At 57.1% G+C, this 96,212-nt stretch carries 84 protein-coding genes; 46 read left to right on the forward strand and 38 right to left on the reverse strand.

Annotation, left to right across the window (positions count from 1 at the left end; translation table 11 throughout):
* Together C6366_RS09135 and C6366_RS09140 are read right to left on the reverse strand one after the other, a co-directional pair.
* Positions 1-1,145 (reverse strand): DEAD/DEAH box helicase (locus C6366_RS09135; RefSeq protein WP_233248445.1); only part of this gene is annotated, 1,145 nt, incomplete at its 3' end.
* A complete protein-coding gene (locus C6366_RS09140) occupies positions 1,142-1,909 on the reverse strand; it encodes an N-acyl homoserine lactonase family protein (protein WP_107737241.1) in 768 nt (255 codons plus the stop codon). The genes C6366_RS09135 and C6366_RS09140, both read right to left, overlap by 4 nt.
* Positions 1,910-2,066: 157 nt before the next feature.
* Between C6366_RS09140 and C6366_RS09145 the strand changes: the two genes are divergently transcribed.
* Complete coding sequence (locus C6366_RS09145) at positions 2,067-3,326, forward strand: aminopeptidase (protein WP_107737243.1); 1,260 nt, start codon at positions 2,067-2,069, stop codon at positions 3,324-3,326.
* Here the strand turns inward: C6366_RS09145 and C6366_RS09150 are convergent.
* Complete coding sequence (locus C6366_RS09150; protein WP_107737245.1) at positions 3,299-3,589, reverse strand: hypothetical protein; 291 nt, start codon at positions 3,587-3,589, stop codon at positions 3,299-3,301. The genes C6366_RS09145 and C6366_RS09150 overlap by 28 nt on opposite strands.
* A 321-nt stretch (positions 3,590-3,910) precedes the next feature.
* Between C6366_RS09150 and C6366_RS09155 the strand changes: the two genes are divergently transcribed.
* A complete protein-coding gene (locus C6366_RS09155) occupies positions 3,911-4,339 on the forward strand; it encodes a hypothetical protein (RefSeq protein ID WP_107737247.1) in 429 nt (142 codons plus the stop codon).
* A 109-nt stretch (positions 4,340-4,448) separates the two neighbouring features.
* Here C6366_RS09155 and C6366_RS09160 read toward each other — a convergent pair whose 3' ends face one another.
* The 4 genes from C6366_RS09160 to C6366_RS09175 all read right to left on the reverse strand — a co-directional run bounded on the left by C6366_RS09160 (position 4,449) and on the right by C6366_RS09175 (position 8,084).
* A complete protein-coding gene (locus C6366_RS09160) occupies positions 4,449-5,468 on the reverse strand; it encodes an OmpA family protein (protein ID WP_107737249.1) in 1,020 nt (339 codons plus the stop codon).
* A 207-nt stretch (positions 5,469-5,675) separates the two neighbouring features.
* Positions 5,676-6,215, reverse strand: a complete 540-nt coding sequence (locus C6366_RS09165; protein ID WP_107737251.1) for a hypothetical protein — start codon at positions 6,213-6,215, stop codon at positions 5,676-5,678.
* Between the two features lie 230 nt (positions 6,216-6,445).
* Positions 6,446-6,883 carry a FlxA-like family protein gene (locus tag C6366_RS09170; RefSeq protein ID WP_158269711.1) on the reverse strand — a complete coding sequence of 146 codons (438 nt, stop codon included), beginning with the start codon at positions 6,881-6,883 and terminating at the stop codon, positions 6,446-6,448.
* A gap of 91 nt (positions 6,884-6,974) precedes the next feature.
* The gene (locus tag C6366_RS09175) at positions 6,975-8,084 is read right to left on the reverse strand and encodes a diguanylate cyclase (RefSeq protein WP_107737255.1); all 1,110 of its coding nucleotides are present in this window, start codon (positions 8,082-8,084) and stop codon (positions 6,975-6,977) included.
* A 261-nt stretch (positions 8,085-8,345) separates the two neighbouring features.
* On the opposite strand from C6366_RS09175, the gene C6366_RS09180 reads away from it, so the two are divergent.
* The 5 genes from C6366_RS09180 to C6366_RS09200 all read left to right on the forward strand — a co-directional run bounded on the left by C6366_RS09180 (position 8,346) and on the right by C6366_RS09200 (position 16,879).
* A complete protein-coding gene (locus tag C6366_RS09180; protein WP_107737257.1) occupies positions 8,346-9,815 on the forward strand; it encodes an MBOAT family protein in 1,470 nt (489 codons plus the stop codon).
* 2 nt (positions 9,816-9,817) lie between these two features.
* Positions 9,818-11,527 (forward strand): hypothetical protein, encoded by a 1,710-nt coding sequence (locus C6366_RS09185; RefSeq protein ID WP_107737259.1) that lies wholly within the window; start codon positions 9,818-9,820, stop codon positions 11,525-11,527.
* Between the two features lie 116 nt (positions 11,528-11,643).
* The gene (locus C6366_RS09190; protein WP_158269712.1) at positions 11,644-12,696 is read left to right on the forward strand and encodes a hypothetical protein; all 1,053 of its coding nucleotides are present in this window, start codon (positions 11,644-11,646) and stop codon (positions 12,694-12,696) included.
* Positions 12,697-12,812: 116 nt separating this feature from the next.
* A complete protein-coding gene (locus C6366_RS09195) occupies positions 12,813-13,928 on the forward strand; it encodes a bifunctional glycosyltransferase family 2/GtrA family protein (RefSeq protein ID WP_107737263.1) in 1,116 nt (371 codons plus the stop codon).
* A gap of 20 nt (positions 13,929-13,948) precedes the next feature.
* Positions 13,949-16,879, forward strand: coding sequence for a glycosyltransferase family 39 protein (locus C6366_RS09200; protein WP_107737265.1), 2,931 nt, complete (start codon positions 13,949-13,951; stop codon positions 16,877-16,879).
* A gap of 104 nt (positions 16,880-16,983) precedes the next feature.
* Here C6366_RS09200 and C6366_RS19280 read toward each other — a convergent pair whose 3' ends face one another.
* Complete coding sequence (locus C6366_RS19280) at positions 16,984-17,538, reverse strand: hypothetical protein (protein WP_146164805.1); 555 nt, start codon at positions 17,536-17,538, stop codon at positions 16,984-16,986.
* Between the two features lie 258 nt (positions 17,539-17,796).
* On the opposite strand from C6366_RS19280, the gene C6366_RS09205 reads away from it, so the two are divergent.
* Both C6366_RS09205 and C6366_RS09210 read left to right on the forward strand, forming a co-directional pair.
* Entirely contained in the window at positions 17,797-19,818 is a 2,022-nt protein-coding gene (locus tag C6366_RS09205) for a hypothetical protein (RefSeq protein ID WP_158269713.1), read from the forward strand.
* A 45-nt stretch (positions 19,819-19,863) separates the two neighbouring features.
* Entirely contained in the window at positions 19,864-22,227 is a 2,364-nt protein-coding gene (locus tag C6366_RS09210; RefSeq protein WP_146164807.1) for a hypothetical protein, read from the forward strand.
* Here the strand turns inward: C6366_RS09210 and C6366_RS09215 are convergent.
* Positions 22,224-22,976 (reverse strand): bifunctional 2-polyprenyl-6-hydroxyphenol methylase/3-demethylubiquinol 3-O-methyltransferase UbiG, encoded by a 753-nt coding sequence (locus tag C6366_RS09215; protein ID WP_107737270.1) that lies wholly within the window; start codon positions 22,974-22,976, stop codon positions 22,224-22,226. The two genes, C6366_RS09210 and C6366_RS09215, sit on opposite strands and share 4 nt — an antisense overlap.
* 306 nt (positions 22,977-23,282) lie before the next feature.
* Here C6366_RS09215 and C6366_RS09220 point away from each other — a divergent pair, with 306 nt between their 5' ends.
* The 7 genes from C6366_RS09220 (at position 23,283) to C6366_RS09250 (ending at position 29,641) form a co-directional block, all read left to right on the forward strand.
* A complete protein-coding gene (locus C6366_RS09220; protein ID WP_107737272.1) occupies positions 23,283-23,771 on the forward strand; it encodes an FdtA/QdtA family cupin domain-containing protein in 489 nt (162 codons plus the stop codon).
* 98 nt (positions 23,772-23,869) lie between these two features.
* Entirely contained in the window at positions 23,870-25,255 is a 1,386-nt protein-coding gene (locus C6366_RS09225; RefSeq protein ID WP_158269714.1) for an NDP-hexose 2,3-dehydratase family protein, read from the forward strand.
* A gap of 7 nt (positions 25,256-25,262) precedes the next feature.
* Positions 25,263-26,240 carry a Gfo/Idh/MocA family protein gene (locus C6366_RS09230; RefSeq protein WP_107737275.1) on the forward strand — a complete coding sequence of 326 codons (978 nt, stop codon included), beginning with the start codon at positions 25,263-25,265 and terminating at the stop codon, positions 26,238-26,240.
* A gap of 19 nt (positions 26,241-26,259) precedes the next feature.
* The gene (locus C6366_RS09235; protein WP_107737277.1) at positions 26,260-27,390 is read left to right on the forward strand and encodes a DegT/DnrJ/EryC1/StrS aminotransferase family protein; all 1,131 of its coding nucleotides are present in this window, start codon (positions 26,260-26,262) and stop codon (positions 27,388-27,390) included.
* Positions 27,391-27,408: 18 nt separating this feature from the next.
* A complete protein-coding gene (locus tag C6366_RS09240; RefSeq protein WP_107737279.1) occupies positions 27,409-28,320 on the forward strand; it encodes a glycosyltransferase family 2 protein in 912 nt (303 codons plus the stop codon).
* A complete protein-coding gene (locus C6366_RS09245) occupies positions 28,293-28,712 on the forward strand; it encodes a GtrA family protein (RefSeq protein ID WP_107737281.1) in 420 nt (139 codons plus the stop codon). The genes C6366_RS09240 and C6366_RS09245 overlap by 28 nt, the downstream gene beginning before the upstream one ends.
* 71 nt (positions 28,713-28,783) lie before the next feature.
* A complete protein-coding gene (locus C6366_RS09250; RefSeq protein WP_107737283.1) occupies positions 28,784-29,641 on the forward strand; it encodes a GDSL-type esterase/lipase family protein in 858 nt (285 codons plus the stop codon).
* Between the two features lie 107 nt (positions 29,642-29,748).
* On the opposite strand, the gene C6366_RS20250 is transcribed toward C6366_RS09250, so the two are convergent.
* The 4 genes from C6366_RS20250 to C6366_RS09265 form a co-directional block, all read right to left on the reverse strand.
* A complete protein-coding gene (locus C6366_RS20250; RefSeq protein WP_255412090.1) occupies positions 29,749-29,913 on the reverse strand; it encodes a DUF5989 family protein in 165 nt (54 codons plus the stop codon).
* 68 nt (positions 29,914-29,981) lie between these two features.
* Positions 29,982-31,814 carry a carbamoyltransferase gene (locus C6366_RS09255; protein ID WP_107737285.1) on the reverse strand — a complete coding sequence of 611 codons (1,833 nt, stop codon included), beginning with the start codon at positions 31,812-31,814 and terminating at the stop codon, positions 29,982-29,984.
* The gene (locus tag C6366_RS09260) at positions 31,814-32,269 is read right to left on the reverse strand and encodes a hypothetical protein (protein ID WP_107737286.1); all 456 of its coding nucleotides are present in this window, start codon (positions 32,267-32,269) and stop codon (positions 31,814-31,816) included. The genes C6366_RS09255 and C6366_RS09260 overlap by 1 nt, the downstream gene beginning before the upstream one ends.
* Positions 32,259-33,482 (reverse strand): SGNH/GDSL hydrolase family protein, encoded by a 1,224-nt coding sequence (locus C6366_RS09265; protein WP_158269716.1) that lies wholly within the window; start codon positions 33,480-33,482, stop codon positions 32,259-32,261. Before C6366_RS09265 ends, C6366_RS09260 begins: the two co-directional genes overlap by 11 nt.
* Positions 33,483-33,867: 385 nt before the next feature.
* Here C6366_RS09265 and C6366_RS09270 point away from each other — a divergent pair, with 385 nt between their 5' ends.
* The gene (locus C6366_RS09270; protein WP_107737290.1) at positions 33,868-34,428 is read left to right on the forward strand and encodes a metal-dependent hydrolase; all 561 of its coding nucleotides are present in this window, start codon (positions 33,868-33,870) and stop codon (positions 34,426-34,428) included.
* 158 nt (positions 34,429-34,586) lie between these two features.
* The gene (locus tag C6366_RS09275; RefSeq protein WP_107737292.1) at positions 34,587-35,492 is read left to right on the forward strand and encodes a GDSL-type esterase/lipase family protein; all 906 of its coding nucleotides are present in this window, start codon (positions 34,587-34,589) and stop codon (positions 35,490-35,492) included.
* A 162-nt stretch (positions 35,493-35,654) separates the two neighbouring features.
* Here the strand turns inward: C6366_RS09275 and C6366_RS09280 are convergent, their stop codons facing one another.
* Together C6366_RS09280 and C6366_RS09285 are read right to left on the reverse strand one after the other, a co-directional pair.
* A complete protein-coding gene (locus C6366_RS09280; protein WP_107737294.1) occupies positions 35,655-36,668 on the reverse strand; it encodes an NAD(P)-dependent oxidoreductase in 1,014 nt (337 codons plus the stop codon).
* Positions 36,669-36,682: 14 nt separating this feature from the next.
* Positions 36,683-37,393, reverse strand: coding sequence for a bifunctional 2-polyprenyl-6-hydroxyphenol methylase/3-demethylubiquinol 3-O-methyltransferase UbiG (locus C6366_RS09285; protein ID WP_158269717.1), 711 nt, complete (start codon positions 37,391-37,393; stop codon positions 36,683-36,685).
* Between the two features lie 314 nt (positions 37,394-37,707).
* Here C6366_RS09285 and C6366_RS09290 point away from each other — a divergent pair, with 314 nt between their 5' ends.
* The 15 genes from C6366_RS09290 (at position 37,708) to C6366_RS09360 (ending at position 56,658) form a co-directional block, all read left to right on the forward strand.
* The gene (locus C6366_RS09290; protein WP_107737298.1) at positions 37,708-38,571 is read left to right on the forward strand and encodes a hypothetical protein; all 864 of its coding nucleotides are present in this window, start codon (positions 37,708-37,710) and stop codon (positions 38,569-38,571) included.
* A complete protein-coding gene (locus tag C6366_RS09295; RefSeq protein WP_107737299.1) occupies positions 38,564-40,660 on the forward strand; it encodes a hypothetical protein in 2,097 nt (698 codons plus the stop codon). Before C6366_RS09290 ends, C6366_RS09295 begins: the two co-directional genes overlap by 8 nt.
* Positions 40,661-40,711: 51 nt before the next feature.
* On the forward strand, positions 40,712-42,013 hold the full coding sequence (locus C6366_RS09300) for a glycosyltransferase family 4 protein (protein ID WP_107737301.1): 1,302 nt from the start codon (positions 40,712-40,714) through the stop codon (positions 42,011-42,013).
* Between the two features lie 12 nt (positions 42,014-42,025).
* Positions 42,026-43,420, forward strand: a complete 1,395-nt coding sequence (locus C6366_RS09305) for a radical SAM protein (protein ID WP_107737303.1) — start codon at positions 42,026-42,028, stop codon at positions 43,418-43,420.
* A gap of 7 nt (positions 43,421-43,427) precedes the next feature.
* A complete protein-coding gene (locus C6366_RS09310; RefSeq protein WP_107737305.1) occupies positions 43,428-44,246 on the forward strand; it encodes a DapH/DapD/GlmU-related protein in 819 nt (272 codons plus the stop codon).
* A gap of 118 nt (positions 44,247-44,364) precedes the next feature.
* Positions 44,365-46,065, forward strand: coding sequence for a glycerol-3-phosphate dehydrogenase/oxidase (locus tag C6366_RS09315; RefSeq protein WP_158269718.1), 1,701 nt, complete (start codon positions 44,365-44,367; stop codon positions 46,063-46,065).
* 28 nt (positions 46,066-46,093) lie between these two features.
* Positions 46,094-46,498, forward strand: coding sequence for a GtrA family protein (locus C6366_RS09320; protein WP_107737309.1), 405 nt, complete (start codon positions 46,094-46,096; stop codon positions 46,496-46,498).
* A 309-nt stretch (positions 46,499-46,807) separates the two neighbouring features.
* Entirely contained in the window at positions 46,808-47,791 is a 984-nt protein-coding gene (locus tag C6366_RS09325) for a glycosyltransferase (protein WP_107737310.1), read from the forward strand.
* A gap of 44 nt (positions 47,792-47,835) precedes the next feature.
* Positions 47,836-49,896 (forward strand): discoidin domain-containing protein, encoded by a 2,061-nt coding sequence (locus tag C6366_RS09330; protein ID WP_146164808.1) that lies wholly within the window; start codon positions 47,836-47,838, stop codon positions 49,894-49,896.
* Between the two features lie 311 nt (positions 49,897-50,207).
* Complete coding sequence (locus C6366_RS09335) at positions 50,208-51,266, forward strand: glycosyltransferase family 2 protein (protein ID WP_107737314.1); 1,059 nt, start codon at positions 50,208-50,210, stop codon at positions 51,264-51,266.
* A gap of 143 nt (positions 51,267-51,409) precedes the next feature.
* A complete protein-coding gene (locus C6366_RS09340; RefSeq protein ID WP_107737316.1) occupies positions 51,410-52,918 on the forward strand; it encodes a hypothetical protein in 1,509 nt (502 codons plus the stop codon).
* Positions 52,919-52,961: 43 nt separating this feature from the next.
* Positions 52,962-53,975: a lysylphosphatidylglycerol synthase transmembrane domain-containing protein gene (locus C6366_RS09345; RefSeq protein ID WP_158269719.1), complete on the forward strand. Its 1,014-nt coding sequence runs from the start codon at positions 52,962-52,964 to the stop codon at positions 53,973-53,975.
* A 71-nt stretch (positions 53,976-54,046) separates the two neighbouring features.
* Positions 54,047-54,727: a bifunctional 2-polyprenyl-6-hydroxyphenol methylase/3-demethylubiquinol 3-O-methyltransferase UbiG gene (locus tag C6366_RS09350; RefSeq protein WP_107737320.1), complete on the forward strand. Its 681-nt coding sequence runs from the start codon at positions 54,047-54,049 to the stop codon at positions 54,725-54,727.
* Complete coding sequence (locus C6366_RS09355) at positions 54,724-55,752, forward strand: glycosyltransferase (protein WP_158269720.1); 1,029 nt, start codon at positions 54,724-54,726, stop codon at positions 55,750-55,752. The genes C6366_RS09350 and C6366_RS09355 overlap by 4 nt, the downstream gene beginning before the upstream one ends.
* 117 nt (positions 55,753-55,869) lie before the next feature.
* Entirely contained in the window at positions 55,870-56,658 is a 789-nt protein-coding gene (locus C6366_RS09360) for a GDSL-type esterase/lipase family protein (protein WP_107737323.1), read from the forward strand.
* Here the strand turns inward: C6366_RS09360 and C6366_RS09365 are convergent.
* The 4 genes from C6366_RS09365 to C6366_RS09380 all read right to left on the reverse strand — a co-directional run bounded on the left by C6366_RS09365 (position 56,652) and on the right by C6366_RS09380 (position 62,586).
* Positions 56,652-57,659 carry a polysaccharide deacetylase family protein gene (locus C6366_RS09365; RefSeq protein WP_158269721.1) on the reverse strand — a complete coding sequence of 336 codons (1,008 nt, stop codon included), beginning with the start codon at positions 57,657-57,659 and terminating at the stop codon, positions 56,652-56,654. The two genes, C6366_RS09360 and C6366_RS09365, sit on opposite strands and share 7 nt — an antisense overlap.
* Positions 57,660-57,813: 154 nt before the next feature.
* Positions 57,814-60,372: a hypothetical protein gene (locus C6366_RS09370; RefSeq protein WP_107737327.1), complete on the reverse strand. Its 2,559-nt coding sequence runs from the start codon at positions 60,370-60,372 to the stop codon at positions 57,814-57,816.
* A 179-nt stretch (positions 60,373-60,551) separates the two neighbouring features.
* Positions 60,552-61,613, reverse strand: coding sequence for a bifunctional heptose 7-phosphate kinase/heptose 1-phosphate adenyltransferase (locus C6366_RS09375; protein ID WP_107737329.1), 1,062 nt, complete (start codon positions 61,611-61,613; stop codon positions 60,552-60,554).
* A gap of 82 nt (positions 61,614-61,695) precedes the next feature.
* Positions 61,696-62,586, reverse strand: coding sequence for a ParB/RepB/Spo0J family partition protein (locus tag C6366_RS09380; protein ID WP_107737331.1), 891 nt, complete (start codon positions 62,584-62,586; stop codon positions 61,696-61,698).
* A gap of 121 nt (positions 62,587-62,707) precedes the next feature.
* Between C6366_RS09380 and C6366_RS09385 the strand changes: the two genes are divergently transcribed.
* Positions 62,708-63,106 (forward strand): hypothetical protein, encoded by a 399-nt coding sequence (locus tag C6366_RS09385; RefSeq protein ID WP_107737333.1) that lies wholly within the window; start codon positions 62,708-62,710, stop codon positions 63,104-63,106.
* Positions 63,107-63,228: 122 nt separating this feature from the next.
* On the opposite strand, the gene C6366_RS09390 is transcribed toward C6366_RS09385, so the two are convergent.
* The 7 genes from C6366_RS09390 to C6366_RS09420 all read right to left on the reverse strand — a co-directional run bounded on the left by C6366_RS09390 (position 63,229) and on the right by C6366_RS09420 (position 69,026).
* A complete protein-coding gene (locus tag C6366_RS09390; protein WP_107737335.1) occupies positions 63,229-64,044 on the reverse strand; it encodes a ParA family protein in 816 nt (271 codons plus the stop codon).
* A 209-nt stretch (positions 64,045-64,253) separates the two neighbouring features.
* Positions 64,254-64,550 carry a GAK system XXXCH domain-containing protein gene (locus C6366_RS09395; protein ID WP_107737336.1) on the reverse strand — a complete coding sequence of 99 codons (297 nt, stop codon included), beginning with the start codon at positions 64,548-64,550 and terminating at the stop codon, positions 64,254-64,256.
* A 46-nt stretch (positions 64,551-64,596) separates the two neighbouring features.
* The gene (locus C6366_RS09400; RefSeq protein WP_107737338.1) at positions 64,597-65,328 is read right to left on the reverse strand and encodes a slipin family protein; all 732 of its coding nucleotides are present in this window, start codon (positions 65,326-65,328) and stop codon (positions 64,597-64,599) included.
* Positions 65,329-65,332: 4 nt separating this feature from the next.
* Positions 65,333-66,652 carry a nodulation protein NfeD gene (locus C6366_RS09405; RefSeq protein ID WP_107737340.1) on the reverse strand — a complete coding sequence of 440 codons (1,320 nt, stop codon included), beginning with the start codon at positions 66,650-66,652 and terminating at the stop codon, positions 65,333-65,335.
* Between the two features lie 59 nt (positions 66,653-66,711).
* Entirely contained in the window at positions 66,712-67,314 is a 603-nt protein-coding gene (locus C6366_RS09410; protein WP_146164809.1) for a hypothetical protein, read from the reverse strand.
* Between the two features lie 6 nt (positions 67,315-67,320).
* Entirely contained in the window at positions 67,321-68,547 is a 1,227-nt protein-coding gene (coaBC, locus tag C6366_RS09415) for a bifunctional phosphopantothenoylcysteine decarboxylase/phosphopantothenate--cysteine ligase CoaBC (RefSeq protein WP_107737344.1), read from the reverse strand.
* Positions 68,544-69,026 carry a hypothetical protein gene (locus C6366_RS09420; protein ID WP_107737346.1) on the reverse strand — a complete coding sequence of 161 codons (483 nt, stop codon included), beginning with the start codon at positions 69,024-69,026 and terminating at the stop codon, positions 68,544-68,546. Before C6366_RS09420 ends, coaBC begins: the two co-directional genes overlap by 4 nt.
* 243 nt (positions 69,027-69,269) lie before the next feature.
* Here C6366_RS09420 and queA point away from each other — a divergent pair, with 243 nt between their 5' ends.
* From queA to aroE, 6 genes are all read left to right on the forward strand, one after another.
* Positions 69,270-70,388, forward strand: a complete 1,119-nt coding sequence (queA, locus tag C6366_RS09425) for a tRNA preQ1(34) S-adenosylmethionine ribosyltransferase-isomerase QueA (protein ID WP_107737348.1) — start codon at positions 69,270-69,272, stop codon at positions 70,386-70,388.
* Positions 70,389-70,561: 173 nt separating this feature from the next.
* Positions 70,562-70,819 (forward strand): 4Fe-4S dicluster domain-containing protein, encoded by a 258-nt coding sequence (locus C6366_RS09430; RefSeq protein ID WP_107737385.1) that lies wholly within the window; start codon positions 70,562-70,564, stop codon positions 70,817-70,819.
* Positions 70,803-71,876, forward strand: a complete 1,074-nt coding sequence (locus tag C6366_RS09435; RefSeq protein ID WP_107737350.1) for a 3-methyl-2-oxobutanoate dehydrogenase subunit VorB — start codon at positions 70,803-70,805, stop codon at positions 71,874-71,876. The genes C6366_RS09430 and C6366_RS09435 overlap by 17 nt, the downstream gene beginning before the upstream one ends.
* Positions 71,873-72,655 (forward strand): thiamine pyrophosphate-dependent enzyme, encoded by a 783-nt coding sequence (locus tag C6366_RS09440; RefSeq protein ID WP_107737352.1) that lies wholly within the window; start codon positions 71,873-71,875, stop codon positions 72,653-72,655. Before C6366_RS09435 ends, C6366_RS09440 begins: the two co-directional genes overlap by 4 nt.
* Positions 72,652-73,200 (forward strand): 2-oxoacid:acceptor oxidoreductase family protein, encoded by a 549-nt coding sequence (locus C6366_RS09445; RefSeq protein WP_107737354.1) that lies wholly within the window; start codon positions 72,652-72,654, stop codon positions 73,198-73,200. Before C6366_RS09440 ends, C6366_RS09445 begins: the two co-directional genes overlap by 4 nt.
* Positions 73,201-73,255: 55 nt before the next feature.
* Positions 73,256-74,095 carry a shikimate dehydrogenase gene (gene aroE / locus C6366_RS09450; protein WP_107737356.1) on the forward strand — a complete coding sequence of 280 codons (840 nt, stop codon included), beginning with the start codon at positions 73,256-73,258 and terminating at the stop codon, positions 74,093-74,095.
* A 26-nt stretch (positions 74,096-74,121) separates the two neighbouring features.
* Here the strand turns inward: aroE and C6366_RS09455 are convergent, their stop codons facing one another.
* The gene (locus C6366_RS09455) at positions 74,122-75,726 is read right to left on the reverse strand and encodes a lytic transglycosylase domain-containing protein (RefSeq protein ID WP_158269722.1); all 1,605 of its coding nucleotides are present in this window, start codon (positions 75,724-75,726) and stop codon (positions 74,122-74,124) included.
* A gap of 197 nt (positions 75,727-75,923) precedes the next feature.
* Here C6366_RS09455 and C6366_RS09460 point away from each other — a divergent pair, with 197 nt between their 5' ends.
* Positions 75,924-76,685 carry an RNA methyltransferase gene (locus C6366_RS09460; RefSeq protein WP_107737387.1) on the forward strand — a complete coding sequence of 254 codons (762 nt, stop codon included), beginning with the start codon at positions 75,924-75,926 and terminating at the stop codon, positions 76,683-76,685.
* Positions 76,686-76,728: 43 nt separating this feature from the next.
* Here the strand turns inward: C6366_RS09460 and C6366_RS09465 are convergent, their stop codons facing one another.
* The gene (locus tag C6366_RS09465) at positions 76,729-77,823 is read right to left on the reverse strand and encodes a microcin C ABC transporter permease YejB (protein WP_107737359.1); all 1,095 of its coding nucleotides are present in this window, start codon (positions 77,821-77,823) and stop codon (positions 76,729-76,731) included.
* 67 nt (positions 77,824-77,890) lie between these two features.
* Entirely contained in the window at positions 77,891-79,699 is a 1,809-nt protein-coding gene (locus C6366_RS09470; protein WP_107737361.1) for an extracellular solute-binding protein, read from the reverse strand.
* A 197-nt stretch (positions 79,700-79,896) separates the two neighbouring features.
* Between C6366_RS09470 and C6366_RS09475 the strand changes: the two genes are divergently transcribed.
* Both C6366_RS09475 and C6366_RS09480 read left to right on the forward strand, forming a co-directional pair.
* Positions 79,897-80,655 carry a M48 family metallopeptidase gene (locus C6366_RS09475; protein WP_158269723.1) on the forward strand — a complete coding sequence of 253 codons (759 nt, stop codon included), beginning with the start codon at positions 79,897-79,899 and terminating at the stop codon, positions 80,653-80,655.
* 13 nt (positions 80,656-80,668) lie between these two features.
* Entirely contained in the window at positions 80,669-82,333 is a 1,665-nt protein-coding gene (locus C6366_RS09480) for a hypothetical protein (RefSeq protein ID WP_107737365.1), read from the forward strand.
* Between the two features lie 357 nt (positions 82,334-82,690).
* Here C6366_RS09480 and C6366_RS09485 read toward each other — a convergent pair whose 3' ends face one another.
* The 9 genes from C6366_RS09485 to C6366_RS09525 all read right to left on the reverse strand — a co-directional run bounded on the left by C6366_RS09485 (position 82,691) and on the right by C6366_RS09525 (position 93,441).
* The gene (locus C6366_RS09485; RefSeq protein ID WP_107737367.1) at positions 82,691-83,794 is read right to left on the reverse strand and encodes an NADH:ubiquinone reductase (Na(+)-transporting) subunit F; all 1,104 of its coding nucleotides are present in this window, start codon (positions 83,792-83,794) and stop codon (positions 82,691-82,693) included.
* Positions 83,795-84,098: 304 nt separating this feature from the next.
* Positions 84,099-84,707 carry an electron transport complex protein RnfA gene (locus C6366_RS09490; protein WP_051434705.1) on the reverse strand — a complete coding sequence of 203 codons (609 nt, stop codon included), beginning with the start codon at positions 84,705-84,707 and terminating at the stop codon, positions 84,099-84,101.
* A 100-nt stretch (positions 84,708-84,807) separates the two neighbouring features.
* A complete protein-coding gene (locus C6366_RS09495) occupies positions 84,808-86,085 on the reverse strand; it encodes a phenylacetate--CoA ligase family protein (RefSeq protein WP_107737369.1) in 1,278 nt (425 codons plus the stop codon).
* A gap of 201 nt (positions 86,086-86,286) precedes the next feature.
* Positions 86,287-87,567 (reverse strand): MFS transporter, encoded by a 1,281-nt coding sequence (locus tag C6366_RS09500; protein WP_107737371.1) that lies wholly within the window; start codon positions 87,565-87,567, stop codon positions 86,287-86,289.
* Between the two features lie 52 nt (positions 87,568-87,619).
* The gene (locus C6366_RS09505) at positions 87,620-88,087 is read right to left on the reverse strand and encodes a hypothetical protein (protein WP_107737372.1); all 468 of its coding nucleotides are present in this window, start codon (positions 88,085-88,087) and stop codon (positions 87,620-87,622) included.
* Positions 88,088-88,461: 374 nt separating this feature from the next.
* The gene (locus C6366_RS09510) at positions 88,462-88,776 is read right to left on the reverse strand and encodes a cupin domain-containing protein (protein ID WP_107737374.1); all 315 of its coding nucleotides are present in this window, start codon (positions 88,774-88,776) and stop codon (positions 88,462-88,464) included.
* 58 nt (positions 88,777-88,834) lie between these two features.
* Positions 88,835-89,653, reverse strand: coding sequence for an ATP-binding protein (locus C6366_RS09515; RefSeq protein ID WP_199221476.1), 819 nt, complete (start codon positions 89,651-89,653; stop codon positions 88,835-88,837).
* A 198-nt stretch (positions 89,654-89,851) separates the two neighbouring features.
* Positions 89,852-91,480 carry a hydroxylamine reductase gene (gene hcp / locus C6366_RS09520; protein WP_107737391.1) on the reverse strand — a complete coding sequence of 543 codons (1,629 nt, stop codon included), beginning with the start codon at positions 91,478-91,480 and terminating at the stop codon, positions 89,852-89,854.
* 242 nt (positions 91,481-91,722) lie between these two features.
* Positions 91,723-93,441, reverse strand: coding sequence for a DUF3365 domain-containing protein (locus tag C6366_RS09525; protein WP_107737376.1), 1,719 nt, complete (start codon positions 93,439-93,441; stop codon positions 91,723-91,725).
* A gap of 501 nt (positions 93,442-93,942) precedes the next feature.
* Here C6366_RS09525 and C6366_RS09535 point away from each other — a divergent pair.
* The 3 genes from C6366_RS09535 to C6366_RS09545 all read left to right on the forward strand — a co-directional run bounded on the left by C6366_RS09535 (position 93,943) and on the right by C6366_RS09545 (position 96,028).
* Positions 93,943-95,301 carry a 4Fe-4S binding protein gene (locus C6366_RS09535; protein ID WP_107737379.1) on the forward strand — a complete coding sequence of 453 codons (1,359 nt, stop codon included), beginning with the start codon at positions 93,943-93,945 and terminating at the stop codon, positions 95,299-95,301.
* A 98-nt stretch (positions 95,302-95,399) separates the two neighbouring features.
* Entirely contained in the window at positions 95,400-95,720 is a 321-nt protein-coding gene (locus tag C6366_RS09540; protein ID WP_199221477.1) for a type II toxin-antitoxin system PrlF family antitoxin, read from the forward strand.
* A complete protein-coding gene (locus C6366_RS09545) occupies positions 95,717-96,028 on the forward strand; it encodes a type II toxin-antitoxin system YhaV family toxin (RefSeq protein ID WP_107737383.1) in 312 nt (103 codons plus the stop codon). The genes C6366_RS09540 and C6366_RS09545 overlap by 4 nt, the downstream gene beginning before the upstream one ends.
* Positions 96,029-96,212 lie beyond the last annotated feature (184 nt).

The raw sequence follows: 96,212 nt of genomic DNA on the forward strand, positions 1-96,212 counted from the left end.
CGCCCGGCCCGCTGCCAGGTGGCCATGATCGAGCCGGGGTAGCCCACCAGCAGGCACAGATCCAGATCCCCGATGTCGATGCCTAACTCCAGAGCACTGGTGGAAATCACCGCCAGAATCCGACCCGAAGCCAAGTCCGCCTCGATCCGGCGGCGCTCCTTAGGCAGGAACCCGGCCCGGTACACGCCGATCCGATCCCGAAATTCCTTCAGCCGCTGGGCCGACCAGATGCCCAGAAGCTCGGTCATTTTCCGCGATCCCGTGTAAACTATTGTCCGCAAGCCCTCGATCAAAGCCTGCTCCAGGAGCGTCAGGGCGGTCCGGGACGGCCCCTCGGCCGCGTCCAGAAAAAGCACGTGCTTGCGACCCTGGGGCGCGGAACTATCGGCGATCAGCTCCGCGTCCCGTCCGGTCAGTTCACGGGTCAGCTCCACGGGGTTGTGGATGGTGGCGGAGCAGCAGACATAGGTCGGCTTGGTTCCGTAATGAGCACAGATCCGCTCCAGGCGGCGAAACACCCAGGCCATGTGCGAACCCATCACCCCTCGGTAGACGTGGACCTCGTCAATGACCACGAAACGCAGGTTCCGGAACAGCTCCCGCCAGAGATGATGGTGGGCCAACAGGCCCAGGTGAAGCATATCCGGGTTGGTAATCAGGATGCGGGGTGGTTCCCGGCGGATCCGGGCGCGGTCCTGGTTGTCCGTGTCCCCGTCGTACACGGCCACGGATGGCCGGCGTTCCCGGGGCCAGCCGCCGACCATCTCCCGCAACCCGACGAGCTGATCCTGGGCCAGGGCCTTGAGCGGAAACAGGTACAATGCCCGGGCCGAAGGGTCGCGGTACAGGGCCTCCAGCACCGGCAGGTTGTAGATCAGGCTCTTGCCGCTGGCCGTGGGCGTGGCCGCCACCACGTCCCGCCCGGCCCGGATCCGGCCCACGGCCTCGGCCTGATGGGCGTAAAGACTGGTGATGCCCAGGGAAGCCAGGCATTCCGGAAAGCCCTCCGGCAAGTCCGGGGGCAACGGCGCGAACCGCCCGGGCCGCTCCGGCAGCACTTCATGGTGGACCAGGCAGTTGGCTGGCAGCCGCTGGGCATGTTCAATGCCCTGGATGAACGTGGAAATGGGCGAGGGAGAGGTCACGGAATCGTGGACATCCCGGCGAATTTGGGTTCGTGCAGGGGCAGGAGGATGTCGGCCAGGCCCTTGACCCGGACCATCTGGTCGTAGGCCAGGCAGGGATTGATGTTCGTGCCGGGCGGGATGACCTCCATTTCCATGGCCTTCACGGACTGGGGCGGATTCAGGTTTTCGTCGATGACGCAAAACCCGGTGATGGCCGCCCGTCCGGAGGGGGTGTCCACCAGCACGGTCAGGCCGCCTTCGGTGTGAGCCGGGGTGTGGATCACGGAAATGCCGGGCAGGATTTCCCGGTCTTCGGTGACGACCCGGAACCTGTCGGCATCCTCCATGTCCTCGATGAATTCCTCGTTGTAGCGAAAGTCCAGGGGATGGGGGTCGTGGATGCGCTCCAGTTCCTTGGCGTGGGCGTAGAATACGGCGTTGGCGCACTTGAAGTCGTTTTCACAGTGGTCGTTGTGCAGATGGGTGTGAATGACCACGTCCACGTCCTCCGGCTTCAGCCCGTACAGGGCCAGCCCTTCCTCGAAGGTATGGATTTTCCCGCCGATGGCCTGCTCCCGGTCCGCGGACTGGACCGGGCTCATTTCTCCGGTGTCCACCAGGACCGTTGGCTGGGACGGATCGTCCACCGGCTCCAGATACCAGACGTAGATCGGGATGGTGTACGGTCGGCCGTGGGCGTGCTGATAGGTCATCATGCCCTGGTCAAAAACCTTACTGCCCACGACGATAGGGTGAATGCGCCAGGATTGTCGGTTGCTCATGCTTGCATCTCCCGTGATCTGGAAAGGTTAAAAATCGAAACGGATTCGGGGGAAGTCGCCGCCGTCCGCTGCGTTTTCATTACTCCGGAAGGCGGGGCGGGGCAAACAGGCGGGCCGCGGCCTTGCGACGAAGAGCAAAGCGCTTATACTCACCGGCATGCAAGAGAAAAATCCAACGAACTTCGGGCAAGAAAATGGAGAGGACGCTTCGGAGCGACTGTTTCGCCACGAGGAACTGGAGCGCTACGCCGACGTACTGCTTTGGGCCGTGGAGCGCTCCCGGGGCAGGCCGCTGAAGAATTCGGAAACCGTGCTCATCGAATACGACGGCTTGGCCAGGGAGCTGGTCGAAGTGCTCTACACCCGCATTCTGGAGCGCGGCCTGGTCCCGGTGCAGCATCAGCGGGCCACCCCGGCCATGGAGCTCAGCTACCTGCGCCTGGCGAACAACAAGCGGCTGAACATGGTCGCCCCCGGAGAACGGGAGCGCCGGGGCGGGGTGAACGGCCTGATCCGGATTCTGGCGCCAGAGAGTCTGACCCACCTGGAAGCCGTGACCCCGGAAATTCAGGTCCGACGGGATTCAGCCCGGGACCCGCTCCGGGAAGTGCTCTATTTCCGAGAACTTGGCGGACAAATCGGGCGGACCGTGGCCGTGTACCCCACCCAGGCCCTGGCCGACGCCGCGGGGCTGACGCTTCAGGAGTACGCGATCCGGGTGCGCAAAGCCTGCATGCTGGGCAGCGATGACCCGGTGCGGGACTGGAAGCGGTTCGCGCGGCAGCAGGGGACGGTTCTGGAATGGTTGAACGGACTGTCCATCCGGCGGCTGCATGTCCAGTCAGCCCGGGTGGATCTGCGTCTGCGCCTGGGGGAGCACCGGCTCTGGCTGGGGCTGACCGGACGAAACATGCCCAGCTATGAAGTCTATACGTCCCCGGATTGTCGGTTCACCGAGGGCGTGTTTCAGTCCGACCAGGTGGTCTATGTCGGCGGAACTCCCGTGGAGGGCGTTCGCCTGGCGTTCCAGGCAGGCCGGGTAATCAGCGTCAAGGCCCGAAGCGGCGCGGATCGGCTGCGGCGTTTTCTGGCCCTGGACGACGGGGCTTGGCGGGTCGGCGAGTTTTCACTGACCAGCCGGGAGCACTCCCGGATTCCGGAATATATGGCCAACACCCTGTTCGATGAGAATGTCGGCGGCCCGGAAGGCAATTGCCATATCGCCCTGGGCTCCTGCCATCCGGACGCCTTTGCCGGAAGCCCGGCGGACTTCGTGCATGCGCTGCGCCGGGAGTTGGGCTTCAACGAGTCCAACCAGCACTGGGACCTGGTGAACACGGAGCAAAAACGGGTCACCGCCACCCTGGCGGACGGCGGCAGCCGCGTAATCTATGAGGACGGAGCGTTCACGGCCTGAGCCTTCTTCAATCGCTCCTCACGAACCAGGGCCAGAGCGATGTCCAGGTCGTACAGGGTCAACGGGGACTCCCCCTTGCCCGAGTACCGGGCCGCGGCCTGCTCCACGACCTCATACGGCAGCCAGTCATGCTGCTCCCACACCTTGGGCCGCTCCTGGTTCCACAACCGAAACTCCACGTTTCCGACCCGTTCGCGGACGTACATCCGCTCCTTCTTGTTGCCCGGCACCGGGTAATAGTAGAGTCCTCGCGCATCCTGCATGTTTGTCGCTCCTTGACGTTCTTCTCGTTGATGTTCTGATTGAAGCCGCTCGGCGAGGGCCCTCGCCGCGATCAACTACTGGCATGTGATTCAAATCCTGCCACATTCTTCCAAAAGAAAAAAGAGGCCGCCCCTGCCGGAACCGCCCCCTTCCGCTGTTCACACGTCGTTCCAACGCCAGTCTCGCGATTGGCAGGTTAGTCCTGGCGGCAATGACCTCACTCTTGAACGGCGTACCGAATTGAGTCAGTATCCAGCGCCGTTCACGGCGAACGCCCTTCGCTGCCATCAATATTCACTTCGACCACAAGGAGAAAACATATGCTGGAAACCGTCCACGCCTATCTGACGCGATGGCAGGCGGACCCAAAGCAGGTCCGTCCTTTTTTCGCGCGCTTGCTGGAAGCGTTGCACGGCCCTGAAACCGAGATGGAGTTCGTGGAGCGAGACGGAGTGAGCGTCAGTCTGCGGGCAAAGGTCTCGGGTCCGGATAAGGGCGCTGTTCCGAAGGAGTTGTTCTGTCTGGTGGACGTGGTCGAAGACGTGGACGGGCGTTGGCTCTCGGTCTGCTTTTACGCGGACACGGTCAGCGACCCGGAAGAGCGCGGCAACCTCGTGCCCCTGGGGCTGCTTGGTGAGGACGGCTATTGCTTCGACGTGGAAGAGCCGGATCCGGTTCTCGAAGCCTATGTTCTGGAGAGAGTTGACGAGGCCCGACAGTGTGTCGGGGCCGGAAGACGGCGGTCCTGAGGGATGCTCAGCGGCACTTTGGCTTCGGGCGCTTTGAGGCCGTCCCGCGAGACGTGCCTCAAAACGCCCGAAGATCTGATCGGGCTTCAAAAAAACGTACGCTTATCGTCTATAGCCGAACGAACTCAACCCGCCTGTTCTGGGCTTTTCCTTCCTCGGTGGCATTGTCGGCCACGGGCTTGGAAGCGCCCCACCCTTTTGCCGTCAAACGATCCGGACTGATTCCCTTCTCGGTCAGCGCACGTACGACGCTTTCAGCTCGCTGCTGAGAAAGACGCTGATTGAGTTCGGCGTCTCCATCGGAGTCCGTATGGCCTTCCACCGAGAAGCGGAGGTCCTGGTGATCCCGCATGAGCTGAAAGACCTGGTCGATGATCCCCGCTGATTCCGGCTTGATGTCGGCCTTGTTCACGTCGAACTGGATTTCCGTGGTTGAAAAACTCCCTTCCGACATGACTCTTTCGTAAAGCGGCATCCCGCCTTCGGCCACGATCACGTTTCTGATGAACGCGTCCGAATTGGGTCTGGCATTATTGGGACGCCCTCCATGGATCAGGAAGCTGCGCAGTTCCTCTTCGAAGCGGGGCACGTTCAAAACCCGAACACCGTTGCTGAAGGCACGCAGTTCATGCTGATTGAACGAGAGAGCCAGTCGTCTCCATCCCGGCTGAAATCCGTCTCTGCTTTCGGAAGTGTTTCCTTCGGAGACGGCGCCGCCTCGCGATGAGTTCAGCATGAACCGCTCCCCGGTAATTCGCAGTGAGCCGGATTTTCGGCCGTTGTCGTTGAAGAACGTGATTTCGTAGGCATGCTGCCTGAGATCGTTCATCAGATAATCGAACTCAATGGTGAAGGCCTGGGGCAAGTAACTTTTTTCCCGCATCAGCGGGGCGACTTCCGTCCTGGTCACCAGGAGCGAAAGGACGTTTTCCCCTTCGTGCCTGGCCACTTCCGCGCTTCCTCTGACCAGTCGCCACTGTGAGGGGAACTCTCCGATCTTTTCGTGTCTCAGGTTGTCTTCAAAAATAACCGTGGAGCCACGTTCAAACTCGGCCTGCCCATAAGCCGTGGCTGCCATCAGCGTAAGAGCGGCAAGGCTGATGACGCATTTCAGTAGAATATGATGCATGGTGTTTCCTTTTTTATATGGTAACTGTTCAGCAAATGTTGGTGCTCAAAAGAGCGATCTCTTGAATGCCGCGGAAAAGACCTGGATTCCGGCCTTCGCCGGAATCCAGTCCGAATTGTCGCGGACGAGCTGAATAGTTACTTTATATGAAGCAATACATGCACGGTTGGCACGTGCATCGGCTTGTTGGTTTTATGCCAGAGACGTCTAGAAATCCTCATCGTCATCGTCATGCCCAAACACCTCGTGCAATTGCGTCATGTACGGAGTTATGGCTTGAATATGCGATTCAGGGACGGATGCAAGCTGCCTTTTTGTCTCCGAGACCATCTGGAACACGGGGGAGTTTTCGAATGCCTGTCGTTTTTCCGGGCTCATGGATGCCATTGATCTCTCAAGCTCGGCAAAATGACCCATTCCGGAGGAGGCCATGTAAGCTCGCATGATGTGCGCGTATTGTTCCGCATAGGATTCCACGGAAGGATATCCGTTCCCCCGGACGATGTTCCGCATCTCGGAATTGCCGGACATAGCATCGAGCACCATTTGTTTGAATTTCTCGACATTCAAAATGATCATGTCATCTTCATCGTCGTCATGGTCGTCATCAAGATCGTCGAAATATGGAGTCAGCGCTTTGGTCGTCTTGATGAACCGCTCCATATCCGATGAGGAAAGGTTCATCGCGTAAGCGCCGCTGAAGACGAACAGCGAGACAAATGCGAATAGCACTACTTTTTTGACCATGGAAACCACCTCGATTTGGTTGAGGGTGAACAGGAGGCGACCGGAAGGAGATCAACTCTCGCTCCGAGCTGCAACTCGGCAGACGGGTCGTCGCACGCGGCCGGAAATGCATCGAAACATACCCAGCCGTCACAGCGGACTTGATCCCGCAGCAAATCCTGAGCCCCTAATTTCAAGCCTCGGTTAAGTCAAATCTGCGAGGAAGCGTCACTCATCAAAAAAAATGACAATCATGTTTTCTCCGAGGCTTGTGCCTGAAGCTCGGCGATTTGAGAGGTAATCTGACCGATTTCCGCCTGAATTGCCTGAATCATGCTGTTTTTCGTCTCCTCAGGCATGCTCTGACTGGCGGCGACGGCGGACAGTTTGCTCTCCAGCTCCTTCAGCCGTTCCTTCAGCGCCTCCAGCGGGTCGCTGGACGAAGAATCGACCCCGCCCCTGGCTTTGTGCATGTACTTCCTGAAGGCTTCCACGGCGTCATTATCGCCGTGGTCTTCGGACTGCGCGGCTTGCTGGGCCTCCCTGGCCGCCGACGAAATGCTCACGGTGTCGCCCCCGGCGGAAGATGAAACGCCCTGAAACCAGTCTGTTGCCTGAGTTTCCCGGACAACCGGCTGTCTCTCAAACTCCACTGCCCGCAAAAAATTCTGATAACCGTCTATGCGCATGACTCTCTCCATGGGAAATAGTTGCCGTGCGCGGTATCGAAGCAAAAGGCATGCCCGTGGCAGAGAAAAATTTGTGTTTCCCCCAACGATATCAGCTTGCTGATTCGGAAGTCCGTGTCCGTCCGTCAACTGAAGGCTTGGCGCTATACATGTTCGTGTCCGCCCGCTGGATGAACTGCTGGAGGGTTTCTCCGGGGCGATACATGGCCAAGCCGATGGAGGCCGTGATCCCGAGTTGCGTGGTGACCGAGCAGACCCGAGAGACGGGAAGGGTGCGCAGGGCGTCTTGAATACGGGTCGCGGCTCTTTGGGCCGCTTCCCTGTCCATTCCTGGAAGTAAAAGCAGAAATTCGTCGCCTCCCAGGCGGACAAAGATGTCGTAGTCGCGAATGATGCTTTGGATCGTACGCGCCAAAGCGACCAGGAGTTGGTCCCCGCAAGTATGGCCCAAGGTGTCGTTGACTTTTTTGAACCCGTCCAGATCGATGAACAGCAGCGCGACCGGCATTTTTTTGCGATGCGCGAACTCCAGGATTCGCGGCGCGTGTTTCATCAGGTAGGTCCGGTTGTGGCAGCCGGTGAGGTGATCCAGTGTGGATTCCCGTTGGAGTTTTTCATGTTCCCGGAGCGTGACCAGGGACCAGGAGAACATGTCGGCGAAGAATTCGATAAAATCGGTGGCCATTCCTTCATTGTAGCGCAGGGGATCGTCGTCTCTCAGGGTCAGGAAGCCGATCAGGTTGCCCGGGTGATACTTGTCCCAGAGTGGAAAGACGCATACCGAGCCGAGACAATCCCGCTGGCCGCGTGCTGTTTGGAACAATTCCCGGGCAACCGGAGCCTGGATCGCGATGTCCGCGACTGAGCCGAGCAGCGGATGCCTGAAGGACTCTGTCAGGCCCATCTCCCTGAGCACCCGTCGAAGAGAAAGCTGGGGTCGGGTGGGGATGGAATCGGGGAGAAAACCGGCGTACTGTTCCTGATCCAGGACGAGATGGATGTCCCGCAATTTGAGGCTGTCGCGCAACGTGGCCAGAAGTTCGGGAAGCTGATCCAGGGAGGTTATGGCCTGAATTTGAGAGGCGCAGAGCTTGAACTTGTGAAAGACGGATAGATTCTGCCTGTACAGTTCCAGGGTCTGCTCCAACCTTTCCCGCAGGCAGTGCGCGTCGGCCTGGTTCTGGGTATCGTGACAGCTCATGGAACTACCGCTGGGTCAGGGAGCCGACGAGCTCCAAGAAATAAGGTCCAAACAAGGTGGGGATGTGGCTGATAATTCTCTGAAAGGGACATTGTGTCGATGGTTTTAGTCCGCATGGGTGAAGACCGCAACATCGCAGGCCCATATCCTCTCGCCTCTCTGCGGTCTTGATCACCCTGAACACTCCTGATAGCCTGAAAATCTTGCCTTACCGCGCTTCCCGCGCAACCCAATCGCAACGTCTTCTTCACTGCGGGCATCATGGTCTTCAGCTCCCATATTTTCCTGTTCTATTTTCTGCCGCTGGCCCTGTTCGCCTATTATCTGCTGCCCCGGAGGGGCAAGCATCTTGGGCTGACGGTTCTCAGCTACGCCTTCTACGGCTGGTCCAATCCGCTGTTCGTCCTGATCCTGCTGGCCTCCACGGTGGTGGACTATTTCTGCGGCTTGATCATGGCCGGACGGCGGCCCTTTTTCGATCCGCGTCCCATACAGGAGTTGGATCCGAAAGACGCACGCTCTCGCGGCCAAAAAATCGCCCTGGCCGTGTCCATCCTGACCAACCTGTCCCTGCTGGGCTTTTTCAAGTATTTCAACTTCACCGTGGAGAACTACGACCTGCTCCTGGGCTGGCTGGGGCTGCACGGGCTGCAACTGGACACGGCCCTGCGGATCACCCTGCCGCTGGGGATCAGCTTCTACACCTTCCAGTCCATGAGTTACTCCATCGATGTGTATCGCGGCCAGGCCAAGGCTCTGCGCAACTTCATCGACTTCGCCTGCTACGTGTCCATGTTCCCGCAACTGGTGGCCGGGCCGATCATCCGCTTCCGGGAGGTGGCGGATCAGCTTCTGCACCGCGCCCACACCATGGAGAAGTTTGCCCGAGGCGTGGCCTTCATCAGCCTGGGGCTGGCCAAGAAGATCCTTCTGGCCAACCCCTGCGGCAAGGTGGCGGACACCATTTTCGACGCCGCGACCATAACCACGGTCCAGGCCTGGTACGGGGCCGCGGCCTACGCCTTTCAGATCTACTTCGACTTCAGCGCCTACTCGGACATGGCCATCGGCCTGGGGCTGATGCTGGGCTTTGTTTTTCCCAAAAACTTCGATTCCCCATACCTGTCCAAGTCCATCACGGAATTCTGGCGGCGCTGGCATATTTCCCTGTCCACCTGGCTGCGGGACTATCTGTACATACCCCTGGGCGGCAACCGCAAAGGCCCCCGGCGCACGGCCATCAACCTGGCCCTGGTCATGCTCCTGGGCGGGTTGTGGCACGGCGCGGCCTGGACCTTCGTGATCTGGGGCGCGCTGCACGGCCTGCTGCTGGGCTTGGAGCGGATCCGGGGCAAGGCCAGCTTCTACAATCGCCTGCCTGGCGGGATACAAATCGCGTTCACCTTTGTGCTGATCTTGATCACCTGGGTCTTTTTCCGATCCGCCGACCTGCCCTCGGCCCTGACTTACCTGGGAACCATGTTCGGCCTGGTCCAGGCCGGACCAGAAGCAGTCGCGGGTGCCGGACTGCTCAACGGCCTGATCTACCAGCCCTACTACCTGGGCACGTTCCTGCTGGCCGCGGTGGTCACCTGGTCCTGTCCCCAGACCTGGGATTGGACCAGAACCATCACTCCGGCCAAGGCGTGGGCCATCGTGGCCCTATTGCTGCTCTCCGTGGCCGTGCTGGCGACCCAGGCCTATAACCCGTTCATCTATTTCATTTTCTAGCCATGGCCGACTTTGACCTGCAACGCTCGCGAGAACAGACCGCCCGGGAACAGGCGGGCGTGACCCGGATATCCCGGACCACGGCCTGGCTGCTGACCCTGGCCCTGCTTCTGCTCATCGGCCTGGTGACCGCGAGCCAGCATGTCCATGACCTGCGGGCCGCTCTGCGCGGGGAACGATCCACCTGGCTGCCCCAGTCCCTGGAGATTTTCCGAGCCGTGCCCGAGGCCCTGGATGTCTTCCGCACGTCCGACCAGCCCTTTTTCTCACGGGTTCTGGCCGCCAACCGGCTGCTGCTGCGCGAGATGGGCGCGTTCGAGGACGACCTGGAGGACGCCTCCATTCTGGGGCAACTGGTCCGCCCCGGCATGCAGACTCTGCTGACCCGCCTGGGCGTGGGCAACGAACAGGCCTACGTGGGCCGGGACGGATGGCTCTTCTACCGGCCCGGCCTGGACTACCTCACCGGCCCCGGCTTTCTGGAGCCCCGGCAACTGGCCCGGCGAGCGGCCTCGGGCAACGAATGGCAGCCCGCGCCGCAACCGTATCCGCGCAAGGCCCTGGTGGACCTGCACCGGCAGTTGCGGGCACGGAACATCGAACTGGTGGTCATGCCCACCCCGGTGAAGCCCACGGTCCATCCGGAGATGTTCGCCAGGGGGCTGGACGGCACCGAGTCCCTGAACAATCCATCCTATTCCGATTTTATCAGTGACCTGGACCGGGCCGGAATCCTGGTTTTCGATCCGCTTCCGGGCCTGATGCGGGCCAAGGCCGAGACCGGACAACCTCAGTACCTTGCCACGGACACCCACTGGCGGCCCGAAGGCATGCACCACGTGGCCCGGGAGCTGGGCGATTTTCTGCTTCAACACGATCTGATGCCCTCGAGGGCTCCGACCGGTTTCCGAACCAGAGCCACCGAGGTCGCCCATACCGGCGACATCGCCAACATGCTGGAGCTGCCCCAGGGCAGTCCGCTGTTTCCTCCGGAAACCGTCACGTTGGAACAAGTCCTGGATGCCCGGGACGACTTCTGGCGGCCTGATCCTGCGGCCGATGTTTTGCTGCTGGGCGACAGCTTCACCAATATTTTCTCCCTGGAGCCCATGGGTTGGGGAGAAGCAGCCGGACTGGCCGAACATCTCAGCCTGGTCCTGCAACGTCCCGTGGACCGTATCGCCCGCAACGACCACGGGGCCTTTGCCACGCGGGAGATTCTGGCCCGGGAACTGGCCCGGGGCCGGGATCGCCTGAAGGGCAAGCGGGTGGTGATCCACCAGTTCGCGGCCCGGGAACTGGCCGTGGGGGACTGGAAGCTGATCGATCTGGAGCTGGGCGAGCCCTTGCCCTCGCTTTTTTTCCAGCCAGAACCCGACCAACCCCTGGAGGTCCGGGCCGTGGTCGCCGCCGCGTCCCCAGTCCCCCGTCCCGGCAGCGTGCCCTACGCCGACCACGTCCTCAGCCTGCACCTGGTGGACCTGGAGCACGACGGGGTCTTGCTTGTCGATCCCCAGGCCGTGGTCTATACCTGGGGCATGCGGGACAATGTGTGGACCCGCGCGGCCCGCCTGCGGGCCGGAGACGAAGTGACCATCCGGCTCAGGGCCTGGGCGGACGTGGCCGATGCCTACGACGGGATCAATCGCAGCGAACTGAATGATTTCGCCTTGCAGTTGGAAGAACCGACCTGGGGAGAATTTTTGGAATGATGAAATTGTGGACAGTGAAGAGTGGATGGTGGACTGAAGGAAAGCGGGCCGGAAATAATCCGATCGCAACGCAACATCTTTTTGAGACTCGTTATTCCTGGCGACTTCTGACAGCCGTGGTCAGCTTTTTTGTCTTGCTCGCCGCCGCGCCGCCGGTCCGGGCGGAAGATTCGTCAGCGATCCTTTTTTCCGAATCGGCCAGACTGGCTGGCGAGGCTCGCGAACAAGGCACCATGGCCGTTCAGGGGCTGGATGGCTGGCTGTTCTTCGATCAGGAACTGGATCATATCGCATCTGGGCCGTTCTGGGACGACCGGGCCGCCGAAGTCAGCCGAGCGGCCAATCCGGAATTCGCCGACCCATTGCCGGCCATTCTGGATTTTCACGCCCAGCTCCAGGCCGTCGGGGTTGAGCTGCTTTTGGTTCCTGTTCCTCCCAAGGCCATGATCTATCCGGATTTCGCTTCCCAAGCCCTGGCGGAACGCTTGGCGACGCAAGATACCCTGACGCGGCTGGACCCGGCGCACCAGGAATTTTATGATTTTTTGCGGAATTATGGTCTAACGGTGCTTGACTTGACCAATATTTTTCTCGAAGAACGGTTTGCCGATCGGGGCCCGCTCTACTGCCGCCAGGATACCCACTGGTCCGGCTTGGGCTGCGTCGTCGCTGCACGGGAAATTGGATATCTTGTCCGGGAAATGCCTTGGTACGCTGAGGTCACTGCTCAGCAGTTTGGTCAGCGATGGCAAGACGTGCAAATCAGCGGTGATCTGTGGAGTGCGTCGAGCAGGCCGGACCTGGAGCGGGAGATCGTAAACCTGCGACAGGTGGGGCGGGAGACGTCCTCGGGCCTTCAGCCCGTTGAACCGGAGCAAACCAGCCCGGTGATCCTACTCGGCGATAGCCACAATATAGTCTTCCAGGCCGGCGGAGACATGCACGCACGGGGCGCCGGGCTGGCCGATCAACTGGCCCTGGAACTCGGCTTGCCCGTGGACCTGATCGCCGTACGCGGTTCCGGGGCCACCCCGGCCCGGATCAATCTCTTTCGCCGGGCCCAGCGCAATCCGAACTACTGGCAGGACAAGAAGCTGGTGATCTGGGTATTCACGGCTCGAGAGTTCACTCATGCCGATGGGTGGCGCGTGGTACCCATCGCGCCGTGACTCGGCAATGCTTTTCGAGACAAAAGGTATTTTGGCAAATTCATCCGTAAATAAATTGAACCATCCTTCATTCAACTACGGACTTGACCAATTTTATCAACCAAACCAGGTAAACCATGCACCCAAACATATCGAGGCCAACCACCCTGACTCTTGTCATTCCCTGTTTCAACGAAGAACGGACCCTGGAGCATTGCATCGAGCGGGTCCAGGCCATTGCCGACGAAATGCTCTCATTGGAGTTGATCATCGTCGATGATTGCTCCCAAGATAATAGCGTGCAGGTTGCCCAGGAGCTTGCTCGACGGTTCACGAACATCCGGATACTCCGGCATGACAAAAACCAAGGCAAAGGTGCCGCCTTGCGAACCGGCTTCGCTCACGCCACAGGGGAATTCGTAGGGGTTCAGGATGCCGATCTGGAGTATGATCCGCAAGATTTCCGAAGGCTGATCTGCCCTCTCGTGGAGGGCAGAGCCGACGTGGTTTTCGGTTCGCGATACCTGTATTCTGGTGAACGGCGGGTGCTCTACTTCTGGCACAGCCAGATGAATCGGGTGCTGACCTTCCTCTCCAACATGTTCAGCGATCTCGGCCTGACGGACATGGAGACCTGTTACAAGCTCTTTCGTCGGGAAATCATTCAATCCGTGGAAATCCAGGAGAACCGGTTCGGTTTTGAGCCGGAAATCGTCGCCAAGGTCGGCGAAATGCGCTGCCGTGTTTATGAAATGCCCATCTCCTACCATGGCCGGACCTATGCCGAAGGCAAAAAAATTAATTGGAAAGATGGATTAAGAGCGCTTTACTGTATTCTTCACTACGGCGCACACAGGTCTCCGCTGCCCATGCAGTTCCTGGTTTACCTCTTTATCGGCGGTACTGCGGCGATCTTCAACCTGATATTGTTTCTGTCGCTCTTTTCTATCTTTTCAGTGAATATCTCGGCTATTTTGGCCTTTTATGGAGCTGCAGCCTTCAACTATTGGCTGTGTATCCACTTGTTGTTCAAGAAGAACATCCGCTGGAAATCATGGATGGAGCAACTGGTGTACTACCTTTCCGTCAGCGGTATAGCCCTGATCGATCTTCTCATTACTCGCGGATTGATGGCTTTGGATGTCGGGGTAATTGGAGCCAAGCTTTCCGCCTCCGCAATCGTCGTTCTTCTCAACTTTCTTGCCCGCCGCTTCTTAGTTTTCCCTGAGAAAAGAGTTGAGGATTGGAAATAGTCTTTCTTTAGATAACGGAAATGCTTCAACCCGAATCCAACCAGCCTGAAAAACGCTGCTGGATATACTACCTCGCTCTGCCCTGTTTCCTGTTGCTCCTGGCATTTTTTTTACGAACCAGCGGCCTCTCGCATGATCTGCATTTTGGTTCGATTTATCACCCCGATACTCCGAAACAGATTCGCGCCGTAGAACGATTCCTGGATGACCGTTTCTCCCGGCAGTATTACAGGGTGTGGCATAACCCTGATCTTGACGGATACCCTTACTTCAACAGCCACCTCGTCGAACATATTTATCGCGGTTACGCCGCTGCCAGAAACGCGCTGCTTTGGCACGTAGGCGTGCCCCCGGAACCATTCGTCCCCGACACGCTTTCCATCTTTTGGACCACCCGCATTTTCAATTCGTTGCTCTCATCTCTTGCCGTGGTCACCATCTTTTTCATGGCCGGCAAATATTTCGGGCTAGCTGCGGGATTATTCGCGGGTCTCCTTTTAGCCTTTTCTCCCGTGGATATCACTGTCAGCAATTATGCCATGTCCGACTCCACGGCGGCATTTTTCGCACTCCTGGCTGTTTTTTTTGCATTGCGCGTCATCGATTCGCCACGGCTGGTCTTCTATCTTGCTGGTACCCTGTCGGCCGCTTTTGCCTTTTCCGCGAAATACCATGCTGGCGCGGCTCTCCTTCCCATCGGTTTGGCCCATCTGCTTGCCTATCCCACGCCCAAGAGTTGGCTAACGTGGCAATTTCTTGCGCGTAGTCTTCTGATGCTCGTCTTTTTCGTCCTAGGCGTGCTGATCAGCACGCCATCGCTGCTCGTGTATCCAAGCGGGGCATTCCAGGATCTGCTCAATTTCATGGCCTACACCTCGGGTTTCGGCATGACCCAGGAGATGCGGGAGCTGCCTGTCTGGTCACGCTTTATCTTGGCCATGCGCATGAATCTTCCCTTGCTGGCGGACTATATCGGCTGGATTCCTTTGATGATGAGCGCCTCGGCAATGATTGCATTTCGAAACCACAAGCATTTCTGGGTGATCCTCTCATTACCCTTGTTTTTTATCCTGGTTGGATTGACCGCGAAGCCGTTAAGTCATCCGGACTACTTTACGGTAATCATTCCAATGCTGTTGCTAGCCTGCGCCGCGGTACTGCATCTGCTTTGGACCAGCGAGACAAAGAAGTACCTGACCAGACTGTCGTGCCTCGGCCTTTTTTGCGCATCGCTTTTTTACCTTGGCAACTACGCCTGGCATGAAGTTTTTTTCTTTCGCCATACCGACACGCGTCGCGTCGCGGAAACGTGGGCGCTGGACACACTGCCTCGTGAATTTCAACTCCATGCGGGCCCGTACACGTTTGCCCCAGGACCTTGGACGCACTCCGAAGAGCCACTCGAATACACGGCATTCGTCCGTTCAGATAGAACCTCAGAGGATCCGCCAGGCAAAACTCTTTTGCACGAGGTAATCTTCGAAAAGGGGAAGCTGTCTCGAGTGCGCAACATGGACATTCGCTTCCTTGTTCCCCCTGATAACAGCATCATGCAACCATGGTTCACCATGCCGGTCATGAATCGATATCCGGCATCCAGAAGGGACACCATGGTTCAGGCCCAGGTTCCGCATTTGGCGCGTTGCACGAAAACCTGGGAGCTGTCCCACGGGGAAACGGCCACGGCCGTGGTTGTCTCTGATGAGCCCCTGCTGCATAGCGTTATTTTTTTGCGCAACGACGAATCTCCTGCGGATGTTTCCGTACGATTCGGAGGCATTACCCGACACGTCATCCTGCAGCCTCACGAGACAGTAGCCTTGCGATTTGACTCGCCGAGGGCTATCCCGCTTTCTCGATCTCTGCGTCATTTCTACCGCATCAAAGTGGAGAGCCGTTTCAACCTGAACCCGATTCAGGTCGTTCTTGCCACATCGGAACGTGAAATCGCCCGAGAGTTTTATCTCGCAGGAGAATACCAAGCGGCCTTCGTCTCGTTCGATCGTCTCGATCAACCTACGCTCAATCTCTCCGAAAAGTTCGCTATGGCTCTGTCCGGGCTGGCCAGCGGCGCGCTGACCACCTCCGAAGCATCTCGAACCATTGGATTTGAGAGCCGGAAAAGCGCTTTATCCGGCTTGACGAGAATCCTCGGAGAAATGGATGAAACCTGGTTTTTCAAAGAATTCGGCATCGATCCGATGGTTGCGACTCAGATGAGCCCAGTCGCCGTCAACCCGCTCGAAGTGGTCACGAAACAGCTTTTGCTGCTGCGAGGGCTGATAGCCTCCCAGCCTGAGGTCCAAAACGCGTTCGTTTCGTCGTGGGCGATATTTTTCCATCGTGGCCGCGTATTGGAGGAAAGCGGCGAAATCGAGCAGGCGCTTCAAATGTACAAAGCTGCACATCGACTTGCCCCACGACGTATTGAACCATTCAAAGCACTGGATCGAATTGCCGGGCGCATCCCAGACAAAGATGAAGAACTTCGTCAAATTTTGGAACCATATCGGCTTTTCCGGGACATGCCTTCATTGCCGGTAAACATTCGTTTCACTAACGGGATCGGTATTGATGCCATCCAAGTCAACTCACTCGACCCGAAGATCGGTCAGCATTTTGAACTGCTCTTATCCTGGAGCGTCCCGCACCTCAGACCATCCCTCTACATGCTTGAGTATGTTGTTGAAATCACACATATGGACGAAGATATCACTGTTCAACGGGAAAGACGGCATTTTGTCAAAACGGTCCTGGAGCAAAGGGAAGGCACTCACCCTCCCCATCGGTTGCTGTTTAACTTCAATGAAAATCACCCCCCTGGCCGCTATTCCGTACGCCTCTCCTTGCAGATTCCCGCTCAGGATAGGTCAATAGGTATTCGACGACCGCGACATGCCCGTGGCGATAAGGCCGTCGAGTTGACGCGACTTGTTCTCACGATACCTTGAATATCCCACATCGTACCAACTTTCTTCGCTATTACAATATTTTTTAAACAGCTCTGTCGTCATCAACCTTTGCCCTGGAAATCACTATGCCCAGCCACCAGAAATCATTTTTTCGAACATCCGAAGGCAAGATCCTCATTCTGCTCCTCATTTTTGGGGCCGCGGTTCGGATTTACGGAGCCTGGTCTTTTCGCCTGAATTTGAATCTGGATGCCGGAGTCGTTGCGCTGATGGCCAAGCACATTTCCGAAGGGACTGCTTTTCCGATCTTTTTCTATGGCCAAGCGCACATGGGAAGCCTTGAGGCGCTCTTCAGCGCTCTGTTCATGAAGGTCTTCTCCATTTACGGGTTTGGAGCGACCCTGGGAACAGCCTTTGTTTCCTTTTGGGTCTTGCCAGTGGTTTACCTCTGGGCCCGTGACATCGGCGGCTCCAGGGCCGGATTGGCGGCCGTTGCTTTTGCCGTCATCGGGCCACTGGGCTTTTTTTATTACGGCGTCCACCCCAGAGGCGGCTACGCTGCATGCCTGCTTTTCGGCACCATGGCGCTGTGGATGAGTGCTCGAATCGCCTATGATACCTTGGAAAACGGTCGTTTGCCAGGTCAGACCCTCTTTCTGCTCGGAGTAATCGGCGGATTGGGCTGGTGGTCCAGTCAACTGGTTACGGCGGCCTTGATCAGTTCAGCGCTGCTGATGGTACTTGTCCTGGGCAGACAAGTTCTCTCCTGGAAACTGCTTTTGGGCTTGGCGGGTTTTTTTCTCGGAGGATTGCCATTCTGGGTTTACAACGCTCTGCATGGGTGGCCGACCTTCGCCTTTGGCGGTTCCTTCGGACAGATGGATTTTCTTCAAGGGTTGAGATTCTTTTTCGGAGAGCGGTTTCTAGCCTTGACCAGGTTGAATAATACGCATCCAGTGCATGCCATTATCGGTCTATTGGCGTATCTCTCCGTTTTTTTTGCGGGAATGGCAATGATGTTTCGCGCTTTTGGACGACATGATCGGCGTACCTGGATATCTCTAGCCGCCGTATTCCTGTTCATCACCGTATCCGCCGCGATTTTCAGCACATCACATTTCGCGGCCATCGGAGATTCCCGCTATCTTCTGCCTCTTGTTCCCTGTCTGGCGGTCCTGGTCGGGGCCATTTTCGGTTTAGGCTCTTCGCGGCCTCTTCTCCGCGTCGCAGTTTGGATGCCTTTGCTCGTTCTGACCATCCCCCAGTTCGAGGCCATTCCCTGGGCATCGAAGATTGAACAAAGCCAACGGGTAATGCAGGCGAATATTGAAGCACTAGGAGACTATCTGGAGGATCGCGGCTTGACGTCCGTCTACGCCTCCAATCAGCAACGCTCATGGAATTTCGCGCTCAATGAGCGAATCGTTTTCAGCGATATTTGGAATGATTTTTACCGGCCCAATGCGCAACGTGTCGAGTTTTCCAACAACATTGCGATATTCGGCAACTATGGAAACGTAGCTGTTTTTCTGGATATGACCGAGGGAAAGGCGACGAAAAGCTCTGTCGCTGGATTCACCGTCCACCATGATTTTCAGCCTCCCGACAATCAAATCATGGAGATTCCATTTGATGCATGGAAGTCCGTGACCGACTCCAGCGGGCAGGATATCCTGGAGACCATCGCCATGCCATTTTACCGCGAATCCTGGCCCAGCCCGAATAGACCCCATGAAGACTGGTTTGACGTTACCTTTCATGAGCCAGTCACTGTCTCGAAAATCCGGATGCTTTCTTTTGGATTGAATTTCTATCCTCGCTTTGTCCAAATCGAGGGAAAACGCCCGGGTGATTTGGAGTGGAGCGTATTGCGCGAAGCCTCGCCGTCCGGGCACTATTACTGGTCCGGTAGCAGACCGTACCCCTATGGAGAGCGGTATCGCCTGGAAGCCTCTTTTGAGCCGGTTACCCTGATGAAGCTCCGCATTGTGAACAAGGCTGACATTGCCCTACGCCGTGATTTTCGCTGGTCGGTGCAATTGCTGCAACTTTTCGGTCCAGCTGCAAGTAATCAAGCAACTGTTCCCTCGCTCAAAGATCCACTAAGGGATTCAATCGACGAGCGGGATATCTTGCCCGAGTTGATCGCGTTGCTTGCTGAACGAGACATCAGGTATCTGTATACGGACCGCTGGCCGGCCAATGCCGTCCATTTGGCCTCCAGGGGGACCGTTTGGACCCCTCTGGAGCCTGACCTTTTTCCAGAAAGCGAACATCCGATGTTCGTTCATGCCCAGAGCCGATATTTCTACCCACTGAACCCTGAAGAGGTGATGCTCTTTACTCCGCGAACAGCCTTGCTGGTTCGCAATGAAGATGTTCCCTTGGTCCTGCGCGGACTGACAATGGTTGGCCTAAAGATGCGTCAGACTGCCGTTGGCCCATGGACGTTTTTCGACTTTTCGCAGGAAGACCCTCTGGAACAAGAGATGGTCGTCGCCGGATTACGCTGGACGGGTTTCGGGTGCATCCCCGCACGGCTGCCGTCCAATCCTCGACGCATTCTCTCGGAGGAAGCCAAAGATGTTGCCTTTTTCTATCAGGACAACAACTGGACTACCGGGGATACCTTGTTCTCCGGTCTCGCTTATCAGACGACACCCGAAGACAGATATCTGACTCTTCGGCTGAAAGGCCCGCATCCCCACGGGTATGACGCCGCCTCCCTCGGCATACAACTCTGGGTGAACAACAGCCGCTTGCCATTGGTTCGGCAAAAGGAATTTGAGTTCACTTACTGGCTGGGCTGGGGAGTGAGCCGAATCGACGACCTGCGCATTCTATCCCGAACCTTCGTTCCCAAGGAACTTCATATCAACGACGATACCCGGACCCTTGGACTGATGGTCGATTCCATTTGGCTTTCAAATGAGCTTGGCGGCGCCGCGCCTCCGTCAGAACGCATGAGCGACATGTGACGCATTCACGCTACTCCACAGAAACCCATCATTCTAGAATCATCCATGAATCACCAATTGCACGCGAACATCTCATTCGCTGTTGCTTCATTTCTTGTTGCCTGTTGCGTTTCACTGACCGCTTATTTTTTCTTCAACCCTCCCGCCTTCCCCTTTCAACTCGATGCGGAGGGACTTCGGTTCATCATCTGGCCCTCGGAGACTCTGGCGGCTTTCCGCTGGCCCGTGCTTGCCTTGGTCGTGATTCTGAGCGTGGTTTCCTTCGGCATGATCCGGTATGCCAATCGCCAAGACGCTCAGGCTAAGGAAAATCTCTGGGGCAAAATTCTGGAGGTTTTCGTCCCGCTTGCTCTGCTTCCCTTGGCCTGCGTGCCGATGCTTCTCGCGGACATGTTGCCGCCCCTCATCAGCACGAACCTGCGGTTATTCGTTGTCCTGGCCGCATTTTCGATCTTTTTCGTCCGGATCACGGACGCTTTGCTGACGGTGGAAGGCATCAACACACGGTATCCCGTGGCTTGGGTCTGGACCATCTTTCTCCTGGCCACGGTCATCTTTGCGCATGGTGGATATCGTTTTTCAAAGCAGGTCGGCGAACATATCGGCGATGAAGGCCACTACCTCGTTCAAGCGCAAAGTCTCTACGAAGACCGTGATCTGGACATAAAAAACCAACTTTTCGAAGCTCTCGGGATCGGCGACCCGGCCAAAATAAACCGGGTCAATTTTCATATCCATCGCCATTCCAGCGGGGATGCCTTCCACAGCGTCCACCCCTTTGGCCTCTCGCTGCTCCTGGCTCCGTCCTGGAAGTGGGGACTGGGCGGGAGACACATCGTGCTGGGACTGATTTCCGGAGCCGGGCTGGCCGGCCTCTTTCTGCTTTGCCGCAGGATGGGGGCGGGGAATATAGCCGCCCTTTGCGCCGTCATCTCGCTGGGAGCCAGCATCTTCTGGAGCATCTACTCGTATCGTGCCCTTCCGGAGATACTCGCCGCGACTTTAACGATCTGGACCTTTTGGGCCATCGCGGTTCAGCGGGATCGTCCCTGGGCGAGTCTGCTGATAGCGGCGGCGTGCTGTGTATATCTGCCCTTCGCGCATACACGATTCATCCCGGTCAGCTTGATGGGAATCGGGCTTTACGGCTTGTTCGGGCTGCTGGGAGAGGAGCACCTCCGGGCCAAAGCTAGGCGGTTGGGGCTTTTCACACTGATCTGCGCAGCAGGATACGGGGGCTACCTGATGGTGCAGTCCCTGCTGTTCACCGGACCGGGCGAATATCCGATTCGCTCGACCCTGTTTTCCTACCCTTGGGGAGCGTGGGAAATCATTGTCAGTGATCGAGGCATCGCTTCAATTTTCCCGGTGATATACTGGCTGGCGGCCGCCATGGTCGCCTGGCTGGTGGTGGACAAGGACAACCGCCTATTTTGTCTTGGCATTATCGCAACGTTTTTTTCCTGCCTGCTGACTTCGGCCACGTTCTATTGGTATACCGGCGGCTCCAGCCTCCCCGGCCGGTATTTGATCGTCGTCGTGCCGCTGCTGTTCGTCGGAGCGGCGGTAATGATGGAACGCGTTTCCGTCATAACCCGCGCATGGTTTTTCTTTCTAACCCTTTTTTCCATGATGCTCCTCGTCCTTGTCTGGATAAACCTCTCCGCCGTTGATAGACACTTCATCCTACCCTTGCATTTCTTCAGCTCCTTTCCCCTGTATCAGGACATCTACTTCCCCCATGCGTCCTTTCGAGACGATTTTATAGCCGACAATCGGCTGGCAAGCATCCATGGCCTTGCCGCCTTGCTGTTGACCACCGCCTTGTTCGCCCTGAACAGGCGGCGCTGGCCGGTATCCCTTGCCGCCCTGATCCTGGTGCTCGGCGTCGGACTGACGACGCAAGCCCATTTTGCCCATGACCGATTCAACTTCCAGAGGTACATGGCCAACCTCACCTTCGACCCGCAGGCTGTCATCCAAAAAAAACGGGTTCATGAGGGACGTCCCTTTGTTTTGCGCCTTGACCCCCTTTTGATGCACGCCCACACGGGAACTAAGGTGACAAAGGATGGGGTCAATGCCTGGGGAGCGTTTCAGGGAAGAGACGACCGCGGTGAGCTTGCTTGGGGCAAATTTGTTCAGCTCTTTCCGGGGCGGTACGAGGTATCCTGTCATTTCAGGCTTGCGGACTGTGATGGGGAGGGCTATGTGGCCGAAATGGATGTTGCTGGCAGCTACGGGGAGGAGATCTTGGCCAAGATGCGCATTCCCTGTAATCCGGGGATATCCTCGGCCTCATTGCAACTGGACCTGGGTTCCTTCACCCTTGTCGAGCCCCGGGTTTTCTATCACGGCCGCGGCAGCATCGTACTGTACGAAATCCAAATTCGGGAAGTCCAGCATTAGGCGGCTTCCTGAGTTTGTTTTTGGGCGACAAGGAAGAGCGAACTACCGAATGGCATGGACCGGCCCGAGAGGATCAGTCTGTTCTCGGCCCGTACCATACGCAGCAACAGTCTGTTCAGCCACCCGGGCAGCTTCTGAAGGTCGGATTCCTCCTTGGCGCCGACCACCGATTGCAGGATTTTTTTCAGCAAGATGACAACAAAGAGGTGCGGGAGACGATATGAAGCCTGCGTGACCGTAAAGCCGGCTTCCTTGAAAAGTTGAACCGCCGGTTTTTTGCGGTACCGGCGCTTCGTGTGTACGGCCAAGTCGTGATTCCGGAAAAGGACCGGAAATGCCGGTAGGTTGACGATGCAGAGGCCGCCGGGGCGCAATGCGGAATAAAAGGCATGGACAATGTCCGCGTCGCTGGCCACGGCTGCGTGGTACAAAACGTCCAGGCTGATGATCACGTCGTAAGAATGCTCCTCCGGGACCCAGTTGTTCAAGTCCTGGCAGTAGACGTCGTACAGGTCGTTTTTGATGCAAAACGAGACGGCTTCGCGAGAGCGGTCCAGACCCTGAACATGCCCGTATGTGGCCGCAATCTGCATCATTCTTCCGGTTCCACAGCCTGCGTCGAGAATTCGGCAATCCGGAAAATTTGACGATTTCGTTCGGAGAATCGCTTCGACCAGCTCATGCAGTCCGCGGTACCACCAATAATCGTTTTCCAAAGCGTAGATCCGTGCATATTCACACTGAATCATGAAGCACTCTCTGTTTCGCTGAATTTTGGCTTTTGGCGGACTGCCAGTCAGACTCCAGGTTCGTGGCGTTGAACTACATGCTCCAAGAGTAGGACGCAAGGTCGACAAATCATCGTGCCACCATGAGCCGTGCAAAAATAACTGGACAGGTTCTTTCTCTTTCCTGTAGACGATGCCACGCCCACGTATGAGGCGTTCTTACTTCGCTCGTCCCGTGCGACGGTTTTGTCCGCAAACACGAGATCTAAAACGCGACAGACAGCGAATATCCTCATCCTTCTCGGAGCGGAGACAGTAAACGTAGCGATGAATTCACCCACTGATCATGCCGACGCAGGCATCGAGACCATCAAATGGCTCGATTTCATGGACAATACTGATGAACGAGGACGACTCACTGCCGTGGAAAGCGGGATCACCGTGCCGTTTCCAATCCGACGAGTCTTTTACGTTCACCAAGTCCAACCAGGGGAGGATCGCGGGGGTCACGCCCACCGGGACACGGATCAAGTCCTGACAGCGCTTGGCGGCAGCTTGGAACTCGTTGTTTCCGATGCCAGACGGCATCGCCGCATCCGCCTTGACCACCCCGGCAAGGGACTGTATCTGCCGCGCATGGTCTGGGTACGGATGTACGACTTCAGTCCCGGCTGTGCCTTTCTCGTTTTTGCCAGCACCCACTATGAGCGCTCCCGGTCCATCCGCACCTGGGCTGAATATCTGCTCGAACGAGGCGTCGCCTTCTTTGTCGAGCCAGTTCCGGCTGACCTTGAGCCAAGTTTTAATACTCAATGACCTCGTTCATTCAAACTCCCCCCACTGCGTCGCATTCATCACCTTCCCCGGAACGATCTTTCCTGGACTCCGCCCAATGTCTCGAAGGCGTTGAAAGTATGCGCGCGTTCCGGGAATGGTTCGAGGATTATCAGAAAAACCATCGCTTTCAGGTCGTTCCTCGCGGGCTGGACCAGCTTGACGGCTGGCATTTTCAAGAAGACAGCGGCAACTTGGTTCATCGGAGCGGCCGGTTTTTCAGTATTGTCGGGCTAGACGTGCGCACCAACTTCGGACATGTCCACCACTGGATGCAGCCGATCATCAATCAGCCCGAAATCGGTATTCTCGGTTTCCTGACCCGACGCATCGACGGCATTCTCCATTTTCTGATCCAGGCCAAGATGGAGCCGGGCAATGTCAACGGCGCCCAGATCTCGCCCACGGTTCAGGCTACGCACAGCAACTACACCATGGCCCACGGCGGAAAACGAGTTCCCTACTTGAACTGGTTTCTCGACAGCACCAGTGCGAAGTGTCTGGTCGATCAATTCCAATCCGAACAGGGTGCACGGTTTCTGGCCAAACGAAACCGGAACATGATCGTTCAGGTGCATGACGACGAGCCGATCGACATCCTGGACGGCTTTTTCTGGCTGACGCTTGGCCAGTTGTTCGCATTGCTCGAAGAGGACAATCTCGTAAACATGGATTCCCGCACGGTCCTCTCCTGCATCCGGTTCGCCGAAAGTGACCTTGGAGAGGTCAGTGCCGAAGAAAAGGGTGATTCGGCGTCGTTTGGAGTCGACGTTCTCGAATCCTTGCGGTGCGGGGATCGATTCGGACTGCACGATTTTAACGCCCTGACTGCCTGGCTGACCCGGATGAAAACGACGTACTCCCTCCGAATCCAGCGCGCCCCGCTAAACCGCGTAGCCGGATGGGTCTTTGACAACGGCGTGATCAGGCATCATCAAAATCGCTTTTTCACTGTCATCGGCGTCGAGGTAGCCATCGACAACCGCGAAGTGGGCGGATGGCACCAACCGCTGATCGAATCGGCCAAGGGAGGAGTCATCTGCTTCCTCTGTCAGAAGCATCGCGGCATCCTTCATTTCCTGGTCCAAGCCCGGGTTGAGCCCGGAAATTTCGATTGCCTGGAGATGGCCCCGACAATCCAGCTGACACCCAGCAATTACGATGCAAACAACCCCGAGCGTCTCCCTCCGTTCACCAATTTGCTTCTGGATATCGAAGGTGTCGTCAGGCGCTATGATGCCGTCCAGTCCGAAGAAGGCGGACGGTTTTATCAGGACCAGAACCGTTATCTGGTTCTGGAACTGGAACCTGGTCGGCCCATCCCGCTCCCTGCCAACTATGTCTGGATGACCATTCGGCAGATGAAAGAGTTCATCCGGTTCAACAATTTTTTCAATATCGAGGCCCGGGGACTGTTGTCTTGTCTGTGCCCCAAACTTCCAGCGCCCCGAGGGCGGGCAGTGTAAGTCGATCATGGATGTCCTGATTCTCGGTTTTTCCTCCATTATGAGGCGTCGCGTTCTCCCCGCACTGTTCTCTATTCCCACAATCGCCAAGATTCACGTGGCCAGCCGCTCAGGGGCTCCGGAGCCGGATCTGCCGAGAAATCGCTTGGGCCGCTTTTTCTCGGACTACGAAACGGCCTTGACTCGGTGTCCTCCCTGCCTGTGCTACGTTTCCCTGCCTAACAGCCTCCACGTTGTCTGGGTCAAGCGCGCCTTGGACCTGGGCTTCCATGTGGTTGTGGACAAACCCGCGACCACATCCCTGATCGATTCGGAAATGTTGGCCGACCGAGCTGCAAGGCAAGGCCTTTGCTTTGCCGAGGCCAATGTCTGGACTCATCACCCCATGGCTGAAGCCATCCGTAACGTGATCCAGGAGGACGGCGTGCCCCCCCAGGCCGTCCTTTCCGTTTTCACATCTCCTCCTCTGAATCCTGACAACTTCCGGTATAATCCCGAATTCGGGGCAGGAGCTCTGTTGGACCGAGGCCCCTATGCCGTGAGCTGCGGTCGATTCCTGTTCAACGCTCCACCGACGAGCGTGGCCTGTGAGGTGGTTGCGTCCACCCCCGGCGGCCTTGTCGATATCTCCTTCAGCACGACCCTAACCTATCCTGGTGGGGCCACCCTGCAGGGCTTCTTCAGCCTGGGAACAGTCTACCGCAACAGTCTCTCGGTCATCGCCGAACGGTACGCCTGCGACGCGGAACGGATTTATACCCCACCGGCGGACTACCGAGGAGCCGTGACCGTGACCCGGGGCAACACCCGGCAGGTCCTTGAGGTTGACGCCGCGGATTCCTTTTCGCTGTTTCTGCAAGAAGTCTTGCACAGCATTGAGACAAACACGGCCAACCGGTTTCAGGAAATCCTGCTCCAGGATGCCGCGGTTTTGGAAAAAATGCTCCAGGCCGCTGGACGCCGGGTCAGCCAACCACAAACGTAATCCAAGGAGATCCTCCGCAATGATAGAGTCCCCCGTGATCAAGGTCTGGGATTACCTTGAGGAGTTGGAAGAGGAAAAATCCGATATCCTCGAAGGCTTCCTGAAGGTATTACATTCCGGCCGTTTAATTCTCGGAGAAAGTGTCAAAAACTTCGAATCGGCTTTTTCGACCTACTGCCGCGTCGCCCATGGCGTCGGCGTGGACAATGCGACCAACGGCCTGTTCCTGGCCCTCAAGGCCCTGAACATCGGTCCCGGCGACGAAGTGATCACCGTCTCCAACACCGCGGTCCCCACGGCGGCAGCCATCGTCGCGGCCGGAGCGACTCCCCGTTTCGTGGACATTGACCCTGACACGTACCTGATGGACGTCTCCCTGCTGGAAGCGGCCGTCACGCCCAAAACGAAATGCATCATCCCCGTGCATCTCTATGGTCAGTGCGTGGACATGACTGCGGTGGCGGAGATTGCCTTAAAACAAGGGCTGCACGTGGTGGAGGATTGCGCACAGGCCCATGGCGCAATGCGGGGAGGCAAAAAAGCCGGGGCTATGTCCGACATGGGCGTTTTTTCCTTTTATCCTACCAAACCTCTGGGCGGGTACGGTGACGCGGGCATGATGGTCACCGACGATCCGGCCCTGGATCGCAAGCTTCGCCGGTTACGTTTCTACGGCATGGACACAGCGTATTATTCCGAAGAGCCGGGCTACAATTCTCGGCTGGATGAAATCCACGCGGAAATCCTGCTGCGCAAACTTCGTCGTCTGGACGGATACATTGCCGCGCGTCGCGCCCTTGCCGAACGCTATGATCGGCTTCTTGCGCATACTTCCGTGAAGCTGCCCACGACCCTCCCCGGCAATGAACATGTCTCCTACATCTATGTCTGCGCGCATCCGGAGCGGGACCGGATTATCGCTGAACTCAAAAAGCGGGACATTTTGGTGAACATCAGCTACCCGTGGCCGATCCATACCATGCGGGGGTTCGCCCAGTTCGGATACCAGGAGGGCGACCTGCCGCAAACGGAACTGGCCGCCACCAGGATATTCTCCCTGCCGATGTACCCTGCGTTGACCTTCACGGCTCAGGACAGGGTCTGCGCTGCGTTGGGTGAAATCTTGAAGGAACCAGTGGTCTGGGAGTAGAGCAAACGGCTGGCAACAATGAAAATATCCATTTGCATTCCCGTGTATAACGGCGCTCGCACCATCGAACGGTTGGTCGAGGCTGTGGACCGCGAACTAGCGGGCCAGGACATTGAGTTCGTCCTGGTCAACGACGGCAGCAAAGATGACAGCGAGAGCGTATGTGAACGGCTGGCCCGGTCCCGAACCAACATGCGCTTCATCTCCTTGCGCAAAAACTTCGGTGAACACAACGCTGTTATGTGTGCTCTCAATCATATCACCGGTGACTGCGCCGTGATCATCGACGATGATTTTCAGAACCCGCCAGAGGAAATCATCAAACTCGTCGAGGAGTTGGAGAAGGGCTACGATGTGGTCTATTCTCGCTTCGAATCAAAGCGGGACAGCATTTTTCGCAATCTTGGAAGTAAGTTCAACGACATGACCTGCACGTGGCTACTGAACAAGCCCGTTAATCTCTACCTTTCCAGCTTCAAGGCCATCCGACGGGAGGTGGTCGAGGAGATCATCACCTACCAGGGTCCGTTTCCGTATGTGGACGGTTTGATCCTTCGAGTGACCAGTAACATTTCCACCGTGCGTGTCCGCCACGACAAACGGGAAGAAGGGCGGTCGAACTACACGCTGAAAAAACTGATCTCCCTGTGGCTGAACATGTTTATCAATTTTTCCATCAAGCCCTTGCGGGTCTTCACCGTGATGGGCCTGGGGATTTCCCTGATCAGCTTGTTGCTGATCATCTACTTCATTCTGGAAAAGCTGCTGCGTCCGGAAACCAGCCAGGGATGGGCTTCGATCATGGTGGCCATCACTTTTTTTTCCGGGATACAACTCCTGTTTTTAGGCCTGATCAGTGAGTATCTGGGCAAGCACTACATGACCACGAACAAGGCTCCGCAATGGACCATCAAAAAAAACTTGCCCTGATTCAGTTTCTGACCTTCAATGTCATCGGCGTGGTGAACGTGGCCCTGACACTGGCGTTGTACTTTTTGCTGGTCGCCATGGGCTGGCACTATTTTTTGGCTTTGGCAGCGGAGTACGCCTTTGGTATTTGCTTCAGCTTCTTTATGAACAAACGGTTTACTTTCCAGTTGAGAAGCAAAGCAACGTCAGCCATGTTCGGAAAGATGATCGGAACCTATGTCTTGCTATTTCTTGGCAACCTTGCGTTGTTAGTTTTTTTTGTAGACGTCCTTGAAATCAATCCTTACCTGGGGCAGATCATTGCCTTTGGCTCTCTGATGGTACTCGCCTTTCTCATGCAAAAGTTTTATGTATTTCGGGTAGCTCACACACATCCAAACCAGCCGTCATGAATTCCGATTACTTGATGAGCTCTCCGCTCACTTCAACCGCACATGAATAAATCGTCCTTTATGGAGGTACAATGCTCTCATTTCGTCGTCTTTACTTGCCTTTCAACGCACTTATTGTGTGCGCACTCTTTTTTTGCATCGTCCACCTTCCGCTGAACGCATTGGCGGTCAAGCTTGATTCATCCAACGCCACAACCAAATCCACACAAGATTTCGATTTCGGCAACAACAATCCAAATGTCTACGTCAGCATGGGCGACAGTATCACCTATGGTGCCGGTGTTCCCTCGATGCAAAGCTACCCATCGATTCTTCAGGGTTTTCTCGGCAAGACGGTGATCAACGAAGGCGTCTCGGGCAGCAGAAGCTCGCTGGGCGTAGCCCGAGTGAACGACATTCTACGGAGATATACGCCGGGATATCTGCTCATTCTGTACGGTGTGAACGACATCGGCGAACGACATAACGATGATATTCTCGAGGATCTGCGGTTCATGGTTCATGCCGCCAAGGTGAACCAGACCATCCCGGCCATCGCCACATTGACGCCCGTCTTCGGGGAGCGAGGTTGGAAAAGGGACGGAGTCATTGACCTAAATCATAAAATTCGCGCCATGGCGGCAGAGGAGAGCATCCTCCTGGCCGATCTTGAAGAGGCCTTTGCCTGGGATGCCTCACTGATCAGCAGCGAGAACGGGATACACCCCACGAGTCAGGGATATAATCTGATCGCGAAAACCTTTTACGAAGTGTTGGAGGAGGAGCAGCCCGGTTCTTCGGGCGGCGGTGGGTGCGTCGTCGGTGGAGGGAAAGGGAGCTATGACTTGCTGGTCTTGATGGGTTTGCTGGGACTGTATGCCGCATGGAGCGTTTCAATACGCAAACGTCGTCCAGCCCGGGGTCCAGGCGAAGCTGCCCCGAGTCATTGAGCAGTTCCCCCTTTTTTTACTTTTCAAAAAAAAGCCAGTGCCGGATCAAGACCCGCCACTGGCTTTGCTTTATGGAAAATATCCCGTTCCCGTAGGAACGGGGTCGATTAAAACAATGTGTAGATAAACGGGGCCGTGGCCTGGCCGACCACGATCAACATCCCCATGGCCAGGAAGACCAGAACCAGAGGGATGATCCACCATTTTTTATGCTGCATGGCGAATCCGGAAAATTCTCGCAAAAGATTTAAGAGGTGTTTGAAAAATATCATCGGAGACTTCCTTCTCTTTTCATTAAAATGTGTGCTTGATCAGAACGATCGACGCGACAAAAAGTCGGTTAATCCAGGACGTAGTCCTTGCGCCAATCGTCGGTTTCCTTCCATTCAGGCTGGTCCTGCTTGCTCAGGATATAGGACTCCAGCACGAGATAGTCCATTTCCGTGCGCATGAAGCAGCGGTAGGCGTCCTCCGGGGTGCAGACGATGGGTTCGCCCCGGACGTTGAATGAGGTGTTGATGATGATCCCGTATCCGGTCAGATCCTCGAAGGCCTTGATGATGGCGTGGTAGGCCGGGTTGATGTCTTTGTTCACGGTCTGGATGCGGGCAGAGTGATCCACGTGGGTGATGGCCGGGATGTCGGAGCGGGCTTGGTTGATCTGGTCGTGCAGGTTGAGGCTCGTTTCCTTGGGCGTCTGGATCTGGCGATGCTTTTGAACCTGAGCCACCAGGAGCATGTACGGCGAGGGCCGGTCCAGCTCGAAAAAGTCGTTGACCCGCTCTTCCAGGCAGGACGGGGCAAAGGGGCGGAAGGATTCCCGGTACTTGATTTTCAGGTTCATGATGGACTGCATCTTGGGCGAACGTGCGTCGCCGATGATGGAGCGGTTGCCCAGGGCCCGAGGACCGAATTCCATTCGACCTTGAAGCAGGCCGACCACGTTTTCTCCGGCGATCAGCTCGGCAATGCGCTTGGCCCGTTGTACCGGGTCCGGAACGTATTCCGCTGTGTAGCCGTTCTCGGCAAGGAATTTTTCGACCACCTGGTCAGGGAACGACGGGCCGTAATACGACCCGCGCATGGCGTCCTGGCCGGGAACCATCCGGCGCTCTCCGTTCTTGCCCATGTGCCAGACGGCCAGGGCCGCGCCCAGGGCTCCTCCGGCGTCGCCGGCGGCCGGCTGAATCCAGATGTCCTCGAAAATCCCCTCCCGCAGCAACCTGCCGTTGGCCACGCAGTTCAAGGCAACGCCTCCGGCCATGCAGGCGTACTTGCAGCCCGTTGCCTCCCGGGCGTACCGGGCCATGCGCAGGACGATCTCCTCGGTGACCACCTGGATGGAACTGGCTAGGTCCATTTCCCGCTTGGTGATCTCGCTTTCCGGACTACGCGGCGGGCCGTCGAACAGGACGTCGAAGCGCTTGCTGGTCATGGTCAGACCGTCCAGGTAGCCGAAATAGTCCAGGTTCAGACGAAACGAGCCGTCTTCCTTGAGATCCAGCAGGTTGTCCAGGATCATGTCCCTGTAGACCGGCTCGCCGTAGGGGGCCAGACCCATCAGCTTGTACTCGCCGGAATTGACCTTGAATCCGGTGTAGTAGGTGAAGGCCGAGTAGAGCAGCCCCAGGGAATGAGGGAATCTGAGTTCCTTGAGAATTTCAAGCCGGTTGCCGCTGCCTTTGCCGATGGTACTGGTGGCCCATTCGCCCACCCCGTCCAGGGTGAGCACGGCGGCTTCTTCATAGGGCGACGGGAAAAAGGCGCTGGCCGCGTGGGATTCGTGGTGTTCCGGAAAGAAAATATCCTGGCAGTCGCAGCCCAGACGCTTCAGCGCGGACTCGATCTGCATCGGGATCCAGAGCTTCTGCTTCAGCCACAGGGGAATGGCCATCACGAAGGACTGGACGCCCCTGGGTGCGACGCCGAAGTAGGTTTCCAGGATGCGCGAAAATTTGGTCACGGGTTTGTCGTAAAACGCAACTCCATCCAGGCCGCAGCCTTGAATACCCGCTTCCTCCAGACAGAATTTGACCGCGTTGAAGGGAAAGTCGGAATCGTGCTTGATCCGGGTGAAACGCTCTTCCTGAGCAGCGGCGATAATCTTGCCGTCCCGAATTATGGCCGCTGCGGAATCGTGGTAAAATGCGCTGATGCCGAGAATCACAGCCATTAGAATTGCCTCTTGAAGTGGGTTGCGTCGAAGGGAGTCTTCCGATCTTCCCAGTAGGTACTGGCCTCTGGCTGCCACTTGCGCTGGAGGGGATCGCGCCCCAGGAATGTGATGACCAGACGTCCGAATGTAAAAACGATGTAGAACATGGGCACCAGGAGAATGTAGGTCAGGGCCGTGCCGACGAACTGCCCCAGCCAGGCCCCGAAGCGTTCGAAGCCGCTGACGATGGTCGGGGAAAACAAAAACCCGAACAGCAGCAGGCAGGCCAGAAACCAGATGATTCCGGCGATGATCCGATGACCAAACAGAAAATATACAATGGTTCCGGCCAGGGTCATGACCGCGATCTGAACCAGGACGCGAACCCGGCGGTGGGTTGCCGGGGCGGTGGGGTCGATGGCCTTGCACGCCGTGTCCTGTCGTGCCGGGTCGGGTCGGGAGTTAGTGGTCATGGTCTGCCTTCTGGCTCATCTCCTGGATGAGCGGGGTGAGGGTGGCAACGATTTCCCGTGCGTAGATCTGCGAGCCTGTGTCGGTAACATGGATGCCGTCGTAAAAATAGGTCAACGGGTTGGCGGTAAAGTCGGCGTGCTCCTCCAGCCGTTGTTCTAAATCCACGAGGGGGACGTTCATTGAGGCAGCCACGGCGCGAATGGCTTCGTTGAATCGCTTCTGGTTGAGACTGTCCACCCATTCGGGAGTCAGCTCGGTGGTCACCTCGGCTATGGGCTGGGTCATCAGGACAGGCTGAGCGCCGAAGCTTTGAACCATGGCCACGAAGACCTTCAGCCTGTCGGCGAACGGTTCCGTAGCCACCAACGCCTCGGCTGAAGAGGTGACCATCTCCACCTGACGATTTCGCGACAGCATAGATACGGCATACAACGACGAGAATGCCCAGTACTCGACTTCGCGCAGCAAACCAAAAATATGCGACCGGGTGCTCAAGTTCAGCAGGAACCATTTGATTTGCCTGCTTGTGGTGACCACTTCGCCGCTGCGAGTGAGGTAGCTTGGATCTTTGGCTAGCAGCCCATGATCGTTGATGGCGTGCATCATCACCACGATATCCGGTTTGTCCAGCACAACATGGTTGAAGTAGTTGTTGATGGTGTCGTGGGTGGTGTTTCCCGAGCGAGCGGCGTTCAAAATGTTCACGGAAACGCCCTGCGCGAGCAGCAAATCCGAGACCATTGCCGAAAAACGTAACTCGGGGCGGACGTACCGGCATTCCGTTGTTGAGCCGCCGAGGAAGGCGATGGTCAGGTCCGGTTCGTCAAACTGATCCACGGGCAGGATGTAGCCACGCTCATTGGTCCGGAAATCCACGAACGGGTCGCCTGGGTCGAGCCAGGCCCGATTTAGTTTCCGATCCATTAACGGCGTGAGCAGCCTCAGATCGATCACCTTCGCGGTATGAGTCCTGTGGTACGGATTCTCCCAGATCAGCCGCAATCCGAACTCCATGACGCAGGCGGCGATCAAAAAGGCAACCAGACTCAACGACAATTTCGCGGAAAAAGTGGACATTGAGGTAACCTTAAAAAATGATAAAGAGGAGGATTTCAAGAAACGGCCGAGGTCAATTTTGTTGTACTGACTTGGAACGAGAGTACACAATCCTTGTCGGAACGCCCATAACAACAGTGAAGTGGGACAGATCATTGGAAAGCACGGCTCCAGCACCGATGATGCAACCCTTGCCAGCGCACACCACATAGCAACGCAAGAGGGGAGGAAGACGTGTCGTTGATGCTGGGTCGTACAAAGGGGGGGGGTGAGAGGTGCCTGGAAGTTGGGTTGGTCATTCTTTTTTGTGTACGTGCCGCAGCCAATGCGGACACATTAGGGCTGGTTGCCTAGAGCGTTTGCTTCGGGTAAGGAGCGAAGTGTCAGTCCGCTACGCAAAGCAAACGCGTTAACATCGCTGGCCATCTTCTTCGTGGCCCACACCGGCGAACTGACTTCGCCACGCAAAACAGCTAACAATGCCAGAAAACGAATCAGAATACAAGATTCACTACGGTCGTTTTACCGGAATCGCTGGATAATGCCCTCACCCATAGCCCATCTTGCCGCCGGCGCGGCCGTTGCTACCGGATTCACCCGCAACATCGACGATCCGGCTAAACGTCGCCAAATCTGGGTAGCAGCCCTTTTTTTTTCCCTTGCTCCAGACCTGGACGCCATCCCCGGGTTTATTGCCGGAAACATGGCACTCTACCATAATCAGATCTCGCACAGCATTTTTTTCGGCACCGTGGCCTGCTTTCTCGCCACGGGCATTTTTGGAATGTTGTTCGGGCGGTTTCTTGACTGGTGGAGTTATCCACGTTTAACTTCGATAGCTTTGGTTTCCTACGGCCTGCACTTGGCCATGGACGCCGCGACCCTCGGGCCTGGGGTAAAATTGCTGTGGCCATTTACAGATGAACGCTTTTCCACGCCCGTAAGCATTTTCTACGGTGTACGCCACTCCGATGGCCTCTTCTCCCCGCATCACCTGATAACCCTCGGCACGGAACTGGCGACTATCGCTGGCTTTCTGCTGATAGCACATTTTTATTTCCGACGACGGCCTCGGGCTTTTGCGACTGTTTCCTTGAAATAGTGACCAGCTTCTATGACACACCCTACGCTGTGTAACCCTGAACAATATACCTCAGGCAGTCCATTGGAATAAACAGGCAACACTGCTACTCGCTCTGGGACAAGCTGTAAACACCTTGGAAATCCAAAAAATTTAAACAGAGTAATAAGGAGAAGCCTATGCTGGCGTGCCGCCGTTCCCAGCACCTTGCTTTATACCTCGAAAAATTCACGGTCCTCTTGATCCTCTTTGCTTTTTTCCTGGTCATAACTCCATTGAGTGCACGGTCATCTCAACCCACCGGAGATCCTCTTACCGCCACGGCGAAGGCCGAGCATGACTTCGGCAGCAACAATCCAGATGTCTACGTCAGTATGGGCGACAGTATTACTTATGGTGCCGGAGTTCCTACGACGCAAAGCTACCCATCGGTTCTTCAGGGTTTTCTCGGAAAGACGGTGATCAACGAAGGCGTCTCGGGCAGCAGAAGCTCGCTGGGCGTGGCCCGAGTGAACGACATTCTACGGAGATATACGCCGGGATATCTGCTCATTCTGTACGGAGTGAACGACATCGGCGAACGACATAACGATGATATTCTCGAGGATCTGCGGTTCATGGTTCATGCCGCCAAGGTGAACCAGACCATCCCGGCCATCGCCACATTGACGCCCGTCTTCGGGGAGCGAGGTTGGAAAAGGGGCGGAGTCATTGACCTAAATCATAAAATTCGCGCCATGGCGGCAGAGGAGAGCATCCTCCTGGCCGATCTTGAAGAGGCCTTTGCCTGGGATGCCTCACTGATCAGCAGCGAGAACGGGATACACCCCACGAGTCAGGGATATAATCTGATCGCGAAAACCTTTTACGAAGTGTTGGAGGAGCAGCAGCCCGGTTCTTCGGGCGGCGGTGGGTGCGTCGTCGGTGGAGGGAAAGGGAGCTATGATTTGCTGGTCTTGATGGGTTTGCTGGGACTGTACGCCGCATGGAGCGTTTCAATACGCAAACGTCGTCCAGCCCGGTTCAACCAGCACCAAGCCCAGATGAGCGCAAGGCCTGAAAACACCCAGGCCCAGGCTGGCTGACGGTATTGCCGTATCCCGGCGACCAGAACCAGCATCGCGCCGCGGGGGGGGCAGGGGGCTCTGGGTACAAAGGCGAAATACATCGCCACTCCCGCAGCGGCATGGGCTACTGGCGACGGCACAGGGTCATGGCTCCGTTGAACAAGGCAGGATATATGCCGGTTAGCGCAACAAGCCGTGCTCCCGGTACCACCGGGCGGTTTCGGCCAACCCCGCCTCCTCGGACCACTTAACCCGGTATTCCAGGACATCTTGCAATTTGCGGGTGTCGAAGGAGCGGTCCTTGGTGTAGAAGGCCACCCGCCGCTTGTAGAGAGGCGGCTCAATGCCCAAAGGCTTGCAGACCGTCTCGCAAACCGCGGCCAGAGCGAAAAACGGCCAAGCCGGAAGGCGAACCACACGCAGTTTTTTTCCGAAGGTATCGGCCACGATGCGGCCCATCTGCTCCAAGGTAACGGCCTGGGGGTTGCCGGCGATGAAAACCTCCCCCAAGGCCGCCGGATGGACCGCGGCCTGGATCATGATCTCGGTGAGATCCTCGACGTGGACCAGGTGGTAGAGACTTCTCCCCTTTCCCAGCAGCGGATAGACGGGGCCGAGAGCCAGCTTGAACAGCTTCAGCAGCCGCGTGTCCCCGGGCCCATAGATGGCGCACGGGCGAACGACCGCCAGAGGCAGACCGCTTTGGCCGGCATACTCCCGGATCCAGAGTTCCGCGTCCGCTTTGGTTTTCTGATACATGTCCTCGGGATCGAAGGGATAGGACTCATCCGCTGGCGGGCGGGCGATATGGCCGTGCACACCGACCGTGGAGACATGGACGAACCGCCGAAAGTTCGCTTGACCGGCCACGGCTCGAGCCAGCAGTTGCGTGCTGTCCACATGCACCCGGCGATAGAAGTCATCCGAAACCTTGGCTTGCCTGTAGGCCGCGGCCACGTGGATAACGTAACCGACCCCCTCGCATGCCTGGGTAATCGTGGTCGGGTCAAAGACATCCCCGCGAAACCAGGTGATGGGCAAATCCTCCAGGTGCTCAATCCGGGAGGAAGCCCGGGCGATGGCCCGTACCTGCGCACCGGCCTGAACCAGTTTTCTGACCAGCAGGCTGCCGGTAAAACCGGACGCTCCGGTGACCAGCACCGGAGTCTGGGCAAGAAGTTCGTTAGGTTGCATGGTGAGTCCTTTTTTCAGGTCCGTATAAATTCCGCGATGACCGGTGAGCCGTAGGCTTTGGTCAAGCCAAGGCCGCGGCACACGCCCTCCAACACTCTGGACAACGGGGCGAAGCGCAAGGCGCGGTGCAGGGCCATGGGCAGGAAGAACTGCTTTTGCAGGCTGCTCAGAGTAAAACCATTTTCAACAAAAGCCTTCTCGACTTCCGCGTGGGTGAAGGAACGCCAGGTGCGTGTGTTGCCCTCCAGCCGTTTTTTGGCGGAAAACAACGCCGGCGCAATGGAGTTCACGCTTTGGGACGTGGGGTAGTCGATGATGATCCGGTGTTTGGCGAGCCGGCACAGTTCCCGGGTCAGATCCTGCCACTCGTCGCAATGGGTCAGCAGGCGGAAGCAGAGCACAATGTCGTAGGCGCGATCCTCCACGGGCATCTCGAGAATGTTTCCGGTGAGAAAACGGCACCCGCCCTTATGGAGTTGCGCCTGGATCCGCTCAGCGCAGACAGGGTCGCTGCCGTGCACCGTGACGGAGAATCCACGGGCGCACATGGGAATTGCCAGTTGCCCATGCCCGCCTCCCACGTCCAGAATGGATGCCTTGGCGGCGTCCGTCAGCAACTCCAGAACAATGGATTCCTGAACCTGAAGCATCCAGGCCCCCACCGGCCCGGCAAAACGTTTGGCATAGTCGCCGGAGGCGGTTTCAATGTCTGGAGCTTCGTGCATGGTGTTTGGCGGCATATATGCTGTTTCAAGGAAGTCTGATCGGTAACAGGCTCGAGTGTTCGAGTTTTCCCGGTTCCGAGGATGTTCATGTCAAAGTGGGGTGGGCGGTCGGGTGCAAACGCTCGTGGACGAAAGACGGCTCTTTTGCCTCCATGCTCCCTCCCCCGGTCGAATCGTTCCTTGTAATCTTAGGTGGAAACGTATAGAAAGGCAAATTTGTCGTATGCCCGCCAAGGTGACCATCAGGCCACTTGCCCATATTATCCCGATCCAACAGCCTTCGTTCCGTCCGAACCTACTATGATGACGCCCCCATGACCATTGCCGACACGCACGTCCATATCTACCCCTTCTACGACCTCGAAGCGTTTCTGGTTCATGCCTGCCGAAACCTGGATCGGTGCTCCGATCCACTGCGCATCGGAGCCACCAGCCAGTCCTTGCCGACTCGGGTGCTTTATCTGGCCGAATCAGCAGGTTGTTACTGGTTCCAAGAAACCGTGCACGGTCGCATCGCACCGCCCCGGGGCTGGACCCTCAGGCTTGGAGAATCCGCCCGGTGCGTGACATTCTTCCATGCTGAACACGGCGAGGTCCACATCGTTCCCGGACGTCAAATGGCCACCGCGGAACGCCTGGAGGTCCTGGGGCTGGGCATGGAAGCCACGGTGCCGGACGGACTCTCCCTCCGCGAAACGTTGACTCGGATCGAAACGGCCAGAGGTACGGCCGTTGTGCCCTGGGCGGTGGGGAAATGGCTTTTCAGTCGGGGGCGCGCAATCGAAAGCCTCTTGCACGGCTCGTCTCCGGATTCCTTGCTCCTGGGAGACTCCGCAATGCGTCCGGCTCCAGGCCCATTGCCGCGGTTGATGCGTCTGGCTGGGAAACTGGGCTTTGGCGTGGCCGCCGGATCAGATCCCTTGCCATTGCCCGGCGAGGAGCGACTCGTTGGCACCTTCGCCGTCTTCACGAAAGCGCGATTCTCCCCGGATTCACCGGCTGGCCTGCTCCGCGCCCTTTTTCAGGATAAGCCCCCCCATGCCGGCGGCCAAATTGTCGGCCATCGGCGAAGCTACGGCAGCGTCCTGCTCAAGACGATTCAACTGCGGTTCGCAAAAAAAACACCTCATCACAAAGGGCATGCACAACAGGACCAGAGCCATTCCAACCATGAATAACTCCATTTTAACCCGTTTCAGTTGTCGCGGCGCGTTGACCTTCGCCGGGCTGGCTCTGGGCGTATTCCTGCTGGCCGCGGTGGGCATCCGGTTCGCCGTAGCCAAGGCCGGGCTGGACCACCTGCCCGTGACCACGGACGAGGCCATCGTCGTCTTGATGGCCAAGCAGATCCTTCAGGGGGAGCTGCCCCTTGTAGCCATGGCCCAACCCTACCAGTTCCCTCTAGAATCCTACCTCATGGCACCCTTTGTCGAGCTCATGCCCCGCAACGCCTTTGGTGCCCGATTTCTTTCCTTCATTGCCGGGGGACTGACACTGGGCCTCCTGTTGGGGATTGCCTGGAAGCTGGCGCCAGCGGGTCGCAGATGGCCCATGGCGGCCCTGATCCTCTTCCCGTCAGCCTACTTGCTGATGATCCAGCTCGGCTACTCCCTGCCCCACAACAATTCGTCGCTGGTGATGTGTCTCGCCAGCGCACTGCTGGCCATGACCATCCCGACACGTCCATCGTTGCGCAGTGCTGGCCTTGTCTTTCTCATCGGCGCACTTTGTGGCTTGGCCTTTACCAACAACATGGTCGTATTGAGCCTGATTCTCCCCATTGGCATCGTGGCCCTCACGCGAGCCGGACTCAAAGGCCTCTTCGCGCACCTGCCGCCATATGCCCTGGGCCTGGGCCTGGGCCTCATTCCCTACCTAGCCGGTATGTACCTGCTTCCCGGAGCCCAGACCGCGGTGGCCGGAACCCGGGCTCTCTCCGAGGGGCTCTCCCGCATCTGGTCACCAACGCTGTCCTTCACCCTGCCCCGCGGCATGGGCGTTGATCCCACGACATTCCCGGATACCACGAACCTGCTCGGCTTCGGGGAGGGGTTCGCACTGACCATGACCGTGTTCTTCTGTCTAGTTCTGCTTGGAGCCACGGCATGCAGTATCTGGAAGATCGGGACGCAGATGGCCCGAGGAGCCTGGCCGGTTCTGGGTGGGACCGAGATCTTCGTCGGCACGGCATGGCTGACTCTGGCCGCGTTCCTGATGAGCTCGCGAGCAAACGGACACTCCTTTCGCTATCTTTTCCCGCTGCTATTTACCTTTCCATTTCTGGTTGGAGCCGTTTATGCGAGTGTTGGGAAATGGTTTCGCCATGCTCTGGGTGCCGCCGTTGTTCTGGTGGTTGTCTTGAATGTCGCAACCACCTTTGCGCTGCTCTCCGCCTGGAAGGAACCGGAGCATGCCGCCCGGGTGGCGGGCACCCCCGACCTGAAGCCCGCCCTGGCCTACCTGCGGGATAATGGCTTTGAGCACTGCATCGCCTCGCACTGGATGGCCTACCGGATCACCTTTCTCACCGACGAAGAAATCATCTGCGCCCAGCCCATGAACGAACGTTTTCCGGGCTGGCCGATACCCTACAAGGACGACGTGGACCAGGCGGAACGGGTAGCCTTCGTGCTGACCGAACGGGCCCGGTTTCTGACTCCCGGTGTCTTTGAGCGGAACATGGAGCAGATGAGTGTTACGGCCCAAAGGGTTGAACTCGGCGACGTCATTGTCTACCACGATTTTTCGCTTCCCCCCGCACCGGAACAGGAACAGCTCCTGGACCCTGGACTGCTGACCGCCACGGCCCTGCACCAGCCCGAGGACGCCCGGCTTCTTGTGGACGGGGATATTGCCACGCGCTGGGACAATCGGCGCCTCCAGGAAAGTGGCGAATGGGTGCAGATCGAGTGGCCCGAGGACCACCTCCTGTCCAAAATTATTCTGGATTACACCTGCTATCACCATGACCGGGCCATGGCACTGAATTTTTCGATTCGGACAGCGGAAGGCTGGACCATGGTCAAGGAAGCGGTTCCGGATGCCTTGCAGCCCTTTGTCTTTGCAGGAAACCGGCCGGACTACGGCCGAATCGTTCAGGGCTATCGCCTGGATGCGATCATTCCGGGAAATGCCGTCCGGATCGAAATCGCCGATCCCAACACCGCCCGGAATTGGGACATCTGTCAGATTGAAATCTACGTTGCCACACCGAGTGCAGACAAGACAGGGGCTCCGGTTCGTGAGCAAAACAGGCCGGAGCCCTGATCCGGGACAACCCTGGATCCTCCCATCGACCATCTGAGACGGTTACGCACGATGACTTCTGAAAACCCTTCTCACTCCTCGCTGGATATCCTCCTGCTCGCCCCGCATCCCTTTTACCAGGAGCGGGGCACGCCCATGGCCGTGGACATGCTCCTGGGCGTCCTCAGCCGCCGCGGTCTGCGGACCGCCCTTGCGACCTTCGCCGAAGGCGAAGAACGGGCCTATCCTCATGTCGCAATCCATCGGATTGCGGATCTGCCGCTGGTGGGGCGCGGGATCGCCCCCGGGTTGTCGTTGAAAAAACTGGTTTGCGATGTTTTCCTTTTCGGCAAGGCCTTCAAGATCGTCCGAAAAACCAGGCCTCGCTTGATCCATGCCGTGGAAGAATCGGTTTTCATGGCTCTGGTGTTCCGGACCCTCTTCAAGATTCCGTATATTTATGATATGGACTCCTCCATGTCGTTGCAGATCATCCAAAAAAAGCCTCTACTCAAACCGCTGGGGCCGTTTTTTCGCTGGATTGAAGGCCTGGCCATCCGCAGGGCCTTGATGGTGATTCCCGTCTGCAATGCCCTTGCCGACGTCGCCCGTGCCTCCGGGGCAGCCCGTGTCCGGGTGCTTTGCGACGTTTCCATGCTCTCCGCCTCCACGAGCTGCACTCTTCCCAAGGAAACGCTCGGAGAAAGCCCCGGTGAACCTTCCAGGGCCGTCCCGGACCTGCGCTGTCGCTACGCCATCACGGGAACCTGTTTCATGTACGTCGGCAACCTGGAGCGGTACCAGGGAATTGACCTGCTCCTGGAATCCCTGGCGATTGCCCTGCAGACGGACCCAAACCTGGATATGGTCATTGTCGGCGGCAGATCGCAGGACATTGCCAACTACCAGGAAAGGTGCCGGGAACTCGGGATTGCGGCCAGGGTGCACTTCACCGGACACCTGTCGGTGGCCATGCTGCACCCGCTGCTTCAGCAGGCTGACGCAGTGGTTTCACCTCGGATCAGCGGAGAGAACACACCCATGAAAATCTATTCCTACCTGGACTCGGGCCGTCCGATTTTGGCCACTGACCTGCTCACCCACACCCAGGTCCTTACCCCGGAAGTGGCCGAACTCGTCCACCCGGATGCACCGTCCATGGCTGCCGGGATGCTCCGCTTGTCCAGCGATGCAGAGCATCGGCAAAGACTGGCCCGCACGGCCAAGGAACTGGCCGCCTGCGACTACTCTCCGGTGGCCTTTGAACGGAATCTCAACGCGATTTACGACGACATTCTCGGGCGGCTGGAGGAGTCCGACCCGCCCAGTGCGTCGCCACGTCATCCTTTGACGAAACACACACCAACACCCTGAAGAAGACCGCTTATGAAAATTCTTTTTGTCTACACCGACATCAATGTCCGCGGTGGCGCGCGCAGTTATCAGTTCGGCATCGGGAGCATCAGCGCGGTGCTCAAGCAGCACGGGCACGAGACGAGGCTGCACTACATGTTCAGCGACTTGAAGATCAATGACCTTCTTCGGGAAATCGACGAGTACAAGCCCGACCTCCTGCTTTTCCCCGCCGTTTCCCCGCAATATCCTCATGTTTATAAAGTCCTGGAGGCCCTGCCCGCGTCACGCCCGTTCACCGTCTTGGGAGCGCACCACGCCACGCTGCACCCGGAATGCCTGATGGACACTCCGAACCTGGATGCCATCTGCATCGGCGAGGGCGAGTATCCCATGCTGGAGTTGGCGGATGCCTTTGAAAAGGGGGCGCCCATTGACAATATTCAGAATCTCTGGATCAAAAAGCCCGATGGGACCGTGATTAAAAATCCCACGCGCCCGTTCATTCAGGATCTCAATGAGCTTCCCTTTCCCGATCGCGAACTGTTCGACATGCAGGCCGCCATTGACTCCGATTTCAAGACCGCCCTGTTCATGTTTTCCAGGGGATGTCCCTACAACTGCACCTTCTGCAGCAACCATGCGCTGCGGACCAAGCAAGAAGGCAAGTACGTCCGGTTTCGCAGCGTCGAAAAGTGTATCGAGGAAATTCGGGACGTCACCGGAAAGTATGACGTCCGCGCCCTGTACTTCAACGACGACTGCTTCACCGCCTCCAAGCAGTTCGTGACCGAATTCTGTACAGCGTACAAAAAAGAGTTCAACTACCCTTTTGACATCAACGCCCGCCCCGAAACCTTGAACGACGACATCTGCACGATCCTCAAGGACGCCGGGTGCCGCAGAATCAGTATCGGCATTGAAAGCGGGGATGAAACATTTCGCCGCGAAGTGCTGAACAGGAAGATGGACAACGACGCCATTGTCCGGGCCTTCGACTCCTGCCGCAGGGCCGGCATCAAGACAAAATCCTTCAATATTGTCGGCTTTCCCCGGGAAACTCCGGAAATGCACCAGGAAACTGTCCGACTGAATGCCAGGATCAATCCGGACAGCGTGATCATAGGCATTTTCGAGCCTTACCCAGGGACCAAACTTGCCCAGATGTGCCTCGACGACGGAATTCTCGGTTCCGTGCACACCTCCGGGGCCTTCATCGGCCGCACGGACACCGTCTTGGACATGCCCCAGTTCCCCCGCGATAAAATCATTAAATGCTTTCGGACATTCGCCTACAACGTCTACAAGGGGCACTCCCTGAAAAAGGCCCTGCTGCTGCGGATCTACTATTCCCGGCACGGCCAGTTTCTGGCCCGTTGCCTTGGACCGGTCAAGGATAAAATCAGAACAATGGTCATGGGAGTGTAGCCACGCTATGAAACCGGATTTTCACGAGCAAGTCAGCCCTGGTCGAACCTGCAATACGCACCTGGTTCGCGTGCAAAAGGACCTGTCCGGCAGCTCCAAGGTCAAGAAGTACCAGGAGTTGATTGTCGGACGTCCCGGTCTGTACGCCTTGTTCAAGTACGAGCTGATCAACCTGCTCTGTCAGGGTCTGCCTGGAGTCCTCGGCCTTGTGCTCCGTCGCGCGCTGTATCCCGGACTGCTCAAAAAGTGCGGCAAGAACGTCGTCTTTGGCCGCAACGTGGTCCTGCGCTCCCCAAGCCATATCGAAATCGGCGACAATGTAATCATCGACGACAACTGCCTGATCGACGCCAAAGGATTCGGCGATTCCGGCATCGTGATCGGCTGCGGCAGCTTCGTCGGACGCAATTCCATCCTCAGCTGCAAGAACGGCCGGATCCACCTGGGGAAAAACGTCAACATCGGCTTTAATTGTGAAATCTACTCAGGGAGCCTGGTCAGCCTGGAGGATGACTGCATGATGGCCGCCTACAGCTACCTGATCGGCGGAGACCATGACGCCGGGGACGTCCAGGAAGCCGTAAACAAACAAGGGGGAACGTCCTATGGCATCCTCATGCAGCAAGGCAGCTGGGTCGGGGCCGGGGTCAAGGTTCTTGACGGCATCACCATCGGCCAGCATGCCATCGTAGGCGCCGGAGCGGTAGTCACCCGCAACGTCGACGCCTACATGGTCGCCGCGGGCATACCGGCCAAGGCGATCAAGAAACGCTGCACGGACCAGGGCGCGCCAGCTGGTGAACCGGATATCCAGGAAGTCGCATGACGGCCGTTTTCCCCGGAAGAGTCCCGGACTGGTTTTCAGCGCTGAACAGGGAGTACGTGAACGCCCGTCACCGTTCGTCTAGCCCCTCGATGATGACTCAACACCCTGGGTGCTCCACGTGAAACGCGACCTTGAACGGTTGAACCATGAACAGTTTGACGTGGTCGTTGTCGGTGGTGGGGTGTACGGCCTCTGCACGGCCTGGGACGCCGCGTTGCGCGGGCTTCGGGTAGCCGTCGTGGAACAGGACGACTTTGGAGCCAAAACGTCAGCCGCGTCATTGAAATTGATCCATGGTGGTCTGCGGTACCTTCAGCACCTGGACATCTCCCGGATGCGCGTCTCCATCCAGGAACGCCGCTGGATGCTGCGCATGGCCCCGCACCTGGTCCATCCCCTGGAATTCATCATGCCCTGCTTCGGCCATGGCATCAAAGGCCCCGAAGCCATGCGCGCGGCTCTCCTGGCCAATGATATCATTTCCTGGGATCGGAACCGGGATCTGCCGCCCCGGCAACAGGTCCCTCGTGGCCGCGTCATCTCCCGCAAGGAGTGCCTGGAACGCATCCCAGGCTTGCCAGCCGAGGGACTGACCGGCGGAGCAGTGTTTTATGATGCTCAGATGTACAATTCCGAACGACTGACCCTGTCCTTCGCCCTTTCCGCCGCGCAGGAGGGAGCAGCACTGGCCAACTATTTGGAGGTTACCGGATTTGAGCGAAAAAGCGGTCGGATCATTGCGGCAAAGGTCAAGGATCGCTTCACGGGCGATGATTTGCGTGTGGCCGGCAGATTCTTCATCAATATGACCGGCCCCTGGACGGACATCACCAGCAAGCTTCTGGAGACTCCCGCACCGTCAAGAGACGTTGTCCGTTCCAAGGGCATCCAGCTGGCAACCACTCCCTTGGGTCCTGCCTCAGCCTTTGCCGTGGAGGGTCGGCAGACGGACGAAAGCTCCGTACTTCGCCGAGGGGGACGCAATTATTTCATCACGCCCTGGCGCGGGCTCTCCTTGATCGGGACCACGGACACCATCTACCGTGGAAACCCAGGTGAATTTCGGATTACCAGGCAGGATGTCCTGGAATTCCTCAAGGAAATCAACACCGCCTACCCGCCGGCGAAACTCTCACTGCATGACGTCCGCTATTGGTTCGGCGGGCTCCGCCCTGTCGGCGAGGAACGTTCCGCACCGGGGACGGTTGCGGCATCGCATCGCTACCAGATTCGCGATCATCAGTCCGACGGTGTGACCAATTTGATCAGCGTCGTCGGCGTAAAATATACCATTTGCCGCCACATCGCCGAAAAAGTCGTGGACCAGATTGCACCCCGGCTGAACATCTCCTCTCGGCCCGGTCGGACCCGGCAAACCCCACTTTGGGGAGGAGGGTTCGAGCAGCTTGAATCCTTACATGCTCTGGCGGACGACCTTGCCCTTCCGCCCGATGCCGTCAGAAACATGGCCCGCAACCATGGAACATCCATGCGCACCATCCTGGAAATAATCCGGAAACAGCCGGAGCTCGCCCGCCTGCTTCCCGGTTCCAGGGAAATCGCGACCGCTGAAATCGTTCATGCCGTACAGCACGAAATGGCCCTGACCCTCTCCGACGTGGTTCTGCGCAGAACCGACCTCGGCTCCCGAGGACACCCCGGCGCCAGCGCGCTGGAGGAGTGCTCCATGCTTGTCGCCCGCGAACGGGGCTGGAACGAGACCCGACGACAGAACGAACTCGCCGTTGTGGAGGACTTTTTCAGCCTGACGGACAGCCCGTCTGTCGGCTCAACCGAGGGCCTATCGAACACCGGTTGATCCCCTTCCGGGTTTCTGGAATACTCCCATGCCAGTAGCCGACTCGCCCAGGACCGCCATGCTTCAGCTCTTCCGGCAGTTCCTCACCTTTACCGGTGTCGGCGCCGTCGGCACACTCCTGCATTATCTGACGCTGATCCTCGCGGTCTCCGTTTTTGGCCTGGCCCCAACGACCGGAACGGGCATCGGGGCGACGATCGGGGCGTTGACGAACTATCTTTTGAACCGCAGGATCACCTTTCGCAGCTCATGTCGACATTGCGAGGCACTGCCGAAATTTCTGATCACCGCGGCATCCTCCCTGGGACTGAACGTCGTCATTGTCGGTCTGTTGACGCATGTCGGGCTGCATTACCTTCTGGCACAGGTCTTCGCTACCGGCACGGTACTTGTCGGCAATTATCTGGCTGCTCGACTCTGGATTTTCCGCTGATCAACACGTCCAGACGACCCAAGACCGTGGCTACCGGTTGGACCCAGTTGTTTTTCGAACCGGATATGTATTTGCTCAATAAGTCCAGGCAGCCTGCCATCGGGATTCTGTGCTGCCTGGATAGCGGGACGCGTCGGCCTGCGCCGGCATGACGGAATGGAGTGCCACGCAGGCGAATATCCTGGGTCGTCACCCCGGCCCAGGCCGGTGTCCAGATATTTTCGTGGGTTCAATTGCCCGGAGTTATTGAGCAGTTACCCGGATATTCATTAATCCCTTTGCTTTTTAACTAAAAATGGAGACCAATCCGTGAAACCACGACTCGCCATCCTTGTACCGCTCTACAACGATTGGCCCTCCTTCATCCAGCTGGCGAGCGCCATTGACAACCTTGTTCCGTCATGGGGTGCCGAGGTAACGCTCTACGTTGTGGATGACGGGTCCACCACTGAATTGGTCACGGACCATCTGCCCCAGTTGCGCCACCTGACAAGCATTGAACGTATCACGCTTGCCGCTAATCTGGGTCACCAGCGGGCCATTGCGGTGGGACTCTGCGAGCTGGCGCAATCCAAGTCGTTCGATGCCGTCATCATTGCGGACTCCGACGGTCAGGACCGTCCCGAGCACATGCTGGAACTCTTCGCCGCCCATAGCCGACACCCCGAGGCACTTGTTGCGGCCCAACGATCAAAGCGTTCCGAAAATTTCATTTTCAGGCTTTCGTATACGGCCTACAAATACCTGTTCAAATTACTGACCGGTAAGTCCATCGACTTCGGTAACTTTTGTCTCGTCCCGCAGAGCCATTTGCAACGCCTAACCCATATGCCTGAAGTCTGGAATCATCTTGCCGCGGCTACGGTTCGTTCCCGCTTACCGATCATCCGGGTGGCAACGCCCCGCGGCGAACGCTATGCAGGCAGGTCCTCCATGAACATTCTCAACCTGATCGTCCATGGGCTCAGCGCCATCTCTGTCTTTACGGATATTCTTTTCGTGCGACTTCTGATCTTGTCCGGATGCATCGCCGGAGTCGCGCTTGTGGCGTCCTTGGTGGCCACGATCATCCGCTTTACCACCCAGCTTCCGATCATCGGCTTGCCAACGCTCATTGTCGGCTTTTCCGGCGTCCTGTTGTTCCAAAGCGCGACATTCGCCGTCATCGCTGCCTTGATGATGCTTTCTACACGATCGTCGTTCCCTTTCGTCCCCGCGCACCACGCCGCTCGATTCATCGCCAAGAAGGATCGGATCACCCAACGTTTTGACCTCTCATCCATGCAAGACTGAGAAAGCCAAAACCAGCTCTCCAGCTATTACCTCAGGACATCCTCATGAAGATAACAGAACGTGCCTCCCGCCTCTTTCCAGCACGCCGGAGCTTGTTGGTGGTCTGCCTCCTGGTGGTATTGCTTGCTGTCGGGATACGTGTCGCCGTAGTCCAGATCAGCGTAGGCCATTTGCCCGTCACCACGGACGAATCCCTCGTGGTCCTCAAGGCCAAACGGATCACCGAAGGTGAACTGCCGCTGGTGGCCATAGCCCAGCCTTACCAGTTTCCCATCGAATCCTATGCCATGGCCCCGTTCGTGAACCATGTCGAGAGATCCCCGCTGGGCGCCCGCTTCGTAGCCGTCGGCCTTTGGTCCGTGACGCTCATCCTCCTGATTTGCATCGCTCGGCGTCTCTCCAACCAATTGTGGGCATGGCCCACGCTGGCTCTCATTCTTTTCCCCTCTGCATACCTGTTGATGGTTCAATTCGGCTACGCCATGCCTCATTACAGCCCGGCAATGGTCCTCAGCCTGGCCGCTGTGCTGATGGCCGTCAGCGTTCCGGAGCAACTCATGCTTCGCGGCCTTGCCCTGGTCTTCGGCATAGGCATCTGCGCCGGATTGGCCTTTTCCAACAACATGCTGGCCTTGACCATGACGCTGCCCGCGGCTTTCGTTGCCCTCACCCGATCCGGCTTCAGAGGTATGCTGGCGCATATTCCGGTTTTCACCATTGGTCTGGGTGTCGGCCTGATTCCCTACCTTGCAAGCGTGCATCTCCTACCCGGCGCCCATAGAGCCGTGGCCGGAACACGGAGCATCGCCGAAGCCTTGGACAGACTCTGGCACCCGACTCTGTCGTTCACCCTGCCTCGAAGCTTCGGTTTCGACATGACCACCTTTCCAGACACCACCCATCTGCTGGGGTTTGGCGCATGGTTCGTTCCGTTCATGGCGATCATCTTCGGCCTGGTGCTCTTGGCTGCCACCATCCTCAGTGCATGGCGGATTGGAAAGCAGCTTGGAGACCGGAAATGGCCAATTCCTCAGGGACTGGACATCTTCGTGGCCACGTCCTGGCTGACCCTGGCAATTTTTGCTCTCAGCGCTCAGCCACACGCCCACTCCTTTCGGTACATCCTGCCAATTCTTCTGATTTTTCCATTTTTGATCGGTGCACTGTACCTGGCGGGGGGGAAATGGGTACGCTGTTTTATGGGGAGCCTGACGGTCTTTCTCGTGGCCATGAACATCCTCGCCACGCTGGTTTTGCTCCAGAAATGGAAAGAACCTGATTTCGCAGCTCAGGTGATGGGCACACCAGATCTGGAGCCGACACTGACCTTTTTGCGGGAACACGACATCGGGCACTGTGTGGCCTCGCACTGGGTTGCCTACCGCGTAAATTTTCTGACCGACGAGCAGATCATTTGCAGCCAACCAGTGAACGAGCGGTTCCCGGGTTGGCCAATTCCCTACAAGCAAGAGGTGGATGCGGCAAAGCGCGTGGCCTTTGTTTTGACGGACCGAATTCGCTTTCTGACACCGAGTCTTTTCGAACAGCATCTGGAGCTCGCGGACATAACCGCGTCCAGACAAACATTTGGGGATTTCATCGTCTATCACGACTTTCTTCCGAAATGGCATGCCTTTCAGGAACAACGCCTTGATCCCGCTCTTTTACAGGCTTCAGCACTTCATTCCACGGAAAACGCACATTATTTGGTTGATGGAGTTTCCGGAACCCGATGGGTCAACAGACGTTCCCAGGAGAACGGAGAATGGGTCCAGGTCGATTTCCCTGAGCAGAAGCTCCTTTCCCGGCTCTATCTGGACTACACATGTTATCCTCACGACCGCCCGAGGTCACTCAACATCCTGCTTCATTTGGAAACCGGATGGGAAAAGGTCGCTTCTTCCGTTCCCGATGCTTTCCAGCCCTTTAAGTTTTCCGGAAGCCATCCCATATATGGTAGCATGCTCCAGGCGATCCACATTTCTCCCCCAGAATTCACGGATGCTGTCCGCATCGAAGTTGCAGACCCGAATCCAGCCCGAAATTGGAGTATCTGCCAGATTGAGTTCTATACATCCGACGATCCCACCCCAGGTTCCGGCTGATTCAGAACGAATTAATTATTAAATTTCAAATGTATGCCAGCAACTTCTTTTGTTCAGTTCCTGATTTGCTTCAAAGGCCGACTGGCAAAAACCCTGAAGCCTTTGGGCAGTACTCCTGCAAAGCAGGTTAACGCAGGCTTGATGCCTTCGACAAAATCTATATTTTTCAGCTGGTTCGACGACATTCAGAATCTAGATTATTTAACGGCGACAACCTCCCTTGTGTTTTTGAAAGCTTACACCTACCAAGCACTCAGCAATTCGCTTTTTTCAATAACTTCCGTTATCATCCTTGATCTCACTCACAATCCATGTCCAACCCTCACTTGAACATTGCGGCCGCGCAACGCGAACGGGTCAACCAACTTCCCTCCGTGTCCATCATCGTTCCGGCCTACGACGAGGAAATTGTTCTCCCGCGTTTCCATGAACGTACGCGGGCCGTGCTCCAGGCCACCGGTTGCCCCTACGAGTTCATCTTCGTAAATGACGGCAGTCGCGATGCCACGCTGGAAGTCTTGCACCAGCTGCGCCGCTTTGATGAACATATCACCATCATCAATCTTTCTCGCAACTTCGGCAAGGAGGCAGCCTTGACCGCGGGCCTGGACCATGCCTGCGGGGATGTCGTGGTCATCATTGACGCCGACCTGCAGGACCCTCCGGAGTTGATCCACGATTTCCTCGCTGGTTGGCGCGAAGGATACGATGTCGTCTATGCCGTACGAACTACCCGCGAAGGCGAGTCTTGGTTCAAACAATTCACCTCCAAGTGGTTCTATCGCTGCATCCAGAGGGTCAGCGACACCCCGATACCCGTGGACACCGGGGATTTTCGTCTGATGAGCCGCCGAGCGGTCCAGGCCTTGGCCCAGCTTCGAGAACAAAACAGGTTCATGAAAGGCCTCTTCGCCTGGATCGGCTATCCGACCAAACCCGTCCGGTATGCCCGCGATCCCCGCAATGCAGGTGTCTCCAAGTGGAATTATTGGAAACTCTGGAATTTCGCTCTGGACGGGATCACGTCCTTTTCCACTGCTCCCTTGCGGATATCGGCGTACCTCGGCTTGTTCACGGCGCTGTTCGCCTTTCTCTACGCCATTGTCGTCATCTACAAGACCCTGATGTTCGGTGATCCGGTGCAGGGATACCCCTCATTGATGGTTGTGACCCTTTTTCTTGGGGGCGTGCAACTGGTCTTCATCGGGATTCTTGGTGAATATCTAGGGAGAATCTACAACGAAACAAAGCGGAGACCGCTGTATCTTTTGGATGGCGTCGCCCCTTCGGAACTTCGACTCCACCTCGCGGACTCTCCAGAACACATCGCTCCTCCCGACCTTTCTCAACCACGCCGTCCCCATCCATGAGCTTGTCCCTGAGCAGTGTTTTCTGACTCGACCCTTGCAATCTCAGCTCCACAAGTTACAATGGGAGTTGTGGCGACGTATGTTACCTTACTCAACTGTTCATTGAGTCAACGTTGTCCTCTCTTCCAAAATAGGAGTATTTTATGAAGTCTCGTTTATTCAAAAATGACGTTTTCCGTTTGATCGGCTTTCTCACTGTGCTTGTGTCGGTATCCTTTTTTCTGACCGCCTGCTCCCGCAATGATGAACAACCAACTGTAAGCCATAGCCCACCCGCCGACTCGCTGGAACAGCATGTCGAAGACCTGACTGGCAGCCATACTCGTGTCACCTGGGTCCAGGACATTGGGGACGGGAGGGATACCTTTGCTCGTGGTGACCGGCTGCGCCTGATGGGGTTCGACTCACGGGACGGCCAGGGGAAGCGAGTCATCCTGGAGCAGCCTGCTAATTACACCAAGCCGATGATTACGCCTCACGGAGATCGCGTGGTGTACACGGATCGCACACAAGATGCTGTAATGGTCGTAGGGTTCGATGGAACCAATCAGAGGAAACTGGCCGAAGGCTCTGCTCTGGAAGTATGGGCTGAGCCCGGTAGTGGCCGGGAGTTTGTTTACGTCGGGACCGAAATGACCCAGGACCGGGCACCCTCGTTCCACCGTGTTGATCGCATCCCGCTTGACGGTCTCTCAGCGCCGGAAAAGGTCTGGGACATGTCCCCGGTAACGGAGAACAACTTTCAACTCTCCATTGACGGCAGACTCGCCGGCGGCATGTTTCCCTGGTCGGATGCCGGCGTTGCCCGGCTACCCAACGGCGGCTGGACGCGTCTTGGCCGGGGATGCTGGGTCTCCCTCTCACCTGACGATCAACATTTGTTCTGGATGTTTGACGGAGCTCACCGCAATTTGAACATCATCCAGTACGGCACGGATCGCCGCTGGCAGGTGAACATCAACAGCGCTCCCGGCATCGACGGCTATGAAGTCTACCACCCCCGCTGGTCCAACCACCCCAGAATCATGACCATGACCGGCCCTTATACCGTTGGTGGCGGTGGCAACAAGATAGGAGGTGGCGGAACGGATGTTTCCGTGCACATTGGTCGTTTCAGCGAGGATTTCCAGCATATTGAAGCATGGGTCCGCCTGACTGGAGATCAGTGGGCCGATTTCTATCCGGATGTCTGGACCCTCTCCGGGCTGGAACTGATCCTGGCCTACGACGCCGAAGCCGCTGTCTCTGGTGACGAAGTTGCTGTTGTGCCGGACGCGTCCCCCGCGACGGACACCATTGCGCATGATCAGGCCGTTTCTCCAGACGACGCCGTGGAAATCCTTGTGCGACTTCTTGAGGCCGTGGCGATTCCCACCCTTGAGGCCATCGCGCCCTACGACCGGGCGCTTGTAGCACACCGCTACGCCGTTGAGGATGTCCGTTCCGGCACCTATGATCAGCAAGAGATGCTCATCGCGTACTGGGTCATTCGTGACGGTGCGATTCTTGACGATGCCCACCGATCCCCCGGAGAGACATTCCATCTGCTCGTTGAACCGTACGACGATCGTCCGGATCTGGAAGGGGAGCGCTTATCCATGGACAGCGACGCCTTGATGATCCCGCTGTTTTATGAGGTTCAGCGACTGTAGCCCACCCGCTTGTTTCTCGTTCAAAAAAAGCTTGACCGCGCCCGTGGCAAACGTACCCCCCAAGAAAACCCAGTTCGTTGTTCGGGTTGTCCTGAGCTTTGGCCTCCTTGCAATTCTGGCCTACAGCATCAACCTCCAGGATCTTGCTGGCCTGCTCCTGGGGGTTCGCCCCGAGTTTGTCCTGCTCGTCCTTGCAGCCCAGCTTGTGGACCGGTTGATCAACACCTGGAGGTGGCAAGTCATGTTACGGGCCCAAGGGGTGGTCCTACCCCTATGGCCGTTGTTTCGAATTCAGATGACCACCGGGTGCCTGGGGAGTTTTCTGCCGTCCAACGTAGGCGTGGACGTGCTGCGCATGATGGCCATCTCCAAGTGTACCGACAGATCTATCCAGGCAGTGGCCGCGTCAGCCCTGGATCGTGGTCTTAATGTCGGCATCACATTGATCGTCGCCGCCATTGCTGGAATCTTCGCCGCCGGGCGGTATCTTCCCTGGTCCGTCGCCCTGGCCATGATTGTGTTATGCTTTGCTTTTTTTATCATTGGGCTTGTCTTCACCCGGCCCACTCTCTCCAGGATGCTTGGCCCCTTGATCAAACGCACCCTCGGCGTCGGCCTTTCCGAAAAACTGAAAACCATTTATCAGAGCTTTCTTGAGTACGGCCGACAGCCACGCATTCTTGCCCTGGCCTCGGCACTCACGCTGCTGATTTTGCTTGTTCGGGTCATGATCGTCTATCTTGAAGCTCTGGCCTTGAATATTCATATCGATTTTCTCGCTCTGGCCCTGGTCATGCCTCTGGCCTGGATCCTCCTCATGCTGCCGATCTCCGTTGGCGGTATCGGGTTGCAGGAAGGCGCGTTTTTCGCCGCCTTGCGAGGTCTTGGCGTCTCCGGTGCCGGGGCTGTAAGCATTTCCATCTTGGAGCATCTACTGAGCAGAATCGTCATCCTGCCCGGCTTCTACTTCTACCTCCGCGGCGGGCTCGTCGGGGCAAGAAAAGATGAAATCGTCCGCTGCGCATCAACGGTCTCGCAGCAAGACCGCCCGCTGTAGGGTATCTCATCGGAATTTTATCCAGCAGCATTCCCATCAACCTTTCCACCAAACTCGACCGGATACGTGCCATGCCACTCAACGCTCTGCGAAAATTGTCTTTCTTGGTCAAAAACCATCCGTTGGTTCGACCTGTTCTCGAACGGAACCGCTGGCTTGTCGCGGCCTATTTCGACTGGCGGTACCGCAAACCGGACACGTACAATTACTCCGCAAGTGAGGAAGAGCGGATCAAGCGGGAGCGCATCGCATCATTTCTGGGTGACCGCCACTACACCAACATTCTTGAGGTCGGTTGTGGAGAAGGGTACATGACCACGGTCCTGGCACCGCTGGGGGAGCGCCTTCTGGGAATTGATATTTCCAAGATCGCCGTGGAGCGAGCCAGACGGATGCATGCGGGCAACCCCCGTGTTTCATTTCTGAAGGCCGATGTGTTTACGTTTCGCCCCAAGGAAACGTATGACTTGATCACCTGCTCTGAAATACTTTGCTATCTGAACCTTGAACAGATCGACCAAGCTGTCCGCAACCTTATCGCGCACCTTGCCCCAGGCGGAAGATTACTGGCCGTCGATGTCTTTGCTTCCGGGGAATCGGAAGAGGGGCTGGAACTCAAAAAAATCGGGGCCAGAACCATTCACCCCCTTCTGGAGGCGATTCCAGGGCTCACGAGCACCCAGGTACAGACCCACCCTGGCTACGAAATGATGCTGTTTGAAAAAACAACCGCATCCGGATCCGACACGTGACAGAATCATTGCCGCGTGTCAGCGTCGTGATTATCAACTACAACGGCGTGGACAGGTTGGAGCAAACTCTCCACGCCGTTGAGCTGCTTGCCTACCCGGAGGTGGCCGAAGTTGTCGTCGTCGATGACGGTTCTTCCGACGGAAGCCAATTCCTGGTCAGAGAACGATTCCCCCACATCCGACTCGTTGAACTGGGACAGAACCAGGGGGCCGCAGCGGCTCGCAACAGGGCGCTTGCCGAGGCTGGCAGCGAGCTCATTTTTCTCCTGGACAACGATATCGTCGTTGAACCGGATTGTCTCAGCCATCTGGTCCGGGCCAAACAGAAGGTCCCCCATGCCGGAGCCGTGCACCCAACCATCATCGATCAACATGACCCCCGGTTGTCCGCCCACTACAACGGGGGCTTCATCCATTACCTGTGCGCCTATATTCCCAAGGACCAGGTGGAAGAGGACCACGCCGTTTACGACGTGGTCTCCGGAGGGGCCCTGCTGCTGGAAAAATCCCTTGCGGAGCGGATAGGCGGGTTTGACGAGGCGTATGTCTTCAACTGGGAAGACGGGGATTTCTTGTTTCGCTTGACCCTTACCGGCCGTCCCTGCTTGAATGTCACTGCGGCAAAGGTCACGCACACCGCTGCGCCGCGCGGCACCTCCAAGGCCTTTTTTCAGGTCCGCAACAGGTGGTTTTTCATCATCAAGATGTATGGCTGGCGGACCATCGCGCTGAGCGCCCCGGCGCTGATTGTTTTCGAGTGCTCGCAGTTCCTTTTCCTGCTGCTTAAGGGAGCGGGGAAGGAATACGTTACCGGAACATGGGCCGCCGCGCGCCAGCTTCCCGAACTGCTCCGCAAGCGACGGGCCGTACACCTGCTCAAAGTCGCTCATGACAGAGACGTCTTGCGTTCCGGCGACCTCTACGTCCCCCCGCAGCTTCTGAACAACCCCGTGCTCAGAGTCTTCAAGCGGGCCTATGTCGGCTTTTTTAATGTCTATTGGCTCCTGATCCGGAAATTCGTCTAAACTGTTCCCTTGCATTCCGCCAGCAGCTACAGCGCGCCCCCTATCCCGACAGCGTTGGTACGACCAGGTTCACAACATCCACAACGTCACTTGGAACGTTTTCCCTGATTTCGCAGCATGCCCAAGACCATGGTTTCCGTCCTCTTAGCGCTCCTTGTCCTATCATTGTTCATCAGTGTCCTGCTTGCCCGGCAGTGCTGGAACTCTTACCATTCCCTGCATATAGCCCGGCTCGACACCCTTGGACAACTTACTTTCCCGGAAGAGGAAAAACCTCAATCCGAGATCGGGCCTGCCGTGCTCTTTTTTGGAGATTCCCGTGCCGCGGCATGGCCATCTCCAGATCTCTCTCAAGAAGGCTTTCGAATCATCAATCGTGGAATCGGTGGGCAGACCACGGCACAGGTCAGATCTCGTTTTGAGCGCCATGTTTTGGGACTGGACGTGGACGTGCTGATCCTTCAGGTGGGCGTGAACGATCTCCGAGCCATAGCGGCCTTTCCTCACCAGCGCGAGGTTATTCTGCAGGAAACCGTTACGAATATCGGCTGGATGGTGGAACGTGCAACGGAAAACGACATCCATGTCGTTTTGTCCACGATCTTCCCCCTAGGAAAACTCTGGCTGCCGCGGAAACTGCTGTTGTCAGACACCGTATCCACGGCGATCCAGGAGGTGAATGGCCACCTCAAGGCCATGGGGGGGGCTTCCGTAACCCTGCTGGATACGGAAACGATACTGGCTGGCAATGACGGAGAGGTTCTCCGAGCGTACCGGGAAGATTACCTGCACATCAATAGCCGGGGATATGCGGCATTGAACCATGAACTGGCCGGAATCATTCAAGACCTTGTGTTCCGCGCCGATCCCATGACGATGGACGCCATGGACATTGGGAATCAGTAGATTTCCCGCTTGGTCATCCGGCGAACGAGCTTATGCGCGAACACGCTGGCAAGCGAATGCCGCCCTTTGCCTGGAAGGCGAAAGAGATAGTCGTCCTTGAGGCGGGGGATGGAAAAGGGATCAATTTCTGGGCAGGCCAGGGGAACCCCAGGAAGCGGCCCCAGGAAATTTGTCACATATCCAGCCTCCCAGCTCAATTCGCGAGCCACTCTTCCGGCAATGCACCAAGGAAAGGCCACATGCCGGACAGGTTTTTGCAAACGCTCCTCCAGCACTGTTCGAGAAGCCTTGAGGCTCGAAAAGATTGCGTTTCGTTGTTCAAAATTTGATTCGTACCGTTCCCCTTTCTCGGTCTCAGCGCCCTCCCATACCCTGTATAGCTCGCATTTCCACCCTGGCCGTTGAAAAAACAGCTCACCTCCGTGGTTTTTAACATGCTGGACGCAGGCCCTACGTCGACGCACGGAATCGAAGTACCGTGGATCGTCATCCATTCGTGAACCAAATGCATAGATCGGCATCCCCAGCTCCCGGATCTGCAGTTGGCCATCCTGCTCATCTCCCACTGTGGGCATATCCAGCTTGAGGTCATCGTCAAGCATACCGGGCCGAAGGAAATCCAGCACTCGCGGACTGGTAAATATCCGCTCATGGTGCATGGTGTGGGATTGCATATCCACGACACCTGACGCCTGCATTTCTCGAACTTCCGCCCAGGTCAGCCATTGCTTTCCCTGTGTGGTGGTATTTCGGGAATCAAGAATCCGACTCGGGACAAGAAAAGCCACGGCCTTGAAGCCGTATTTTTTGAGCAGCGGAAAGGCCGTATGGTAGAGGCTATGCTCTCCATCATCAAAGGTGAGCACGACACCAGGCCCCCGCAACTGGATTCGACGCTGGAGAAACAGGTACAGTTCTTCGGCATCAAGGACTTGGTAGCAGTTATCCCGCAGAAATCTCAACTGCGCTTCGAAGATAGCTCTGTCCACAGTATGCAGCATGAATATAGCCACGGAATTGTTTTTCATTTCCTGTGGAGAGGAGGAAGTTATAAAGCCAGGATATCGGTTGCCCAGATAAAATTTCAACTCGCCAAGAATTGAATTCAAAGAATGTAACATCTTTATACGCCTCTATATCGAATCGACCTGGCAGTCATTGTCTTAAAATAGTTAGCCCATCTATGCGCAAATCCGAGGCTCCGAAGTAAACCAGCGAGAAGCTCAGTGGAAGGTTGTTCTGGATATCTAGTGAAAATTCTAAATCCTCTCCTGCAATAAGCTCATAGACGGGTCCTTTTTTCGTATTCCAATCAAGCTCGACATGCAGAACTCCAAGCCGCGTCCCTGGAAGAGAATTATCTTCAAAAGCCAATTTAATGGCATAGTTGCCCGGAGCCATTGGCATTCTCGGTCCATAAAATAATATTCTCTTTTCTTCGTGGGACCGGCGGAAAACAACTTGTTCGTTTTTCAGGTCGGTGTACCCTGCTCGGAAAAATAGAGGTGCCGCCAGTTCAACTGATTGCCCTGGATTAAGAAAGCGCCAACGGCCTCCAGTAAGCAGCGCCATGTCCAGGTCGATTTCCCCTTCGTGAAGCTGCAGGTGCAAGGTGACCTGGGAGAATGTCTCTAGGGGAGCATGGGCAGTGAACCAATCCCATTCTCCTGACTCCACGCGAACCATCTTCTCTGAAAGGACCTCCCCGTCATCATTATGCACCCTGGCCAGGAGAAGACCATTTCCTCTGGCCCGGACAAGATAGCGAAGTTCCGGGGCCGGCGGTGTCGCGGTCAAGGGAAGCGTTACTGAGGAATCAGACGATTGCAAATTCACAAACGTCCAACCACTGGCCTCCTCATCGTCCCTCAAAGTTCCCCCAGTCCTTCGAGCGTTTTCCATTGCAAACAGTCTGGCTGGAAACAACGGCTTCTTCTCAAAATCAGATTCAGGATATTGCTGCGAGGAGCATTGACGATCCAGGATGCGAAAAGCCCATACAGGTCCATCTTGAGCCAAAAACTCTAAGCAAGGATGGTTTAGATACGTTCGCAGCAAATAGGATACGGGAAATGGTGCAACTTTTTCAGGATAAATGTCCTCATGCACCAAAAGGTGACGAATCCCCCTGGATTGGAGATTCTCGATCTGATCTTCGCTCAAATAGCCTTGATTGACACTCTCAAAGCGTCTGAACACATCCTCAAAATACGCCATGTCTATGGCTGGCGTGTATCCGTTGATCATCCTGATTCGATACGTGATGGCGTAGTGCTGATAAATGGAACCGAAATGGCTATCTCCGGGCCAAAGTGTTACTATGAACGCGCGGGGGAAGATACCCATTTCATTGGCATCATCGACCACGGCTTGATAAGCATGCTGTTCATTTTCCAGGTAGGATAACGTGGGACTCGGCAAAAGCAGATAGCTTCCAATCACAACTCCCCCCACCCCTCCGATGCAAACGGTTCTCCACCAAGCATGTCGCGGCCCGATGCGAACCACTGCATACAATGCCAATGCCCCGCCCAGGGCCAAAAGGGTTGGCATGAGCGTGAATATTTTCCCAGCTTGGCGGATCATGGCATAATGAGGAATCACTTCTCGAACGAGCGCGAAAAGACCGCCACTGCGTAAGCCATGCGGTCCAAGGGCCAGAAGGGCAATCCCTGCGATACCCCCCAGAAGAAATATCCAAAATAGCATGTTCCGCCATTGCGTCCGTGGGTTCCGCAGAAACATCGACACAAAGGCCAGACTGCCTAAGACCATCAGGATCGGAAAAGTGATCCCCACATGAACCTGGTTGGATATTCCTTGGGCTTCCCAGGAAAGAAAGCCGCTTTTTTGCGGTGAAAAAAGTCCCACCTCCCTCAAATCCCTTCCGCTCCCCATATGTGTATCCTCAAGAGAGGCAGACTGCGAGGTAACGGCAAAGACCAGCACAACCATAATTACGGCGAGAGGAAGCATTGCTCGTGCGATCACCAGCACACGCCCACGCAGTTGCATAACCACACGCGGTTCGGCGATAACGGACATTACACACCATCCGGGCAGAAGCAGGCAACTGAAAAAAAAGACATGCAAATCCGCGAAAAATGCCATCATTACGGAGAGACCCGCCAGGAACCCGCCAAAAATATTACCGTCACGAATGGCCATGTCCAGGCCAAGAAGCAACAACGGAACCCACATCATGGCGTACCCAGCAGGGCTTGCATCGAACAATTGCATCCATCGAAACGGCAGGGCTATTGCAAAGACACTGAATAGGGCAACAACCCACTCATCTTTCACGTACCGACGCAAAAACAACCATGTTGCCAATAAAGATACCCATAGGGAAACTAGCCCCGCGACATTCATCCCGAACGCCTGCCCACCGATGAGCGCTCCGGCCGTGTAAATCAGCGAAAATGGAACATAATACCCGCCGGGAAGATACCTATCCGTGTCATTTCCTGTGTTGAATTCGTAGAGATTGTAAAACAGGGGCGTACCTCCTGTGACCCATTCCTTGACCAGTTGAAAATAGTACAGCAACTGCAAGGCATCTGAAGGTACCATGTGGCGCACGGATTGGTCTGCCCCCCCGTGAGCCGATATAGCTACAGCGGTTGTCAAATGCATGGGCAGCGGCCATGACAGGACACACCAGACAATGAGACTCAAAACAAAACTTGCAGGAATCAGTATAACTGTTTTCATGACATATAAACTTCTTGAGCTACATAAACTCAACATTGGTGCTGCACACTTGCAATTTTTACGTGTCTATCAATAGCGGTGATCTGGCTATACTATGTTTTGTCGACTACTACCTACTAACCTTTCTATGAATATTGCAAATCTAAGCAAAACCTTTCTCCTGACAACTATTTAATTTTTTAAGGTATCAAATATTGACGAATATTGATTTCCGGCCATGAAACCACGGCCTCTCGCAAGTGTTCCGGCAATACTGCCGTGGCCCCGATCTGCCCGACAACGACTCCCGCCGCGTAATTTGCCAGGAGGCAACCCGTCAAGGATTCCAATCCCGCGGCCAAGGACAAACCCAGCACGGCAATGACGGTATCCCCGGCGCCGGTCACATCATAGACCTTTCTGGCGGCTGTAGGAATGTGAACGGCTTGGTGGGGCGAACGAAACAGCAACATCCCCTTGGCCCCCAACGTGATCAACAGTTCCCGGCTTTCAAGCTCGCCCATCAGTCGCTGTCCCGCGGCGAACACGTCCTTGCTCAGGCTGTCGCCCCCCCCACCGTCGAGCCGCACAGTGCTTTCGACCCCGGCTTCCTTGGTGTTTGGGGTGAGCAGGTCGACGCCGCGATACGCGGGATAGTTCTCCGGTTTCGGATCCACGATGATCAGGAGTTCGTGGGGCATCGATTCACGGATTCTTCGCAACCTGTCCATGACCGGCCCGGAAACCAAGCCTTTGCCATAATCAGAGACGATCAGCACCCTGCACTTCTCGAGCGCCTCTCCGACGCCGTGCAGGAGGTTGTTCATGCCGTCGGCGGATGGCACGCACGCGGATTCCCGGTCAATCCGGACGATCTGTTGCTGTTGGGCGATGACTCGGGTCTTGCGGGTTGTGGGTCGTTCACATTCTTGAATGCAGCCATCCTCAATGCCGTGTTCCCGAAACATCTCGCGCATCCGCTCACCAGAGCCGTCGCCCCCCAAAAAACCGAACAAACTAGCCCGCCCTCCCAGGGCGGTAATATTTTTCGCGACATTTCCAGCTCCGCCGAGTCGATATTCCTCGTTTTCAATTCGGACGACAGGCACCGGAGCCTCCGGAGATATCCGCTCCACGGCTCCGAATATGTACTCGTCCAACATGACGTCGCCGATGATGACCACGGTGTTGCCAGCCAATTTGTCTATACTCGCGAGCAAGTCTTCCGGCTTGTAGGATGTGTTTTCGAAGGAGGAGTTCATGGCAAAATTAATAGCGAGGGCTTTGTGTAAAAAGTTCGCCACTGTACTTGAGTAGAATCTACCACTATCTTTTGGTGGAAACTCATGACGCGTCGACCCCAAGTATTTTCAATAATCTGGCCAGTTCGTCCTTTGATCCGTAGCGCATGGTCATGCTACCCTTTTCTTCCGTACCGCGAAGTTTGACCCCTCGCAGGCCGACCTCGCGAATGATCATCTCCTCGAACCTGACCATCCGCTCACTCTTAGCGATCGCTGGCATTTCTTGCTCCTGCCGAGCCTGGAACGCAAACCGCCCGTGCTCCTTCCAGTATGCGGCATGTCGCTCAGACTCTCGAACGCTGAGGTCGTCAGAGATGATTCTGTCCCGGAGCGACATTTGGCCCTCCGGATCCGTTATGCCCGCCAACACTCGACCGTGTCCGGCCGTGTAGAGCTTTTCCTGTATATCCTTTTGCATGTGCTCTGGGAGTTGCAGCAACCGCAGCAAGTTCGCGATATGGGGACGGCTGAGTCCGGTTCGTTCGGCGAGTTCGTTTTGCGTGGCTTGAAATTCGTCTTGAAGCTGCTGAAGGGCTTGAGCTTGTTCCAGTGCATTGAGATCTTCGCGTTGGACGTTCTCGATCAGTGCCAGAGCCAGGCTTTCCTTGTCCCCAAGATCCCTGATGATCGCCGGAATGTGTCGCAGCTCGGCGAGTTTGCTCGCTCTCCATCGACGTTCCCCGGCCACCAGTTCATATTCGTCCGGATGAGTTCCAGGGCGAACAAGGATCGGTTGCAAAACCCCCTGCGCCTTGATCGATGCGGCCAGTTCCTCTAGGGATTCGGTTGAAAAGTATTTACGCGGTTGATATCGATTAGCCCTCAGGCTATCCACGTTGATCATCGTCACGTCGCGCCCGTTCTGGGTTTCACCCCGCTCCGTGTCGCCCAGCAGCGCACCGAGTCCCTTACCCAGCCCCCGTACAGCCATGAACCTCCTCCTTTCACCTTGACATCGCACGTTCAAGAAGCATCTCATTGCTACGCAACATGTCGTGCAATTGTGAACCACACGGAACCATTAACGAATTTATTCGCAAAAAGGAGTCAGCATGTCCTCGAACGACATTATTCACGCCTTCGACGCCCAAGGTAAACCCCTTGGGGTCTTTATCCCGTTTGCCCTTTGGGAGCAACTGGACCAAAAAACTCGGAATGCCTTGGAACGTCCCACCGCGAAATTCCAAGAAATCAAGGAACCTATCGGCGATTGGGAAATGCTCGTTTCGTGCTGGGATTTTCCCTACCCCGTGGACACGGACGTTCATTGCCGACTCTGCGACAACCAAACACAGGACTGGCAGCAGGACAACCCACGTAAATTTCTTCTTAAGGCGGCCAACCTAGGCGGCTTGGTGTCGTTCGAATGTGCTCAATGCCAAGCTCGGATACGAAAAAACCACTTCAAAGACGCCATTGACGTGAACTGTACTCAGCCGTTTTCAGGATAATCCCAGGCAACCCACTCAGCCCGCATTTCAATATCAACGGCCCGAAGCCTTGGTCCTCACGATCAGGATCAAGCCTTCGGGCCGTGTATTTTCTCGTTCACGCAAAATATTGACAACTCACACTACAAGACGGAAAAAAAGTCGGAGCCTTGCTCCTTGATGCTTTTCCTTCTCTCATCAAGCCGAGCGAAGCATTCCTCCGCGAATTTAAGATAGGCCTGCGATCCTTTGGACTTGATATCGTAATTGATTACAGGGAGCCCATGGCTTGGCGCCTCGGACAGTCGAACGTTTCTTGGAATCGGTGTTGTAAAGACCTGACCGGGAAAATGGGTATATACCTCGGTTTCCACATCCTTGGTAAGATTACTGCGAGGGTCGTGCATGGTCAGCACCACACCCAAAAGATCCAATCTCGCATTCAGTCGCTGACGAACCAGTTTGAAAGTCCGCATCAACTGGGCCATCCCCTCCAGAGCATAAAACTCACATTGCATCGGCACGATTAAGTGTCGGGCCGCGCACAAGGCATTCACCGTCAACAATCCCAACGACGGCGGGCAGTCGATGACCACAAAGTCAAAATCGTGCTCCAGCGATTTGATGCCGTCGCGCAGATAGAATTCACGATTTTTTTTCCCAACCAATTCCAGCTCCGCGCCGACCAGATCCGACGTGGCGGGAAGCACGGACAGATATGGAAAGCTTGTCGCGTGGACGGCCTTATGGAAATCCTGTGCAGAATAATACACAGAATAAAGGTCTCCACGGTTCACGTGTTTGTCCCACCCTACTCCACTCGTGGCATTCCCTTGAGGATCACAATCAACCAGGAGGACTTTTTTTTCCATCACGGCTAAACATGCTGCGAGGTTTACGGCGGTTGTCGTTTTTCCCACCCCACCTTTTTGATTTGCAAGCACTATGACTTCAGTCACTGTATACCACCATTTGTTTTCCCGAACGCTATCCTCCCAGCGTACACGCCCGACCAAACCTGGGTTCGCAACATCGCACCACACTAGCGAGTTTGCGGAGCCGGGATTAGCCGGGCGTTCTGAAAAGAATAATAGCCGCTGAGCAGCTACGGGTGATTAACGTCTCTTGATGTAAATCAAGTCGGAGAGTTAATGTTTCACGTGAAACATTAACTCTCCGACTTGAACGACCGATGACAGAATTCTTGAGCATCTCGCAGAGCATCGAGAAGAAGCACGGCCTCTTGAACGTTTCGCTTTTTTACGACCATATGCAGTTGCCGGGTCAGGTGGAGGAAGTCTTCTGCTTCGGAATGCCATGCTTCCTGTGCATTTATGGTCATTTTTTCAGTGGCTTGCAAAAAAGAGGCGACCTCATTCAGAGCTGGCAATTCACCAGAATCTGCTGCCTGCTGTATTGCCAAAAACAACTCTTGCATTTGGTTTTTAAGCGCTGGAAAATTCATCGGATGTAGATGTGTTAGAAGGAAAATCAGGATGTGTTGTTTATACCTATGGACGATTCAATCTCAAAAAGTCAAGTGGAATAGGCAAAATAGTTGCTTGTCCCGATGCAGCCATTTCACGCATGGTTTGCAGGTAGCGCAAGGAAAGGGCTTCAGGGTTGCGTGAGATGATTTCCGCGGCCTGCGTTAACCTTTCAGCCGCCTGAAACTCACCTTCGGCGTTGATAATTTTAGCGCGCCGTTCACGTTCGGCTTCAGCCTGTTTGGCCATGGCTCGCTGCATTTCCGTAGGCAGGTCGACGTGCTTCAATTCAACACCAGAAACCTTGATGCCCCAGGCATCCGTTTGGGCATCAAGAATGGATTGTATTTGCATGTTCACTTCTTCACGCTGGGATAATATCTGATCCAGCTCAACAGCCCCGCAAACGCTGCGCAAAGTGGTTTGAGAAAGTTGTGAGGTCGCGAACAAAAAATCTTCGATGGCCAGGACGGACTTGGATGGTTCGATAACGCGGAAATATATGACTGCATTGACCTTGATGCTCACGTTGTCCTTGGTGATGACATCCTGGTGAGGGACGTCCATGGCTACGGTACGGAGGCTGGTTTTAACCATTTTATCCAAAAGGGGGATCAGGATAATCAAGCCAGGACCCTTGGTGGCGACATACCGGCCTAAACGAAAAATAACTCCTCGCTCGTATTCATTGAGAATACGGATCGCGGAGAAAAGAAAAAAAGCGACAATAAGCAGTATTGGGAGATAAGCAGTCATGAAATCAACCTCCTGACGTGTTATGTGTTGACGTTGGAATGACATGAAGAACAAGCCCGTCGACGTTTGAAACTGAGACCAAGTCGTCAGGCTGCAAAGTTAGCGGGGTGTCACTGATAGCTGTCCAGGTTTCTCCTTGTAAATGGACGATGCCTTGATCCTTAGACCAATGTTTGACCTTGGCGGTACACCCAAGGAGTTGATGAGGACCACTAAACGGCTTGCTGCGGTGGGCTTTCGCGACTAGATACAAACAGAAGCCGATAAACGCGGAAATTCCGATAGTTGTAACGATTATGCTGGTCATGGGAACTCCTCCAAACCCGTACTCGAACCGAAACAAAATTACCGACCCAAAGAAAAGAGAAATCACGGCGGCAAGGCTGAGGAGTCCGAAGCTGGAGATCATCAATTCAAGACCAAAAAGCATCAGGCCAAAGAGGATCAGCAGGAGGCCGGCGACATTGGTCGGTAGAATGGATAAAGCGTACAAACCCAGGAGCAGACAGAGACCGCCGAGAACGCCGGGAAAAATCGCGCCCGGGTTGGTCAACTCGAAAAAAATCCCAGCCAACCCACCCATTAATAGAAAATAGGCTATTTGCGGATCAAGCATCCAAGAAAGAATGGAATACCAGAGACCTGGTTGAAAATCGACGATCGCGACATCGTCGATGTTGTAATAGATTCGTTCGTTTTGCCACTCAAACCCGCGAATGCCGATTTGTTCAATAAAGTCCGGAACACTGACCGCAACGAGATCGACCACGCGGAGCATGGCAGCCTCAGTTCCGGTAAGGTTGGCGCTTTCCCTCACAGCGCTGACGTACCAATCAACGTTCCTCCCGCGACTCTGAGCTGATGCCCTAACCAAACTCAAGAAATCATTGAGGATCTTGTCCGCCATGGCCTCGGGAATATCCTCTCCACCGACACCTACGGGGCGTGCGGAACCGATGTTGGAGTTAGGACTCATCCCGGCTATGGCGGATGCGGCGACGAGAAAGACGCCAGCCGAGGCCGCTCGAGACCCGTCGGGACCTACCCAGATGGCTACAGGCAATGGCGCATTCAAAATCTGTTTGACCATGTTCCGGGTAGTCTCTCCGAGACCTCCTGGCGTGTCCAATTGAAGGACAAGCAGTTGGGCTCGTTCCTTGAAGGCATGATTCATCGCTTCCTGAAGAAGGTCTTGTTGTGCGGGATTGATGGACCCCTGAATCTTCAAAACATGGATCGGAAAGTTGTCATTGGCTGAAACAGGGGCGGAAAGGATTAAGAAAAGCGAGAGAAGAAGCAATTGGAAAAAGAGCGCATGTCTCATGAGGGGGCTCGCAGGGTAAGAAATCGATGTTGAGTCTTTATTTCTTTAAATATTCAGGATCAGGGGGTCAAGCCGCGGATGATGTCCCAAGCCGCTTTTTTGATCGGTTTGTTGTCCGGCAGCATGTCGTCAAGGCTCGGGAGTATGACATGTCTGGTCTGCGGGGAGCCTGGGGCATCGTGATGCCCGGTGTGGATAAGGTTAACGAAAAAAGCACTGATGCAGTCGCCGAAGTCGAGAATGTACTTTGGGCTAAACTCGGCGACGACGCGGACAAAAGCCGCCTCCGCGACGTCATTGGTTATCGGAGTTGGAGAATACACGGCCAACGGCCAAAAAGCCACATCCTCCAAGCACCAAGGCATGGCTTTGTCAATTATGGCATGGATCAGGCGAACGCGCTCCTCATTGGGCAGTCCACGAAAGTCATGATCAAGTGGCGCATAGGTGATGATCGCGACAATGGGTGGTTGAAGTCGCCGCCTGTAGAACATAAGGGGTTCGGGGTAAGGAGCAAGAACGGTATTCTTTGGCACCGAGGGTCGAGGCGTTGCAGATACGAAATCTCCTTCAACAAGCCTGACGATCTCCTGGGCGACACTCGGTGTTCGCAGTATGAACCGTAAACCGATTTCTCGCCAAATCCGTGTACGTTCGTCCATGGTCGATCAGGCGGAATGGTCGAGAAACCATTCAATGATGCGCATTGCAACTTCTGTTTTCGCGAGGATCGGCCAAGACTCTCTTCGTCCGCAACGGCTGATGACGTGCACTTGATTGGTGGCTGTTCCGAAACCGCTATCTGAGCGTGCCAGAGAATTGGCCACGATCAGGTCGAGTCTTTTTTCGTGGAGTTTGCGTTGCGCGTGATGAAGGATGTCGTCCGTCTCCGCGGCGAAGCCGATGATGTACTGAGAGTCCTTGCGCGTTCTTCCAATGTCCGCCAAAATATCGGGATTTTGTTCAAGGTCGAGGGAAACACGTTCACCAAGAGTGCTTTTTTTTGCCTTGTTCAGTTGCACGACTGTGGGTCGATAATCCGATACAGCCGCAGTCAGGCAAATTATGTCCATTCCCGTAGCAAGGTCGAGACAAGCTTGGTGCATTTGCCTGGCAGAGGCAACGTTCGTTGTCGGCATAAAACGAGGGAGCCAGAGATGCGGAGTCGGACCCTGGACTACGGAAACCTCGGCTCCATGCAGCCAAGCGGCCAACGCAATGGCTGCGCCCATGGTCCCGGAGGAGTCATTCGTCACCACTCGGACCGGATCCCAATATTCACGCGTTGGTCCCAGGTTGACGAGGAACCGGATTCCGGCAAGACTTTGGGGCATAAGGCCCTTCAAGGCATATAAAAAGATTTCCTCAACATCGGCCAGGCGACCTTCACCGGTTTCGCCACACGCCATCACCCCTGTTTCCGGGGAAACGATACCGACCCCTCGCTCCATCAACTTGGAAACGTTGGCCTGAACGGCTGATGAAGACCAAATACGGGGATTCATGGCCGGGGCATGGATGATGGGGCCCTTGAACGAGAACAATTGCGAGCTAAGCAGGTCGTCGCCTATGCCGCAAGCGTGTTTTGCCAGGGTATTGGCAGTGGATGGAGCGACAAGAAACAAGTGAGCGTTCTGAGCTGGTTCCAGGTGGGCGTACTCGGCTTGATTCGAGTCAAAAAGTCCTTCATAGACCGGTCCCGGGGTTAAGGACCGAAACTGTAAAGGCCGGATGAACTCCTGGGCCGCGGCGGTCAACGTCACCCCCACCAGAACATCGGCCCGCTGAAGCCGACGCATGATGTCCACGGCTCGAAAGGCGGAGACGCTGCCGGTAACGCCCAGTTGGAGGCGCTTTCCGGCAAAGCCGGTGAAATCGGTATGCGAGGTGGTCATTGAGTGAGCGTACGTTCTTGTCGGGTGGGCGGTGTGGGCGCATTACTCGCTGCCTTGGGGGCGATCCAGATTTCCATCTCGGTTGAGAAGCGGCCGTCATGGATATTGATGATGCAGTCCCGTTCCGGCTTGGTGAAAACCATGATGGTTCGTTGATAACGAAATGAGCTGCTCAAGTGCCATCCGTCCTTGAGCATGTTGTTGGTAAAAAAGGTCGTCAGCGAAACCGGGTCCACACGGCCCTTGAAAACGAGCATTCCGGCCTTTACTCCCGGGGTTTCCAGGACGAAGGAAGAGCGCGGGACCAGCTCCATGTCCCGAGGCACGAGGATGTCGTCAAAATCGTAATAATAGTTTGCCGCTCCGGACGGAGTGACGGTCGGATCAGTGTGGTCGCCGTTCCCACCGTGCTGCTTGGAAGCACAGGAAGCGACAAAGAGCAACAGACAGGCAAGCAATATACGGGTGGTGGTGTTCATTGTGGTCTCCATTAAAGTGTTGGTAGAGTGAGGTTGTTGTGCCTGAAGGGGAGCATGCATCGGCGGCAAAAGATCATGGGGTGTGCTCGTCGACGATGATTATCCCAAAAATAGAGTTTACGAAAATGTTTGCCAACGATGTTTGAAAAGTGCTCGATGCCAAGAAAGCGTTTCGTGCGAGACAATAGCAGCTTTTCTTTTGTTTTTTATCCTAGACCAAGTAAACTTGAGACTCAAGAGCCAATGACTCCTCTATCAATTTCAAGAAACATCAGTCCGACGTTTTCCCTCGATGCATACGACTACTATCTGCCGGAGTCCCTGATCGCCCAAAATCCTCCGCAATCCCGCGAAGCATCACGCCTTTTGATCATGGGAAGGGGCGACGACTTGCCGCCGGCGGTCGGTGTCTTCAATGACGTTCTAGAACACCTTCCACGAGGATCATTGATCGTGGTCAACAATTCCCGCGTGGTTCCGGGGCGACTTCGAACAGTTGGAGAGCATGGAGGCGGAATGGAACTGCTCCTTCTGACGCCACTCAATCTCTTGCGACGCGACCAACGCACCGTAGGGGCCAGGGCCGTGGCAACGAGCGACGTGCTGCTTCGTCCGGCCAAAAAGGCCAGGGTCGGCAAGGTATTGAACTTCAGCGAAATCCAGGTAACGGTTTTGGAAAAAGGCGAATTCGGGCAAACAAAAGTGGAACTGAGTTGGCCGACATATCTTTCATTGGAAGAGTTTTTACGATCAAACGGAGAAATCCCCCTCCCCCCCTACATTCGCCGTCCATCGGACCAACGAGACCTGGAACGATACCAAACCGTCTACGCCGATGAACAGGAAACCGGTTCCATCGCGGCTCCGACGGCCGGGTTGCACTTCACTCCGTTGTTGCGCGACAAGCTGATCCAGGCTGGGCATGAGTGGGCCGAAGTGACGCTCTATGTCGGATACGGCACGTTCAGCCCGATCCGCTGCGACGATATCCGTGACCACCGGATGCACGGCGAATACGTGAAAATCACCCAAGGCGCCGCGGAGGCGGTCCGCCGGGCTAAACAGGAAGGCCGGGCGATTGTCGCCGTGGGAACAACGAGCTTGCGGACATTGGAGGGCGTCGCCGCCGTCCGGGGCGGAGTGGAACCGTTTGAGGGCTGGTTGGACACGTACATCTACCCGGGATTTTCGTTTCAGGTCGTGGACGGGTTGATCACCAATTTCCATCTTCCGAAATCCAGTTTGCTGGTGTTGGTCAGCGCCTTTGCCGGTCGAGAACGGATTTTAGCCGCTTACCGAAGGGCCATGGCGGAAGGGTTTCGCTTTTTTTCATACGGAGACGCGATGTTCATTCGTCCGTGATCTTTAGCGGGCGCTCCCATTGTCGGAAAGATGAGGGGAATTGAGCCGAACGCGGGGAATGCGGCGAAGAAAGTTTTCAAGGCGACTTTTCAATCCGCCTCGGTTCGCGTAATTGCTGGAAAGCCGTCTCTACCGACGGAATATGTTCAGAGGTCCGATCTGGAGGAAAAATGATGAGACCAGTAGAGTTTCGGGAAGACCGGTGCAAGGGCTGCGCTCTGTGCATGACGGTTTGTCCCAAGGAAATCATCACCATGTCCTCGCGATTCAACACGTCCGGTTACAAGGTCGTGGAGGTGCGCGACGAGGTGGTGGAAGAGTGTACGAGTTGCGCGGCGTGCGCGCTGATCTGTCCGGACTATGCCGTATCCGTATGGCGCAAACCGGCAAAAGCCAAGAAAGGAGAGATCGCCGATGTCCACGCCGGGTGAACGAGTCTTGATCAAAGGCAACGAGGCCATTTGTCGCGGTGCCGTGGATGCCGGATGTCAGTGCTTTTTCGGATATCCCATCACGCCGCAGAACGATATTCCGGAATATATGTCCAAGGTCATGCCCAACCTTGGACGCGTGTTCGTGCAGGCTGAAAGCGAGGTGGCCGCGGCCAACATGCTCCTGGGCGCGGCGGCCTGCGGGGTGCGGGCCATGACCTCTTCGTCGAGCCCCGGAATCTCGCTGAAGCAGGAGGCCATCTCCTACATGGGCGGCACGGAGCTGCCAGCCGTGATCGTGAACATCAGCCGTGGCGGACCTGGATTGGGCGATATCGGTCCGTCCCAGGGCGATTATTATCAAGCCGTCAAGGGCGGTGGCCACGGGGACTACCGACAGCTCGTCCTGGCGCCCGGCACGGTGCAGGAGGCTTACGATCTGATCGGCAAGGCCTTTGATTTGGCCTTTGCCTACCGCAATCCCGTGATGCTCCTCGGCGACGCCATCATCGGTCAAATGATGGAGCCGGTCACCCTGGGGACTTCCAGTGGGCCGACCAGGGTCGATCAGGATTTGGGGTGGAATCTGATGGGCAAGGGCGATCGCGCTCCCCGATTACTGAAATCGCTGCATCTGACAGACGGTGCCTTAGCCGGCCACAATATTCGCCTACGCGACAAATATGCGTCCATGGAACGGGACGTGCTTTTCGAAAATTTTCTCGTGGACGACGCCGAATTGATCGTGGTCGCCTTCGGCTCCATCGGCCGCATCGCCAAGAGTACCATTCGCAAGCTACGGGCGTCCGGCAAAAAGGTCGGTCTGCATCGGCCCATCACCTTGTTTCCCTTTCCAAGCCGGGAATTGGACAAGCTGGCCTCCGGGGGCAGACGTTTTCTGACCATCGAGCACAATCTGGGGCAGATGGTGGACGATGTCCGTCTGGCGGTCAGAAAGCATGCGGATTCTGACTTTTACGGCCATATGCCCGGCAACCTGCCGACTCCGGAAGACTTTGAACAACCCATCCTTGCGGCACTGGGGGTGAACTCATGAAAAACGGTAAGGCGGCCTTCACCTTGCCCGGCGTGTTGGCGGACGTACCGACCCACTATTGTCCGGGCTGTCAACACGGCGTGGCCCAACGCCTGGTCGCGGAATGTCTGGACGAGCTTGCTCTGTCCGAAAAAGCCATCTGCATCGGTTCCATCGGGTGTTCGGTTTTCATCTACAACTACCTGATGGTGGACTGCGTGGAAGCGCCCCATGGACGCGCCCCGGCCGTGGCCACCGGCGTCAAGCGCGCCCGGCCCGAAGCTGCGGTGTTCACCTATCAGGGCGACGGGGACCTGGCCTCCATCGGCATGGCCGAAACCATGCACTGCGCCAACCGAGGGGAACGGGTGACCATCGTTTTCGTGAACAATACAGTGTACGGGATGACCGGCGGCCAGATGGCCCCCACCACCATGGTCGGGCAGCGAACCACCACTTGCCCTGGCGGTCGTTGCGCGGACAGCGAGGGCGAACCGATTAGAATGACGGAGATTATCGCCTCTCTCGGAGGGACCGCCTATGCGGCCCGTGTGGCAGTGGACTCGGTCAAGAACGTTCGAGCGGCCAAGAAGGCCGTGCGCAGGGCCTTCGAAGCGCCTCTGAACAACCTCGGGCTTGGGTTCGTGGAAATCCTGGCCACGTGCCCCACTAACTGGAAAATGACCCCGGTGCAGGCCAACAAGCGCATTGCGGAGGAACTTATCCCCTACTTTCCCTTGGGAACCTACAAGGATCTCGCTGCGCGGGAAGCTGTTGATGAGAGGGAGGTGGGACGATGAACGGATACCAAGACGTCATCGTGGCCGGATTCGGCGGCCAAGGGGTCATGCTGATCGGGACGCTTCTGGCCTACGCAGCTATGGAAGACGGGCAGAACGTGACCTATCTGCCGGTTTACGGCCCGGAAATGCGCGGTGGCACGGCGAACTGCACCGTGGTGATTTCCAAGGAGGACATTGGTTCGCCGATCATCCGTCTTCCAAAGTCGTTAATCGCCATGAACCGTCCGTCATTGGACAAATTCCAGCCTCAGGTCCTGGACGGGGGTATCGTGGTGGTCAACTCCTCCCTGGTGGACATGAAGTTGGCCGACTCGTCGCGGGTCAGGGCCGTGGGCGTGCCGGCCAACGAGATCGCGGACGGTCTCGGCAATACCAAGATGGCCAACATGGTGGCCATCGGTGCGTACGTTCAACTGACCGGCGTCGTGCCGTTGGACGTGCTCAAAGCCAGTCTGAGAAAGGTCATTTCACCGAACTACGCGAAAATGATCCCCGCCAACGAACAGGCGATTCAGGCAGGAGCCGACGCGGTCCGGGTCTGAGTCTTCGCGACGACCAAAGGGGCGGGTTTCAGACTCGCCCCAACCCTGCTCTACCATGAACACAATCAAGCCGGTCTTCATCCCCGATCACCTTTACGGAATAATCGGCTATCCGCTGGGGCACAGCTTGAGCCCCCTGCTCCACAACTGGGGCTTCCAGCACTACAATTTGAAGGCTATTTACTGTAAGTGGCCGATGCCGACCGACAGGCTGCCGGAATTTGTCGCGGCCTTGCGGACATTGTCGATTCCAGGCGTAAGCGTGACCATCCCCCACAAGCGAGCGATCATGCCGTATCTGGACGGACTGACCGCCGACGCGATGCACGCCGGAGCCGTGAATACGCTGTTCTGGCGCGACGGGGAACTCTGGGGGGACAACACGGATGTCCAGGGCTTCCTGGAGCCATTGACGGCCAGGCGGAGCCAGATCAGGACGGCGCTGGTCCTTGGTGTCGGGGGGGCGTCCAGAGCCGTGGTCTGGGGCTTGAAACGGTTCGGAGTCGAACGCGTCACGGTCTGCGGACGCAGCTCGGAAAGCACGGTATCCCTGGCTCGAGATGCTGGATGTGTTTATATTCCCTGGGAAGAACGTGGGCAATGGAGCGGAGATCTGCTGGTTAACGCCACTCCGCTGGGCATGTCCGGTAAATTCAGGGAATTAAGCCCTTGGCCCGGTAAAATCTCCAATATTCACATTGCCTACGACCTGGTCTACAATCCCCAGGAAACGTGTTTTCTCCGCCAAGCCAAGGAAGGTGGCATCCAGAGGGTCGGTGGGCTGGAAATGTTCATCGCCCAGGCCCAGGGGCAGTTTCGTCTCTGGACCAAAAAAGAACTCCCGAACGAACCCGTTCGGGAGTTGCTTTCATCCGCTCTTGGCGAGGTCGGATAGTATCGAGCCAATCGGCTCGACCCGTGTTACTGTGTAACGTAAATCTTGAGGTTGTCACCAGGGCGGATCAGCCCGTTGCGCGGTAGCTTGTTCCATGCGACCAGATTACTGGTTGTTACGCCATAACGCTGGGCTATGCGCCACAGGGTGTCGCCGCTGCGGACGCGGTACTGAACCACGTTGGTCGTGGCTGACGCCGTCCGAGTACCTGCGCGTTCGATCTGGGGAATGTACAGTCGTTGTCCAACGCGTAAGGTGGAGCCGGATGTTATGCCGTTAGCTTGAGCCAAAGTTTGGACGGTCACGCCGTGACGTCTGGCCAAGCTCCACAGCGTATCTCCGGACTGAACCACATGGTTGGCGCGCTGACTGGCCCGCTCCTGCGTGGAGGCGGCTCCTCCGGACTGACGAGCCGCGGCCACGGCGGCGGGTGATGCGGGAACCATCACGGATTCGCCGATGCGCAGCGTGTTGCTGGTTCTGTTGTTGATGCGCTTCAGGACATCGATGGGGGTGTCGAAACGGGAGGATAGGACGTACCAGGAGTCGCCCCGACGGACCTGATAGCGCTGAAATCCAGTGAACGGCGCGGAACTTGGTTTTTTCAGGTAGGCGGCGACAGCGGTTTGTTTCTCTTCCGGCACGAAAATGGTCACTTTCTTGCCGGGAGGGCTGACTTGACGGCGAAATGAGGGATTCAACTGGCGAAAGGTATCCCAATCCATTCCGCTGGTTGATGCCAGGGCTACGAGATCCGTTCCTCCAGTAATTTCTATCTCGGCCAAGCGTGGACTGTTGTTCCAGTCGATAGGGTCGAAGCCGAGTTCTTCTAGGTTTTGGATAATTTTCAAGATGGCCATGAATTTAGGGACATAGTGCCGCGTCTCATTGGCCAAGAGGTTGTTGATGCTGGCGAGGTCAAAATAATTATCCGTCCCGCTGCGCTGCATGGCCCGGGAGATACGTCCCTCACCTGCATTATACGCTGCCAAAGCCAGGTACCAGTCGTCAAACATGTTATAGAGGCGGGAAAGGTAAGCGGCGGCGGCATGGGTGGACAGACGAGGGCAGCGGCGTTGGTCGATCCACCAGTCGAACGTCATCCCGAAAGATTCACCTGTCCGAGGCATGAATTGCCACATGCCACCGGCACCTGCCCTGGAGTAAGCCATGGGGTTATAGCCACTTTCCAAAAAAGGAAGATAAATCAGGTCGTGAGGAATACCGTACTCGGCAAATATGTCACGAACTTCGGGGAGAAATTGCTCGGATCGTTTGAGCCATATCTCGAAGCGATCACGAATATCGTGGGTGAAAAAACGAAAAAAACGCTCCACATCTTTCGTTTCTTGGATATCCAGGACAAATTCAAAATCCAATGGTGCTTCTAACGCTTTTCTTTCCGCATCAGTCAGCGGATCGTCAAAGTCAACGATGATTTGTCCATATGCGTCCAAGGGTGGGTCGGGCAGAATGAATGTGTCACCGCTCTCCAGTTGCGTACTGGAGGGGATTTGCCCATCAGCGGTGATTCGGGCATCCTTGACGGTATCGGGCTCACCGATGAGAGTTGTGGGCTTCTGGTGGCCTGCGCAGGCGGTTAAAAAAAGCGAAACCGTCAATACGAGCATTGTCCTTCGTATGTTCATGCGGGGCTCCGTGGGCATGAGACTCAGGTTGGGGATGATTGCGAGGACTATCCGATCCCATTGACATTCCGTGATTTTTTTAGACATTTCACGGTTCTCTTTGTTAACAGATGTGGTCATCTAACGGAAAACATACTGAAATGCAAGATAAAATTCCAAAAAGAAAGCAGAACGACAAGATGAATCATGATATCGACGAAGATCCAGGCTGTTGGACCGTGGGACGCAAGCCTGTTCAAGAGGTTTTGTTTTCCAAACCTGAGCAGGTGGACGTTGTGTATATTCAGGACGGCGTCAGATCGCATGCCCTGGAACGAATCGTGGACGTCTGCAAGAGCCAAAAAGTCCGCTATCGCAAGGTCACTGACGCGGAGATGCGGCGTATTCATCCCGGAAATCATCAGGGCGTGCTGGCCAGGATATTTCAACCGGGCTTCACGAATATGGCCGCGGTCCTGGAGCGGACCGCGACGGCTCCCCTGCCCCTGGCCCTTGCCTTGGACCAGGTCCAGGACCCCGGAAACCTGGGGACCCTGGCCAGGACCATGGTCGCATTGGGGGGAGCGGGAATCATTTTGCCCAAAAATCGAACCGCCTTTCCCGGGGCCGTGGCCGCCAAAGCCAGCGCCGGAGCGTTGAACCGACTGCCCATCGCCCAAGTGACCAACCTGGCCAGAAGCCTGGAATACTGCGTGGACCAGGGCTGTACAGTGTACGGCACGGTGGTCGGCGACGACGCGGAAAATCTGTTCTCGTTCACCCCGACCTTCCCAGCCGTGTTGGTGCTGGGCAACGAGGACAAGGGTATCCGGCCCAATGTCCTCAAGCGATGCGACCACAAACTGTTCATCCCCATGCCGGGAGAGATGCAGTCTCTGAACGTGGCCCAGGCAGGAGCCATGGCTCTGGCCATGTTCGCCCGGGCCAAGGTTTTGAGCTGATTGGGCGTTGAACTGATCGAGTGATAAACTGACTAGGCGAGGATCATCCACGTGACTCGAAGTCGATGCGCGGGTCGATCAGGGTGTACATCAGGTCGCCTGCCAGATTGAGCAGGAGACCCAGCAGGGTAAAAATGTACAGAGTCCCGAACATCACCGGGTAGTCCCGGTTGATGGCCGCCTCGAAGCCCAGCAGGCCGAGCCCGTCCAGGGAGAAAATCACCTCGATGAGCAAGGCGCTGGTGAACAGGATGCCGATGAAGGCGCTAGGGAAACCGGCGACCACGATGAGCATGGCGTTGCGGAACACGTGGCCATAGAGCACCCGTCGTTCCGCGAGGCCCTTGGAGCGGGCCGTCATCACGTACTGCTTGTTAATCTCTTCCAGGAAGGAGTTTTTGGTGAGCATAGTCAGGCCGGCGAAACCGCCGATGACCATGGCCGCCACGGGCAGGGTCAGGTGCCAGAAATAATCCAGAACACGCAAGGGCCAGCTCAGCTCATGCCAATTCTCAGACGTCAGGCCGCGCAGAGGAAAGATGTCCAGAAAACTGCCTCCGGCGAACATCACGATAAGCAACACGGCGAACAAAAAGCCGGGAATAGCGTAGCCCACCACGACGACGGCGCTGGTGGCCACGTCGAAGGCGGACCCGTCCCGGACCGCCTTGCGAATCCCCAGAGGAATGGAGATGGCGTAGACCAACAGTGTCGTCCACAGCCCCAGGGAAATGGACACGGGCATTTTCTGGAGGATCAGCGAAACCACGGTTTGGTCGCGGTAAAAGCTCTGTCCGAAGTCGAACCGCAGGTAATTGCCCATCATCTGAACGAACCGGGTCGCCGGAGGCTGGTCGAACCCGTACATCCTCTCCAGTTCCGCGATCAGCTCCGGATCGATGCCTTGAGCCCCTCGATATCGGGATTGGTCAACTTCCGAGAGATGGGCGGCCTGCATCTCGCCCCGGTCAGTGCCGGCGAAGCGCCCCGTGGCCGCGACGTCATGGCCGCGCAGTTGCGCGATCACCCGTTCCACCGGACCGCCGGGCGCGGCCTGGATAATGATGAAGTTCAGGACCATGATTCCCAGCAGCGTGGGGATCATGAGCAGCAGTCGGCGCAGGATGTAGGCGGTCACGGCGGGTCTTCCGGCAAGGGGCGGCTAGGATGGTTCCGGGAGATTGACATGGCACTGCCGGGGCGGACTACTTCTCCCACCAGGCGTCCAAGGCCAGCCCGTATCTGGGGTTGATTTCCGGTCGGGCGAATTTGTCCCAATACGCTACGCGGAATTCACGCGAATGCCAGTGTGGGATCACGTAGTGGCCGTGGAGCAAGACCCTGTCCAGAGCCCGGGCGCGGGTGACCAGGCTGTCCCGATCCGGAGCGGCGATGACCAGGTCCACCAGTTCGTCCACCACCGGGTCACGGACCCCGGTGATGTTCCGGGAGCCGGGCGTAGCCGCCGCCTCGGAGGTCCAGAAGTCGCGCTGCTCGTTGCCCGGCGACAGGGATTGCGGAAACAGGCCTACGGTCATGTCGAAGTCAAAATCGTTCATCCGGTTCTGGTATTGGGTGGCGTCCACGGTGCGCACCCGTACGGTGATCCCCAGCCGTTCCAGGTTGCGGGCATAGGGCAGGCAAACCCGCTCAAAGACCGAATCGTTGAGCAGGATCTCAAACTCCAGGGCCTCGCCGCCTGAGGTGTAGCGCAGCTTGCGATCCCGACCGGAAATGGTCCAACCGGCCTGCTCCAAAAGGACCAAAGCCCGGCGGAGATTTTCGCGAATGTTCCCCGACCCGTCGGTGACAGGCGGCTGGAACTCCGTGGTAAAAAGGCTTTCCGGCAGAATGTCCCCGTGCGGTTCCAGCAGGGCCAGTTCCTCCGGGGAAGGCAGGCCGGAAGAGGCCAGTTCGGAGTTGGAAAAGTAGCTCGCGGTCCGGGTGTACGCGCCATGAAAAAGGTTGGCGTTGGACCATTCGAAATCAAAGACCTCGGCCAGGGCCTGCCGGACCAGGGGGTCGCGGAACATTGGGCGGCGGGTGTTGAAGGCAAATCCCTGCATGCCCGTGGGCAGTTCGTGGGGAATCTCCGCCATCACGATCCGTCCCTGACGCAGGGCCGGCCCGTCATACCCCGTGGCCCAGTTTCTGGCCACGTTTTCCTGCCGGAAGCCGTACTGCCCGGCCTTGAAGGCCTCCAGGGCCACGTTCACGTCCCGGTAATAGTCGTAGCGCATCACGTCGAAGTTGTGCCGACCGCGGTTCACGGGCAGGTCCGCGGCCCAGTAATCCTCCACCCGCTGATAGGTGATGGATCGTCCGGGCTCCACCCGGGCGATGCGGTACGGGCCGCTGCCCAAGGGGATGTCCAGGGTCGTGCGTTCAAAATCCTGATCCTGCCAATAGGCTTTGGACAGAACGGGCATCTGACCGATGATCAGCGGCAGCTCCCGGTTAACCGTTCCCCCGAAGGAAAACCGGACCTGCCGGGGGCCGATTTCCTCCGCCGAGACCACGTTGGCGTAATATGCCCGGTAGAACGGATGGCCCTTGGTCTGGAGCAGCTCCAAGGTGAAGATCACGTCCTGCACCGTGATGGGCGAACCGTCATGAAACCGAGCCTCTTCCCGCAAGGTGAAGGCCACCCAGGAGTGGTCCTCCGGGATCAGCATGCTCTCGGCGATCAGCCCGTATTCGGAAAACGGCTCGTCCTGGGACCGTTCCGTCAGGGTCTCGAAGATCATCCCCATGCCCAGAGGAGGCGTGCCGCGCAGGATAAAGGGATTCAGGCTGTCGAAGGTCCCTATGCCGGCGAGTCGCAACTCCCCGCCCTTGGGGGCGTCGGGGTTGACGTAGTCGAAGTGGGTAAAGTTCGGCGGGTACTTCAGGTCATAATGCAGGGCCAGCCCATGCCGCCAGGCCGGCTCAGCTCCGGATGAAGCGGGAGCGGCGAGGAACAGGGTTAAAGCCACAAGCAGGGCAAATCGGAAATGGAGCTGGAGTGCGGGCATGGGTCCTCGCTTTGAATGATCGATTGGCGAAGTTGGAATGGAGCGACTGGTGAGTCACGCTTTTCGAGAGAATACGGAACCATGGATACCGAAGCAAGGGGAGCCGGAAGGGAATTGAAAGAAGCAGGGTGCAGTTCATGCCGCGGTCCATGTCCATCGCGATGACACCTGGGCCGGACTGGGTTATGGTGAGGCGTATGCAGCGAGTTGAACTGGCCGACGGGCGGTCCTGTCCATACCGGATTCAGGAGTCCGACCGCGCCCGAAGAATCCGGCTCAAGCTGTCAGCCACCGAGGGCATGGTGGTTATCGTACCCGCCGGGACGGTTCCGCATCGTGACGATCTGGAGCGACTGATCCGGACCAAATCACGCTGGATCACCCGCCACCTGCACCGGTTCGCGCAGCAGGAACGTGTCGCGCAGACCTGGGATCTCGCGTTGCCGGGGCATATCCACCTGTCGGCCATTAACGAACGATGGGAGGTACGCTATGCCGACCCGGACGCGAATCAAGCGCCCATGTCGACCCGGGTGCGCGTCATGACCCAGGGCGTGCTCCGGGTTTGCGGGCCGGAGTCGGGCCGTGCCGAGGATTGCGCCCATGCGCTGCGGGCCTGGGCGCGCGCCAAGGCCGGCGCCGTGCTGCCGGCCTGGCTGGACGAACTGGCGCAAGATTTACGGATGTCCTTTTCCCGGGTCTCGATTCGCGATCAGCGAACACGCTGGGGAAGCTGCTCCCGACACGGCCGCATCAACCTGAACTGCAAACTGCTCTTCCTCCCCCGCCCCTGGACCCGCTACGTCCTGATTCACGAACTCTGTCACACTAAAATCATGAACCACGGCCCGGACTTCTGGGCACTGGTGGCCATGCATGAGCCGCAAGCCCGGCGCATCCGAACGGAAATGCGTTCGGCCTGGATGAAAATCCCGGCTTGGATGACCACAGCCTGATCTGAAGACGAAAATGCTACTGAACCTCCTGCTCTTTTGGATGTATGCTTACGTAATCCTGGCCATCGGCTTTGGATTTCTCAAATCCGTACGGCCCTGGCTGAAAAGGGAGGACGATTCGATTCACCCGGGGTTTGTTCTGCTGTTCGGTCAGTTCGCCATCGGCGTGGTCGCTTTGCTGGCGCATTTTTTCGTCGCGCTCGACCACGTTTTGCCAGTGCTGGGAATCATCTTGTTGTTCATTCTGGGGGTGAACCGACTACCGGCCATTTCCCTTTCGAACCACCTCCTTGTTCTGGGGGCATGCCTGTTGGCGATTCCCTATACGATCGGCGTTGACCCGGGGTATGACGGCGGACTGTATCATATTCCGCATCAACTGTGGCTCCGGGAAGAGAAGATTGTTTTCGGCTTGGCGAATTTTCACGGGCGGTTCGGGTTCAGTTCCTTCCAGGAATACGTGTGGGCCATGCAGTGGATCGGAGATCGGCTGAACCTGGTGGCTTTTTCCGGCGGGTTATATTTTGTTGCGTTTTTCATCTTTATCTACAGGTGGATCAGGGCTAAAGACGGTGAGATTGTCTTCCTGGTCATGGCCTTGCTGGCTACCATGGCGGTTTTTGTTCGTTTCGGCGCCACGGATGTGTTTTTCATCACCGGCTTTACGTTTATCGACAATCAGGCCGGTCTGCTCGTCATCCTGACATTCCTTTTCGGTTACCAGCTCTTACGCGATGACGGGCTCACCCCAGGTAGAGACGCCTCGGACGTCGATTTTCTTTTGTTGCTCTTTTTAGGGCTGCTGACCTTCCTTCTGAAGCTCTCAACCGTCCTCGTACTGGGCTGGGTCGGCTACGTTTCCCTGTCGCTGGGCCGACAAGGTCGGATTTCATTATCCAAGATTTGCGTTCCTTGTCTTCTGGCCTTTGGATTGATTCTGATCTGGCTCGCCAAAAATGTGATTACCACGGGATGCTTTCTTTATCCCGCGACTGGGACGTGCCTTGATCTTGCGTGGGCCGCGACGGCCAACGCCCAGGCCGATGCCCATTGGGTCACGGCTTGGGCGCGACACCCTCACTCCGGGCTATCCGCGCTGGAGTCTTGGGCATGGCTGAAAGAGTGGTGGGGTCCGACTTACGCGAAACAGTTCTTAAGGTATTTAATCGTCTGCGCGGCGCTGGTTGCGGCGGCATTATGCGTGACTCGGCTCTTCAAGCTTCCTTTAGCGCCGTCCTCGACAAAGCTGGCCGGGTTGCTGTTCGTGCTCGGGGCACTGGCCTTCTGGTTTTTGAACGCGCCGAACCCACGGTTCGGATCAGGAGCCCTTTTACTGTTTCCTCCCATCGTCGGATTGCATTTTCTCGGAAGGTTGGATGCCCCCATGCCGCACTCTCCGCGTCTTCGGTGGCTGAGAAGCATCGCGGTGGCGTTCCTCTTGGCGGGAGCTGTCTGGGGAGGCTGGAAGCACCGCCATGATGCGCCGTTTTTGTCCGGATTCGAGGTCGTGCGCGCACCCGTGCCGGAGGTGCTGGACGACCCTGTTTATGGGGTTCGGCCGGAAGTCGGCGATACGTGTTGGGCCGCGCCTCGCTGCGCTCCTTCTTCACGGCCTGAGCCGCTGGTATGGCGTGATTATCTGTTGTTTCCGGCTCCTGAAGGCCAAACCGGCGAATAAATGCGTTGCCGGGGCTCAGGGGGTTTTCGCGATGGGCGCATGAAATGCAAAAAAAGCCGCGACGTCGAATACATGAGTCGCGACTCCTTTTGTGGGTGGGACGATGTGACGTTTGTTCCGACTAACGTGTTGCCATGATGTTTCTCGTCGAGTGATTGCGGAATTTTCGTCCAAGGAGAAAAAGCTGTCACCAGGGCAAGGATGACGTTGGGATCATTGTCGCCGCGAGGATGGACGCGCATTCATTAACGCAATCCGGGAGACCATCACATGGGCATGTGATGATTCGGCGTTTTTTAAGTGTCGTGAGCTTGGCCAGATCCTGACGAGGGACGCGCCGTAAGCGGGTGGGCGTGGTTATTCGAATTTGTCGTAATAGATGTTCGTTTCCTGGAGGCCACGCTGCTTCAAGGCGTCGACGCAGGCGTCGATGAGGTTGGAGGAGCCGCAAAGATAAGCTTCGTAGGCCGTGGCGTCCGCGATGTATTTAGGCAGAACCGCGGGAATGCGACCGCGTTCGCCCTTCCATTCGGAGTTGGGGTCTTCCCTGGTCAGGCAAGGCACGTAGCGGAAGTTGGGCAGTTCCTTTTCCAGGGCGAAAAGTTCTTCTGTGAAGAACAGGTCGTCCTGGTTGCGGCCGCTGAAAAAGTAGATCGCCTCACGGTCGTCGCCGCGTTCGCGCATGTCGCGCAGAATGCTCCAGATCGGGGCCATGCCGCTGCCTCCGGCCAAAAACACCGCCGGGGCTTTGGTGTCGGAAAGCTTGAAGTCGCCGAAGGGGCCGCTCAGGTAAACTTCCCGGCCTTCCTGGAGATGGTCGAAGACCCAGGTGGTGCAGATGCCTTCCGGCACCTTGCGGATGATCACTTCCACATGGCGGCTGTCCGAGGGGATGGAGGAGACGGAGTAGGCGCGCATGACCGCGTCGCGGCCCGCGTACTCCCGAGATTCAAGCTGGATATACTGGCCGGCGGCAAATTCGATGGATTCCGGCTGGTTCAGGGCAATGCGCAGTTCCACGACGTCGTAGGTCAGCTTGCGCTTGTGGACTAACTTGCCCTGAAAGCGCTTGGCCAGAAACAGCTCGTCCGGGATGGCCAGCTTGATGTCCCGGCGGACCTTGACCTGGCAGGACAGCCGGACGTTGGCCTTGATATCTTCGGGTGTCAGGTAGGGCTCTTCCACCGGACTGACCATCCCTCCACCGTCCAGGACCTTGACCTTGCAGTAGGCGCAGCTTCCCCGTCCGCCGCAGGCCGAAGGGATGAAGATGTCGTTTTCGGCCAAGCTGGAGAGCAGCGAGGACCCGCCGGTGACGACCAGGCTTTTCTTGCCGTCGTTGATGTCCAGTGTGCAGGGGCCGTAGTTCAGGATGCGGCGTTCGGCGAAGACGAGCAGGAGGGCCAGCAGGAGGGTCGTAATGGCCAGGAAGCCGACGGCGAGACCGATGGAAGCGAGCATGGAACGTCGTGTGGATGGAGGTTGGCAGTCCGTTGAAAAAACCCAATTGCCGCGTCGCCGCAAAAAGTTCAAATTCTCACGTATGAAGAAATACGCTTCGACCTTGATTCGATTGCCAGGACGGCAAATCGAAAATGTGGCGAAGCCTCAGCCCGTGAGGGCCGGACACAGGACGTGTCCGGTAGCTTTTTTTGCTCCTTGCACTTGGGTTTTTTGAACGGACTGTGGATAAGGACTTTTTCAACATCCGGTTTAGGGAGAAAGCGCTCCGGCCGTGGCGCGGTTTCGGTTTTGAAGATCGCCGTTAAATCCGGATCATGCCGGAAAAGCCGACAAAGGCCAGGGACATGATCCCGATGACGATCAGGGTGATGCCCGGCCCGGCCAGACCTCGGGGCAAGGCTTGTTCGTTGATCTTCTCGCGGATGCCGCCGATGATGGCGATGGCCAGGGCCCAGCCAGTCCCTGCTCCAGCTCCGTAAGCCAAGGTTTGGAGCAGGTTGTAGGGCGTGCCCAGCATGAACAGCGAGACGCCGAGAATGGCGCAGTTGACCGTGATCAACGGCAGGAAGATTCCCAGGGCGTTGTAGAGCCCCTCGGAGATGCGTTCCACGACCATTTCCACGAACTGGACGAAAGCGGCGATGACCACGATGAACACGATCAGCCGCAAGTACTCCAGCTCCAGAGGCACGAGCAGATACCGGTAGACAAGGTAATTCAGCCCCGAGGTGCAGGTGGTCACGAAAATCACCGCCGCCCCCAGCCCCAGGCTGGTATCCACCTTCTTGGACACGCCCAGTACCGAGCACATGCCCAGGAAACGGGTCAGAAGAATATTGTCCGTAAAGGCCGCGGAAATAAAGATGAGCATGACCGAGGCGAAGCTGGTCAGGTTGGCGGCGTCTTCCATGCGTTCCTCCTTAAGAGAAAACCGGTTCGGAAGTACTTAGACCGGCTATAGAGGACTGGCAAGCCCGGCGTTTAATGGGATTTCGGGTGCGAGCCATGTTCTACTTTCCATCATCGTAAGTCCGTTCATCCACCAACGGCGGAGCGTTTTCGTCCAGCCTTTCTCCTTCTCCAAGAATTCTTACTTCCGGGCGCAGCTTCAACCCTTCCTGGAACACGGCCTGGATTTTTTCCGGCTCCACGGCCTCACTGAGTTCCACCCACAGCTCCAGACGATCCTTGCCCTTGGGGTTGGACACAACCACCTGCCACCGGGCCACCGACGGGACCAGGCACATGGCTTGGGCCACCTGGTGGGGGTAGATGAACTGGCCCTTGACCTTGGCCGTGTCGTCGGCCCGGCCCAGGATGCCGGCCAGTTTGGGGGCGGTGCGTCCGCAGGCGCAGGGTTCGGTGACCAGCCGGGAAAGATCCCCGGTGGCGAAGCGGATCAGCGGATACACGGGGTTGAACGGGGTGACCACCACCTCGCCGATCTCACCGGCGGGCAACGGTTCGCCGGTTTTCGGGTCGCAGATTTCCACCAGACAGCGCGATGACAGGTGCATCCCGCCAAGCGCCGGACACTCGTAGGCGATGCAGCCCAGGTCCGCGGTGCCGTAGCCCTGGCGGACCAGCATGCCGAAGCTGTTTTCCAGGTCCTGGCGCACGGACTCGGTCAGCCGTTCGGCGGCCACGAATGCGGTCCGTAGCTGAAAGTCCCGACGCGGGTCCTTGCCCTGGCCCACGGCCTTGTCCCGGATAATTTTCAGGAAACTGGCCATACCAACGAACCCGGTCACCGGCCAGGTGGTCATGATCTCCACCTGCTGCATGGTGTTGCCCGGTCCAGCGGGGATCACGGCGCAGCCCAGTTCGCGCAAGGGCTCTTCCAGCATCAGACCGGCCGGGGTGAGGTGGTAGCCGAAAGTCATTTGGACCAGGTCGGATTTGCGAAACCCCGCTGCGTGAAACGCCTCGGCCCAGCCCCAGAAATCCCGGGCGCATCCCTCCGGGTCGGCGATGGGGCCGGGGGAAAAATAGAGGCGGCGCAGATCGCCCAGGTCCGTGGTCAACAGCCCGCCCAGGCGAGGACCGGTGCGTTGCAGATCGATCAACTGCTTCTTGCGCAGCACCGGGATGCGCGGCCAGTCTTGCGGGGACCGGATGTCGTCCGGCGTCAGCCCCGCGCTCTCCAACCTGGCCTTGAACGCGGGCGCCTCGGTCCAGGCTTGGCGGGCCAAGTCCCTGACCACGTGCCATTTACGGTCACGACGTTGTTCCTCGGGTTCTTGTTCCATTTCGTGATATATGCCGCCGCTTCGTGATGCGTCGTCCATGGATCGCTCCTTAATTCCTGGTTCTGATGACGTTTCGAGATGGCCGGGGTAAGGCTCGATATGCGCTGAGCCGTCCAAATTATCCCATCGTGCATCGGCATGGTTAACCTGAACGGGACGAATATTCAACACCATCGTCAACGCGTCGTGGTCGGTGAAAACGCGCTCCGACATACTTCCCCGGCAGACTCCTCGGATAGATTAACTGGGCCGCAAAACGCCGCGGACAAGAACAAGGACGATCAGGCCGGTCATGGCCGAGGCCGCCGCGATGGCGGAGAAGCCGAAGGCCACGTATAACCAGCCTGCAAGGGCGCTGCCCGCGGCGTAGCCGAAATTTTCAAAGGTCGCGGACAGGCTGAGGTAGCGGCCCAGTTCTCCGGCGGGAACCAGTTCGGTTTGCAGAGCCCGGAAGGCACTGCCCCGGGCCGCGGCGCAGCCCATGATCAGAGGGAAGAGCATGAACGCCCCACCGGGCCAGTGGGTCAACAACGGACTGACAAGCATGAACAGCCCCGCACCCAGGGAGCCGAAGACGATCAGGCCGTAACGCCCGATCCGGTCCGAGAGTCGTCCCAGGAGTACGCTGCTGATGACCACGGCTACTCCACCGGCGGAAAAGACCCAGGCCACCTGCTGACTGGTCATGGACAAAACTTGCTCCATCCACAGGGGAAAGAACGGAATGAACAAGCCCATGCCTCCGAAGAGGCAGACCCCCACCCCGCATCCGGCAAGCAACCGGGGTGAAGCCAGGTGTCGGCGCATGTCCCTGAACATAGTCGGCCAGGAGATGGACGGGGTGGGCGGCAGGGCCGGCATCCAGCGCCAAGCCAGCCAGGCCGCTCCGGCCATGAGCAGCCCCAGCGCGACGAAGGGCAGGCGGTCGTCCATGGCCCCGGACAGGAATGCCCCGGCCGGGACACCGACGATCTGCCCGGCGGCGAAGCCGCTGATGATCCAACCCGTGGCCCATCCTCGATGAGACGGAGGGATGTAGTCGCCCACCGCGGCCAGGGTCCCGGTGGTCAGAGCCCCTCCCACGGCCCCGGCCAGTATCCGCATCAGAAGCATGGCCGAATAGGAGTAGGCCCACCAATGGGCGAAGAGCACCAGGGCCATCAAGGCGCTGGCCAGCATCAACAATCGCTTGCGGCCGAGCCGGTCGGAGACCGGCCCCCAGGCCAGGGTGCAGACGCCCAGGGAGATTGCGTATCCGGAAATCAACCAGCCCAGGTGGACCTCCGGAACGTCCAGGCGGACGCTGATCCGGGGCAAGAGCGGAGCCACGATCATGAATTGGCTCCAGGTGGCGAAAAGCAGTACCCACAGGACCGCGAGGATTTTTCTAGAGGAGGCCGGGTCGTAGGGAGGCGACGGCTCAACAGGGCCGTCCGTGCTTTTTTTGGGGAGGCTCCGTGAGGGATTCTTCTCGATAACTCGTGCGGGAAGCGGGACGGAAGAGTCGCTGACGGGTGACATGAGGTGTGAGAACGGCGGTACGCCGCGAGAGCGGAAGCCTCCTAGCCGTCGGTTAAGAGGCTCCGGGGGCTTCGGCGCAACACCTCAGCATCTTCAGGCCATCCTCGAACAGGACTTCTATCATGTTCGGCTTGATGAACCTCTGGACGTACCCCGGACCGAAAACCGAGTGGTTGATCACGTCTCCGTCCCCAAAATCGGCGGTCATGGCGTAGGGTTTAACGTCCCCCGGAGCCGCGGAGGCAACTTTGTTCTCCCAGAGGGCCAGAACCTCGGGGGAGGGCTTTTTGGGGGCCGCGGGTTTCTTGGCCGCTGAGGCCCTGGGCTTTTTCTCGGCCGGTGCTTTGGGCTGGGCGGCGGCCTTGGGGGGGCGGTGAGCGTGTTGCCCCCCACACACCTTGCATTGCACCTTGCCAATTTTTTCGTCGATCATGACTACAACATGGTGGTCCGTGACGGTCTTACATTTGCGGCAGGACGATTCGACCGAGCTGCCGGCCTGGATGGTTTCGGTGGTCATAGCGATCCTTCTGAGGGTCACGTCGCTCCGGAGAGTTCGTGACAGATGTTCCGGGTAAAAAAAGCCACAAGGAGCGTTTCCCCTTGTGGCGCGCCAACCGTAAAATTCTATTCGTTTCCCGTGGAACAGGCAATGGCCGCGAAAATCGTACTCGCGCTCAGCCGGTCCAACTGCTTGACAACCACTTTCCCGACCCCGCGGAAATCGTGGAATACACCTCCACCATGCTGGTTCCGCCTCTTTGCCGAGGCCTTGGTGCTGGATACCAGCAGCTGAATTCGTCGATTCCGGATTCGGCCTCCAGGCGATCAATAATAAACGGGCCGGACTTTTCAGCCCGGCCCGTTTATTTTTTTCACTGGCGATTGAATCCATCAAATCGGCGGAGCGATGGTCACCAAGGTCCGCATGTCCGTGGTCGCCTTGATGCCGTGGGGCACGCTGATGTCGCAGACCAGGACGTCGCCGGGCTTGGCCGGGAGGGTTCCGTCCTTGGCCAGGAATTCTCCCTCGCCTTCAACGATCAGGATCGAAAGCTGACCTTCAATGTCGTGGGAATGGATGGGCAGTTGCTGTCCGGCCCTGAAGTTGAAGTTCAGAATTTTGAAGTAGGGCGAGTCATGGACCAGAAACTTGCTCAGCCCCAGGTCGTTGAAACCATTGGCCTCGAAAAGATTGATCTTCTTCATGACGGTACTCCTTGGTTTAGAGGTGTTTTTCTTTTGTTTCGGTCAACGCGAGCCGTTCTTACAAAGGTTTCATGCCCTTGAACTCCACCCTGCCCTGCTGGGCGATTTGGCCTTGGCGGGTGATTACGATTTCCTGGTATGGGATGCGTTTGCCGGAGATGATCAGGGCCTGACGGACGATTTCAGCCAACCCGGCGCAGCAGGGCACTTCCATGGACAACACGGTGATGCTGTTGATCCCGGCCTGATTAAAGATTTCGACGAAGCGCTCGACATAGCTCTGGGCGTCGTCGAACTTGGGGCAGCCGAGCATGATCACTTTGCCGGGCAGCAGTTCCTGGTGCAGAGCCGGGTAGGCGGCCGGAGCGCAGTCCGCGGCCACCAGCAGATTCGCGCCTTTCAAAAAGGGTGCGTGCGGGGGGATCAGCCGGATCTGGACCGGCCAGTGGGTCAGGGCCGAGACCGGTTGCTCCGCGGAACGCGGACCTGGAGCGGCCGGAGACGGGCTTGGCGCGGGCTTGGCCGGGGCAAAGGTGGCCATGGCCGAGCCGGGGCATCCGCAGCCCAGGGTTGGGCCGGCTTTCGGCTTTTGGTCGGCTTGGGCTTGCTCCGCGGCCTTGAGTTCGTGCAGCCGCTCCTCCACGGCTTCCTCGTCAAACGCATCGGCCTCGCGTTTGATGACCGTGATGGCGTCCTTGGGGCAGGTTCCCAGGCAGGCGCCCAGGCCGTCGCAATACTTCTCGGCCACCAATCTGGCCTTGCCGTCGATGATTTCAATGGCCCCTTCGGCGCAGCCGGGCACGCAGACGCCGCAGCCGTCGCACAGGTCATCGTCGATGCGAACGATATCTCTCATTTCTCTCAGTTGCCTGGTCATGGTTCGGCTCTCCTTGTTGTCGCGGTTTGGCGGTCGCGCTGGGCGGGTTCACCGTGCGCGCGACTCCTTTATGCCGCATCAAGGAATCGGTTGCCTTGATCTGGGTCAAGTTTGGAAAAGAGTATTATTTTTTCTGGACCCTGGAAATGAAAAAGGGGGCGTTAACCCCCTTTTTCATTCAGTTCCCACGACTTCGAACTAGCCGAGAATGGCCTTCAGGTCTTCGTCCGGAGTGGTGATGGGTTTGATGTTGAAGGTGTCCACCAGGACCTGGAGCACGTTGGGCGAGGTGAAGGCCGGCAGTGAGGGTCCGAGGCGGATATCCTGGATGCCCAGGTGCAGCAGGGTCAGCAGGATGGCCACGGCCTTCTGTTCGTACCAGGACAGGACCAGGGACAGGGGCAGTTCGTTCACGCCCACGCCAAAGGCCTTGGACAGGGCCACGGCCACCTGGATGGCCGAGTAGGCATCGTTGCACTGGCCCATGTCCAGCAGCCGGGGCAGGCCGTCGATGGCGCCCAGATCCTTGTCGAAAAAGCGGAACTTGCCGCAGGCCAGGGTCAGGACCACGCAGTCCGAGGGCACCTTTTCCACGAACTCGGTGTAGTAGTTACGGCCGGGCTTGGCCCCGTCGCAGCCGGCAACCAGGAAAAAGTGGCGGATCTTCTTGTTCTTGACCAGTTCGACGACCTTGTCCGCCGCGGAAAGCACCGCGTTGCGGGCAAAGCCGGTCATTACGGTCTTGCCGGGGACGTCCTCGGCAAAGCCGGGCATTTCCAGGGCCTTGGCGATCACCGGACCGAATTCGCCGTTCTTGACGTGCTGGACCCCGGGAAAGCCCACCAGACCGGTGGTGAAGATGTTGCCCTTGTAGCTTTCCTGCGGGCGCTGGATGCAGTTGGTGGTCATCAGGATGGCCCCGGGGAAGGCGCTGAATTCCTTGTGCTGGTTCTGCCAGGCCGTGCCGTAGTGGCCATGGAAGTGCGAATAGGCCTTCAACTTGGGATAGCCGTGGGCCGGCAGCATTTCCCCGTGGGTGTAGATGTTGATGCCCTTGCCTTGGGTCTGCTTGAGCAGTTCGTCCAGATCCTTCAGGTCGTGGCCGGACACCAGGATGGCCTTGCCCTTTATCGGACCAAGGGGCACGGGCGTGGGGACCGGGTCGCCGTAGGCGCCGGTATTGGCCGCGTCCAGAATCTCCATGGTCTTCAGGTTGACCTCGCCGCAGCGCAGCACCAGTCCCAGCCAGTCTGGCAGCTCCAGATCCGTGCGGGTCATGGTGGCCATGGCCTCATGGATGAAGGCGTACACCGAGTCGTCGGTTTGGCCCAGAATCCGGGCGTGATCGGCATAGGCGGCCACACCTTTGAGTCCGAACAGCAGGGTATGCTTCAGGGAGCGCTTGTCCGGGTCGATCACCTTGTCGTTGTGCAGACCGTGCTCTTCGCCTTGGTGGACCAAGCCGTCCATGGTCGGAGCAGGCTCGAAGGTCGCTTCCGGAACATCGAATTCCGCAACGCCGCCCGCTGCCTTGACCTTGGCCCGCAGTTCCTCGCGGTAGGTGACAGCCTGTTTGATCAGGGGCACGAACCGCTCCGGATCGAAGTCCACGTTTGTCAACGTGGAAAACAGGGCCTCGCAGGCAAAAGCGTCGACATCCGCGCTCTTCACGCCCACCTTGCGGCCTTCGTGGGCCACCAGCCCCAACCCCTGCAGTGCATACACCAGCAGGTCCTGCAACGCGGCAACGTCCGGCTGTTTGCCGCACACGCCGACCTTCTCGCATCCCTGGCCCTTGGCCGTCTGTTCACACTGGTAACAAAACATCGTCATGACTCGCCTCCTCAGAATCTATAGGTTTGGTGAAAAGGATTTTCCGCCGAACACGGGTCCCGTTCTACCTAACTTGCAAAGCCGCGCCTTGATCTATGTCAAAAAGCCGCAAATCCGTTTTTCTGATGCTTTTCGGCAATGTCCGCTGTCAGTTTTTCCAGGGCGCATCTGTCTCGTTCAGTTGATGCAGATGCCCCCATGTCGACTCATGCCCCATCTCGCTGTGATGGTTGCCGCTACACGAGGTCCTGCCCGCCCTTGGGCAGCGTAAAATACACGGTCGTTCCCTGCCCTTGTGCGCTTTCCACCCAGATTCGGCCCTCATGCTTCTCGATGAACTGTTTGCAGATGACCAAGCCGAGGCCGGTTCCCTTCTCGCCTTCCGTCCCAAGCTGACGCTTATCCTTGGAAATGGTGAAGAGGTTGGACAGCCTCTCCTTGTTTATGCCGATACCGCTGTCTTTCACGGTCATCTGAATAACGTCGCCTTCTTGTCGGGCCGTAACGAGAACTTCTCCGCCACGGGGCGTGAATTTCACGGCATTGAAGAGCAGGTTGCGAATGACGGTGTTGATCATCGGCTTGTCGATCATGGCCGTCATGTTATGGGGGATGTCAATGGTAATGAAGATGCCCTTTTGATCGGCCACCCCCTGGGCCGATTTCAGGCTAATATCCGCCAATTCACGCAAATCGGACGACTTCCTTACAAACTCCAGGTTGCCTTGCTCCATGCGCGCCCATTGCATCAAGTCTTCCAAAAGCGCCATCACATTGCGCGTGCTCGTATGCAGTTCCACAGCCAGATGGGCGATCTCATGTTCCGAGAAGAGCTTGATGTCTTCGGAAAGCAGCTGGGTTGATGTCATCAGGCCGGACAAGGGGGATTTCAGGTCATGGGCGATAATGGAAAAGAGTCTGTCTTTGGCCTCATTGGATCTTCGCAGCTGCTGATTGACCTGCCTGATCATCTCCTCGGCCTGTTCGCGTTCAGCCATTTCTCTTCGTAGTTTGGCGTTGGACCTTTCAAGCTCCATCGTTCGTCGCCGAACACGATCTTCAAGTTCGTTTCGTTCAATTTGGAGGGCTTTGGACATGCTGTTGAACGTGTTGGCGAGATCGACCAGTTCCGTGCCTTTGGGCGGCGTGATCTGCTCCCCCAAGTGCGCGGGGTCCGTGGCGATGGCCTGGGCCTTGTCGCGAAGATATCCCAATGGGCTGAATATCCAGCGTTTGTTCAGGAACACGGTCACGCAGAAAAGGCCCACGAGTACGGTCCCGAACGCAATGGCCAACTGCAAAGTGAGGTGATTGACGGATGTGTACGCCGCTTCAAGAGGTATCCGGATGGATACGGCTGAGACGACCTCATCCTCCGTCCGGTTAAAGCTGCGCTCCGAGCCGTAGGCTTCCACGAGGCCCCGTGGGGCGAACTCCGGTTCGGAATGGCAACGGAGACATGTTGCTTCCATGGTCTCGCCGCGTTGCAAAACAGTGAAATAGGGCTCACCGTCGAAGATCCGGATTTCAGACAACGAATGCAACCCTTCGTCCTGGTTCAGCCTTTCAATGAAATCCCGTTCCAGGACGTCGGCTTCATTAGCCGGGTGACGAGCATTGATTGCCGCTTCCTTGTAATAATAAGGAATGTCGTGCAATCCTTTAAAATACTCTTCCATTTCGCGCACGGCATATGTTGAGGACATCCACACCGGGTCGAACTGCTCGCCCAGTTCAGGTGCGTTTGCCGCGGCGAAGTCAAACAAGGTCGGTCTGAGTTGATGCGAGAAATAGGTATGCACGGCCAACCTGGAATCCAGAATCACCTGAGCCTTGTCCTGGGCTTCGAGCAAGGCATGCTCTTTCATCCTGGCATTTACAAAGAGAATCGAGATCAAGGCGGTGACAAGAATAACTCCCCCAATCGTCGCGGCCAGGCGGGTATTTATGCTCATATGTTCTCCTGTTATTTAGCCAAAGGCCATTCCCGGAGCTTTACGACTTTCGTCGGCAAGCGGCGCAAGCGCGTCGGGTCTGCATCTCAAGGGGCAGTGAAAGCGTCTTGCCCGTCGGACTCGCTACTCTCAACCCGGTTGCGCCCGCTGGCATTCGCCCGCAGCAACGCCTGATCGGCGGGTTTGAACAGCGTGTCGGCGTTATCGCCTGTGCCCATGGTCGTCAGCCACGTTGCACCAGAGCGGTTCATGGTCGCATTCAGCTTCTCGTCTGAAACCACGTTCCAGGAAATCCGTCAACACGGGAGGTAGTATCGAAGATTTGGCGCAAGCTTGTCTCGACTCTGGCCCCCGCGGCAATCCCGCATCTTGATCTGAATCAAATTCTGTAACGTAGAAGAGCAAAATAGCATGTGCGCCGAGAATTGATCCAGATCAAGGCAGGTGCGAATATTTTCGGCCTATCGGTTGGTTTCCCTTTCATCTTGCCACGGAGCCCGCATGACCCCGCCCACATCGTCTCCACCGCGCACCACTCTGCGCACCACCATATGTACTTTAGGCGCCCTGACCCCGCCGACCTTGTCCTGTCTGTTGCTGGCGGCCCATTATCTGCGCTCCGGGGATCTGGGAATGGTCGCGGTCTGCCTGGCCCTGCCCGGGCTGTTTTTTCTGCGCCGGGCCTGGGTCCGTCCGGTGTTGCAGGCGGCCTTTGCCGCGGGCATGGCCGTCTGGGTGCTGGCCATGATGGACCTGATCCAGTTTCGGCAGGTGGTCGGTCTGCCGTGGCTGCGCCTGGCCCTAATCCTGGGCTCGGTGGCCGTGGTCACGGGCGCCGGAGCCCTGTTTCTCGAAACCCGCGTTCTTCGAGAACGCTTCAGCCGAAGGCCCGAAGCGGCATTGGTCCAGTCCGGGGCGTTTCTGCTCACGGTTTGCGCTTTGGCGCTGGCCCAGGCCAAGGTTTCCTTCCCGATCCTTCTCGGTGACCGCTTTTTTCCAGGCTTCGGCGCGCTCCAAATCCTGGGCATGGGGCTCTATGCGGCGTGGATCGCCGGCAAGCTGACCAACCCGGAGCGGGCTCCCCTGGCGCGGGCCCGGATGTGGCTGTTCTTTTCCGTGATCTTTTTCGGCCAACTGGCCCTGGGCTTAGCCGGATGGGAGCGGTTCTTGATGACCGGGGACCTGCATTTGCCGGTTCCGGCCTTGATTCTGGCCGGACCGATCTATCGGGGGGAGGGGTTCTTCATGCTCATTCTCTTTTTGAGCACGGTTCTCTTGGTGGGACCGGCCTGGTGCAGTCATCTCTGCTACATCGGGGCCTGGGACCACCAGGCGGCCCTGCGGACCAAACGCCCGCAAACCCTGCCGTCCTGGGCCTTCCCGGCCCGCCTGGCCATTTTCGCGCTGATCATGCTCACAGCCTTGGGACTGCGCCTGCTGGACGTTCACTGGACCTGGGCCGTGGCCCTGGCCGCCGGGTTTGGTCTGGCGGGAGTGGGGATCATGGCCGCGATATCCCGCAAAATGGGCGTGATGGCCCACTGCACGGTCTTCTGCCCGGTGGGACTGGCCGCGGTGGTCCTGGGGCGGCTGCTGCCCTGGCGGCTGCGCATCAATCAGGACTGCGACGCCTGCGGTCGCTGCGCCCGGGTTTGTCGGTACGGCGCCCTGGAGCCCGGACACCTCGCCAACCGAAAACCCGGCCTGTCCTGCACCCTCTGCGGAGACTGCATCCACCGCTGCCGCGACAACCGCCTGTCCTACGGCTTCGCCCGCCTCTCACCCACCACGTCCCGCCATTTGTTCATCCTGCTGATCACCGTCCTGCATGCCGTGTTTCTGGCCACGGCCAGGATATGATTTGAGTTGGAAGGGGTGCAGTCATTTGAAATATAAATCGGAGTTGACGCTGCAATGCACACGCATTACCTTCGGCCAATACCATGAAGGAGGTTATCATGCCGACATCAACCTTGTTCGAGTCAACCCTGACGGAACGCTACCAGACCACCATTCCCAAGATCGTCCGTGAAACCCTTGGGCTTGGGAAAGGGGACAAGCTCAAGTACAGCATTGATGCCGGAAAAGTGTCCATTGCTCGTATCGATGAGGTGGAGAATGATCCAATACTGGAGGGATTTCTCGCGTTTCTGGCCCGAGACATGGAACGGCATCAGGAACGGATTCAGACGGTTGACAGTGGTCTTGCCCAACGAATCACGTCCTTGACGCGGAACATCCAGGTGGATCTTGACCAGCCGCTGGATGAAGACGGATGAGCGACGCTCCACGGCAACTCGTCGTCAATGGATGGTCAATTTACGCCCACCCGTTGTTCCTGGACCAGTTGGAACGGCTTGCGGCGCAAGTGTCGAGTCTGAGGGACAAGGACCCTGATGGGTATCAGAAAAAAAATGTCGCCAAACGTCTTGCGGCCATCACCAGGCTGGCCTTCGAGATCATTCCCCAGGATCCAGGGCGCCCGGAGTACCGCCAGGGCAGAACGTTGGGCGGCCAACGCAAGCACTGGCTTCGAGCCAAGTTTTTTCAACAGGAGTTTAACAGATTGAACGTCATTTTTTTTTGAAAACGCAAGTGATTTCGGTGTGTTAAGTCGCCAATTCCTGTAAGACCCCACTGCTCACTCCGTAGCCCATGGCCTTCAGTATCTGGGCCTGGGCGTCGCTTGGTTCCTCAAGCTTGCGGGTCGCTTTTCGTGCCCCGGCATTCCAACAAAGACATGAATGGAGTGTGCGCATCTGCTGCATTGT

Origin of the sequence: Desulfonatronum sp. SC1 (assembly GCF_003046795.1) — a bacterium.
Classification (GTDB): domain Bacteria; phylum Desulfobacterota; class Desulfovibrionia; order Desulfovibrionales; family Desulfonatronaceae; genus Desulfonatronum.

Excerpts from the sequence above, each read along its gene's own strand:
- C6366_RS09240 (WP_107737279.1), top strand. The coding sequence starts at position 27,409 with ATGAAAATATCCATTTGCATTCCCGTGTATAACGGCGCTCGCACCATC.
- C6366_RS09280 (WP_107737294.1), bottom strand. The coding sequence starts at position 36,668 with ATGCAACCTAACGAACTTCTTGCCCAGACTCCGGTGCTGGTCACCGGA.
- C6366_RS09250 (WP_107737283.1), top strand. The coding sequence starts at position 28,784 with ATGCTCTCATTTCGTCGTCTTTACTTGCCTTTCAACGCACTTATTGTG.
- C6366_RS09350 (WP_107737320.1), top strand. The coding sequence starts at position 54,047 with ATGCCACTCAACGCTCTGCGAAAATTGTCTTTCTTGGTCAAAAACCAT.
- C6366_RS09360 (WP_107737323.1), top strand. The coding sequence starts at position 55,870 with ATGCCCAAGACCATGGTTTCCGTCCTCTTAGCGCTCCTTGTCCTATCA.
- C6366_RS09170 (WP_158269711.1), bottom strand. The coding sequence starts at position 6,883 with ATGCGCATAGACGGTTATCAGAATTTTTTGCGGGCAGTGGAGTTTGAG.
- C6366_RS09285 (WP_158269717.1), bottom strand. The coding sequence starts at position 37,393 with ATGCACGAAGCTCCAGACATTGAAACCGCCTCCGGCGACTATGCCAAA.
- C6366_RS09430 (WP_107737385.1), top strand. The coding sequence starts at position 70,562 with ATGAGACCAGTAGAGTTTCGGGAAGACCGGTGCAAGGGCTGCGCTCTG.
- C6366_RS09220 (WP_107737272.1), top strand. The coding sequence starts at position 23,283 with ATGAATTCACCCACTGATCATGCCGACGCAGGCATCGAGACCATCAAA.
- C6366_RS09400 (WP_107737338.1), bottom strand. The coding sequence starts at position 65,328 with ATGACTGCTTATCTCCCAATACTGCTTATTGTCGCTTTTTTTCTTTTC.
- C6366_RS09235 (WP_107737277.1), top strand. The coding sequence starts at position 26,260 with ATGATAGAGTCCCCCGTGATCAAGGTCTGGGATTACCTTGAGGAGTTG.
- C6366_RS09305 (WP_107737303.1), top strand. The coding sequence starts at position 42,026 with ATGAAAATTCTTTTTGTCTACACCGACATCAATGTCCGCGGTGGCGCG.
- C6366_RS09410 (WP_146164809.1), bottom strand. The coding sequence starts at position 67,314 with ATGGACGAACGTACACGGATTTGGCGAGAAATCGGTTTACGGTTCATA.
- C6366_RS09385 (WP_107737333.1), top strand. The coding sequence starts at position 62,708 with ATGTCCTCGAACGACATTATTCACGCCTTCGACGCCCAAGGTAAACCC.
- C6366_RS09405 (WP_107737340.1), bottom strand. The coding sequence starts at position 66,652 with ATGAGACATGCGCTCTTTTTCCAATTGCTTCTTCTCTCGCTTTTCTTA.
- C6366_RS09535 (WP_107737379.1), top strand. The coding sequence starts at position 93,943 with ATGACCCCGCCCACATCGTCTCCACCGCGCACCACTCTGCGCACCACC.
- hcp (WP_107737391.1), bottom strand. The coding sequence starts at position 91,480 with ATGTTTTGTTACCAGTGTGAACAGACGGCCAAGGGCCAGGGATGCGAG.
- C6366_RS09470 (WP_107737361.1), bottom strand. The coding sequence starts at position 79,699 with ATGCCCGCACTCCAGCTCCATTTCCGATTTGCCCTGCTTGTGGCTTTA.
- C6366_RS09230 (WP_107737275.1), top strand. The coding sequence starts at position 25,263 with ATGGATGTCCTGATTCTCGGTTTTTCCTCCATTATGAGGCGTCGCGTT.
- C6366_RS09505 (WP_107737372.1), bottom strand. The coding sequence starts at position 88,087 with ATGACCACCGAAACCATCCAGGCCGGCAGCTCGGTCGAATCGTCCTGC.
- C6366_RS09545 (WP_107737383.1), top strand. The coding sequence starts at position 95,717 with ATGAGCGACGCTCCACGGCAACTCGTCGTCAATGGATGGTCAATTTAC.
- C6366_RS09295 (WP_107737299.1), top strand. The coding sequence starts at position 38,564 with ATGAATAACTCCATTTTAACCCGTTTCAGTTGTCGCGGCGCGTTGACC.
- C6366_RS09395 (WP_107737336.1), bottom strand. The coding sequence starts at position 64,550 with ATGAATTTTCCAGCGCTTAAAAACCAAATGCAAGAGTTGTTTTTGGCA.
- queA (WP_107737348.1), top strand. The coding sequence starts at position 69,270 with ATGACTCCTCTATCAATTTCAAGAAACATCAGTCCGACGTTTTCCCTC.
- C6366_RS09340 (WP_107737316.1), top strand. The coding sequence starts at position 51,410 with ATGAAGTCTCGTTTATTCAAAAATGACGTTTTCCGTTTGATCGGCTTT.
- C6366_RS09140 (WP_107737241.1), bottom strand. The coding sequence starts at position 1,909 with ATGAGCAACCGACAATCCTGGCGCATTCACCCTATCGTCGTGGGCAGT.
- C6366_RS09540 (WP_199221477.1), top strand. The coding sequence starts at position 95,400 with ATGCCGACATCAACCTTGTTCGAGTCAACCCTGACGGAACGCTACCAG.
- C6366_RS09375 (WP_107737329.1), bottom strand. The coding sequence starts at position 61,613 with ATGAACTCCTCCTTCGAAAACACATCCTACAAGCCGGAAGACTTGCTC.
- C6366_RS09485 (WP_107737367.1), bottom strand. The coding sequence starts at position 83,794 with ATGCTCGCTTCCATCGGTCTCGCCGTCGGCTTCCTGGCCATTACGACC.
- C6366_RS09180 (WP_107737257.1), top strand. The coding sequence starts at position 8,346 with ATGGTCTTCAGCTCCCATATTTTCCTGTTCTATTTTCTGCCGCTGGCC.
- C6366_RS20250 (WP_255412090.1), bottom strand. The coding sequence starts at position 29,913 with ATGATATTTTTCAAACACCTCTTAAATCTTTTGCGAGAATTTTCCGGA.
- C6366_RS09275 (WP_107737292.1), top strand. The coding sequence starts at position 34,587 with ATGCTGGCGTGCCGCCGTTCCCAGCACCTTGCTTTATACCTCGAAAAA.
- C6366_RS09255 (WP_107737285.1), bottom strand. The coding sequence starts at position 31,814 with ATGGCTGTGATTCTCGGCATCAGCGCATTTTACCACGATTCCGCAGCG.
- C6366_RS09515 (WP_199221476.1), bottom strand. The coding sequence starts at position 89,653 with ATGACCAGGCAACTGAGAGAAATGAGAGATATCGTTCGCATCGACGAT.
- C6366_RS09525 (WP_107737376.1), bottom strand. The coding sequence starts at position 93,441 with ATGAGCATAAATACCCGCCTGGCCGCGACGATTGGGGGAGTTATTCTT.
- C6366_RS09225 (WP_158269714.1), top strand. The coding sequence starts at position 23,870 with ATGCGCGCGTTCCGGGAATGGTTCGAGGATTATCAGAAAAACCATCGC.
- C6366_RS09195 (WP_107737263.1), top strand. The coding sequence starts at position 12,813 with ATGCACCCAAACATATCGAGGCCAACCACCCTGACTCTTGTCATTCCC.
- C6366_RS09495 (WP_107737369.1), bottom strand. The coding sequence starts at position 86,085 with ATGGACGACGCATCACGAAGCGGCGGCATATATCACGAAATGGAACAA.
- C6366_RS09475 (WP_158269723.1), top strand. The coding sequence starts at position 79,897 with ATGCAGCGAGTTGAACTGGCCGACGGGCGGTCCTGTCCATACCGGATT.
- C6366_RS09150 (WP_107737245.1), bottom strand. The coding sequence starts at position 3,589 with ATGCAGGATGCGCGAGGACTCTACTATTACCCGGTGCCGGGCAACAAG.
- coaBC (WP_107737344.1), bottom strand. The coding sequence starts at position 68,547 with ATGACCACCTCGCATACCGATTTCACCGGCTTTGCCGGAAAGCGCCTC.
- C6366_RS09160 (WP_107737249.1), bottom strand. The coding sequence starts at position 5,468 with ATGCATCATATTCTACTGAAATGCGTCATCAGCCTTGCCGCTCTTACG.
- C6366_RS09490 (WP_051434705.1), bottom strand. The coding sequence starts at position 84,707 with ATGGAAGACGCCGCCAACCTGACCAGCTTCGCCTCGGTCATGCTCATC.
- C6366_RS09155 (WP_107737247.1), top strand. The coding sequence starts at position 3,911 with ATGCTGGAAACCGTCCACGCCTATCTGACGCGATGGCAGGCGGACCCA.
- C6366_RS09445 (WP_107737354.1), top strand. The coding sequence starts at position 72,652 with ATGAACGGATACCAAGACGTCATCGTGGCCGGATTCGGCGGCCAAGGG.
- C6366_RS09480 (WP_107737365.1), top strand. The coding sequence starts at position 80,669 with ATGCTACTGAACCTCCTGCTCTTTTGGATGTATGCTTACGTAATCCTG.
- C6366_RS09310 (WP_107737305.1), top strand. The coding sequence starts at position 43,428 with ATGAAACCGGATTTTCACGAGCAAGTCAGCCCTGGTCGAACCTGCAAT.
- C6366_RS09265 (WP_158269716.1), bottom strand. The coding sequence starts at position 33,482 with ATGATCTGTCCCACTTCACTGTTGTTATGGGCGTTCCGACAAGGATTG.
- C6366_RS09260 (WP_107737286.1), bottom strand. The coding sequence starts at position 32,269 with ATGACCACTAACTCCCGACCCGACCCGGCACGACAGGACACGGCGTGC.
- C6366_RS09455 (WP_158269722.1), bottom strand. The coding sequence starts at position 75,726 with ATGCTCGTATTGACGGTTTCGCTTTTTTTAACCGCCTGCGCAGGCCAC.
- C6366_RS09165 (WP_107737251.1), bottom strand. The coding sequence starts at position 6,215 with ATGGTCAAAAAAGTAGTGCTATTCGCATTTGTCTCGCTGTTCGTCTTC.
- C6366_RS09440 (WP_107737352.1), top strand. The coding sequence starts at position 71,873 with ATGAAAAACGGTAAGGCGGCCTTCACCTTGCCCGGCGTGTTGGCGGAC.
- C6366_RS09330 (WP_146164808.1), top strand. The coding sequence starts at position 47,836 with ATGAAGATAACAGAACGTGCCTCCCGCCTCTTTCCAGCACGCCGGAGC.
- C6366_RS09215 (WP_107737270.1), bottom strand. The coding sequence starts at position 22,976 with ATGATTCAGTGTGAATATGCACGGATCTACGCTTTGGAAAACGATTAT.
- C6366_RS09290 (WP_107737298.1), top strand. The coding sequence starts at position 37,708 with ATGACCATTGCCGACACGCACGTCCATATCTACCCCTTCTACGACCTC.
- C6366_RS09175 (WP_107737255.1), bottom strand. The coding sequence starts at position 8,084 with ATGAGCTGTCACGATACCCAGAACCAGGCCGACGCGCACTGCCTGCGG.
- C6366_RS09510 (WP_107737374.1), bottom strand. The coding sequence starts at position 88,776 with ATGAAGAAGATCAATCTTTTCGAGGCCAATGGTTTCAACGACCTGGGG.
- C6366_RS09420 (WP_107737346.1), bottom strand. The coding sequence starts at position 69,026 with ATGAACACCACCACCCGTATATTGCTTGCCTGTCTGTTGCTCTTTGTC.
- C6366_RS09320 (WP_107737309.1), top strand. The coding sequence starts at position 46,094 with ATGCCAGTAGCCGACTCGCCCAGGACCGCCATGCTTCAGCTCTTCCGG.
- C6366_RS09500 (WP_107737371.1), bottom strand. The coding sequence starts at position 87,567 with ATGTCACCCGTCAGCGACTCTTCCGTCCCGCTTCCCGCACGAGTTATC.
- C6366_RS09145 (WP_107737243.1), top strand. The coding sequence starts at position 2,067 with ATGCAAGAGAAAAATCCAACGAACTTCGGGCAAGAAAATGGAGAGGAC.
- C6366_RS09210 (WP_146164807.1), top strand. The coding sequence starts at position 19,864 with ATGAATCACCAATTGCACGCGAACATCTCATTCGCTGTTGCTTCATTT.
- C6366_RS09370 (WP_107737327.1), bottom strand. The coding sequence starts at position 60,372 with ATGAAAACAGTTATACTGATTCCTGCAAGTTTTGTTTTGAGTCTCATT.
- C6366_RS09185 (WP_107737259.1), top strand. The coding sequence starts at position 9,818 with ATGGCCGACTTTGACCTGCAACGCTCGCGAGAACAGACCGCCCGGGAA.
- C6366_RS09270 (WP_107737290.1), top strand. The coding sequence starts at position 33,868 with ATGCCCTCACCCATAGCCCATCTTGCCGCCGGCGCGGCCGTTGCTACC.
- C6366_RS09200 (WP_107737265.1), top strand. The coding sequence starts at position 13,949 with ATGCTTCAACCCGAATCCAACCAGCCTGAAAAACGCTGCTGGATATAC.
- aroE (WP_107737356.1), top strand. The coding sequence starts at position 73,256 with ATGAACACAATCAAGCCGGTCTTCATCCCCGATCACCTTTACGGAATA.
- C6366_RS09335 (WP_107737314.1), top strand. The coding sequence starts at position 50,208 with ATGTCCAACCCTCACTTGAACATTGCGGCCGCGCAACGCGAACGGGTC.
- C6366_RS09300 (WP_107737301.1), top strand. The coding sequence starts at position 40,712 with ATGACTTCTGAAAACCCTTCTCACTCCTCGCTGGATATCCTCCTGCTC.
- C6366_RS09245 (WP_107737281.1), top strand. The coding sequence starts at position 28,293 with ATGGACCATCAAAAAAAACTTGCCCTGATTCAGTTTCTGACCTTCAAT.
- C6366_RS09365 (WP_158269721.1), bottom strand. The coding sequence starts at position 57,659 with ATGCTGCATACTGTGGACAGAGCTATCTTCGAAGCGCAGTTGAGATTT.
- C6366_RS09380 (WP_107737331.1), bottom strand. The coding sequence starts at position 62,586 with ATGGCTGTACGGGGGCTGGGTAAGGGACTCGGTGCGCTGCTGGGCGAC.
- C6366_RS09435 (WP_107737350.1), top strand. The coding sequence starts at position 70,803 with ATGTCCACGCCGGGTGAACGAGTCTTGATCAAAGGCAACGAGGCCATT.
- C6366_RS09460 (WP_107737387.1), top strand. The coding sequence starts at position 75,924 with ATGAATCATGATATCGACGAAGATCCAGGCTGTTGGACCGTGGGACGC.